The organism is Kitasatospora sp. NPDC042419, assembly GCF_056437345.1.
The window spans coordinates 339,120-451,181 of record NZ_JBWKAW010000002.1 but is presented as its reverse complement, the minus strand read 5'-3'; the positions used below and the strand labels follow the sequence as shown (position 1 = coordinate 451,181).

The 112,062-nt window shown below is 72.9% G+C and carries 108 protein-coding genes, 1 tRNA gene and 1 pseudogene (2 of these 110 running past the window's edge); 48 read left to right on the top strand and 62 right to left on the bottom strand.

All coding sequences use genetic code 11. From position 1 onward, the window contains the following. The 6 genes from kdpC to AC067J_RS05795 all read right to left on the bottom strand — a co-directional run. Positions 1-330: the 5' portion of a K(+)-transporting ATPase subunit C gene (kdpC, locus tag AC067J_RS05820; RefSeq protein ID WP_478296721.1), read on the bottom strand. The gene continues 297 nt to the left of window position 1, outside the view; 330 of the gene's 627 nt are visible here — the first part of the coding sequence; its start codon is at positions 328-330; the stop codon falls past the left edge of the window. Positions 331-348: 18 nt separating this feature from the next. After that, positions 349-2,466 carry a potassium-transporting ATPase subunit KdpB gene (kdpB, locus tag AC067J_RS05815; protein WP_478296720.1) on the bottom strand — a complete coding sequence of 706 codons (2,118 nt, stop codon included), beginning with the start codon at positions 2,464-2,466 and terminating at the stop codon, positions 349-351. Then, a complete protein-coding gene (gene kdpA / locus AC067J_RS05810; RefSeq protein ID WP_478296719.1) occupies positions 2,466-4,127 on the bottom strand; it encodes a potassium-transporting ATPase subunit KdpA in 1,662 nt (553 codons plus the stop codon). Before kdpA ends, kdpB begins: the two co-directional genes overlap by 1 nt. Before the next feature lies 1 nt (position 4,128). Further along, entirely contained in the window at positions 4,129-4,218 is a 90-nt protein-coding gene (kdpF, locus tag AC067J_RS05805; protein WP_238863773.1) for a K(+)-transporting ATPase subunit F, read from the bottom strand. A gap of 467 nt (positions 4,219-4,685) precedes the next feature. Then, a complete protein-coding gene (locus AC067J_RS05800; protein ID WP_478296941.1) occupies positions 4,686-6,680 on the bottom strand; it encodes an APC family permease in 1,995 nt (664 codons plus the stop codon). A gap of 324 nt (positions 6,681-7,004) precedes the next feature. Continuing rightward, a complete protein-coding gene (locus AC067J_RS05795) occupies positions 7,005-8,858 on the bottom strand; it encodes an APC family permease (protein ID WP_478296718.1) in 1,854 nt (617 codons plus the stop codon). A 363-nt stretch (positions 8,859-9,221) separates the two neighbouring features. On the opposite strand from AC067J_RS05795, the gene AC067J_RS05790 reads away from it, so the two are divergent. After that, positions 9,222-9,905, top strand: coding sequence for an HAD family hydrolase (locus AC067J_RS05790; protein ID WP_478296717.1), 684 nt, complete (start codon positions 9,222-9,224; stop codon positions 9,903-9,905). A 96-nt stretch (positions 9,906-10,001) separates the two neighbouring features. On the opposite strand, the gene AC067J_RS05785 is transcribed toward AC067J_RS05790, so the two are convergent. Continuing rightward, positions 10,002-10,208, bottom strand: coding sequence for a hypothetical protein (locus tag AC067J_RS05785; RefSeq protein ID WP_478296716.1), 207 nt, complete (start codon positions 10,206-10,208; stop codon positions 10,002-10,004). A 299-nt stretch (positions 10,209-10,507) separates the two neighbouring features. Next, a tRNA-Tyr gene (locus AC067J_RS05780) sits at positions 10,508-10,588 on the bottom strand. A 216-nt stretch (positions 10,589-10,804) separates the two neighbouring features. Between AC067J_RS05780 and AC067J_RS05775 the strand changes: the two genes are divergently transcribed. Further along, positions 10,805-11,293 carry a YajQ family cyclic di-GMP-binding protein gene (locus AC067J_RS05775; RefSeq protein ID WP_478296715.1) on the top strand — a complete coding sequence of 163 codons (489 nt, stop codon included), beginning with the start codon at positions 10,805-10,807 and terminating at the stop codon, positions 11,291-11,293. 195 nt (positions 11,294-11,488) lie between these two features. Here AC067J_RS05775 and AC067J_RS05770 read toward each other — a convergent pair whose 3' ends face one another. From AC067J_RS05770 to AC067J_RS05755, 4 genes are all read right to left on the bottom strand, one after another. Then, a complete protein-coding gene (locus tag AC067J_RS05770; protein WP_478296714.1) occupies positions 11,489-12,253 on the bottom strand; it encodes a hypothetical protein in 765 nt (254 codons plus the stop codon). 117 nt (positions 12,254-12,370) lie between these two features. After that, positions 12,371-13,036 (bottom strand): helix-turn-helix domain-containing protein, encoded by a 666-nt coding sequence (locus AC067J_RS05765; protein WP_478296713.1) that lies wholly within the window; start codon positions 13,034-13,036, stop codon positions 12,371-12,373. Positions 13,037-13,244: 208 nt separating this feature from the next. Continuing rightward, positions 13,245-13,799: a GNAT family N-acetyltransferase gene (locus tag AC067J_RS05760; RefSeq protein ID WP_478296712.1), complete on the bottom strand. Its 555-nt coding sequence runs from the start codon at positions 13,797-13,799 to the stop codon at positions 13,245-13,247. Between the two features lie 8 nt (positions 13,800-13,807). Beyond that, entirely contained in the window at positions 13,808-15,121 is a 1,314-nt protein-coding gene (locus AC067J_RS05755; protein WP_478296711.1) for a hypothetical protein, read from the bottom strand. Positions 15,122-15,419: 298 nt separating this feature from the next. Between AC067J_RS05755 and AC067J_RS05750 the strand changes: the two genes are divergently transcribed. The 4 genes from AC067J_RS05750 (at position 15,420) to AC067J_RS05735 (ending at position 19,903) form a co-directional block, all read left to right on the top strand. Continuing rightward, positions 15,420-16,718: a class-III pyridoxal-phosphate-dependent aminotransferase gene (locus AC067J_RS05750; RefSeq protein WP_478296710.1), complete on the top strand. Its 1,299-nt coding sequence runs from the start codon at positions 15,420-15,422 to the stop codon at positions 16,716-16,718. A gap of 50 nt (positions 16,719-16,768) precedes the next feature. Then, on the top strand, positions 16,769-18,007 hold the full coding sequence (locus AC067J_RS05745) for an SIR2 family protein (RefSeq protein ID WP_478296709.1): 1,239 nt from the start codon (positions 16,769-16,771) through the stop codon (positions 18,005-18,007). Beyond that, the gene (locus AC067J_RS05740; RefSeq protein ID WP_478296708.1) at positions 18,001-18,519 is read left to right on the top strand and encodes a GNAT family N-acetyltransferase; all 519 of its coding nucleotides are present in this window, start codon (positions 18,001-18,003) and stop codon (positions 18,517-18,519) included. The genes AC067J_RS05745 and AC067J_RS05740 overlap by 7 nt, the downstream gene beginning before the upstream one ends. Before the next feature lie 61 nt (positions 18,520-18,580). Further along, positions 18,581-19,903 carry a UDP-glucose dehydrogenase family protein gene (locus AC067J_RS05735; RefSeq protein ID WP_478296707.1) on the top strand — a complete coding sequence of 441 codons (1,323 nt, stop codon included), beginning with the start codon at positions 18,581-18,583 and terminating at the stop codon, positions 19,901-19,903. 353 nt (positions 19,904-20,256) lie between these two features. On the opposite strand, the gene AC067J_RS05730 is transcribed toward AC067J_RS05735, so the two are convergent. From AC067J_RS05730 to AC067J_RS05720, 3 genes are all read right to left on the bottom strand, one after another. After that, positions 20,257-20,988, bottom strand: a complete 732-nt coding sequence (locus AC067J_RS05730) for a hypothetical protein (RefSeq protein ID WP_478296706.1) — start codon at positions 20,986-20,988, stop codon at positions 20,257-20,259. A gap of 250 nt (positions 20,989-21,238) precedes the next feature. Then, positions 21,239-21,733: a hypothetical protein gene (locus tag AC067J_RS05725; RefSeq protein WP_478296705.1), complete on the bottom strand. Its 495-nt coding sequence runs from the start codon at positions 21,731-21,733 to the stop codon at positions 21,239-21,241. 41 nt (positions 21,734-21,774) lie between these two features. After that, positions 21,775-22,515 carry an ArsR/SmtB family transcription factor gene (locus AC067J_RS05720; protein ID WP_478296704.1) on the bottom strand — a complete coding sequence of 247 codons (741 nt, stop codon included), beginning with the start codon at positions 22,513-22,515 and terminating at the stop codon, positions 21,775-21,777. A gap of 229 nt (positions 22,516-22,744) precedes the next feature. On the opposite strand from AC067J_RS05720, the gene AC067J_RS05715 reads away from it, so the two are divergent. The 7 genes from AC067J_RS05715 to mug all read left to right on the top strand — a co-directional run bounded on the left by AC067J_RS05715 (position 22,745) and on the right by mug (position 31,339). Then, positions 22,745-24,196, top strand: coding sequence for an MFS transporter (locus AC067J_RS05715; RefSeq protein WP_478296703.1), 1,452 nt, complete (start codon positions 22,745-22,747; stop codon positions 24,194-24,196). Between the two features lie 298 nt (positions 24,197-24,494). Then, entirely contained in the window at positions 24,495-26,243 is a 1,749-nt protein-coding gene (gadC, locus tag AC067J_RS05710) for a glutamate/gamma-aminobutyrate antiporter GadC (RefSeq protein ID WP_478296702.1), read from the top strand. After that, positions 26,240-26,677: a hypothetical protein gene (locus AC067J_RS05705; protein ID WP_478296701.1), complete on the top strand. Its 438-nt coding sequence runs from the start codon at positions 26,240-26,242 to the stop codon at positions 26,675-26,677. Before gadC ends, AC067J_RS05705 begins: the two co-directional genes overlap by 4 nt. An 81-nt stretch (positions 26,678-26,758) precedes the next feature. Continuing rightward, entirely contained in the window at positions 26,759-28,111 is a 1,353-nt protein-coding gene (locus tag AC067J_RS05700; protein ID WP_478296700.1) for a M20/M25/M40 family metallo-hydrolase, read from the top strand. Positions 28,112-28,195: 84 nt separating this feature from the next. Next, positions 28,196-29,314, top strand: coding sequence for an aminopeptidase P family protein (locus AC067J_RS05695; protein ID WP_478296699.1), 1,119 nt, complete (start codon positions 28,196-28,198; stop codon positions 29,312-29,314). 220 nt (positions 29,315-29,534) lie between these two features. Then, entirely contained in the window at positions 29,535-30,674 is a 1,140-nt protein-coding gene (locus tag AC067J_RS05690) for a phosphatase PAP2 family protein (protein WP_478296698.1), read from the top strand. Then, positions 30,671-31,339, top strand: coding sequence for a G/U mismatch-specific DNA glycosylase (gene mug / locus AC067J_RS05685; protein ID WP_478296697.1), 669 nt, complete (start codon positions 30,671-30,673; stop codon positions 31,337-31,339). The genes AC067J_RS05690 and mug overlap by 4 nt, the downstream gene beginning before the upstream one ends. 58 nt (positions 31,340-31,397) lie before the next feature. Here mug and AC067J_RS05680 read toward each other — a convergent pair whose 3' ends face one another. Next, a complete protein-coding gene (locus AC067J_RS05680) occupies positions 31,398-32,063 on the bottom strand; it encodes a response regulator (RefSeq protein ID WP_478296696.1) in 666 nt (221 codons plus the stop codon). Beyond that, entirely contained in the window at positions 32,060-33,394 is a 1,335-nt protein-coding gene (locus AC067J_RS05675; RefSeq protein ID WP_478296695.1) for a sensor histidine kinase, read from the bottom strand. Before AC067J_RS05675 ends, AC067J_RS05680 begins: the two co-directional genes overlap by 4 nt. Positions 33,395-33,711: 317 nt before the next feature. Here AC067J_RS05675 and AC067J_RS05670 point away from each other — a divergent pair, with 317 nt between their 5' ends. Beyond that, positions 33,712-35,676 carry an FtsX-like permease family protein gene (locus AC067J_RS05670; protein WP_478296694.1) on the top strand — a complete coding sequence of 655 codons (1,965 nt, stop codon included), beginning with the start codon at positions 33,712-33,714 and terminating at the stop codon, positions 35,674-35,676. A gap of 120 nt (positions 35,677-35,796) precedes the next feature. Here the strand turns inward: AC067J_RS05670 and AC067J_RS05665 are convergent, their stop codons facing one another. Further along, positions 35,797-36,714 carry a LysR family transcriptional regulator gene (locus tag AC067J_RS05665; RefSeq protein WP_478296693.1) on the bottom strand — a complete coding sequence of 306 codons (918 nt, stop codon included), beginning with the start codon at positions 36,712-36,714 and terminating at the stop codon, positions 35,797-35,799. Positions 36,715-36,971: 257 nt separating this feature from the next. Here AC067J_RS05665 and AC067J_RS05660 point away from each other — a divergent pair, with 257 nt between their 5' ends. Beyond that, positions 36,972-38,003 (top strand): NADP-dependent oxidoreductase, encoded by a 1,032-nt coding sequence (locus AC067J_RS05660; RefSeq protein WP_478296692.1) that lies wholly within the window; start codon positions 36,972-36,974, stop codon positions 38,001-38,003. A gap of 74 nt (positions 38,004-38,077) precedes the next feature. Here the strand turns inward: AC067J_RS05660 and AC067J_RS05655 are convergent, their stop codons facing one another. Beyond that, positions 38,078-38,956 carry a sigma-70 family RNA polymerase sigma factor gene (locus AC067J_RS05655; RefSeq protein ID WP_478296691.1) on the bottom strand — a complete coding sequence of 293 codons (879 nt, stop codon included), beginning with the start codon at positions 38,954-38,956 and terminating at the stop codon, positions 38,078-38,080. A 74-nt stretch (positions 38,957-39,030) separates the two neighbouring features. On the opposite strand from AC067J_RS05655, the pseudogene AC067J_RS05650 reads away from it, so the two are divergent. Then, a pseudogene (locus tag AC067J_RS05650) lies at positions 39,031-39,615 on the top strand (FMN-dependent NADH-azoreductase); the annotation flags it as partial. 207 nt (positions 39,616-39,822) lie between these two features. Here AC067J_RS05650 and AC067J_RS05645 read toward each other — a convergent pair. The 6 genes from AC067J_RS05645 to ctaD all read right to left on the bottom strand — a co-directional run bounded on the left by AC067J_RS05645 (position 39,823) and on the right by ctaD (position 44,707). Beyond that, positions 39,823-40,014 carry a YccF domain-containing protein gene (locus AC067J_RS05645; protein ID WP_478296690.1) on the bottom strand — a complete coding sequence of 64 codons (192 nt, stop codon included), beginning with the start codon at positions 40,012-40,014 and terminating at the stop codon, positions 39,823-39,825. Positions 40,015-40,024: 10 nt separating this feature from the next. After that, positions 40,025-40,426, bottom strand: a complete 402-nt coding sequence (locus AC067J_RS05640) for a YccF domain-containing protein (RefSeq protein ID WP_478296689.1) — start codon at positions 40,424-40,426, stop codon at positions 40,025-40,027. Positions 40,427-41,109: 683 nt separating this feature from the next. Then, entirely contained in the window at positions 41,110-41,391 is a 282-nt protein-coding gene (locus AC067J_RS05635; protein WP_478296688.1) for a hypothetical protein, read from the bottom strand. Between the two features lie 142 nt (positions 41,392-41,533). Then, a complete protein-coding gene (locus AC067J_RS05630) occupies positions 41,534-42,487 on the bottom strand; it encodes a M48 family metalloprotease (RefSeq protein ID WP_478296687.1) in 954 nt (317 codons plus the stop codon). 16 nt (positions 42,488-42,503) lie between these two features. Beyond that, on the bottom strand, positions 42,504-42,977 hold the full coding sequence (locus AC067J_RS05625; protein ID WP_478296686.1) for a BlaI/MecI/CopY family transcriptional regulator: 474 nt from the start codon (positions 42,975-42,977) through the stop codon (positions 42,504-42,506). Between the two features lie 59 nt (positions 42,978-43,036). Next, positions 43,037-44,707 (bottom strand): aa3-type cytochrome oxidase subunit I, encoded by a 1,671-nt coding sequence (gene ctaD, locus AC067J_RS05620; RefSeq protein ID WP_478296940.1) that lies wholly within the window; start codon positions 44,705-44,707, stop codon positions 43,037-43,039. A gap of 257 nt (positions 44,708-44,964) precedes the next feature. Between ctaD and AC067J_RS05615 the strand changes: the two genes are divergently transcribed. Beyond that, on the top strand, positions 44,965-45,435 hold the full coding sequence (locus tag AC067J_RS05615; RefSeq protein ID WP_478296685.1) for a DUF7144 family membrane protein: 471 nt from the start codon (positions 44,965-44,967) through the stop codon (positions 45,433-45,435). Between the two features lie 119 nt (positions 45,436-45,554). Here the strand turns inward: AC067J_RS05615 and AC067J_RS05610 are convergent, their stop codons facing one another. Next, on the bottom strand, positions 45,555-46,559 hold the full coding sequence (locus AC067J_RS05610) for a DMT family transporter (RefSeq protein WP_478296684.1): 1,005 nt from the start codon (positions 46,557-46,559) through the stop codon (positions 45,555-45,557). Here AC067J_RS05610 and AC067J_RS05605 point away from each other — a divergent pair. Next, the gene (locus AC067J_RS05605; protein ID WP_478296683.1) at positions 46,558-48,030 is read left to right on the top strand and encodes an aminotransferase-like domain-containing protein; all 1,473 of its coding nucleotides are present in this window, start codon (positions 46,558-46,560) and stop codon (positions 48,028-48,030) included. The genes AC067J_RS05610 and AC067J_RS05605 overlap by 2 nt on opposite strands. A gap of 129 nt (positions 48,031-48,159) precedes the next feature. Here the strand turns inward: AC067J_RS05605 and htpX are convergent, their stop codons facing one another. The 11 genes from htpX to AC067J_RS05550 form a co-directional block, all read right to left on the bottom strand. Next, entirely contained in the window at positions 48,160-49,023 is an 864-nt protein-coding gene (gene htpX / locus AC067J_RS05600) for a zinc metalloprotease HtpX (protein WP_478296682.1), read from the bottom strand. A gap of 151 nt (positions 49,024-49,174) precedes the next feature. After that, positions 49,175-50,836 (bottom strand): NADH-quinone oxidoreductase subunit N, encoded by a 1,662-nt coding sequence (locus AC067J_RS05595; protein ID WP_478296681.1) that lies wholly within the window; start codon positions 50,834-50,836, stop codon positions 49,175-49,177. Positions 50,837-50,838: 2 nt separating this feature from the next. Then, positions 50,839-52,395, bottom strand: a complete 1,557-nt coding sequence (locus AC067J_RS05590; RefSeq protein ID WP_478296680.1) for a complex I subunit 4 family protein — start codon at positions 52,393-52,395, stop codon at positions 50,839-50,841. A gap of 57 nt (positions 52,396-52,452) precedes the next feature. Then, positions 52,453-54,498 (bottom strand): NADH-quinone oxidoreductase subunit 5 family protein, encoded by a 2,046-nt coding sequence (locus AC067J_RS05585; protein WP_478296679.1) that lies wholly within the window; start codon positions 54,496-54,498, stop codon positions 52,453-52,455. Continuing rightward, positions 54,495-54,872 (bottom strand): NADH-quinone oxidoreductase subunit NuoK, encoded by a 378-nt coding sequence (gene nuoK, locus AC067J_RS05580; RefSeq protein WP_478296678.1) that lies wholly within the window; start codon positions 54,870-54,872, stop codon positions 54,495-54,497. Before nuoK ends, AC067J_RS05585 begins: the two co-directional genes overlap by 4 nt. Continuing rightward, positions 54,872-55,651 (bottom strand): NADH-quinone oxidoreductase subunit J family protein, encoded by a 780-nt coding sequence (locus AC067J_RS05575; RefSeq protein ID WP_478296677.1) that lies wholly within the window; start codon positions 55,649-55,651, stop codon positions 54,872-54,874. Before AC067J_RS05575 ends, nuoK begins: the two co-directional genes overlap by 1 nt. Continuing rightward, positions 55,648-56,205 (bottom strand): NuoI/complex I 23 kDa subunit family protein, encoded by a 558-nt coding sequence (locus AC067J_RS05570; protein WP_478296676.1) that lies wholly within the window; start codon positions 56,203-56,205, stop codon positions 55,648-55,650. Before AC067J_RS05570 ends, AC067J_RS05575 begins: the two co-directional genes overlap by 4 nt. Further along, positions 56,202-57,161, bottom strand: a complete 960-nt coding sequence (nuoH, locus tag AC067J_RS05565; protein ID WP_478296675.1) for an NADH-quinone oxidoreductase subunit NuoH — start codon at positions 57,159-57,161, stop codon at positions 56,202-56,204. Before nuoH ends, AC067J_RS05570 begins: the two co-directional genes overlap by 4 nt. Further along, entirely contained in the window at positions 57,158-58,522 is a 1,365-nt protein-coding gene (locus tag AC067J_RS05560; protein ID WP_478296674.1) for an NADH-quinone oxidoreductase subunit C, read from the bottom strand. The genes nuoH and AC067J_RS05560 overlap by 4 nt, the downstream gene beginning before the upstream one ends. Next, positions 58,519-59,166 (bottom strand): NADH-quinone oxidoreductase subunit B, encoded by a 648-nt coding sequence (locus AC067J_RS05555; RefSeq protein WP_478296673.1) that lies wholly within the window; start codon positions 59,164-59,166, stop codon positions 58,519-58,521. Before AC067J_RS05555 ends, AC067J_RS05560 begins: the two co-directional genes overlap by 4 nt. Next, complete coding sequence (locus AC067J_RS05550) at positions 59,157-59,573, bottom strand: NADH-quinone oxidoreductase subunit A (protein ID WP_478296672.1); 417 nt, start codon at positions 59,571-59,573, stop codon at positions 59,157-59,159. Before AC067J_RS05550 ends, AC067J_RS05555 begins: the two co-directional genes overlap by 10 nt. 299 nt (positions 59,574-59,872) lie before the next feature. Between AC067J_RS05550 and AC067J_RS05545 the strand changes: the two genes are divergently transcribed. Beyond that, on the top strand, positions 59,873-61,096 hold the full coding sequence (locus AC067J_RS05545; RefSeq protein ID WP_478296671.1) for a sensor histidine kinase: 1,224 nt from the start codon (positions 59,873-59,875) through the stop codon (positions 61,094-61,096). Between the two features lie 146 nt (positions 61,097-61,242). Here the strand turns inward: AC067J_RS05545 and AC067J_RS05540 are convergent, their stop codons facing one another. Next, positions 61,243-62,316 carry a S1C family serine protease gene (locus AC067J_RS05540; protein ID WP_478296939.1) on the bottom strand — a complete coding sequence of 358 codons (1,074 nt, stop codon included), beginning with the start codon at positions 62,314-62,316 and terminating at the stop codon, positions 61,243-61,245. Positions 62,317-62,554: 238 nt separating this feature from the next. On the opposite strand from AC067J_RS05540, the gene galE reads away from it, so the two are divergent. Then, positions 62,555-63,538: a UDP-glucose 4-epimerase GalE gene (gene galE / locus AC067J_RS05535; protein WP_478296670.1), complete on the top strand. Its 984-nt coding sequence runs from the start codon at positions 62,555-62,557 to the stop codon at positions 63,536-63,538. Positions 63,539-63,614: 76 nt separating this feature from the next. On the opposite strand, the gene AC067J_RS05530 is transcribed toward galE, so the two are convergent. Further along, the gene (locus tag AC067J_RS05530) at positions 63,615-65,993 is read right to left on the bottom strand and encodes an outer membrane protein assembly factor BamB family protein (RefSeq protein ID WP_478296669.1); all 2,379 of its coding nucleotides are present in this window, start codon (positions 65,991-65,993) and stop codon (positions 63,615-63,617) included. 458 nt (positions 65,994-66,451) lie between these two features. On the opposite strand from AC067J_RS05530, the gene AC067J_RS05525 reads away from it, so the two are divergent. Continuing rightward, positions 66,452-67,099: a TetR family transcriptional regulator gene (locus tag AC067J_RS05525; RefSeq protein ID WP_327678051.1), complete on the top strand. Its 648-nt coding sequence runs from the start codon at positions 66,452-66,454 to the stop codon at positions 67,097-67,099. 356 nt (positions 67,100-67,455) lie between these two features. Here AC067J_RS05525 and AC067J_RS05520 read toward each other — a convergent pair whose 3' ends face one another. The 6 genes from AC067J_RS05520 to AC067J_RS05495 form a co-directional block, all read right to left on the bottom strand. Next, the gene (locus AC067J_RS05520; protein ID WP_478296668.1) at positions 67,456-68,400 is read right to left on the bottom strand and encodes a beta-ketoacyl-ACP synthase III; all 945 of its coding nucleotides are present in this window, start codon (positions 68,398-68,400) and stop codon (positions 67,456-67,458) included. 163 nt (positions 68,401-68,563) lie between these two features. Next, positions 68,564-69,781, bottom strand: a complete 1,218-nt coding sequence (locus AC067J_RS05515; protein ID WP_478296667.1) for a L,D-transpeptidase family protein — start codon at positions 69,779-69,781, stop codon at positions 68,564-68,566. A 137-nt stretch (positions 69,782-69,918) separates the two neighbouring features. Then, positions 69,919-71,082: an aminofutalosine synthase MqnE gene (gene mqnE / locus AC067J_RS05510; RefSeq protein ID WP_478296666.1), complete on the bottom strand. Its 1,164-nt coding sequence runs from the start codon at positions 71,080-71,082 to the stop codon at positions 69,919-69,921. A gap of 62 nt (positions 71,083-71,144) precedes the next feature. After that, positions 71,145-72,107, bottom strand: coding sequence for a threonine ammonia-lyase (locus tag AC067J_RS05505; RefSeq protein WP_478296665.1), 963 nt, complete (start codon positions 72,105-72,107; stop codon positions 71,145-71,147). Between the two features lie 5 nt (positions 72,108-72,112). After that, positions 72,113-72,574: an Lrp/AsnC family transcriptional regulator gene (locus AC067J_RS05500; RefSeq protein WP_327678059.1), complete on the bottom strand. Its 462-nt coding sequence runs from the start codon at positions 72,572-72,574 to the stop codon at positions 72,113-72,115. A 151-nt stretch (positions 72,575-72,725) separates the two neighbouring features. Continuing rightward, positions 72,726-73,391, bottom strand: coding sequence for a UbiX family flavin prenyltransferase (locus tag AC067J_RS05495; RefSeq protein ID WP_478296664.1), 666 nt, complete (start codon positions 73,389-73,391; stop codon positions 72,726-72,728). A 64-nt stretch (positions 73,392-73,455) separates the two neighbouring features. Here AC067J_RS05495 and AC067J_RS05490 point away from each other — a divergent pair, with 64 nt between their 5' ends. The 5 genes from AC067J_RS05490 to AC067J_RS05470 all read left to right on the top strand — a co-directional run bounded on the left by AC067J_RS05490 (position 73,456) and on the right by AC067J_RS05470 (position 77,516). Continuing rightward, a complete protein-coding gene (locus AC067J_RS05490; RefSeq protein WP_478296663.1) occupies positions 73,456-74,199 on the top strand; it encodes a cyclase family protein in 744 nt (247 codons plus the stop codon). A gap of 146 nt (positions 74,200-74,345) precedes the next feature. Further along, positions 74,346-75,062 carry an MOSC domain-containing protein gene (locus AC067J_RS05485; RefSeq protein WP_478296662.1) on the top strand — a complete coding sequence of 239 codons (717 nt, stop codon included), beginning with the start codon at positions 74,346-74,348 and terminating at the stop codon, positions 75,060-75,062. A 122-nt stretch (positions 75,063-75,184) separates the two neighbouring features. Continuing rightward, positions 75,185-75,586, top strand: a complete 402-nt coding sequence (locus AC067J_RS05480) for a GntR family transcriptional regulator (RefSeq protein ID WP_478296661.1) — start codon at positions 75,185-75,187, stop codon at positions 75,584-75,586. 41 nt (positions 75,587-75,627) lie between these two features. Next, positions 75,628-76,530: an ABC transporter ATP-binding protein gene (locus tag AC067J_RS05475; protein ID WP_478296660.1), complete on the top strand. Its 903-nt coding sequence runs from the start codon at positions 75,628-75,630 to the stop codon at positions 76,528-76,530. Further along, positions 76,527-77,516: an ABC transporter permease gene (locus tag AC067J_RS05470; protein WP_478296659.1), complete on the top strand. Its 990-nt coding sequence runs from the start codon at positions 76,527-76,529 to the stop codon at positions 77,514-77,516. Before AC067J_RS05475 ends, AC067J_RS05470 begins: the two co-directional genes overlap by 4 nt. A gap of 66 nt (positions 77,517-77,582) precedes the next feature. Here the strand turns inward: AC067J_RS05470 and AC067J_RS05465 are convergent, their stop codons facing one another. Beyond that, positions 77,583-77,957 carry a VOC family protein gene (locus AC067J_RS05465; RefSeq protein WP_478296658.1) on the bottom strand — a complete coding sequence of 125 codons (375 nt, stop codon included), beginning with the start codon at positions 77,955-77,957 and terminating at the stop codon, positions 77,583-77,585. A gap of 94 nt (positions 77,958-78,051) precedes the next feature. Here AC067J_RS05465 and AC067J_RS05460 point away from each other — a divergent pair, with 94 nt between their 5' ends. Beyond that, positions 78,052-78,570 carry a GNAT family N-acetyltransferase gene (locus AC067J_RS05460; protein ID WP_478296657.1) on the top strand — a complete coding sequence of 173 codons (519 nt, stop codon included), beginning with the start codon at positions 78,052-78,054 and terminating at the stop codon, positions 78,568-78,570. Positions 78,571-78,693: 123 nt separating this feature from the next. Continuing rightward, complete coding sequence (locus AC067J_RS05455) at positions 78,694-79,449, top strand: alpha/beta fold hydrolase (protein WP_478296656.1); 756 nt, start codon at positions 78,694-78,696, stop codon at positions 79,447-79,449. 33 nt (positions 79,450-79,482) lie between these two features. Here the strand turns inward: AC067J_RS05455 and AC067J_RS05450 are convergent, their stop codons facing one another. The 3 genes from AC067J_RS05450 to AC067J_RS05440 all read right to left on the bottom strand — a co-directional run bounded on the left by AC067J_RS05450 (position 79,483) and on the right by AC067J_RS05440 (position 81,735). Further along, the gene (locus AC067J_RS05450) at positions 79,483-80,106 is read right to left on the bottom strand and encodes a DJ-1/PfpI family protein (RefSeq protein WP_478296655.1); all 624 of its coding nucleotides are present in this window, start codon (positions 80,104-80,106) and stop codon (positions 79,483-79,485) included. 85 nt (positions 80,107-80,191) lie between these two features. Continuing rightward, entirely contained in the window at positions 80,192-80,668 is a 477-nt protein-coding gene (locus AC067J_RS05445) for an HIT family protein (protein WP_478296654.1), read from the bottom strand. Continuing rightward, positions 80,665-81,735 (bottom strand): HEAT repeat domain-containing protein, encoded by a 1,071-nt coding sequence (locus AC067J_RS05440; RefSeq protein ID WP_478296653.1) that lies wholly within the window; start codon positions 81,733-81,735, stop codon positions 80,665-80,667. Before AC067J_RS05440 ends, AC067J_RS05445 begins: the two co-directional genes overlap by 4 nt. A gap of 130 nt (positions 81,736-81,865) precedes the next feature. On the opposite strand from AC067J_RS05440, the gene AC067J_RS05435 reads away from it, so the two are divergent. The 5 genes from AC067J_RS05435 to AC067J_RS05415 all read left to right on the top strand — a co-directional run bounded on the left by AC067J_RS05435 (position 81,866) and on the right by AC067J_RS05415 (position 84,933). Then, positions 81,866-82,057, top strand: a complete 192-nt coding sequence (locus AC067J_RS05435; protein ID WP_478296652.1) for a hypothetical protein — start codon at positions 81,866-81,868, stop codon at positions 82,055-82,057. Continuing rightward, positions 82,041-82,568: a DUF6879 family protein gene (locus AC067J_RS05430; protein WP_478296651.1), complete on the top strand. Its 528-nt coding sequence runs from the start codon at positions 82,041-82,043 to the stop codon at positions 82,566-82,568. The genes AC067J_RS05435 and AC067J_RS05430 overlap by 17 nt, the downstream gene beginning before the upstream one ends. Then, on the top strand, positions 82,565-83,395 hold the full coding sequence (locus AC067J_RS05425; protein ID WP_478296650.1) for a helix-turn-helix domain-containing protein: 831 nt from the start codon (positions 82,565-82,567) through the stop codon (positions 83,393-83,395). Before AC067J_RS05430 ends, AC067J_RS05425 begins: the two co-directional genes overlap by 4 nt. A gap of 69 nt (positions 83,396-83,464) precedes the next feature. Further along, a complete protein-coding gene (locus tag AC067J_RS05420; RefSeq protein WP_478296649.1) occupies positions 83,465-83,917 on the top strand; it encodes an NUDIX domain-containing protein in 453 nt (150 codons plus the stop codon). Next, positions 83,842-84,933 (top strand): hypothetical protein, encoded by a 1,092-nt coding sequence (locus AC067J_RS05415; RefSeq protein ID WP_478296648.1) that lies wholly within the window; start codon positions 83,842-83,844, stop codon positions 84,931-84,933. Before AC067J_RS05420 ends, AC067J_RS05415 begins: the two co-directional genes overlap by 76 nt. 54 nt (positions 84,934-84,987) lie before the next feature. Here AC067J_RS05415 and AC067J_RS05410 read toward each other — a convergent pair whose 3' ends face one another. Both AC067J_RS05410 and AC067J_RS05405 read right to left on the bottom strand, forming a co-directional pair. Continuing rightward, positions 84,988-85,185, bottom strand: coding sequence for a DUF397 domain-containing protein (locus AC067J_RS05410; RefSeq protein WP_478296647.1), 198 nt, complete (start codon positions 85,183-85,185; stop codon positions 84,988-84,990). Then, on the bottom strand, positions 85,172-86,005 hold the full coding sequence (locus tag AC067J_RS05405; protein WP_478296646.1) for a helix-turn-helix domain-containing protein: 834 nt from the start codon (positions 86,003-86,005) through the stop codon (positions 85,172-85,174). The genes AC067J_RS05410 and AC067J_RS05405 overlap by 14 nt, the downstream gene beginning before the upstream one ends. 170 nt (positions 86,006-86,175) lie before the next feature. Here AC067J_RS05405 and AC067J_RS05400 point away from each other — a divergent pair, with 170 nt between their 5' ends. Together AC067J_RS05400 and AC067J_RS05395 are read left to right on the top strand one after the other, a co-directional pair. Beyond that, positions 86,176-86,790 (top strand): DUF998 domain-containing protein, encoded by a 615-nt coding sequence (locus AC067J_RS05400; RefSeq protein WP_478296645.1) that lies wholly within the window; start codon positions 86,176-86,178, stop codon positions 86,788-86,790. Between the two features lie 42 nt (positions 86,791-86,832). After that, a complete protein-coding gene (locus AC067J_RS05395; RefSeq protein ID WP_478296644.1) occupies positions 86,833-87,042 on the top strand; it encodes a DUF4287 domain-containing protein in 210 nt (69 codons plus the stop codon). Positions 87,043-87,074: 32 nt separating this feature from the next. Here AC067J_RS05395 and mqnP read toward each other — a convergent pair whose 3' ends face one another. Together mqnP and AC067J_RS05385 are read right to left on the bottom strand one after the other, a co-directional pair. Then, on the bottom strand, positions 87,075-87,980 hold the full coding sequence (gene mqnP, locus AC067J_RS05390) for a menaquinone biosynthesis prenyltransferase MqnP (RefSeq protein ID WP_478296643.1): 906 nt from the start codon (positions 87,978-87,980) through the stop codon (positions 87,075-87,077). Continuing rightward, positions 87,977-89,434, bottom strand: a complete 1,458-nt coding sequence (locus AC067J_RS05385) for a menaquinone biosynthesis decarboxylase (RefSeq protein ID WP_478296642.1) — start codon at positions 89,432-89,434, stop codon at positions 87,977-87,979. The genes mqnP and AC067J_RS05385 overlap by 4 nt, the downstream gene beginning before the upstream one ends. A 115-nt stretch (positions 89,435-89,549) precedes the next feature. Between AC067J_RS05385 and AC067J_RS05380 the strand changes: the two genes are divergently transcribed. From AC067J_RS05380 to AC067J_RS05365, 4 genes are all read left to right on the top strand, one after another. Next, positions 89,550-89,954 (top strand): PLD nuclease N-terminal domain-containing protein, encoded by a 405-nt coding sequence (locus AC067J_RS05380; protein WP_478296641.1) that lies wholly within the window; start codon positions 89,550-89,552, stop codon positions 89,952-89,954. Between the two features lie 440 nt (positions 89,955-90,394). Continuing rightward, positions 90,395-91,996 (top strand): acyl-CoA carboxylase subunit beta, encoded by a 1,602-nt coding sequence (locus tag AC067J_RS05375; protein ID WP_478296640.1) that lies wholly within the window; start codon positions 90,395-90,397, stop codon positions 91,994-91,996. Between the two features lie 86 nt (positions 91,997-92,082). Beyond that, entirely contained in the window at positions 92,083-92,295 is a 213-nt protein-coding gene (locus tag AC067J_RS05370) for an acyl-CoA carboxylase subunit epsilon (RefSeq protein ID WP_478296639.1), read from the top strand. A gap of 253 nt (positions 92,296-92,548) precedes the next feature. Continuing rightward, positions 92,549-93,259, top strand: coding sequence for a ScbR family autoregulator-binding transcription factor (locus AC067J_RS05365; protein ID WP_478296638.1), 711 nt, complete (start codon positions 92,549-92,551; stop codon positions 93,257-93,259). Positions 93,260-93,323: 64 nt separating this feature from the next. Here the strand turns inward: AC067J_RS05365 and AC067J_RS05360 are convergent, their stop codons facing one another. Then, positions 93,324-93,974: a ScbR family autoregulator-binding transcription factor gene (locus AC067J_RS05360; protein WP_478296637.1), complete on the bottom strand. Its 651-nt coding sequence runs from the start codon at positions 93,972-93,974 to the stop codon at positions 93,324-93,326. A gap of 350 nt (positions 93,975-94,324) precedes the next feature. Here AC067J_RS05360 and AC067J_RS05355 point away from each other — a divergent pair, with 350 nt between their 5' ends. Next, positions 94,325-95,506, top strand: a complete 1,182-nt coding sequence (locus AC067J_RS05355) for a ScbA/BarX family gamma-butyrolactone biosynthesis protein (RefSeq protein ID WP_478296636.1) — start codon at positions 94,325-94,327, stop codon at positions 95,504-95,506. A 53-nt stretch (positions 95,507-95,559) separates the two neighbouring features. Here the strand turns inward: AC067J_RS05355 and AC067J_RS05350 are convergent, their stop codons facing one another. The 7 genes from AC067J_RS05350 to hemL all read right to left on the bottom strand — a co-directional run bounded on the left by AC067J_RS05350 (position 95,560) and on the right by hemL (position 102,791). Continuing rightward, complete coding sequence (locus AC067J_RS05350) at positions 95,560-95,964, bottom strand: hypothetical protein (RefSeq protein WP_478296635.1); 405 nt, start codon at positions 95,962-95,964, stop codon at positions 95,560-95,562. Between the two features lie 124 nt (positions 95,965-96,088). Next, a complete protein-coding gene (ccsB, locus tag AC067J_RS05345) occupies positions 96,089-97,222 on the bottom strand; it encodes a c-type cytochrome biogenesis protein CcsB (protein WP_478296634.1) in 1,134 nt (377 codons plus the stop codon). Between the two features lie 3 nt (positions 97,223-97,225). Then, positions 97,226-99,064, bottom strand: coding sequence for a cytochrome c biogenesis ResB family protein (locus AC067J_RS05340; RefSeq protein WP_478296633.1), 1,839 nt, complete (start codon positions 99,062-99,064; stop codon positions 97,226-97,228). 3 nt (positions 99,065-99,067) lie between these two features. After that, a complete protein-coding gene (locus AC067J_RS05335) occupies positions 99,068-99,841 on the bottom strand; it encodes a cytochrome c biogenesis CcdA family protein (protein ID WP_478296632.1) in 774 nt (257 codons plus the stop codon). Further along, positions 99,838-100,446, bottom strand: a complete 609-nt coding sequence (locus AC067J_RS05330; RefSeq protein WP_478296631.1) for a TlpA family protein disulfide reductase — start codon at positions 100,444-100,446, stop codon at positions 99,838-99,840. Before AC067J_RS05330 ends, AC067J_RS05335 begins: the two co-directional genes overlap by 4 nt. 283 nt (positions 100,447-100,729) lie before the next feature. Continuing rightward, positions 100,730-101,377 (bottom strand): histidine phosphatase family protein, encoded by a 648-nt coding sequence (locus AC067J_RS05325; RefSeq protein ID WP_478296938.1) that lies wholly within the window; start codon positions 101,375-101,377, stop codon positions 100,730-100,732. A gap of 73 nt (positions 101,378-101,450) precedes the next feature. Then, complete coding sequence (gene hemL / locus AC067J_RS05320; protein WP_478296630.1) at positions 101,451-102,791, bottom strand: glutamate-1-semialdehyde 2,1-aminomutase; 1,341 nt, start codon at positions 102,789-102,791, stop codon at positions 101,451-101,453. 466 nt (positions 102,792-103,257) lie between these two features. Between hemL and AC067J_RS05315 the strand changes: the two genes are divergently transcribed. Beyond that, a complete protein-coding gene (locus AC067J_RS05315; protein WP_327678121.1) occupies positions 103,258-103,740 on the top strand; it encodes a hypothetical protein in 483 nt (160 codons plus the stop codon). 66 nt (positions 103,741-103,806) lie between these two features. On the opposite strand, the gene AC067J_RS05310 is transcribed toward AC067J_RS05315, so the two are convergent. Then, complete coding sequence (locus AC067J_RS05310; protein ID WP_478296937.1) at positions 103,807-105,126, bottom strand: tyrosine-type recombinase/integrase; 1,320 nt, start codon at positions 105,124-105,126, stop codon at positions 103,807-103,809. A gap of 502 nt (positions 105,127-105,628) precedes the next feature. On the opposite strand from AC067J_RS05310, the gene AC067J_RS05305 reads away from it, so the two are divergent. The 7 genes from AC067J_RS05305 to AC067J_RS05275 all read left to right on the top strand — a co-directional run. Next, on the top strand, positions 105,629-105,844 hold the full coding sequence (locus AC067J_RS05305; protein ID WP_478296629.1) for a helix-turn-helix transcriptional regulator: 216 nt from the start codon (positions 105,629-105,631) through the stop codon (positions 105,842-105,844). Between the two features lie 128 nt (positions 105,845-105,972). Further along, complete coding sequence (locus tag AC067J_RS05300; protein ID WP_478296628.1) at positions 105,973-107,142, top strand: DUF3631 domain-containing protein; 1,170 nt, start codon at positions 105,973-105,975, stop codon at positions 107,140-107,142. Positions 107,143-107,991: 849 nt separating this feature from the next. After that, complete coding sequence (gene mobC, locus AC067J_RS05295) at positions 107,992-108,546, top strand: plasmid mobilization relaxosome protein MobC (RefSeq protein ID WP_478296627.1); 555 nt, start codon at positions 107,992-107,994, stop codon at positions 108,544-108,546. Next, positions 108,543-110,261, top strand: a complete 1,719-nt coding sequence (locus AC067J_RS05290; RefSeq protein WP_478296626.1) for a relaxase/mobilization nuclease domain-containing protein — start codon at positions 108,543-108,545, stop codon at positions 110,259-110,261. The genes mobC and AC067J_RS05290 overlap by 4 nt, the downstream gene beginning before the upstream one ends. A 106-nt stretch (positions 110,262-110,367) precedes the next feature. Next, positions 110,368-111,093, top strand: coding sequence for a hypothetical protein (locus AC067J_RS05285; RefSeq protein ID WP_478296625.1), 726 nt, complete (start codon positions 110,368-110,370; stop codon positions 111,091-111,093). Positions 111,094-111,231: 138 nt separating this feature from the next. Further along, positions 111,232-111,546: a hypothetical protein gene (locus tag AC067J_RS05280; protein WP_478296624.1), complete on the top strand. Its 315-nt coding sequence runs from the start codon at positions 111,232-111,234 to the stop codon at positions 111,544-111,546. 112 nt (positions 111,547-111,658) lie between these two features. Continuing rightward, positions 111,659-112,062, top strand: the 5' end (the start) of a protein-coding gene (locus AC067J_RS05275) for an endonuclease domain-containing protein (protein ID WP_478296623.1). It continues 610 nt past the right edge of the window; only the first 404 of its 1,014 coding nucleotides appear in the window; its start codon is at positions 111,659-111,661; its stop codon lies off the right edge, out of view.

The following is a 112,062-nucleotide window of genomic DNA, read 5'->3' as shown; positions in this document are numbered from 1 at the left end:
CTCGCTGTTGGGGCCCAGGTTGGAGGCGCCGGAGGCCTTCGGGTCGTGGGCGCCGGGCCGCGGCTGGAACCACTTCGGGTCGGGGAGCGCGACCTCGTCGGCGTCGTCCGGGTTCTGCTTGGGCAGGTCGAAGCTCTGGCCGAGCAGGCCGGAGCCGACCTCCTTGCCGTCGAGCTTCACGATCGAGCCGTTGGCCTTGTCGGTGAAGGCGGCCTGGGCGATGCCGGTGACCAGCAGCGGGTAGGCGATGCCGAGGATCACCGTCATCACCAGCAGCATCCGCAGTGCGGTGAGGTGCGTGCGCACGGTGGTGGGCAGGGGCTTGGACATGGTGGTTCTCCTCTCTTGCTAGTTGAGGCCGGGGACGAACTGGACGACCAGGTCGATCAGTTTGATCCCGACGAAGGGGACGACGAGCCCGCCGAGGCCGTAGAGCCCGATGTTGCGGCGCAGCAGTGAACTGGCGTCGGAGGGGCGGTACTTCACGCCGCGCAGGGCGAGCGGGATGAGGCCGACGATGACCAGGGCGTTGAAGATGATCGCCGAGGTGATCGCGGACTGCGGGCTGTGCAGGCCCATGATGTTGAGCTTGTCGAGGCCTGGGTAGACCGAGGCGAACATGGCCGGGATGATCGCGAAGTACTTGGCGACGTCGTTGGCGATCGAGAAGGTGGTGAGCGCGCCGCGGGTGATCAGGAGCTGCTTGCCGATCTCGACGATCTCGATCAGCTTGGTCGGGTTGGAGTCCAGGTCGACCATGTTGCCGGCCTCCTTGGCCGCCATGGTCCCGGTGTTCATCGCGACGCCGACGTCGGCCTGGGCGAGGGCGGGGGCGTCGTTGGTGCCGTCCCCGGTCATCGCGACCAGCTTGCCGCCGGCCTGCTCCTTCTTGATCAGGGCCATCTTGTCCTCGGGGGTGGCCTCGGCGAGGAAGTCGTCCACGCCCGCCTCCTCCGCGATCGCCCGGGCGGTCAGCGGGTTGTCACCCGTGATCATGACCGTCCGGATGCCCATCCGGCGCAGCTCGTCGAAGCGCTCCCGCATGCCCTCCTTCACCACGTCCTTGAGGTGGATGACACCCAGGACGCGGGCCGGCCGGTCTCCCGCCTTGGTGGCCACCACGAGCGGCGTGCCGCCCGCGGCCGAGATGCCGTCGACCAGGGCGGAGACCTCGTCGGTGACGGTGCCGCCGTTGGCGGTGACCCAGTTGGCGACGGCCGAGGCCGCGCCCTTGCGGACCTGGTGGACGCCGTCGGCCTCGTCGAGGTCGACACCGGACATCCGGGTCTGGGCGGTGAAGGGCACCCAGGTGGCGTGCGTCAGCTCGCCCTGGGCGCGGGCCCGCAGGCCGTACGCGGTCTTGGCGAGGACGACGATCGAACGGCCCTCGGGGGTCTCGTCCGCGAGGGAGGACAGCTGGGCCGCGTCGGCCAACTCCTCGACCGTGACGCCCCCGGCGGGCCGGAACTCGGCGGCCTGGCGGTTGCCCAGGGTGATGGTGCCGGTCTTGTCGAGCAGCAGGGTGTTGACGTCGCCGGCGGCCTCGACCGCGCGCCCCGACATCGCCAGCACGTTGCGCTGGACCAGCCGGTCCATGCCGGCGATGCCGATCGCGGACAGCAGCGCACCGATGGTGGTCGGGATGAGCGCCACGATCAGGGCGACCAGCACGATCATCGACTGCGGGGCACCCGCGTAGGTGGCCATCGGCTGCAGGGTCACGACCGCGACCAGGAAGACGATGGTCAGCGAGGCCAGCAGGATGTTGAGCGCGATCTCGTTCGGCGTCTTCTGCCGGGCGGCGCCCTCGACCAGGGCGATCATCCGGTCGATGAAGGTCTTGCCCGGCTCGGACGAGATCTTCACCACGATCCGGTCGGAGAGCACCCGGGTGCCGCCGGTCACCGCGGAGCGGTCACCGCCCGACTCCCGGATCACCGGCGCGGACTCGCCCGTGATCGCCGACTCGTCGACGCTCGCGACACCCTCGACGACGTCGCCGTCGCCGGGGATGATCTGCCCGGCCTCGACCACCACGTGGTCGCCCAGCCGCAGCGCCGTGCCGGAGACCTCCTCCTCGGCCTGCGACGCCGGCCAGTTCGTGAGCCGGCGGGCCACCGTGTCGGTCTTGGTCCGGCGCAGGGTGTCCGCCTGCGCCTTGCCGCGGCCCTCGGCGACCGCCTCCGCCAGGTTGGCGAAGACCGTGGTCAGCCAGAGCCACAGGGTGATCGCCCACGCGAACACCGACGGGTCGGCCATCGCGCAGACCGTGGTGACCACGGAGCCGACCTCGACCACGAACATGACCGGGTTCTTGACCATCACCCGGGGGTCGAGCTTCTTCACCGCGTCCGGCAGGGAGGCGACGAGCAGCTTCGGGTCCAGCAGACCGGCGGCCGCTCTGTGCGGCGCCCCGGCGGGCGCCTCCGGCTGCGGGGCCGGCTTCTCGGTAAGGGTGGAGGACATCAGGAGAGACCTTCCGCGATCGGCCCGAGGGCCAGGGCCGGGAAGTAGGTGAGGCCGACGACGATCAGGACGACGCCCGACAGCAGGCCCACGAACAGCGGCTTGTGGGTGGGCAGGGTGCCCGGGGTGGCGGGGACCGGCTGCTGCTGCGCGAGCGCGCCGGCCAGGGCGAGGACGAACACCATCGGCAGGAACCGGCCGAACACCATCGCCAGACCGATCGCGGTGTCGTACCAGTCCGTGTTCACCGTGATGCCCGCGAACGCCGAACCGTTGTTGTTCGCGCCCGAGGTGAACGCGTACAGCACCTCGGAGAAGCCGTGGGCGCCCGTGTTGAGCATCCCGGCCCGCTGACCCGGCAGCGCCATCGCCACACCCGTGCCGACCAGCACGATCGTCGGCGTCGTCAGGATGTACAGCGAGGCGAACTTCATCTCCCGCCCGCCCAGCTTCTTGCCCAGGTACTCCGGGGTGCGCCCGACCATCAGTCCGGCCACGAAGACCGCGACGACCGCCAGCACCAGCATCCCGTACAGGCCCGAGCCCACACCGCCGGGCGCGATCTCGCCCAGCATCATGTTGAACATCGTCAACCCGCCGCCGAACGCCGAGTACGAGTCGTGGAAGGAGTTCACCGCACCCGTCGACGTCAACGTCGTCGACGCCGCGAACAGGCTGGACGCCGCGATCCCGAACCGCTGCTCCTTGCCCTCCATCGCCCCGCCGGCCGCCTGCATCGCCGAACCGGCGTGCTGCGACTCGGCGAAGGTGATCAGCGCCACCGAGGCGACCCAGAACAGGCCCATCACCGCGACGATCGCGTAGCCCTGCCGGTTGTCCCCGACCATCCGGCCGAAGGCCCGCGGCAGCGCGAACGGGATCAGCAGGATCAGGAAGATCTCCACCAGGTTCGACAGACCCGTCGGGTTCTCGAACGGGTGCGCCGAGTTGGCGTTGAAGAAACCGCCGCCGTTGGTGCCCAGCAGCTTGATGACCTCCTGCGAGGCCACCGCCCCGCCCGGAACCGACTGCGGGTCGCCCGCCAGCGTGGCCACCTCGTGGAAGCCGTGGAAGTTCTGCACCACACCGGTCGCCACCAGCACCAGCGCGAAGACCACCGCGACCGGCAGCAGCAGCCGCAGGCTGACCCGGGTCAGGTCCACCCAGAAGTTGCCGACCCGGTCCGTCCGGTTGCGGGTGAAGCCCCGGACCAGGGTGGCGACCACCGCGATGCCCACCGCCGCGGACACGAAGTTCTGCACCGCCAGCCCCGCCATCTGGGCCAGGTGCCCCATCGCGGCCTCGCCGCTGTAGGACTGCCAGTTGGTGTTGGCGACGAACGAGATCGCGGTGTTCCACGCCTGGTGGCCCGGCATCTGCTCGACGCCGAGGTTCAGCAGGAGGTGGCCCTGCAGGCGGATCAGGCCGTAGAGGAAGAGGACCGAGACGGCCGAGAAGGCCAGCACCGAACGCAGGTACGCCGACCAGCGCTGGTCGGCGTCGGCGTCCACGCCGATCACCTTGTACAGGCCGCGTTCGACTCTGAGGTGCTTGGAGGTGGTGAGGATACGGGCGATGTAGTCGCCCAGGGGCCGGTAGCACAGGGCCAGTGCGCCCACCAGGGCGAGGACCTGCAGCCAGCCCGCGAGAGTCGAGCTCATGTCAGAACTTCTCCGGGTAGATCAGCGCCACGACGAGGTAGCCGACGAGGGCGACGGCCACGATGAGACCTGCGACGTTCTCGGCGCTCACAGCTTCTCCACCCCCCGCGCGATCAGGGCGATGACGGCGAACACGGCGACCGTGACACCGACGTAGATGAGATCGGACATGGGCTCCACCACAGTGGTTCGGAGGTGGCCGCGGCCCGCGCCGGAGAGGCGGGGGCACGGCACCGGCGGCGGGCCGGCTACGCCAGCCAACCGCCCGCACGGGGCGTCAACGGCGTTCTTGACGCCCTCCATACGGCGCCCGTTCGATTGTTGACGGGCTCCATACGGGCCCCTCGCCCGAGCCGGCGCGGTGGGCCGTGCGGCCGGCCGGCCGGCTGTCCGTCCGGCTGTCCGTCCCCCCGCGCGCCCGTGCGCCCGGCCTGGTGTCCGGCCTGCCCCCGGCCTGCTGCCCGCGTACCGCCGGACCCGCCCGCGCCGACACCGCCCGGTCGTGGCGGGGCCCCGGACAGCCGCTGCTGTCCGGGGCCCCGGCGGCGCGCTCCCGCGTCAGGCGTGCTCGGGCGCCGGCAGGCTCTCGCGCTCCGACCGCACCGCCGGCTCCCCGCGCCGGACCGCGCCCGGCGCCCGCCGGGACGGCTGGTCGGCCCGCCCGGCCGAGGTCAGCTGCCACGGCACGCTGATCACCATCACCCCCGACGTGAACAGCAGCCGGCTCTTCAGCCAGAGCGCCGACTGGTTGTGCAGCAGGTGCTCCCACCAGTGCCCGACCACGTACTCGGGGATGAACACCGCCACCGCCTCGCGCGGGCTGGTCCGGCGGTAGTCCCGCACGTACTGGACGACCGGCTTGGTGATCTCCCGGTAGGGCGAGTCCAGCACCTTCAGCGGCACCGCCACGTCCAGCTCCCGCCACTGGCGCTCCAGCTCGCCGGTGGCGTCCGGCTCCACCGCGACGGTGAGCGCCTCCAGGGAGTCCGGCCGGAACGCCTGGGCGTAGCCGAGCGCCCGCAGGGTCGGCTTGTGCACCTTGGAGACCAGGACGATGCCGTGCACCTTGGACGGCCGCACCGACTCGGCCTCCGGGTCGTCCACCGCCAGTTCCTCGGCGACGCTGTCGTAGTGCCGGCGGATGCCGCGCATCATCACCCAGAGCACCGCCGCCGCGACCACGGCCAGCCAGGCGCCCTGGGTGAACTTGGTCAGCAGCACGATGGCCAGCACCAGGGCGGTGACGACCGCGCCCGCGAAGTTGATCACCCGGGAGCGCCGGGCCCCGCTCCGCACCGCCTGGTCGGCCTCGTCCGCCAGGATCCGGTTCCAGTGCCGCACCATGCCGATCTGCGACAGCGTGAAGGAGGTGAAGACACCCAGGATGTAGAGGTGGATCAGGCTGGTGACGTCCGCGTCGTACAGCCAGAGCAGCCCGCCGGCCACCACCGCGAGCGCGATGATGCCGTTGGAGAAGGCCAGCCGGTCACCACGGGTGTGCATCTGCCGGGGCAGGTAGCGGTGCTCGGCCAGGATCGACGCGAGCAGCGGGAACCCGTTGAACGCGGTGTTGGCCGCCAGGATCAGCACCAGCGCGGTGACCGCCTGGATGAAGTAGAAGAGGACGCTCTCGTCGCCGCCGAACACCGCGGCCGCCAGCTGCGCGATCACGGTCTGCTGGGGCGCGGTCGCGCAGTCGCCCGGGAAGCCGGTGAGGTGGCAGGCGTCGTCCGCGATGTGGACCTCGGAGACCAGCGCCAGCGTGGTGATGCCGATGAACATCACCACGGCCGTGGTGCCCATCACGGCCATCGTGGCGGCGGCGTTGCGCGACTTCGGCGCCCGGAACGCCGGCACGCCGTTGGAGATCGCCTCCACGCCGGTCAGCGCCGTGCAGCCGGAGGCGAACGCCCGCAGGCCCAGCATCAGCAGCCCCAGCCCGGCCAGGGTGTCCTTGCCGTCCTCCGGCACGATCCCGTAGGCGGCACTGGCCGCCACCGGGGCGTCGCCGAGCGCGACCCGGACCAGGCCGGTGACCACCATTAGCAGGATCCCGCCGATGAACAGGTACGTCGGTGCGGCGAAGGCCTTGCCCGACTCCCGGACACCGCGCAGGTTCCCCGCCATCAGCAGCACCACGAAGCCGACCGCCAGCTCGACCCGGTGGTCGGCCAGCGAGGGCAGCGCCGAGATGATGTTGTCCACGCCGGAGGCCACCGAGACGGCGACCGTCATCACGTAGTCGACCAGCAGCGAGGCGGCCACCACCAGGCCCGAGTTGGCGCCGAGGTTCCGGGAGACCACCTCGTACGAGCCGCCGCCGCTCGGGTAGGCGTGCACGACCTGGCGGTACGACATCACCACGACCGCCATCAGCGCGACCACTCCGGCCGCGACCCACGGGGTCAGGTAGAGGAAGGCGGCGCCACCGACGGTGAGCACCAGCAGGATCTCCTGGGTCGCGTAGGCGACCGAGGAGAGCGGGTCGGAAGCGAAGATCGGCAGCGCCAGCCGCTTGGGGAGCAGCGTCTCGCCCAGCTCCTCGCTGCGCATGGCTCGGCCGATCACTAGGCGCTTGAGCGCCTGGGGCAGGTTGAACACATGGGCGAGCGTAAGCGCGCCCGGCCGACGCGCAAGAGGCCGTGGCGAGGGCGTCCGCGGCCCCCGGCGCGCTCGACGGGCGGGGACGTTTCCGCAGGTCGGAGCCACTGTGGGCGGGGCGCGCCGAGTGGGGCGGGGGCGTTGCGGGGACGCCGGGAGGGGGTTCGGAGGCGTTCCGGGGGGCCGTTAAGACATCGTCAAGATATGACGATCAACTCGGACAAATAACCCTTAACCCCTCAATTCACCACCATGGGAAGGACTTGGGGAGGACCCTCACATCCTCATCCGGAGCCGGCAGACCACCGCGTCGGTGTGCCGGCGCAGCGCCCGGTCGATGACGGCGCCGCGGCGGTTCTGCAGCGCCCGCTGCCAGGGGTGGGCCGGTTCCACCTCGGGGATCAGGACGGTGAGCCGGTCGTAGACGTGCTCGGTGCCGAGCCGGTCGACGAAGGCGGCGATCGGCGGGCCGAGGCGGCGGCGGGAGTCCGGGATCTCCACCAGCGGCACGCCCGGCTGCCACAGCTCCCAGTCCCGGCGCAGCGCCTCGGCCTCGGCCGGGTCGTGGACCACGGTGACGGCGAGGACCTCGTCGCCGAGCGAGAGCGCCGCCGAGAGCCCGTCGCGGGTGAGGCGGGTGATCGCGGTGACGGGGACGACGACCAGGCTGCGCTGCGGCGTGAGGGGGCCGGGGACGCGTCCGAGTTCCAGTCGCTCGCCGATCCGCGCGTAGCTGCGGTGGACGGCCTCGAAGAGCAGCACGAGCAGGGGCAGGGCCAGGCAGATGCCCCAGGCGCCCTCGGTGAACTTGGTGCCGGTGACGACGAGGGCCGCCACCCCGGTGAGCAGTGCGCCGAAGCCGTTCAGCGCGGCCTTCGCCCGCCAGTGCGCCGGGCGGTGCAGGTGCCAGTGGCGGACCATGCCGACCTGGCAGACCGTGAAGCCGACGAACACGCCGATCGCGAAGAGCGGCACCAGGCTGTTGACGTCGCCGCCCGAGCCGACCAGCAGCACCGCGGAGACGGCGGCGAGGAACAGCACGCCGTGGCGGTGGACCTGGCGGTCGGCGCGCAGGGCGAAGACGTGCGGCAGGTGGTTGTCGCGGGCCAACAGGTGGAGCAGGACCGGCAGTCCGCCGAAGGAGGTGTTGGCGGCCAGGCCGAGCAGGACGACGGTGGCGAACTGGACCAGGTAGAAGCCGGCGCCGTGGCCGAGCGAGGCGTCGGCGAGCTGGGCGAGGACGGTGACGCCCTCCACCGGCTGGAGGTGGAAGCGGCCGATCAGCACGGCCAGTCCGATCAGCATCACGCCGAGCAGCGCGCCCAGCGCGACCTCGGTGTGCTGGGCGCGCTTCACGCCGGGCGTGCGGAAGGACGGGACGGCGTTCGCCACCGCCTCCACGCCGGTCAGCGCCGAGCAGCCGGCCGCGAAGGCCTTGAGCAGCAGCAGCGCGCCGACCGCGGTCGCGTTGCCGGCCAGCACGGAGGCGTGCCCCTCGGCCGCCGCGGTGCTCACCGGGGCGTCCCGGAACAGGCCGACCACGACGATCGTCAGGATCGAGAGCACGAAGACGGCCGTCGGCGCCATGAACCAGCGGGCCGACTCGGCGATCCCGCGCAGGTTCACCGCCGTCACCAGGGCCAGCACGCCCAGGCAGAGCCAGACCCGGTCGTCGTACAGGCCGGGCACCGCGGAGGTCAGCGCCGCCACACCCGCCGTCACCGAGACCGCCACGTTCAGGACGTAGTCGATCACCAGCGAGGCCGCGGCGGTCAGCGCCGTACGCCGCCCCAGGTGCGCCTTGGCCACCGCGTACGAGCCGCCGCCGTCCGGGAACGCCGCGATCACCTGCCGGTACGACGCCACCAGCACCGCCAGCAGCACCGCGATCGCCGCCGTGACGGGGAGCGTGAACCCCATCCCGTACGCCCCCGCCGCGGCCAGCACCAGCACGATCGACTCCGGCCCGTACGCCACCGACGCCATCGCGTCCAAGGACAGCGCCGCCAGACCGCCGAGCGCCGTCAGCCGGTGCCGGTCGGCGCCCGCGTCGACCGCCACCCCGGGGGCCGCGCCGGTATCCGGCGGTTCGGGCTCGGCGGAGACGGCCGGGGTGACGGGGTTGGACATCGGACGGGACCTCCGCAGTCGATCGGTTGGTCCGATCCTGCGGGCCGCACTCCGGCCGGTCGCCGCCCTCTACGCGTTCCTGACGCCCCGGCACGCGCCCTTGACGCACCCTTGACGCGCTCCTCCGCCCCCCGGGGGGGGCGGGGTCGACGGGGTGGGCGGACCGCTGTCCCGGCGGGCGCCGGTTGGGAAGACGATCAGCTCTTACGGAGGACTCCCGGCGCGCTTCCGCACGACCGGGACATCTCGGCGGGGAGGCTGAACGGCCCGACCCCACCCCTACTCGACCACTCTGCTGCCTGATCAAGGTAATTGCAAGCCATTCGCAATAAAGCCCACGCTCCCGTCGACTACCCTCCGCGCATGAACCGGCACCTCACGTCACCCCGCCCCGACCCTCGCCGCCCCCTCCTCCTGATCGACCTCGACCACACCCTGGTCGAACGCGACGGCGGCGCCGACGCCTGGACCCCCGCCTTCTGCGCCGCCCACGGCCTCCCCGCAGAGGCCGCCTCCGCCGTCTTCACCCTCTTCCGCGCCGACCGCTCCCCCGCCGGCTTCACCCGGATCGCCGCCCGCTACGGCCTCGCCCGCTCCGGCACGGACCTCTGGGAGGAGCACGTCGCCCACGAGGCCGCCCGCACCCACCCGATCCCCGGCGTCCACGAAGCCCTCGCCGCCCTCCGCGAAGCCGGCTGGACCATCGCCGTCGTCACCAACGGCTGCACCGACATCCAGCGCGCCAAACTCGCCCGCACCGGCCTGCTCCCCGCCGTCGACACCGTCTGCGTCTCCGAGGAGGCCGGCGCCCGCAAGCCCGACCCCGCGATCTTCCACCTCGCCGCCACCCGCCTCGGCCGCACCCTCACCCCCGCCGACTGGATGGTCGGCAACAACCCCGCCACCGACCTCCGGGGCGCCCACGCCGCCGGCATCCGCTCCATCTGGATCACCCCCGACCCGCCGCCGCCACTCCCCCCGACCCACCCCGCCCCCACCCACACCGCCCCCGACACCCCCACCGCCGCCACCCTTCTCACCCCCTGAGGCCGGACGACGAGGAGCGGCCCCCGATCCACGGAGGCGTGAAGGCCTGGAGGCCTGGAGGCGTGGAGGCGTGGATCAGGGGCCGGGCTCCGTCCGTCAGTAGGAGTCGGGGGTCCCGTGGGGCGGGTACTGCGGCGGCGGCGGTGCTTCCGCCCGACGGCCGGCCACGGCCGCGGCGAGCGCCAGCAGGGCTTCGACCTGCGCGACTTGTGCGCGCAGCTCATTGGTGGCCTGCATCCCGGTGGTCTTGGTCCGCGCCAGGATGTCGCTCGCGGCCTGGGCGTGTGTCTCGTAGCTGGCCATACCGAACTCCGACGTGTTGGGTCGTGGGAACCGAGCTACGTCGACGGTAAGCCCGGGGCTCGGCACCGGCACCTCGCGAGCGGGCCGACCCCGAGGCGACCCACCGGAACCGGCCGACGCCCCCCGGCTCCGCGCCCGGTCCGTACCCGGTCCGTACGCACCGGCCGGCACGAGGATCCGGGCGGGACGGAGTGAGGCGAGCCACCCATAGCGGACTGCCCCGGCAAGCCGGCGTTCGAATACGACGAAAACGGCCCCTGATCCACGTTTCCGCAGATCAGGGGCCGTTATCTATCCTGTGGCTGGTGCAGGGTTCGAACCTGCGTAGCTTGCGCGACAGATTTACAGTCTGCTCCCTTTGGCCGCTCGGGCAACCAGCCAGGATGTTCGCCGCCCGGGGGCTCGCCCCGTTCGACTGGGTAAACCTTACCTGATGCGAGGGGGTGGTTCGCCACCCGGTCGGTCGGCGGATGATCACCGGCTGCGGCGTGGCGGTCGGGGGCGCGGGCGGGGGTGGGCTGGATAGGCTGGGGCGGCGGACGCCCGGTGGGGCGGGCCGTGTCAGTGCAGGCAGAGCATCAAGGAGACCAACACCCATGGCCGACTCCAGTTTCGACATCGTCTCGAAGGTCGAGTGGCAGGAGGTCGACAACGCGATCAACCAGACCTCCCGTGAGATCGCCACCCGCTTCGACTTCAAGAACGTCGGCGCCGAGATCAGCCGCTCCGGCGAGACGATCGAGATGAAGGCCAACGGCGAGGAGCGCGTCAAGGCCATCCTGGACGTGCTGCAGAGCAAGTTCATCAAGCGCGGCCTCTCGCTGAAGGCGCTGGACACCAAGGAACCGCAGCTGTCCGGCAAGGAGTACAAGATCTTCGCGGACGTGAAGGAGGGCATCTCCCAGGACGATGCCAAGAAGATCGCGAAGATCATCCGGGACGAGGGCCCGAAGGGCGTGAAGGCCCAGGTCCAGGGCGACGAGCTCCGGGTGAGCTCGAAGAGCCGCGACGACCTGCAGACCGTGCAGGCCCTGCTCAAGGGCAAGGACCTGGACTTCGCGATCCAGTACGTCAACTACCGCTAGCAAACCCCGCTGACCTGCGGAAACGCTAGCTTTTCGGCCCGGGAGGGCACATCGAGGGCACTCGGTGGGACCGATCTCCACCAGCAGTCCTCGATGTGCCCTTGTCGCTGTGGTTGAGCCCTCTCCGGCCCTGCGCACGCCGACTTGGTCGTCAACACTCCGGGTCGGCGCCGGGCCTGCAGCCCCAGAGACCTGTCAGTACTTTGCGTCCGCCAGCTTCACAGCTGCCTGCCGGACGTCTTTAGCGGCCGAGCTCAGCTCGGACGGGAGCTCAACCAGTCCCGATAGGGCGATGGTGGCATTTGCAAGCAGCAGAGCATTGTCCTGAAGGTGGCGCAGGCCACGGCTGGCCTCAAGCAGCGAAGGGGCGTTGTCTTGGAGGTGCTGGAGCCCGCTGCTGGCCTGGTGAAGCATCCAGGCCGTGTCCTCTGAGACTGCCGGCCAACGGCCTCGCAGCACCTCCAGATCTGACCTGAGGACCTTCACCAGCGACGCCAACTCCGGCATCTCCTTCGCGACGCTTTCCAGGAGAGGGCCGATCCGCTCGACATATGCCTCCTGCGCCTCGCAGATCATCTCGACCAGCCGAGCCTCGGTCAGACCGCTCAGCCCTGCCAGAGCGTCTTGCCCATCCGCCTCGCGGGCACGCTTCCATCCCTCCAAGATCTCCACGGTGTACTGTTCGCCGCCCGCTCCGTCGACTCGCTTGTGGTGCACATTGCACAGCAGCAACAGGTTGGCGAAGCTGTTCCTCTGGTCCACGGTCCACGTCGCGTCGTACCGCTTCCCGGTCGGCTTGAAGGCGCGAATGTGTGCGATGTCGAGGTTCAGCACCGGCTCGCCGTCGATGACGCGTACGGTCGGCGCCCCACACTTGGGGGCGTAGCACCCTCCCCGGGCCAGGGTCATCAACGCGGCCACGGTGGTGTTGCTGTAGCTCCGGCGCGGTTGCTGGGCCATGGCGATCCTCCTCGTCGAGATGAATTCCACCTCGCACGGTAGAGGAAGCCTCCGACAACATGCCTTAAAAGCAGGCTAGTTGGGCCCTGAGGATTACGACTGATGAAGCACCCCACCTCACACGGCGGTCCTGTGATAGATGGTGCACACCGAAATCCCTACTGGGCAGACCGGGCGAGCTGCTACTCGGACGCAGTGGCGTGGGTCAGCGCTTCGCGCTGGGGGAACACATCGAGGGCGCAGTGCTGAAGACAGCCTCGATCGCAGCCCTCGTTGTGTCCTCCTCGTCCGGCCACAGGTGCGTAGGGTGCTCGCGGTGGCCTCCTGGCCGGCCGGCACCGCCTGGCCGTACAGCGCCACCGACCGCAGGAACGGCGCCGCGAGGACACCGGCTTCGGTGTACGCCCCGCGCCAGTACACCCGCCACAACCGCTCGGCGGCCTCGGCGAGATCGGCCGCCCCCGGCGCGGTGCCCTCGGCGGGATCGACCAGCACGCCTGCGGCGGTGTCGTGGACCGTTCGGGACAGCTCACGAAGCATCGCACGGTCGTCCCGGCCCATTCCGCACGGCGGGGCCTGTTGACCGAGGATCACCGACACGTCGGAGTGCAGCGCCTCCGCCAACCGCAGCAGCGTCGGCAGCGACACGTTCCCGCCCTGCTCCGCCTTCTGGATCGTGTGCAAGGACAGGCCGCTGCGAGCCGCGAGAGCCTCCCGGGTCACCTCCTTGCCCCGGAGCATCTTGATCCGCTCACCGGTGGTGAAGTCCTGCCTTTGACTCACTGGTCTCCCCCTCGACCGGAATGGCACAGTCCGATCGCCGCCCGTGCGGGCAGCTTGCTCAATGCAGAGTTACACGTTCAGCGCCCACGCAGGTCGCCGCGCGCGATTCCAGCGACAAAGGCATCGCACTCAGCGCGCTCCAGCTTGGCGCTCCATGGCGCTGACCGCCGGCAGACCAGGGCGGGGACTTAGCTGATGACAGCGACGGTCAGTGACGGGTCCGGAGCAGAAGCAGGTCGAGGAGCGGGCCGTCGGGGCCCGCGTTGTACGGCCCGGCATACCGGTAGCCGAGGCGGCGGTAGAGCCGCTGGGCGTCCCCGCCGCCGGGCATGGCGAGCAAGGACGCCCATTCGGTGCGCAATGCCGCCAGCAGGCTGTCGTGGATCCGCGTTCCGATTCCGTGGCCCTGCCAGCCGGGGCGGACAGCGAGTTCACAGATCCCGGCAAGGGAACGGGTAGTGCGGGCCTCGGGTTCGATGGCAGGCAGGAGCTGTTCACCGAACCAGTAGGCGGGGGTGCAGCGGAAGCCGTAGCCGAAGCCGACGGTCCGGTCGGCGAGGGAGGCGACGATCAGGGTGAAGTCGTCGTGCCGGGTGTGCCCGGTGATCTGGCGGCGCAGGGCCTCGGGGGTGAAGCCGGCCTGAGCGACATCGTCGTGGCCGGTGTGGGCGTCGGTCCAGATGTCGGCGAGGGTGTCGAGCAGAACCGCGATGTCATCGGCACCGTGACGGTGCAGTGACACCGGTGGCGTGGGCGAGGTCATGGGTACCTTCAGGCGGCTGGGACGGCGGTCCGGTAGGTATCGAGGTACTCGGCGACGCCGGGCACCGTCCGGTGGACCTCCAGCGACTCGGCGACGCTCTGCAGGGAGAGGACGAGCCGCTCGGAGTGCACGTCCTTGAGGTAGGCGAGGGTCCGGTGGCCGGCATCGACGGCCGCGTCGAGGTCGGGCCGTTCCCGGCGGGCCTGATGGAGCGCGATGTCGGCGGTGTAGAGGGCGGCGTTGCGGGCGTGGCCCCCGGCGAAGAGCATCACGGCCTGTTCCGCGCCCGCGCACGCGCGGTCGTACTGGCCGAGGTCCGCGCGGCACAGGGACTCAAGTCCGGCCAGTTCGGCCGGGACGAAAAACCCCAGCCAGTCCGGATCGGCCTCCCGCGGCCCCTTGGCGTACAGGTCGTACGCCCGCACCAGCGCCTGCTCGGTCAGCACGCGATCGCCCTGCAGCGCCCAACCGCGGGCCTCACGCATCGCCAGGAGGGCCAGCCAGCGCGGGGATCCGAGAGCGGCGGCCGCGCGCTGCGCCACCTGTGCGGTTCCGACGGCTTCGCGGGGGCGGCCGGTGGTGTGGGCAAGAAGGGACAGGCACGCGAACGCGTGCGCCTCCAGGCCGGGGTCGTCGGCCTGGCGAGCACTGGCCAGTGCCTCCGTGTAGAGGGAGCGGGCGTCCTTGGTGCGACCGGCGTCGAGCGCGAGCCAGCCGGCCGCGACGGACAGCATGCCGGTCGCGGTGTGGAGTTCGCGGCCGAGGTCCTCGCTGTAGCGGCCGTGTGCCAGCCAGGCGCGGGCGGTGTCCAGCGTAGTCGTGGCCTGCTCGGCGAGGTCGGCGGAGCCGTGGTCGCGGTCCTGGGCGTACAGCGCCTGTTCGGCTTCCCGGAGCGCCTGAACGTGGTCGTGACCCAGAGCCGGTCCCGTGTCCGGGAAGGGGCCTGCGCCCGCGCTGTGCGGGACGGCAGCGGTCAGCACCGCAGTCCCGACTCCGAGGAGCATGCTGCGTCGACGCATGTCCTCATCACCACCTCTCATCGGATCCACCGCCACGGGCGTGGTTGTTCCGCACCGGGACGGTGGGGGCGTGAAGCCCAGTTCGGTGGCGTCCCGGCCGGTCACCCGTTCCAGAAGCCGGCGGTACTTGGCCCGCGGCCAAGCGGTCGTGCCGTCCTCCCACGTCGCGATCGTGCGGGCGACCAGGTAGACCGGCTCGCCCGCCTTGATCGACTCACCCACGAGGAACTCTGCGGCCTCGCGACGCGACATGTCCCATTCGACCTCGCGGACCCGCCGGAACGTGCTGTTCGGCTTGCCCATACCCACCCCCGAGGGAACCCGTACCACCGTCACCCCTCCCGTTCAGACGGTAGCGAAGCGTGCACGTTCGGCGACAGTGCCAGGCGGGTGGAAATTGCCGTGGCAGACCGGTCTTTCATCGCAATTTCACCGCCCTCTGACATCGCATCGGCACCCCGAACCCGGGTTCCCTGAGTCCACGCCCGGCACCGACGCCTGGCCACCGCCGACCGGGCAACCACCCGGCCGAGTACGGGCACCCCATGGAAACAACGGGGCGTGGCTACGAGCTCCGCACCCTGGAAGGGGGACTCATCCCGTGAACCGATACCCGATCACCCGAGAACGGCTGCTGACGTCGTCCAGGCCCATGCAGGACTGGGACGTCGTCGGGGCGACCGGGGCCTGGCTGGACCGCGCCGACGGCACCCGCATCCTCGACGGCTCCAGCGGCCTGCTCTGCGCCAACATCGGCCAGAACAGCACCCAGGTCCTCGCCCGCGTCGAGGAGCAGTTCACCCGGTACACCTATGGCGGCGCCGCCGTGGTGCGCCCCAACATCCAGCTGGAGCTGACGGAGCGCCTGTGCGACGCCGTCGGCCGGCCGGACGACTCCGTCGCGCTGGTCACCTGCGGAACGCTCGGCGTCGAGGTCGCCATCGCCCTGGCGCGCACCATCACCAGGGTCCGCGACGGCAAGCGGCGCGGGGACATCCTCACCTGCGACCTGAGCTATCACGGGATGAGCGCGCTCACCCTCGCCCTGGGCGGCAACCACGCCCGCCGCCCCCGCCCGGAGGACGCGATGGGCCTGGGGCCCGCGTTCCCGGCGCCCTACCCGCCGACCCACTCGCACGACGGCGGCCAGGGGTGCACCGCCGACTGCGCCGAGGAGGTCGCCAAGGCCATCGACGCCCGGGGGCCGGAGAACGTCGCCGCCGTGCTGCTGGAACCGGTCAACGGCACCACCGGCGGGGCCTTCATGCCTCCCGCCGGCTACCTGCGCCGCGTCGGCGAGATCTGCCGCGAACGCGGCGTCCTGGTGATCCACGACGAAGTGCTGACCGGCCTGTGGCGGACCGGCACACCGCTGGCCGGCCAGCACTGGGACGGCTGCGAGCCGGACATCGTGATCCTCTCCAAGGGCCTGGGCGCCGGATACACGCCGGTCGCCGCGGTGCTGGTCTCGCCGGACCTCGCCCCGATGCTGCGCCACGACGGTGCCGACCCGCTGCCCGCGATGGGCACCATGGCCGCGCACCCGCTCATGGCAGCCGCCTGCCTCGGCGTGTTGGACGAGTTGGAGGCCCTCGACCACCAGGAGCTGCGGGCGCGCGGCACCCGGCTCGGCGAGGCCCTGCGGTCCCTGACCAGCCTGCCCGGGGTGCGGGAAGTGCGGGGCCTGGGCCACCTGTACGCCGTGGAACTCAAACCCGGCCTGCTGTGGCCCCTGCTCCAGGAGACCGAGCAGCGCGGCGTCTTCTTCTACCCGTTCACCGGCGCCGGATCCCCGCACCCGAGCCAGGGCTTGGTGGTGGCCCCGCCGCTGATCTCCACGGACACCGACCTCGCCTTCCTGACGGGCGCGCTGTGCGACGCCGTCACCGCCCTGACCTGAACCACCCGAACCCGGGCCCCGAAGGGGGCCCGCGAAGCCAAGGAGGCACCGTGCTTCTGCCCCACGTCGTGATCGACTCCCTAACCGACGAACAGTCCGCCATGTGGCGCGAGCACTTCGCGTCGCAGCCCGGCGACCGGAACCCGGCCATCGAGGAGGGCATCTGGCGGCGTACCCAGGACCCGCGCAACGCCGAGCAGTCCGGCTGGACCGAGGACGACAACGGCCGGCGCCGGGCCGTCCACTACCGCCTCCACTACGGGGTCGACCACAGCCGCCCCACCGACCGCCTTGTGATGGAGGAGCTGTACCTGTACGTCTCGTGGCTGGCCCCGGCCGCCGAGGTCGCCGCGCACCGCGGCGACCTGGAGAAGTGGCTGTTCGAGGGCCACTGGAAGCCCACCGGCGACGGCGCCACCTGGCGCCGCGGCGACCTGTACACCACGCTCACCGAGTACGACGTCCACCCGCAGGACGACCGGGCCGACCGCGACACCCCCGCCGGGTTCCGCTCGATCGACGTGGTGATCCAGTCGGTGGACTACCACCTGCCCCGGGCCTCGCGGAACGTCCCCTGGGACGTGCTCGCCGGCGGGATGCGCGTCAAGGAGGAACGCGGCGCCCCCGAGTACGCCGAGGACCTGTCCGGTCTGCTGGGCCACCTGCCGTTCGTGGTGGAGGCCGGGTGCGGCACCAGCATCGAGGCCGGCGTCCCTCCGCTGCACTTCCTCCACGAGGTCTACCGGGTCACGGCCCGCCAGGGCAACGACCTCACCCAGGGCTACGCCTTCACGATGTCCCCGGCCGAGGACGTCCTGGTGCGGGAGGTGCTGACCGACACTGAGCGCAAGGTCGACGACATGGTCAGCATGTTCCGGCGCCTGCTGCAGGCCGAGCCGACCGAGGCGCACCGGGTCCTGAAGGCCCTGCGCGACGCCGGGCACGCGATCGGGAAGGTGGCGACGCACAACTTCGACCGGCTCTTCGCCCGGGCCGGGCTGCCGGAGGCCTTCATGCGCCGGTACGACCAGCGGACGCCTGACATGCACTACCCGCCGCAGGCCAAGGCGCTGCTGGTGATCGGTCTGCACGCCGACCGGCGCGACGTCCAGAAGCGCGCCCGGGCGCTCGGGTTGAAGGTCTTCTTCCTGGACACCGAGGGCGTCACCGAACACGACGCCCACAAGGAGTACCTGATCGAGGGCGCGAGGGAGGGCGACGTCGTCGTGCGCTCCGAGGCGATCCCGGCCCTGCGCAGGCTGGCCGAGCTCCTGAACGTCGAGTGCTGACCGTCCGCCGGGCCGCCGCCGGCGACGCCGACGACCTCGCCCGCCTCGGGGCACATCTGGTCGGGAACACCGGCGCGTGGAGCAGCAGGCTCGCCGCCTTCTTCCGCGAAACGGTGGAGTCCGACCGGGTGGCCGCGTTCGTCGTCGACCGCCCCGGCGGTGGCCTGGCGGCCTGCGCCGCCGCCACCGTCACCCACTCGATCCCCGGGCCGCACCACCTCGGCGTCTACGCCCACATCCACACCGTCTACACCGACCCCGAGTACCGTTCGCGCGGCTACGCGCGGGCCGCCGTGCAGGCCCTGACGACCTGGCTCTCCGAGCGGGGCTGCGGCCTGATCACCCTCAACGCCAGCGACGACGGCACCCCCCTCTACCGCTCGCTCGGCTTCACCGCGAACCCGCGGGCCATGCGCCTCGTCCTCACCGCAACACCCCCGGCCAGCCGTGACGGCGTCGCCCCCGCGGTGAGCAGTGGGCCCATCGAATCCGCCCAACCACCCCTCCGATAGCCGGTAGCGTCAGGGGCACACCGAGTAACGGTGTGCCCCTGCGCCCAGACAAGGACCCTCCATGCGCGTCTCCGTGATCGGCTGCGGCCACCTCGGCATCCCGCACGCGGCGGCGATGGCCGACCTCGGTCACGAGGTCATCGGCGTGGACGTCGACCGCGACAAGGTCGAGCGGCTCAACAACGGCGAGTGCCCCATCTTCGAGCCCGGTCTGCCCGAACTCCTCGCCAAGCACATCGCCAACGGGCGTCTGCGCTTCACCACCGACATCGCCGAAGCGGCCGCCTTCGCCGAACTGCACTTCATCGGCGTCGGCACCCCGATCGACGCCGACGGCCGCTCCTACGACAACGGCCAGGTCTTCGGCGCCATCCGCCAGCTCGCCCCCCACCTCACCACGGCCTGCACGATCGTGGGCAAGTCGACGGTCACCGTCGGCACCACCGCCGAAGTCACCGCCCTCGCCCAGCGCCTCGCTCCCGCCGGTACCGACGTCGAGGTCGTCTGGAACCCCGAGTTCCTTCGCGAGGGCCACGCGGTGGAGGACACCCTGCGCCCGGACCGCCTCATCGCCGGGGTCACCAGTGCGGAGGGCGAGAAGGCGATCCGCGCGGTCTACGCCGGAATCCTGGACGCCGGCGTCCCGCTGTTCGTCTGCGACCCCGCGACGGCGGAGCTGGCCAAGGGCGCCGCGAACACCTTCCTCGGCCTCAAGATCAGCTACATCAACGGCGTCGCGGACATGTGCGAGAAGGCCGGCGGCGACATCTCCAAGATCGTGGAGATCCTGGGCATCGACCCGCGGATCGGCGCGGGCGGCATGCAGCCCGGCATCGGCTACGGCGGCGGCTGCCTGCCCAAGGACGTCAGGGCGTTCACCGCCTCCGCCCGAATGCTCGGCGCCACCGCCGCAGCCGACCTCCTGCTCGCCGCCGAGAAGATCAACGAATCCCGCACCGGCGTCGCCATGGACCTCATCGCCGACGCCCTCGGCGACCGGCCGCTCCGGGGAACCCGCGTCACCGTGCTGGGCGCCGCCTTCAAGCCCAACACCAGCGACGTCCGGGAGTCCCCCGCCTTGGCCCTTGCCCTGGTGCTGTACCGCGCCGGCGCCGTCGTCACCGTGCACGACCCCCAGGCCGTGGCCAACGCCATGGTCCGCAACCCCGAACTCGACTCCACCTCGGACCTCACCGCCGCGCTCACCGGCGCCGAACTGGTGGTTCTGGCGACCGAATGGCCCGAGTACCGGCAGGCCGACCCCGCCGCCCTGGTGGACCTGCCCGCCAAGCCGGTGCTGGTCGACTGCCGCACCACCCTCGACCCGGTGCCCTGGCGCACCGCAGGCTGGCGCGTCCACCAGCTCGGCCGACCCGGGAAGTAGGTAGTCCTTCGCCAGGACAGCCCCGCATCGCCCTCGACGACCGGAGCAGCAACGGCCGACCCACCACTGGCCGAGCTGCCGCCGCAGTGGCCGTGCCCTCGGTACCCAGCACTGAATACAGGTGCGAAACGAGGGCACATCCAGGGCACATGCGGGCGGAAAACGGCGCTGACCAGTGAAAATTCGTGACATGAATTTTCCCAGGTCAGCGCCATGATCGCCGCAAAGTCGCAGGTCAGCGCGGCGCTGGTGCAGTACGTGAACTACCGCTGACCCCTGCGGGATGTGCGGTGAGGCCCCGGTCCCGGGTTCGGGGCCGGGGCCTCACGCGTCAAGGGGAGAGGGGAGAGGGGTCAGCCCGCGGTGGGGTGGGGGCGGACGGCGGCGGCTCGGGCGCCTGCCACGGTGTCCGCGAGGGACTGGGCCCGCGCCTTGAGGGAGGCGAGCTGTTCCGAGGGGGTGGGCGCGTCGACGCCGGGGGGCGTCGGCGGGGCCGGAACGTCCACCGGCGGCGTCGGCAACTGGCCGAGCAGGCCCTGCAGGACGGCCTGCAGCGAGCTGACCAACTGCTGCACGACGCCGAGGTCGACGGTGGAGAGCAGGGACGAGAGCAGGCCCGTGACCGTGTCGACGAGGCCGCCGACCGTTCCGACCAGCGCCGCCGGGTCGGGAGTGGCGGGCAGGGCCGGGGCGGCGGGCAGGGCGGGGGCGTCCGCCGCCACTGCCCCGGGGGGCACCGTGACGGGCAGCGGCGCACCGGCCGGGCGGCCGGGGGCGGCCGGAACCGCCGGGATCGAGACGCCCCCCGGGAGTACCGACAAGCCTGACAGGCCCGACAGGCCCAGTCGGTTCGGCAGGCCCGGCAGGCCCGGTACGGCGGCGGAGGCGGGAAGGGCGAAGGCGGCCGCACCGGGCGCCGCGGGGGCGGCGGGCACGGTCAGGGGGAGGTCGACGGGGACCGCGAAGGTGCTGACGGTGGTGGGGCCGGCCGCGGCTCCGTTGCCGGGGGCGGTGGCGGAGGCCGTGGCGACCGGAGTCAGCGCAAGGGCTGCGGTCAGCGCGGCGGCCGTCCAGGTGGCACGCATGGGTGATGCTTTCCTCTCGGTACGAATCAGGCGAAAATGCCTGATTCACACCGTGGGGCAGGCCAGTTGGCCCAGCCACCGGTGTACGCCGAACGGTGCACGACACGCGGCGGCGGGCGGCGACACGCCGTCAGACCGGCGGCGGCGCCGCACCGGGGGACGACGGAACCACCGGACGGCGCGGCCACCGGACGGCGGGACTACGGAACTACGGGACGGCGGGGCCGGGTCGGGGTCGTGGCCGGGTCGGTCAGCGGGTCGCCGCCCAGGCGGCCGTGCTGCGGTGGGCGCCGAGACCGACGGCGTCGAACTCGTCGCGGTGGCCCACGCCCTCCACCCGGGCACCGAGCCGGCGCAGGGCACGGGAGATCGGACTGCCCTCGGGCGGGGTGGGTTCGAACTCGCCACCGGTGAGCGGGCCGAGGTCGAGCCGGCCGTCGGCCCAGACGGCGGCGCGCTGGGTGCCGGTGCCACCGAAGAAGTCGGCCTCGACGCAGGCGATGGGGCCGGCCTTGGACCAGGCGGCGAGCCTTCGTTCGAGGCCGTCGGGGACCCACGCGAAGCCGGCGGCACCGGTGGCCGCCGACCCGTCGTCGCCGAACCGGAGGGCGGCCAGGAAGGCGGGGGTTGCCGGTATCAGCGCCAGCCCCTGGGCGAGCGGTCGGGGGCTGGCCGCCGGAACCTCGGCAGCCGCCACTGCGACCAGCTCCGCCGGACCGATCAGCGCCTGAAGTTCGTATGACATTCAGTCATCCTGAACCATGGCACTGACAGTGCGCCCGGCGTTTACGATTCCGTGCCCGGTCGGGTACCGCTCCGAGAGCCGGTCGGCGACGGAGCCGCATCCGACGACGGGTCGGCATCCGACGAGGGAGGGGCATCCCGCGACGGGCCGGAATCCGACGACGGGCCGGCGGCCGGCGGCGAACCGGCGCCCTCCGGCCGGACGGCGTAGAGCAGGGTGAACGCGGTCACCTCCACGGCGCCCTCGTCCCCACTGTGCCCGTCGGCATGCAACTCGTCGAAGACGTCCTTGAGTTGACGGCGGAGCCGGACCAGCCGGTCGGGGCTGACCCGGAGCGTGAAGTGCGAGAACAGCCCGGGGAGCCCGCCCGAGACCTCCGGCGCGGTGGAGAAGTCGACGCGACCGCCGAGCACGTGGTCGCGGAAGTCCCCGCGGAAGCGGTCGATCGCGGCGAGCATCGCGCCGTACGCATCGCCCCGGGCCGGCGAGTCGACCGAGAAGATCCCCGGGGCGAGCCGGACCGATTCCTGGGCCGGGGCGTAGCGGCTCTCGACGATGCCGGAGACCAGCCGGGTGCCGGCGACCCGGACCAGTCCCGCCTTCTCCAACTGCTTGATGTGGCGGTAGAGCTTGGTCTGCGACTCGCCGAGGGCGGCGGCGATCTCCTTGGCGGTGAGGTCGGTGCCGGCGGCGCTCAGGGCGCCGAGGATGCCCAGGCGCAGCGGGTCGGCGAGCGCCTTGAGCGTGGCGACGTCCTCCACGAGGCGTTCCCTGGGCAGCACTCCGGGCACCTCGGCAGGCCCTGAGGCGCCCGGGACGGCGGGGATACCCGGGGCGGCGGGGGCGGCGCCGGCGGCATCGGCAGGTTCGTCAGCGTTCTCGACCACGGCTCCACCCTCGCAGATCGCCGCCGCCCCCGGCAATCAGCATTCACCCTTGCGCGATCGCTCACCTTCGCGTCATCATTCATGAAAAGGTGAATGATGACGCGAAGGTGAGCGTGGGGTGGGCGTGAGCACGGGGACAGCGGGCACGAGCAGGGACGCGAAGGCGGGGACAGGCACTCACACGGGGGCTGACGCGGGAACGGGGACGGGCACGGGCACGGGCACGGAGAGGAGAACGGGCAACGGGACGACGGCCGCCCCCGGAGAGCGGCCCCTCCGCCACCACGAACCCGTCCCGCTCCGCCGCAACTGGCGGTTCCAGGCGCTCTGGGCCGGCCAGGCCTCCGCCACGCTCGGCCTGCAGGTCGCCGACACGGCGTACCCGCTGCTGCTGCTCGCGCTCACCGGCTCGTCCACGCTGGCCGCGGCGTTCGGGGCCCTGCAGATCGGCGCCGCCGTCGTCTTCGGCATCCACGGCGGCTCGGTCGCCGACCGGTACGACCGCCGCCGGGTGCTGATCCTCGCCGACGGCTCCCGGCTGCTCGCCTCCGCGAGCGTCCCGCTGGCGATGGCGCTGGACCGGCTGACCGTCGCGCACGTACTGCTGGTGGCCGTCGCGATCGGCGCGACCATCGCGTACAGCGGTCCGGTCCGGCTGCTCGCGGTGCGCTCGGTCGTCCCGCCGGAGCAGCTGCGGCAGGCGCTGGCGCAGGACGAGGCGCGGATGACCGGTGCGGGGCTGGTCGGGCCGCCACTGGCGGGCTCGCTGTTCGGGCTCGGCCGGGGCGCGCCGTTCGTCGGCACGGCGCTCGCCTCGCTGCTCGCGCTGGCCTCGGCCGTACTGGTCCGCTTCCCGGGCCGGCCGGAGGCGGCGGACACGGACGGCCCCGCCCAGGGCACCTCTCCGCAGGACACCTCCCCGCAGGGCACCACTCCGCAGGGCACCACTCCCCAGTGCGCCCCCTCGAAGAACGGCGCCCTGGCCGGCTTCCGCTACCTGGCCGCCAACGCCTTCCTCCGCCCGACCCTGGCCGTCGTCCTGGTCATCAACGTGGCCTCCACCGCGATGCTCCTGCCGGTGATGGTGGTCCTGCGCGGACAGGGCACGTCGAGCGGCGGGATCGGACTGGCGCTGGCCGGGGAGGCGGTCGGGGCACTGGCCGGCGCCTTCCTGGTGAGCCGGATGCACCGGCTGGCCGGGCCCGGGGTGCTGCTCCTCGCGGTGGCCTGGGTGCTGGTCCCGGCGATCCTCGCACCGCTGCTTCCCGGCGGGCCGGCGGTCGTCTTCGCGGCCCTGTTCGTGGTGGGTCTGGGGATACCGACGCTGCGGGTGATGATCGACCTGCTGGTGTTCCGCCAGGTGGCGGACGCGCTGCGCGGACGGGTGATCGCCGCGACCATGACGCTGTTCACCGTCGGCATGCCGGCCGGGATGGTCGGCAGCGGCCTGCTGCTGGACCACGTCTCCCCCGCGGCGGCGCTCGGCTCGGTGGCCGGTCTGCTGGTCCTCGCCCTGGTGCCCGCGACGGCCGGGCGGACGCTGCGCCGGGCGGTCTGGCCGTCCGAGCAGCCCTGAGCCGCCCGCCGGGGGCCGGAGCCCGGCCCTCGGCCCAGCCCGAGCCGGCCCCCGACCTGGGGCCCGGGCCCGAGAACCGGGTCCGGGCCCCCGCCCCGAGCCGGCCCCGAAACCGGACGGCCGTTCGGCCAAACTCCTCCGCACACCCCTGACAGTCGATCACCCGTGCGGGTGCACGCCACATGCGGCACCCCCGGCAACCGGGTGAACTGACCGGGTACGGCCCGCCCGGGGCCACCCCGGACCAGTCCGCTGGACCGGCCCCCGGACCAGACCCGTCGGGCCCCGAGGAGGACTCATGAGTTCGATGGACGTGCCCTCGTCCGGTCGCGGCAGTCCCGGTACGGGCAGCCCGGGCGGTACGGGCAGCCCGGGCGGTTCGGGGCCGGGCGGGGCCGGAACCGGCCCGGCCGCCCGGCAACGCACCGGCGCGGTGGCGACCAGGCTCGCGAGCGCGCCCCGGATGTCCTGGCTGACCCTCGCGCTGATGACCACCAGCTCGGTGGCCAGTCTCCGCGCGGCGCCGACCATGGCGGTCTACGGCCTGGCCTGCGTCTTCCTCTACCTCCTCCCGGCGGTCGTCTTCCTGATGCCGACCGCGCTGGTCTCCGCCGAACTGGCGTCCGGCTGGGAGGGCGGCGTCTACCGCTGGGTGTCGGAGGGCCTGTCGAAGCCGCTCGGCTTCCTGGCCGTCTGGTGCCAGTTCGCGATGACGATCTTCTACTACCCGTCGCTGCTCGCGTACGTGGCCTCGACCATCGCCTACGTGATCAATCCGGCCCTGGCCAGCAACGGCCTGTACACCGCGATCGTGATCATGGTCCTGTACTGGACCGGCGTCTGGGTCTCCGCGCGCGGCACCAAGGCGGTGGCCGGCCTCTCCTCGATGGGCCTGGTGATCGGCACCCTGATCCCCGGCGTCCTGCTGGTGGTGCTCGGCCTCGTCTTCCTCGGCCAGGGCAACCCCTCCGCCGCGCCGATGAACGCCGCGCACATCTTCCCGCAGTGGACCGGCCTGGCCAGCCTGGTGCTGATCGTCAACAACTTCCTCAGCTACTCCGGCATGGAGATGAACGCGGTGCACGTCTCCTCGCTCCGCGACCCGGCCAAGGAGTTCCCGCGGGCGATGTTCACCGCCTCCGGCATGGTGCTGGCGATCTTCATCCTGCCGGCGCTGGCGATCAGCTGGGTGGTGCCGTCCTCCGAACTGAGCCTGACCGCCGGCGTGATGCAGGCCTTCGACTCCTTCTTCCAGTACTTCCACATCAGCTGGCTCACCCCGGTGATCGCGGTGGCGCTGGTCTCCGCCTCGCTCGGCGGCATGCTCGCCTGGCTGGCCGGGCCCTCCAAGGGCCTGCTGATGATCTCCCGGCAGGAGGGCTACCTGCCGCCGTTCCTGCAGCGGCTCAACAGGGAGGGGGTCCAGCAGAACCTGCTGGTCACCCAGGGTGTGGTCACCACGATCATCGCCCTGGCGTACGCGCTGATCCCGAACGTCTCCAGCGCCTACTGGATCTTCTCGGTGATCACCACGCAGGTGTACCTGATCGTCTACCTGCTGATGTTCACCGCCGCGATCCGGCTGCGCCGCACCCAGCCCGACCACCCGCGCGGCTACCGCGCGCCGGCGCTGGTGCCGATCGCGGTGACCGGGCTGCTGTCCTCGGCGGCCGCGATGGCGATCGGCTTCGTGCCCTCCTCGCAGTTCGGCAGCGGCTCGGTCTGGTCGTACGTCGCGATCGTCGGCGGCGGACTGGCCCTGCTCGGGCTGATCATCCCGTACCTGTTCCTGCGGCTGCGCAAGCCGGAGTGGCGCTCGCCCGAAGCCCAGGCGGAGCTGGCCGAGATGGAGGCCGCCGAGCGGGCCAACGCCGCCATGCACTCCGACGGCGGCCCCGGCGCACCGAACGCACCGGGCGCACCGAACGGACCGAAGGACCCCGGCAGCCCGGACGAACCCCGCCGTCCCGGTGGCTCCGACGGCCCCGGTGGACCAGGCGGCCCCGCCGGACCGAGCAGCGGCGACACCCCCGGAGGAACGTCATGACCCGCAGCCTGATGGCCTCCCGGCACCGCTGGATCTACGTCGGCGCGATCGTCCTCCTGGTCGCCATGCTGGTCACCGGCCTGCTGACCTACTCCCAGCTGAAGTCCACCAACGAGGCCAACCGGAAGGCCCAGCAGCTCTCCGAGGCGCTCTCCGCGGCCGGCTACCCGGTGCCGTCGCAGAGCCAGATCGTGCACACCCTGGGCGAGGACGGCGGCGCCGTCTGCGAGGACCCGGCCCACGCGCTGACGCAGGCGCAGTGGACGTACGGCATGTCCAACGGCGCGGGCGGCCCCGGCCAGCGCCCGGTGCTCTCCGACCGCGAGGTGGTCCTCGCCGAGACGATCGTGCTCTCGGTCTACTGCCCGGACAAGCTCGCCGCCATCAAGGACAAGATCGACGACCTCAAGCTCCACGACACCGTGCGCAACTGACGGCCTGCCCCGCCCGGCACCGCCGCCCCCGGGCCGCATCGGCGGCCGGCCGCCCCACCCGCCCCGGAAGGAGCCGTACCCATGACCGACGAACTCGCCCGCCGCATCGCCGCCCTGATGCCCCGCGCCAAGACCGACCTGGCCGAGCTGGTCGCCATCCCCTCCGTCGCCGACCCCCGCCAGTACCCGCCGGAGAAGTGCCGCCAGGCCGCCGAGTGGGTCGCCGCCGCCTTCACCGAGGCCGGTCTGCGCGACGTCCACCTGGAGGAGACCCCGGACGGCAGCCACGCCGTGGTCGGCCACCGCCCGCCCCCGCCCGGCGCGCCGACCGTCCTGCTCTACAGCCACTACGACGTCCAGCCCCCGCTCGACGACGACGCCTGGACGTCCCCGCCGTTCGAGCTGACCGAGCGCGACGGCCGCTGGTACGGGCGCGGCACGGCCGACTGCAAGGGCAACATCGTCATGCACCTCACCGCGCTGCGGGCCCTCGGCGACGACCTCCCGGTCGGCATCAAGCTGGTCGTGGAGGGCTCGGAGGAGCAGGGCACCGGCGGCCTGGAGGCCTACGTGCCGCCCCACGCGGGCGAGTTGCACGCCGACGCCCTGCTGGTCTGCGACACCGGCAACGCGGCGGTCGGCGTACCCACCGCCACCACCTCCCTGCGCGGCCTCACCAACGTGGTGGTCACCGTCTCCGCGCTCAAGGGCGACGTGCACTCCGGCATGTTCGGCGGCCCGGCGCCGGACGCGCTCGCCGCGCTGATCCGCGTCCTCGACACACTGCGCGACGCCGACGGCGGCACCCGGGTCGACGGCCTGGACTGCACCGGTAGCTGGAGCGGCGTCGGCTACGACGAGCAGCAGTTCCGCACCGACGCGGGCGTGCTGGACGGCGTCCGGCTGACCGGCTCCGGCAGCGTCGCCGACCGGCTCTGGGCCCGCCCGGCGGTCACGGTGCTCGGCATCGACTGCCCGCCCGTGGTCGGCTCCGCGGCCGCCGTCCCGGCGACCGCCCGGGCCCGGGTCAGCCTCCGCGTCCCGCCCGGCACCGACCCGCACGCCGCCCAGGACGCGCTCACCGCGCACCTGAAGGCCGCCGCGCCCTGGGGGGTGCGCCTCGAAGTGGCCCCGGAGAGCACCGGCTCGCCGTTCCGGGCCTCCACCGGCGGGCCCGCGTACGCGGCGCTCGACAAGGCCATGCAGGAGGTCTACGACCGGCCGATGTCCTTCCTCGGCCAGGGCGGGTCGATCCCGCTCTGCAACGTGTTCGCCCGGACCTTCCCGGAGTCGGAGATCATCCTGATGGGCGTCGAGGAGCCGCGCTGCCTGATCCACGCGCCCAACGAGAGCGTCGACCCCGGCGAGATCGAGCACATGGCCAACGTCGAGGCGCTGTTCCTCAGGCACTACGCCGACTCGTCCCGGCCGTGATGAAGTCGACGCGGACCCGGCCGGCACGGGCCTGACCGCCCCGGCACCGGCCCCAGAGCGTTCGCCCTCACCAGGAGACCTCACATGCCCCGACCGTTCACCACCGAGGACTACCGCGCCCGCCTCGACCGGGCGACCGCGTCCGCCACCGCCGCCGGACTGGCCGGCCTGGTCGTCGCCCCCGGTCCCGACCTCGTCTACCTGACCGGCTACCAGCCCACCGCGATCACCGAACGCCTGACCGCCCTCGTCCTCACCGCCGGACGCGAGCCGGCCCTGGTCGTCCCCGCCCTGGAACGCCCGGACGCCGAGAAGGCGGCCGGCGCGCCCGCCGTCCGGCTGCTCGACTGGACGGACGGCCAGGACCCGTACGCCACCGCCGTGCCGCTGCTCGACGGGGCCGGCCGGTACGGCATCTCCGACAACGCCTGGGCCATGCACCTGCTCGGCCTCCAGGCGGCCCTGCCCGGTACGGGCTGGACCTCGCTCACCGAGACCCTGCCGATGCTCCGCGCCGTCAAGGGCCCGGACGAGCTGGAGCGCCTCGCCGCGGCCGGCGGTGCCGCCGACGCCGCCTACCGGGGCATCCTGGAGGTCGACTTCGCCGGACGCCGGGAGACCGACGTCGCCGCCGACCTCAGCGCGCTGCTCATCCAGTACGGGCACAGCCAGGTCGACTTCACCGTGGTCGGCTCCGGGCCCAACGGCGCCAACCCGCACCACGAGGCCGGCGACCGGGTCATCGGGACCGGCGACACCGTCGTGCTGGACTTCGGCGGGCTCAAGGACGGCTACGGCTCCGACACCACGCGGACCGTGCACGCCGGCACCGACGTCCCGGACGAGGTGCGGAAGGTGCACGGCGTCGTCCGGGAGGCGCAGCAGACCGCCTTCGAGGCCGTCCGGCCCGGGGTGAGCTGCCAGGAGATCGACCGGATCGCCCGCCGGGTCATCACCGAGGCCGGCTACGGCGACCGGTTCATCCACCGCACCGGCCACGGCATCGGGATCACCACGCACGAGCCGCCGTACCTGGTCGAGGGCGAGGAGCAGCCGCTCGTGCCCGGCATGTGCTTCTCGATCGAGCCGGGCGTGTACCTCCCGGGCCGGTTCGGGGTGCGGATCGAGGACATCGTGACGGTCACGGAGCACGGCGGGCGGCGGTTCAACAACACCCCGCACGAGCTGGGCATCGTGTCCTGACCGCTCCGCTCCGGGCGCGGCCCCGCCCCCGGGCGGCCGCCCCGGAGCACCACCGGTTTCCGGAGCACCGCTTCCGGGAGCGCCGCTTCCGGGAGCGCCGGTTCCGGAGCACCGGTTCCGGAGCACCGTTCCGCCGCACGGGGCATTTCTGAGGTGTTCCTGGAAGGACGGCCGTTCGCACCGAGAGTTCTCCAAGAATGCCTTGCTAGCTTCGACCGGCATGACCAGAATGCTCCGCGCGGCGCCGCCGACCACTCCCGCGAGCGCCGGGCGGCTGCGTCCGGCGACCGGCTCCCGGACCGGCGCCCGCCCCGGCGTCCTGTCCCGGATCCGCCTGCTGGCGTGGCCGCTCTACCTGCTCGCCCTGCTCTGGTACGTCCGCGCCTACGGGCTGCCGTACTCCAACGACGTGGTGTTCCTCTGGCTGATCGGCGCGCTGCTGGCCGCCGCCGTGCACAGCGGCCACGGCCCGCGCGGCTTCCTCCTCGTGCTGCGCGACTGGATCCCGGTGATGGCCGTCGTCTGGACGTACTCGCTGCTGCGCGGCTACGGCGCGCACACCCCGTGGGGGCCGTACCTGTGGCCGCAGCAGCGGGCCGACGAACTGATGGGCCTGGGTGAGACCCTGACCGTCCGGCTCCAGCACGGGCTGTACACGCCGGGCTCGCCGCACTGGTACGACTACGCGGCGGTCGCCGTCTACATGTCGCACTTCTTCCTGGTCTTCGTCGTGCTCGCGGTGCTCTGGCGCCGCCGCCACGACCGGTTCCGGCACCTGCTCACCTGCTACCTCGCGCTGACCTTCGCCGGCTTCGCGACGTACATCCTCTACCCGGCCGTCCCGCCGTGGCTCGCTTCCCAGGAGGGCCACCTGCCGGCGCTGACCCGGGTGGTGTCGGACGTGCTGACGGAGAGCGGGCTGCCCCGGGCCGGGTCGATCTTCGAGAACGGCAGCCGGTTCGCCAACGACGTCGCCGCGATGCCCTCGCTGCACTCGGCGTACCCGGCGATGCTGCTGTTCTTCTTCTGGCCGACGGCCTCCCGCCCGCTGCGGGCGCTACTGGTCGCGTACCCGCTCGCGATGACGTTCACCCTGGTGTACGGCGCGGAGCACTTCATCGTGGACGTGTTCGTCGGCTGGGCGTACGCGGCGGCGGTGGTCTACGGCGTGCGGTGGCTGCGGACCCGGCGGCGGGCCAGGTCGCTGGCGGCGACCCGCGCGGCGGTCCTGGCCACGGTCGACGCGGAGCCCCGGACCGCGGACCGGACGACGGCCCGGACGGCGGCCCGGACGGCGGAGCGGGTGGCGGACGCCCCGGCGGACGGGGCACCCGCCGGCACCGGCAGACTGGACGAATGACCGAGAAGCCCACCGCTCCGGCGAAGCCCGCGCGGCCCCTGAAGCCGACCGCGGAACAGCTGCTCGCCGCCCGCGACACCACCATCGAGGACGTCGCCGCCCCCGGCCTGCGGGTGCTGTTCTGCGGCATCAACCCCGGCCTCTGGTCGGGCGCCACCGGCCGCCACTTCGCCCGCCCGGGGAACCGGTTCTGGCCCGCGCTGCACCGTTCCGGTTTCACCCCGAGCGAGTTCCGCCCGGAGGAGCAGCGCCGGCTGCTCGCCCTCGGTCTCGGCATCACCAACGTCGCCCCGCGCGCCACCGCCAAGGCGGACGAACTCACCGCCGAGGAACTGCGCGAGGGCGGCGCCGCGCTGACGGCCCGGGTGCTGCGGCTGGAGCCGAAGGTCCTGGCCGTGCTCGGCATCGGCGCGTACCGGACGGCCTTCGGGCGGCGGACGGCGGTGATCGGGCGGCAGGAGGAGTCGATCGGCGGGACCGAGGTCTGGGTGCTGCCCAACCCCAGCGGTCTCAACGCGCACTACACCCTGGACACGCTGGCGGCGGAGTTCGCGAAGCTGCGCGAGGCCGTCGCGCCGGATCCCGCCCCGACGGCGGCTCCGGTGTCGGCTCCGGCCCCGGCGCCGGCCCCGGCGCCGACGGCGCGCCCGGACCGGCCGGCCTGACCGGCGGCACGCCCCGCCCCGCCCCGCTCCGTCCCCGCCCCGCCCCGTCCCGGCCCCGTCACGCCCGGAGGAACTCCAGCACCGCCAGCACCCGGCGGTGCGTCTCCTCGGCGGGCGGCAGGTCCAGCTTCATCAGGATGTTGCCGATGTGCTTGCCCACCGCCGCCTCCGACACCACCAGCTCCCGGCAGATCGCCGCGTTCGACCGGCCCTCCGCCATCAGCGCCAGCACCTCCCGCTCGCGCGGGGTGAGCCGCTCCAGCGGGTCCCGGCGGCGGCGCAGCAACTGCCGGACCACCTCCGGGTCGACCACCGTCCCGCCCGCCGCCACCGTGCCGACCGCAGCCACGAACTCCTCGATCTGGCCGATCCGGTCCTTCAACAGGTAGCCGACGCCCGACCCGTCCCCCGAGTCCAGCAGCTCCGCCGCGTACGACCGCTGCACGTACTGGCTGAGGACGAGCACCGGCAGCCCCGGCCGCCGCTCGCGCAGGGCGACGGCCGCCCGCAGGCCCTCGTCGGTCTGGCCCGGGGGCATCCGGACGTCGGTGACGACGAGGTCCGGCTCGTGCGTGCCGACCGCCGCCCGCAACTCCTCGGCGTCGCCGACCGCGGCCACCACCTCGTGCCCGAACCTCGCGAGCAGGCCGACCAGCCCCTCCCGCAGCAGCACGCCGTCCTCGGCGACCACGATCCTGAGTGCCCCGGCCGTCTGCTCGCTCATCGTCCTGCTCCTCCATCAGCCGGGGCCGGTGCGCAGGGGATCTCCACCCGCACCAGGGTCGGTCCGCCGGGCGGACTGCTCACCGCCAGTGTGCCGTCCACGACCGCGACCCGGTCGGCCAGCCCGGTCAGCCCGCTGCCGCGCGCCGGATCGGCGCCGCCGCGGCCGTCGTCCGCCACCTCGATGGTCAACCACCCGTCGGCGTACCGCCCGTCGACGCTCGCCGTGCCCGCCCCGCTGTGCTTGGCGACGTTGGCGAGTGCCTCGGCGACGGCGAAGTAGCCGGCCGACTCGACCGGCGCCGGCAGCCTCCCCGGCAGCTCGAAGCGGGTGGTGACGGGGATCGGCGAGCGGTCGGCGGCGTCCGCGCAGGCATCCGGCAGGCCCCGGTCGGTGAGCACCTGGGGATGGATTCCGTTGATCAACTCCCGGAGTTCCGCCAGCACTTCACCCGCCTCCCGGTGCGCCTCGGCGAGCCGGGCGGCCAGCGGCCCGTCCGGCGGAGCGTCCAGCCGGGCCAGGCCGAGCGTCATCCGCAAGGCCACCAGCCGCTGTTGGGCACCGTCGTGCAGATCGCGCTCGATCCGGCGCCGCTCCGCCTCGAAGGCATCCACCAACCTGGCCCGGGAGCGCACCAGTTCACCGATCCGCCGGTCCTGCCCGCCCGGACCGAGCACCAGCCGCACCAGCGCCGCGCGGGCCGCCGCCACCACCGCCAGCGGGTAGCCGAGCAGCGGTGCCAGCAGCAGGCCCGCGATCCCGAACAGGCCTGCCACCAGCGGGGAGTGGACCTGCCACAGCTTGAGGACGTTGACCTGCTCGCCGTCCAGCAGGAGCAGCGGCAGCGCGGCCAGCAGGTACCCGGGCACGGCGATCGCGAAGCCGACCACGGCCAGGTCGACCGGCCAGAGCACGGACGCGGCGAGCAGCGTGAACCCGAGCTCCCGCCAGGTCGCCCGCTCGCGGTAGCGCAGCCGCAGCCAGGCCGCCAGGCCCGGGCGGTCGGGGACGAGGTGGGGATCCGGCACCGGGCCCTCCCCCACCAGCCGGACCAGCCGCCGTTCCCAGGCCCCGACCGGCACCCCGGCCAGCGCCAGCGCGGCGAGCAGCGGCAGACCGACCACCAGCACCGCCAGCACCCCGGCGGCCACCCCGGCCACCAGGAGCCCGCCGCAGAGCAGCAGCCCGGTCAGTCCGGTCGCGAGCAGGTACGCCGCCGCCCGCCAGGGCGCCGCCGACCGGAGGAACCCCGGCCGCGTCACCGGCACCCACACACCCACCGGCCGCCCACCACGGCCGCCCACCGCGCCGTCCGTCACGCCGTCCGTCACGCCGCCCTCCCTCCCGCCCCGCCCGCACCGGCCCAGGTCCCGCCCGGGTCCGGCTGCGCCAGCCGCCCACCCTAGGGCGTGCCGGCGCGGCCGTCGGTAGGGCCCGGCCTACCCTTCACCGCCCGGGCGCCGGACGCCGTCGCCGGATCCCGCCGGGCAAGCCCCGCCACTCCCCCGCCAAGCCCCGCCAAGCCCCGCCACTCCCCGCCCCCGGAGGATCCCCGGCGCCGACCCCCTACGGGTAGGGCCCGCCCTACCTCCCGGAGTGGCCCCTGGCCTGCTGACCCGCCCCACCCCGCAGCGGTTCGCTGGACGGCATGAGAATGCTGCGGATCGCGCTCAAGTCCCTGAAGGCACGCTGGACGTCCCTGCTCGGTGCCTTCCTCGCCCTGGCCCTCGGCGTGGCGATGACCGCCGTCATGCTGCTCGGCCTCGCCGCCGCGCTGGGCGCACCCGGCGGCCCCGACGGCGAGGAGCTGGTCTCGCTGGTGGCCGCCCTCGGCACCGCCGGCGGGGTGAGCGTGTTCGTCTCGGCGTTCGTCGTCGCGTCCACCTTCTCCTACGCCGTCGCCCAGCGCCGCCGCGAGCTCGGCCTGCTCCGGCTGGTCGGCGCCACCCCCGCACAGGTCCGGCGCACCGTGCTCGCCGAGACGCTGCTGCTCGGTGCGGCCGCCTCCGCCACCGGCTGCGTGCTCGGCCGGCTCGGCGCGCCGACGCTGCTCCGCCGGCTGGCCGACGTCGGCATGGCCCCGCCCGGTTTCGCCCTCGGCCCGACCGGCTGGCCGCTGCTCGCCGCGTTCTGGACCGGCCTGCTGGTCGCCCTGGCCGGGGTCGCCGTGGCCGCCCGCCGGGCCGGACGGGTCGGCCCGCTGGACGCCCTGCGCGCGGCCGACCTCGACACCGGCGTGCTGACCCTCGGCCGTCTGGTCACCGGTCTCGGACTAGTGCTGACCGCCGCCGTCCTGGCCGTCGCCGCACTCGCCACCGACCCCGTCGACCTGCTGCACCGCAAGACCTACACCACCCAGCCGATGTGGCTGATCTCGGCGTTCGGCCTGCTCTCCCCGCTGTTCGCCCCGCCCCTGGTCCGCGCGCTCGGCCGCCTCGTCCCGGCCCGGTCCGGCGGCTACGCCGGGCGGCTGGTCCGTGCCAACGCCGCCACCGCGCTCCGCCGGACGGGCGCGGTGGCCGCGCCGGTGCTGGTCTCGGTGGCGCTGGCCGGTTCGCTGGCGGGCGCGCTGGACACGGTGAGCGCCGCCCGCTCCGCCGAGGCCCGCGCCCGGACCGCCGCCGACCTGGTCGTCGTCCCCGCCGCCGGCAGCTCGCCCGACGCGCTGACCGCCGCCCTGCGCGCCGTCCCCGGTGTGGCCCTCTCCCCCACCGGGCCCACCCGCCTCTCCCTGGTCGAGCCGGACGGCGTGGTGGTCCGCTCCGAAGCGCGGGTCGCCGACCCGGCCGGGCTCGCCGCCCTCGCCCGGCTTCCCCTGCTGGCCGGCTCCCCGGCCGACCTCGACGACGACTCCCTCGTCCTGCCCGCCGAGTGGGGCCGCACCAAGATCGGGGAGGCGGTCCCGGTGGTCCGGGCCGACGGCAGCCGGACGACCCTGCGGGTGGCCGCCGTCCTGCGCGACGGCCTCGGCGACAACGGCCTGTACGTGACCGCCGCCAACGCGCCGGGCGCCCGGGTCGACCGGATCGAGGTGCGACTGGCCCCCGCCCTCGCCACCGCCCTCGCCACCGACCCCACCGCCGGTCCGGCCGCCGGTCCGGCCACCGACCCGGCCGCCGTCACCGAGCGGGTGCGCGCCGCCGCGCGGCCGTCCGGCGCGACGGTGTTCACCCGCGAGGGCTGGCTCGCCGCCACCGCGCCCGCCAACGCCCGGATGGCCTGGCTGCGGACGGTGCTGGTACTCGGCCTGGCCCTCGTCTACACGGGCATCGCGCTCGCCAACACGATCCTGATGGCCACCGCCGACCGCCGCCGCGAACTGGCCCTGCTCCGGCTGGCCGGCGCCACCCGGGCGCAGGTGGTCCGGCTGGTGACCGCCGAGTCGGTGCTGGTGACGGTGGTCGGCGCGGTGCTCGGCTGCGCGGTCACCGCCGTCCAACTCGGCACCATGCACGGAGCGTTGGCACTGGTCGGCATACCTGCGCCGTGGGCCCTGCCGTGGCGGCCGGTCGGCCTGGTGGCCCTCGGGGCAGTCCTCCTCGCGACGCTCTGCGCCGCTCCGGCCGCCGCCTGGGCACTCCGCTCCCGCCCGGTCACCGCCGCCGCCCGCTGAGCCCGTCCGCTTGCCCGTCCACTGTGCCCACCCACCGGGCCGCAGACCACCCGGGCCACCACCCCCGCCGGGCCGTCGCGCGCCGAACCGTCGCGCGAGCCGCCGGATCCCGCCGGTCCCTCACACCGCCGTCAGCCCGTCCGGCAGGGTGAGACCGCGCAGCTCCCGGATCAGCGCCCGCACCGCCGCCGTGCCCGCCAGCTCCGGCGTCGTCACGTACCCGACGTGCCGACTCGGCGGGTGCGGCCCGAGACCGGTGACGGCCAGTCCGGCCGGGGCTCCGAGCAGGGCGGTCCGGGGCATGATCGCCATCCCCAGCCCCTGGGACACCAGCGAGACGGCCACCGTGTCGTCCTCGACGTCGATGGTCGCGGGCGGGATCCAGTCCTGCCGGTCCCACCAGTCCCGGGTGTACGAGCCGCAGTTCTCGTCCCAGTCGACCAGCGGCAGTCCGCGCGGCGCCGGGTGGCCGGCCGGGTGCACCAGCGCGTACTCCTCCTCGAAGAGCCGGACGGAGAGCAGCCCGGGCACCGGCGGCGGCGCGCTCGCGTCCAGGGTGGCGAGCCCGAGGTCGGCGCGGCCGTCGGCGACCTCGCCGGCCGTGCCGCGCCCGATCTCGCGGACGATCCGGACCTGCGGGGTGAGCCCCGGGTGGCGGGCGGTGAGCCGGGCCAGTACGGGCGGCAGCAGGTGCGCGGCGACGCTGCGGAAGGCGGCGATCCGCAGCGTCCCGGTGACCGCCCCGGCCTGGTTCCCGGCGCCGGCGGCGCGCACCTCCGGACCCATCGCCTCCAGCAGCCGCAGGACCCGGCGGGCGTACGCGACGGCTCGCGCGCCTGCCTCGGTGGGGCGTGCGCCGTGGCGCCCCCGGTCGAAGAGCACCGCACCGAGCTTCCGCTCGCAGGTGCGGACGGCGTGCGAGACGGCGGACTGGCTCGTCCCCAGGCGTGCGGCTGCTGCCGTGAACCCCTTCTCCTCCTCGACCGCGACCAGGACGCGCAGTTCCTGCGGAGCGAGGTCCGGGGCCGGATCACCCATGCCGCTCATCCATACCACTCACTCGATTCCGTCCACCCGTTCCGTCCACCCGTTCCACCAACCCGTTTCGCCCGCCCGTTTCGCCCGCCCGTTTCGCCCGCCCGTGCGCCGCCCCCTGCCGCCGAACCTACCTCCCCACCACCCCATCCATCGATTCCGCTCATGGAACAGGCCCACCCATCACCGCCACCCCCTGCCCACCCCCGCCCCGGCTCCCTACGGTGATCATCACCGCCCCACCGACCCCGGAGCCCGCCATGTCCCGCCCCACCGCCCGCGTCGTCCACCTCGTCTCCCGCCCCACCGGCGCCCCCACCGCCGAGAACTTCACCTTCCTCGACGAGACCGTCCGCCCCCTCGCCGACGGCGAGGCACTGGTCGAGAACGTCTACCAGTCGGTCGACCCGTACATGCGCGAGGAGATGGACGAGACCGGCGGCTGGGAGCTGCACGCCCCGCTGGAGGGCCGGGCCCTCGGCCGGGTGGTCGAGTCCAGGGCACCGGCCCTCCCCGTCGGCGCCCTGGTCCACCACCGCCGCGCCTGGCGCACCCTCTCGGTGGTCACCGCCGCCGAGACGACGGTCCTGCCGGACTTCGCGGGCGTCCCGCTGAGCGCGCACCTCGGCATCCTCGGCGGCACCGGCCTGTCCGCCTGGGTCGGCCTGACCCGGGTCGCCCGCCTCCAGCCGGGCGAGACGGTCTTCGTCTCGGCGGCCGCCGGCGGGGTCGGCACGGCGGCCGGCCGGATCGCCCGCCTGCTCGGCGCCGGCCGGATCGTCGGCAGCGCCGGTTCGCCCGCCAAGGTGAAGCGCCTCACCGAGGACCTCGGCTTCGACGCCGCCTTCGACTACCACGACGCCCCGATCGCCGACCGCCTCCGCGAGGCCGCCCCCGACGGCCTGCACGTCTACTTCGACAACGTCGGCGGCGACCACCTCGAAGCCGCCATCGGCGCCCTGCGCGACCACGGCCGGATCGCCTGGTGCGGCGCGGTGGCGCAGTACGACCACCTGCAGGACCCGCCGCCCGCCCCGCGCAACCTCTTCGACGTGGTCGGCAAGAGCCTGCGGCTGGAGGGCTTCCTGGTCCGCGACCACCTCGACGCCCGCCCCGAGCTGTACGACTTCCTCGTGCCGCACCTGCGCTCCGGCGCGATCGTCCCCGACGAGACAGTCGTCGAGGGCTTCGACCACGTCGTCGACGCCTTCCTCGGCATGCTCCGCGGCGCCAACACCGGAAAGATGATCGTCCGGCTCACCGACACGCCCGCCCGGACGACCAGCCACTGACGAACCACCGCCCAGCCGCCGCCGAACCGACGCCCAGCCGCCCAGCCGCCCAGCCGCCGAACCGACGACGACCGCTAGGGCAGCAGCGCGAGCTCCATCCCCGCGAGCCGCGTCCGGTCCGCGACCACCTCGAAGCCCGCGACCCGCCCGTCCGCCACCGTCATCAGCAGCACCAGCCGGAGCCGCCCGCCCGGCGCGATCGCCACCCCGACCGCCCCGTCCACCAGCACCGGCACGCCGAAGCGCGCCCGCCGCCCGATCACCCTGGTCTCCCGGGCCACGGCGAGCGCCCCGCGCGCCACCGCCGGCCGGCCGGCGGGCAGGGCGGCCGGGTCGGCCCGGCGCACCACGTCCGGCGCCAGGACCGCGAGCAGCGCGTCCAGGTCGCCGCCGCGGGCGGCGGCCAGGAACGCCTCCACCACGGCGCGGTGCCCGGCCGGCGGCACCGGCTCCGCCCCCGCCGTCCCCCGGACCCGCTGCCGGGCGCGGCTGGCCAGCTTCTTCGCCGCCACCGTGGTCCGCCCCACGATCGGCCCGATCTGCTCGAACGGCACCGCGAACCCGTCGTGCAGGACGAACGCGACGCGCTCGGCCGGGCCCAGCCGGTCCAGCACCACCAGCATCGCCCGGCCGACGTCCTCGACCAGCTCCGCCTCCTGCTCGGGCCCCTCCGTCAGCCCCTCCGCCAGCCCTTCCGCCGGCTCCTCCCCGACGAGGTCCTCGGGTCGACCCGCCCGCACCCGCAACACGTCCAGGCAGATCCGCGACACGACGGTGGTCAGCCACCCCGGGAGGTTCGCCACCGCCGCCGCGTCCGCCCGCTCCAGCCGCAGCCAGGCCTCCTGCACGGCCTCCTCGGCCTCCCCCGTCGATCCGAGCATCCGCTGCGCGACCGCCCGCAGCCGCCCCCGCTCGGCCTCGAACCGCACCGCCAGTTCCTCGCGCCCGTCCATCGGTCACCTTTCCTCGCCCGGCCCCGTCACAGGGTTGACGATCCCCGCTCCACCGAGGTGACAAGGAGCCTCTGATGACCACCTCCCCCGTCACCCCCGTCGCCGCTGCCACCCTGCTCCACCTGGACTCCAGCGCGAGCCTGCCCGGCGAGTCCGTCAGCCGCCGGCTGACGGCCCGGTTCGTCCGGACCTGGCAGGCCCGCCACGGCGCCGCCGGCTACCGCCACCGCGACCTCGGCGCCGACCCGGTCCCCCCGATCGGCCCCGCCTACGCCACCCTCGGCATCCGGGTCGAGCGCCACGGAACCGTCCCGCTCGCCGACGTCGGCACCCTCGCCGCGTCCCCCGGCGAACGCCACGAGTGGTCCCTCACCCTCCCCCTGATCACCGAGCTCCGGGCGGCCGGCACCCTGCTGCTGGGGGTCCCGATGTACAACTTCACCGTGCCCGCCGCGCTCAAGGCCTGGATCGACCGGATCACCTTCCCCGGCGCCTTCACCGACCCCGCCACCGGCCGCAGCCTGCTCGCCGCCACCCGCGTCGTCGTGGTCACCGCCCGCGGCGGCGCCTACGGCCCCGGCACCCCGCGCGAGGCCTTCGACTTCCAGACCCCTTACCTTCGCGCGTACTTCGGCAACCTCGGCGTGCCCGCCGAGCACCTGAGCTTCGTCCACGCCGAGCTCACCCGCGCCGACGACGTCCCCGCCCTCAACCCCTACCGCCCGCTCGCGGCCGGTTCCCTCACCGCCGCCCGCAGCACCCTGGCCGCCCTCGCCGCCGCCCGACCCCCGCCGGCCGCCCCCGCACGCGCACGCGACCGGGCCGGCGAAGGCAACGCCCTCGCCGGCCCGGTTCACGCACGTCGGCTACCGGCCGCCCCACGGCTCGTCGGTCGGGACGATCTCGCGGCCCAGCGGCATCAGCGAGACCGGGATCAACTTCAGGTTGGCCCACCCGAACGGAATTCCGATGATCGAGATGAACAGCGCGATGTCGGGACAGCAACGCCCCGGTAAGTCGGATGCCGGGCTCCTGGCACCAGCTTCACGCCTTGCCATGAGCCCGGACTCAACGACCGCCGAACTTCTCGTCGGTGGAGACGATCTCGCGGCCCAGCGGCATGAGGGAGATCGGGATCATCTTCAGGTTCGCCCAGCCGAACGGGATGCCGATGATCGACAAGAACAGCGGGATGCTGGTTGCGATGTGGGCCAGCGCCAGCCACCAGCCGGCGAAGATCAACCAGATCACGTTCCCGATGAAGGACGGCGCACCGGCGTCCGGCCTCTCCACCGTCGTCCGTCCAAACGGCCACAGCACGTACCCGGCGATCCGGAAGGCCGCGATGCCAAACGGAATGGTCACAATAAGGACACAGCAGATAATTCCGGCGATCACATACCCGATGGCCATCCAGATGCCGCAGAAGAGCAGCCAGAGCACGTTGAGCACAAAACCGAGCACCTTCATGGTCTCAGCCTCGCACGGACTGCCTTCGGCGTCTCGCGACCGGACCCGACCGCCTGACGGGAACCAGGACATCCGCGGCGGCAGCGTCAAGCTGCTCAGCGCCGAGGACGGCGGCGCACTGCTGCACGTCATCACCGGTGAGACGGACGGCCACCAAGGCCCCCGTGTCATCCATACCCCGATCACCATGAGCCACGCCTCGGTCAGCCCCGGCCCAGATCACCCTGCCCCGGCGCGCCGACGAGAAGCAGGACTCCTGCAACAAGACCTTCGAAGTCGTCGCCCGCGAGGAGTACGGCTCGACGAGCACCACCTCGAAGTACTTCAACGAGTGGGCGGCGCAGGGAGTCTGGGCCGAACTGGACAAGGCGCTCGCGAAGGTGGAACGAGTGCCGCTGCCCGTGCTCGACCTGCTCCCGCCTATGCGGATCGAAGGCCGAGTCGATCCCCGCGTGATGCTGAGCGCCGAGGAACGGTCCCGAAGGGAATGGTGATGATCGGCACGCAGCAGATGATTCCCGCGATCACATAGCCGATCACCTTCATGGTTGGCACCCTCTCACGGCCGACGGTCAGCCCCTATGACCAGCCATTCCCGCTGTCGCCCGTGTCTACGCCGGCACGGAAAGCGCTCCGCTCCGCCCGGGCCGGCCCGGGCGGAGCGGAGCGCTGAGCGGCGGTGGTCAGTCCTCGGCGTGGCCGATGCCGGTGTCGGTGAAGGTGCCGGCGACGCCGTCCTCGCCGATGATCAGGAAGCCCTCGAAGAAGCTGGCACCGTCAGGGCCGAACTTGACGCTGGTGAGGTGCAGGGCACTGCCGTCCGGGCCGGACACGAACGAGCCCTTGTCGAAGTGGGCGACGGGCACGACCTCGCTGGCCGCCTCGGCGGAGGCGACGGTGGCGCCGCAGACGGCGAGCGGGAGGACGACGGCGGCGGCGGCGAGAATGCGGTGCATGGTGCGCATGGAAATGCCCTTTCGAGGCGTGGTTCTCGACCCGGTGGGAACACCGGCTGTCACCATTTCCACATGTACGCATACGAAGTGCTACCGCTGGAAGCCATCCGTGCCAGCTGGACCATCACTCTCCGTACCGGATGCGGCTCCGCTACAGCGGGGTGACCGCCTTCAGGACGAGCAGGAGGGCCACCGCCGCGTTGAGCGCGGAGAGGGCCGAGGCGGCGGTGCCGAGGGCCGCGACCAGGGCGGCGAGGCCGGCGGGCGTACGGGCGGGCGGCCAGTTGCGGGAGCTGGGGACGGGGCCGAGGAGGGCGGCGACCCGGCGGGGAACGGGCCCCGGGCCGGGGGCGGCGAAGGCGGGGAAGGCCGCGTAGGCGGGCGCCCGGTGCGAGGCGAGGGCGGCGCGGGCGACGGCTCGGGCGGTGACGCGGCGGTCGCCGACGGCCTGGGCGGACTCCTCGTCGGCCCAGCGCTCCGCGCTGAAGGCGACGGCGCGCTGGAGCGGACGCAGGAACGGGTTGACGCAGCCGGCCAGCTGGGTGGCCAGCAGGTGGCGGTGGTGCCGGTGGGCGAGGTGGGCGCGTTCGTGGGCGAGCAGGGCGGCGCGCTCGTCGTCGGCGAGGCCGGCGAGCATGCCGGTGGAGACCACCACGCGCCCGGGCGAACGGGCGGAGCCGGGCAGCGCGTACGCGTACGGGGCGGGGTCGGGGAGCAGCGCGACGTCGGAGGTGCCGGGCAGGGCGCGGCCGAGGGCGCGCCGGGCGCGGGTGCGGATCCGCAGGTGGCGGGTGATCGTCCGGGTCAGGGCGAGGAGGACGGCCGCGAGGACGAGGAGTGCCGCCGTGCCGACCGTCTCGTGGTACGGCAGGGCGGCCCGGACCTCCGGGTCGGACCAGCTGTCGGGCAGCGGGTTGCCGGGGATCTGCGCGGTGCCGACCACGCCGATCAGGCCGAGGCAGAGCGTGCTGCACAGCGCCATCACGATGCTGATCCCGGTCAGCAGGCGGGCGGCGCCGCGCGGGTGGAGGTGCTGCTCGGTGAGACGGGCGATCGGCAGCGCCGTCAGCGGCAGGATGAGCGGGAGGAAGACGAAGACGCCCACGGTGCGGTTCTCGGGCTCAGCTCTCGCGGTCGGACGCCGACGGGGCCTGCGCCGACGGGGTCCGCACCGACGGGGCCGGCGCCGACGCGTCGGGCGCGGCGGCGCTGTCGAGCAGTGTGCGCAGCAGCTCCTCGTCGTGCGGGAGCAGCGCGGTGACGAAGCTGGCGAGCACGGCGTCCCGGTCAGGCTCGCCGTCGAGGACGCGGCGCATCCGCAGGGCGGCGAGGCCGGCCGCGTCGGAGGCGGCCTGCCACAGGTAGGAGCGGCCGGAGCGGGTCCGGGAGACGGCGTTCTTGGCGTGCAGCCGGGAGAGGATGGTCATCACGGTGGTGTACGCGAGGTCGCCGTCGAGGCGTTCCTGCACCCATCCGGCCGTGGCCGGGCCGGGCGCCTGCTGGAGCACGGCCAGCACCTGCGCCTCCAGCTCGCCCTGGCCGCGCCGCCGGGCCCGCGGGTCCCCGGCCACCGGGGTGTTGGTGTCCTCTGCCATGCCGGCCATCCTAACGAGCAGGTAAAGGGCTCCGTGCTCGGTCCCGGTGTCGGGCCTGGTCAGGGCTGCCGCGGGCCCAGTGGTTCGCGGGCGTTCCACCGCCGGTCGAGTTCGGCGATGTCGGGGTGGTGCAGGTCGAAGGCGGGCGACTCCGAGCGGATCCGCGGCAGGGTGGCGAAGTTGTGCCGGGGCGGCGGGCAGGAGGTGGCCCACTCCAGGGAGCGGCCGTACCCCCAGGGGTCGTCCGCGGTCACCCGCTGCCCGTACCGGGCGGTGCGCCAGACGTTGTAGAGGAACGGCAGGGTGGAGATCCCGAGCAGGAAGGACCCGATGCTGGAGACGGTGTTGAGCGTGGTGAAGCCGTCGGAGGCGAGGTAGTCGGCGTAGCGGCGGGGCATGCCCTCGGCGCCGAGCCAGTGCTGGACGAGGAAGGTGGCGTGGAAGCCGGTGAAGAGGGTCCAGAAGTGGATCCGTCCGAGCCGTTCGTCGAGCATCCGTCCGGTGAACTTGGGCCACCAGAAGTGGAAGCCGGCGAACATCGCGAAGACCACCGTCCCGAAGACCACGTAGTGGAAGTGGGCGACGACGAAGTACGAGTCGGAGACGTGGAAGTCGATCGGCGGGGCGGCCAGCAGCACACCGGTCAGCCCGCCGAACAGGAAGGTGACCAGGAATCCGACCGTCCAGAGCATCGGTGCCTCGAAGCTCAGCGAGCCCCGCCACATGGTGCCGATCCAGTTGAAGAACTTCACGCCGGTGGGCACGGCGATCAGCATCGTCATGATCGAGAAGAACGGCAGCAGCACCTGCCCGGTGACGAACATGTGGTGCGCCCAGACCGTGATCGACAGGCCGGTGATGGCGACGGTGGCCGCGATCAGGCCGGTGTAGCCGAAGACCGGTTTGCGGCTGAAGACCGGGATGATCTCGGTGATGATGCCGAAGAACGGCAGCGCGATGATGTAGACCTCCGGATGCCCGAAGAACCAGAACAGGTGCTGCCAGAGCATCGCCCCGCCGTCGGCCGCGTCGAAGGCGTGCGAGCCGAACCGCCGGTCCGACTCCAGGCAGAGCAGCGCGGCCGCCAGCACCGGGAAGGCGAAGAGCACCAGCACGGCGGTGAGCAGGGTGTTCCAGACGAAGATCGGCATCCGGAACATCGTCATGCCGGGCGCCCGGAAGCAGACGATCGTGGTGACGAAGTTGACCGAGCCGAGGATGGTGCCGAAGCCGGAGAAGGCCAGGCCCATGATCCACAGGTCGGCGCCGAGGCCGGGGCTGCGTTCGGCGCTGTTCAGCGGCGCGTAGGCGAACCAGCCGAAGTCGGCCGCGCCGTCCGGGGTGAGGAAGCCGAAGAGGGCGATCAGCGAGCCGAAGAGGTAGAGCCAGTAGGCGAGCGCGTTCAGCCGGGGGAAGGCGACGTCGGGGGCGCCGATCTGCAGCGGCATGATCCAGTTGGCGAAGCCGGCGAACAGCGGGGTCGCGAACATCAGCAGCATGAGCGTGCCGTGCATGGTGAAGAGCTGGTTGAACTGCTCGTTGGAGAGCAGTTGGAGCCCGGGTCTGGCCAGCTCGATCCGCATCAGCATCGCCATCAGGCCGCCGAGCAGGAAGAACACGAACGACGTGGCGATGTAGAGGGTGCCGATCCGCTTGTGGTCGGTGGTGGTCAGCCAGCTCACCAGGGCCCGGCCGCGCCGGCGGCGGGAGGCCGCGCGCCAGTGGTCCAGGCGCGGGGTCCGGGTCGGGCGTGGGGCCTGCTCCACGTCGTCCTTCGGCAGCAGGGTCACTCGGCGTGCCTTCCGTCTCCGGGCAGTGGTCCGACAACCAGTACCGGCCCGCCGTCCGGGGCCGCCGGGGGCGCGCGGCGCGAGTCACCCGAACAGGCGCGTCCGGTTGCCCGGCACCGGCCGGGGGTGGACGGTCGAAGTCCGCACGCCTCTCCGAACACCTGTCCGGCCCCGGCGTCCGGTCCTGGAGGAACCCCATGAGCACCGCGTCGACCCCTCCCGATCAGCCCCCTCCCTGGCGCTCCGGCACCGGCGCGCCACCGCCACCGGCCTCGTCCAACCGGTTCAGTGACTGGGCACCCGGCCTGGTGATCTTCGCCGGTGTCCTGATGCTCCTGAACGGCACCATGGAGGTGCTGCGCGGGATCATGGCGGTCAGCGAGGACGAGGTCTTCCTGAGCTCCGCCCGGTACGTGTTCCGGTTCGACCTCACCGGCTGGGGCTGGATCCACATCGTCGTCGGCGCGCTGGTCGCGGTGGTCGGCGCCTTCGTCCTCAAGGGCGCCGCCTGGGCCCGCTACGCCGGTGTCTTCCTCACCGCGCTGAGCGCCCTCGACAGCTTCCTGGCGATGCCGTACTACCCGTTCTGGTCGATCATCGTGATCGCGCTGGACGTCTTCATCATCTGGGCGCTCTGCGTCTACCGGCCGGAGGACGCCGCCTACTGAGCCCGGGGGCGGCCGCCCGGGCCCGGGCCGAGGGCGTCTTTGCAAAGTCCCGGCGCGACTTTGCAAAGACCCCCGAGCACCGGCCCGGGCGGCCCGGTCTCACGTCCGGGCCCGCTGTCTCACGTCCGGGCCCGCTGGGTGACCGCGATGCAGAGCAGCACCACCACGGCCGTCACCGGCGCCGCCGCCGGGAGTTCCTCGCCGAGCAGCAGCACCGACCAGACCAGCGTCAGCAGCGGCTGCGCCAGCTGGAGCTGACTGGCCCGCGGCACGCCGATCTCCGCCATCCCCCGGTACCAGAGCACGAACCCGCCGAACTGCGAGACCGCGGCCGTGTACGCCAGCCCGGTCACCGCCTTCGCGCCGAGCTCGACCGGCTCCGCGGGCAGCGCCAGCGCCGTGATCAGTCCGGTGACCGGCAGCGCCGCGACCACCGCCCAGCCGATCACCTGCCAGCCGGGCAGCTCGCGGGAGATCCGCCCGCCCTCCGCGTACCCGGCGGCGCAGACCAGCAGCGCCGCGAACAGGTAGAGGTCCGCGACGCTCGGCCGCCCGTGGCTCTGCACCAGCGTGAAGCCGAGCACCGCCGCGGCGCCGGCCAGCGCCGCGTACCAGAAGGTCCGGGACGGGCGGCCGGTCGCGCCGGTGCCCGCCCCGCCCGACCGCCCCGGTCGCCCTGCCCGGCCCGTCCGCAGCGCCGCGACCGTCGCGGTGGCCAGCGGCAGCACGCCGATGACCACCGCCGAGTGCGCGGTCGAGGAGGTCTGCAGCGCCAGGGTGGTGAGCAGCGGGAAGCCGAGCACGCAGCCCGCCGAGACCACCAGCAGGCCGGGCCAGTGCCGCCGGTCGGGCAGCGGGACGCGCGCGGCGGCGAGGCAGAGCGCGGCGAGCAGGCCGGCCAACAGGCCGCGCAGCCCGGTCGACGTCCACGGGCCGAAGCCGGTCAGCGCCCAGGAGGTGGCGGGAAAGCTGAACGAGAAGGAGAGGACTCCGAGCGCCGCCAGCACGGTGCCCGTGGCACCCCCGGTGGGGGCGGCGGCGAGGGCGCGCGGGGCGCCGGAGGGGTTCGTCGCGGGCTTCGCTGCTATCGCCGACGGACGGGTAGCGCTATCTTGTGCCTTCATGAACGAGCGTAGCAGTGTGGCCGAACTCGCCGACAGTCTGCGCCGGGAGGTGGAGCGCTACCCGGACGGGCGGAAGCTGCCGTCGAGCCGGGTGCTGATGGAGCGGCACCAGGTGAGCCCCGGGACGGTCTCCCGGGCGATCGCCGTGCTGGCGGCGGAGGGCCTCGTGGTCTCCCGGCCCGGCGCCGGCGTGTTCCGGACGGCCGCGGCGGCCGCGACCGCCGCGCCCCACGGAGCTGCCCCGCCGCACGCCGCCCCGCGCGCCCGCCCCGGCGACCTGTCCTGGCAGGAGGTCGCGCTGAGCGCCGAGGCCGGCCCGCGCGACCTCGGCGCCGGGCCGATGTTCGGCATCCTGAACGTGCCGCCGCCCGACGTGCTCGACCTCAACGGCGGCTACCCGAACGCGTCGTTCCAGCCCGAACGGCTGCTCGCCGCCGCACTGGCCCGGGCCGGACGCCGACCGGGCGCCTGGGACCGTCCACCGGTGGACGGGCTCACCGAACTGCGCTCCTGGTTCGCCCGGGACATCGGCGGCACCGGCGGGCCGCTCGGGGCGGGCGACGTCCTGATCACGGCCGGCGGCCAGAGCGCCCTCACCATCGCCCTGCGCTCCCTGGCCGCCCCGGGCGCCCCCGTGCTGGTCGAGTCCCCGACCTATCCGGGCGCCCTCGCGGTGGCCCGCGCCGCCGGACTGCGGCCGGTCCCCGTCCCGGTGGACGGGGACGGCGTGCGCACCGACCTGCTCGCCGCCGCCTTCGACGCCACCCGGGCCCGGGTCTTCTTCTGCCAGCCGCTGTTCCAGAACCCGACCGGCGCGGTGCTCTCCCCCGAGCGCCGCGCCGAGGTGCTGCGGATCGCCCGGACGGCCGGCGCCTTCGTCATCGAGGACGACTTCGCCCGCCGCCTGGCCCACGCCGACGCGCCCGCGCTGCCGCGCCCGCTGGCCGCCGACGACCCGGACGGCGTCGTGGTCCACCTCAGCTCGCTCACCAAGGCCACCTCGCCGAACCTGCGGATCGGCGCGCTCGCCGCACGCGGCCCGGCCCTGCAGCGGCTGCGCGCCACCCAGGTGGTGGACAGCTTCTTCGTGCCCCGGCCGCTCCAGGAGGCGGCCCTGGAGCTGGTCGCCGATCCGGGCTGGGCCCGCCACCTGCGCACGCTCGGCGCCGAACTGCGGGACCGCCGGCGGGCCGCGGTGGCGGCGCTGCGCCACGAGCTGCCGGGGCTGCTGGGCGCGCACCGGCCCGGCGGGTACCACCTCTGGCTGCGGCTCCCCGACGGCACCGACGAGACGGTGCTCACCGCGGCCGCCCTGCGGGCCGGCGTGCTGGTCACCCCGGGCCGCCCGTACCACCCCGCCGAGCCCCCGGCGCCGCACCTACGGCTCAGCTACGCGGCCGCGGACAGCCCGGCCATGGTGACGGAGGGCGTGCGGCGGCTCCGGCGGGCGTACGAGGAGACGGCCGGCTGAGGGCGCCCCGCCGACCCCGCCGGCCGCCCGCCGGGGTCGGCGGAAGGCGCCGGCCCCGCCCGGCACCGGGCGGCCCCCGGCGGTCCCGGGCGCCACCGGACAGCACTGGACAGCACCGGGCGGCCCCGGTCAGTCCCGGCGGCCGGCCATCCGCTCCAGGCGGGCGATCCGCTCGGCCATCGGCGGGTGGGTGGAGAACAGCTTCGCCCCGGCCTCGCCCGGGCGGAACGGGCTGGCGATCATCATGTGGCTGGCGGTCTGGATCTGCGGCTCGGGGGGCAGCGGCAGCTGCCGGGTGCCGACCTCCAGCTTCCGCAGCGCGCCGGCCAGGGCGAGCGGGTCGCCGGTGATCCGGGCACCGTCGGCGTCGGCCTGGTACTCCCGGGAGCGGCTGACGGCCAGCTGGATCAGCGAGGCGGCCAGCGGGCCGAGGATCATGATCGCGAGCACCCCGAACAGACCCGGGCCGTCGTCGTCGTCGCTGCGGCCGAACGGGATCAGCCAGGCGAAGTTGACCAGGAACATCACCACCGAGGCGAGCGCCCCGGCCACCGAGGAGATCAGGATGTCCCGGTTGTAGACGTGGCTCAGCTCGTGCCCGAGCACGCCGCGCAGCTCCCGCTCGTCGAGCAGCTGCAGGATGCCGTCGGTGCAGCAGACCGCCGCGTTGCGCGGGTTGCGGCCGGTGGCGAAGGCGTTCGGCGCCGGGGTCGGCGAGATGTAGAGCCGGGGCATCGGCTGGCGGGCCGAGGTGGAGAGCTCCCGGACGATCCGGTACAGCTGCGGCGCCTCGATCTCGCTCACCGGGCGGGCCCGCATGGCCCGCAGCGCGAGTCTGTCGCTGTTCCAGTACGCGTAGGCGTTGGTGCCGACGGCGACCAGCAGGGCGATCACGAGGCCCGTGCGGCCGAAGAAGCTGCCGATCACGAGGATCAGCGCCGAGAGGCCGCCGAGCAGTGCGGCGGTCCTCAGTCCGTTGTGCCGGCGGTGCACGGCTGGCCCTCCAATGGCGCGTGGGGAAGCCCTTCCTGCCTCGTCCCTCTTGCCCGGTCAACGGGTGGGGCACGGGGCCTTGTTCCCTTGTGACCAGCGCGACACCCGACCGGAGGACCAGCTCAGACGCGCCGGGGCCGCCCCACCCGCCTCAGAACAGCGTGCCGCCGACCACCTGGAGCACCAGTTGCGGGGCCACCGACAGCACCACGGCCGCCGAGGCGGTGAGCCCCAGGGTGGCCGTCAGCGTGACCGGCAGGCGCCGCTCGGGAGCGGCGGCCCGCGCCTCGCCGGCGGCCTCCGCCGGGGCGAACAGCCGCGCCGTCCAGAGCAGGTAGTAGTACAGGGCGACGACCACGTTGACGGCCATCACCGCGGCCAGCCAGCCCAGCCCGGCGTCGACCGCGGCGCGGAACACCACCACCTTGCCGAAGAGGCCGATCACGCCCGGCGGCAGCCCGGCCAGGCAGAGCAGGAAGAAGGCCAGCGCCAGCGCCGTCCAGCGGCGGCGTGCGAACAGGCCGCGGAAGTCGTCGACGCTGGTCCCGGCCCGGCGGCCGACCGCCGCCACCACGCCGAAGGCGCCCAGGTTGACCACGCCGTAGATCAGCGCGTACGCGGCGGTGGCGCCCAGCGGGTCGGTCGCGGTGGGCGCGTACCCGGCGGCGGCCAGCGGCACCAGCAGGTAGCCGGCCTGGCCGACCGAGGACCAGGCGAGCAGCCGCACCGCGCTGAACCGGGTGTCGAACCGCTGCCGCAGCGCGCCGACGTTGCCGACCGTCATCGTGACGGCCGCCAGCACCGCCAGCACCAGGCCCCAGGTGTGCGCGTACGGGCGGAAGGCGATCGTGGTGACCAGTGCCAGCCCGGCGAGGCCGGCCGCCTTGCCGACCACCGAGAGGTAGCCGGCGACCGGGAGCGGGGCGCCGGTGTAGGTGTCGGGCACCCAGAAGTGGAACGGCACGGCCGCGACCTTGAAGGCGAAGCCGGCCAGGGTCAGCACCGCGCCGGCCTCCGCCAGCGGCCTGAGCTGCGCGGGCGCGTGCTCCAGGCCGGTGGCGACGGCGCCCAGGTGCAGGCTGCCGCTCGCCGCGTAGACGAAGCCGACGCCGAGCAGCATCACGGCGGTCGCGGTGACGGAGGAGAGGAAGAACTTGAGCGCCGCCTCGGCCCCCCGGCCGTCCCGGCGGAGCGCGACCAGCGCGAAGGCCGGCAGCGAGGCCACCTCCAGGGCGATCACCAGGGTGGCGAGGTCGCGGGAGGCGGGCAGCAGGGCGGCGCCGGCGGCGCTGGAGAGCAGCAGGAACCAGTACTCGCCGCCGGGCAGCTTCTCGTCCTCCACGGTGTGCGCGGAGAGCAGGGCGGCGATCAGCGCGCCGCCGAGCGCGAGCAGCTGGAAGACCAGGGCGAAGTGGTCGGCGACGTACGAGCAGCCCGCGTTGTCGGTGGCGCCTGTTACGTTCTGCGCACAGAAGGTCGCCCGGGGTGATCCCCCGACGAGTGGGAGGAGTGCGATGAGTGCCAGGGCGAGTCCGCCGGCGGTGAGCCGGCCGAGCAGCCGCTTGTGGCGCTCGGGCAGGAAGAGGTCGGTGACCAGCACGGCGAGGGCGGCCAGCGCGGCGATCAGCGGGGGCGCGATCGCCACCCAGTCCACGGACTGGATCAGGCTGCCCGGGTTGGCTACGGCGAGGGAGGTCACAGTGGGCTGCCCCGTGGAGTGAGGTCCGAGTGCGGTGCCGGTCGCGGCGCCGAGCTGTCTGCCCGTGCCGAGCTGCGTGCTGAGGAGCTGGGCGCTCAGCTGGGTGCCGAGCATGGTCAGCCACCCCCGAGGAGGAGCTTGACGGCGGGTTCGGAGAGGCCGAGCAGGAGCGCGGGCCAGAGACCGGCCAGCAGGGTGAGGGCGACCAGCGGCGTCCAGCTGACGGCCTCGTACGGGCGCAGGTCCGCGAGCTCGGCCACCGGGGCGGGCTGTTTCGGGTCCCCCATGCAGACCCGCCTGACCACGATCAGCAGGTACGCGGCGGTGAGGAGGGTGCCGAGGCCGGCCAGGACCATGTAGGTGACGAAGGCGGGGCGCGAGAGGCCCTCGGCCGGGTCGAACGCGCCGAACATCGCGAGCAGCTCGCCCCAGAAGCCCGCCAGCCCGGGCAGGCCGAGGCTGGCGACGGCCGCGAAGGCGAGCAGGGCGCCGATCCGCGGCGCCCGTCCGTACAGGGCGGCGCCGGTGGTGCCGGCCAGGGTGTCGAGGTCCGCGGTGCCGTAGCGGTCCTTGATCGCACCGACCAGGAAGAACAGCAGACCGGTGATCAGGCCGTGGGCGATGTTGGCGAACAGCGCGCCGTTGACGCCCACCGGGGTGAGGGAGGCGATGCCCAGCAGCACGAAGCCCATGTGGCCGACGGAGGAGTAGGCGATCAGGCGCTTGAGGTCGCCCTTGGCGCCCGGCCGCGCCAGCGCGAGACAGGCCAGCGAGCCGTAGACGATGCCGACGGCGGCGAACGCGCCCAGGTAGGGGGCGAGCGTCGCGGCGCCGTCGGGGACGACCGGGAGGAGGACGCGGACCAGGCCGTACGTACCCATCTTCAGCAGCACGCCGGCGAGCAGCACGGAGCCGACGGTCGGGGCCGAGGTGTGCGCGTCCGGGAGCCAGCTGTGCAGCGGCCAGGCCGGGGCCTTGACCGCGAGCCCGACCATGATCGCCAGCGCGGCGATCACCTGGGTGGAGTGACTCAGGCCCGAGCCGTGGGCGGCGGCCAGCGCCTGCATGTCGAAGGTGCCGGCCTTGCCGCCGACCAGCAGGAAGCCCAGCAGCATCACGGCCGAGCCGAGCAGCGTGTACAGGATGAACCGGTTGGCGGCCGGCACCTTGGCCCCGCTGCCCCAGCGGGCGATCAGGAAGTACATCGGGATCAGCACGATCTCGAAGGCCAGGAAGAAGAGCAGGAGGTCCAGCACCGCGAAGGTGGCCAGCATGCCCACTTCGAGGAGGAGGAACAGCCCCGCGAAGGACCGGGCCGACGGCACGCCCTCGCCGGACGGCAGCCGCCGCTCCGAGTACAGCGCGCAGAGGAAGGTGAGCAGCGAGGTCAGGACGATCAGCGGGAGCGAGACGCCGTCCACGCCGAGGTGGAACCGCACGCCGATGGCCGGGATCCAGGCCACGTCGGTGGTGGCCTGCATCCGGGCGGGTTCGTCGTGGTCGAAGCCCGCCGCCAGGACGACGGTGAGCAGCAGGACGGCGCCGGTCAGCACGGTGGTGAAGCGCAGCGCGCGCCGGTCGGCGACGGCCGCGTCGGCGCCGAACACCGGCGCCAGGGTGAGCGCGGCGCCGAGCAGCGGCAGGGCCAGGAGGGCGATGAGGACCGCGTTCATCGGGGGCTCCTACGGGCTGCGGTCGACGGGGTGGAACGGATCGGCTGGTTCATCCGGCTACACCGCCACCAGGACGGCCAGCAGGACGACTCCGGCGAGCAGCGCGCTGAGGTAGGTCTGCGCGTTGCCGGTCTGCGCGAGCCGGACGGCCCGGCCGAGCAGGTTGGCGCCGACCCCGCTGCCGCGCACGTACGTCTCCACGACCTCGCGGTCGAGGAAGCGGACCAGCTGCGCCGCGGCCGCGACCGGGCGGACGAACAGCGTGCTGTAGAGCCGGTCGACGCCGAAGCCGTGCCGGGCCGGGCCGAACAGCGGGCCGAGCAGGGCGCGTCCGGGGTCGGCGACGATCACCTCGGCGGCCGGGGCCCCGGCCTGATCGGGCACCCGGCCCGCCTCCGCGGGGGCGGGCTGCCCGGCGACGAGCCGGGCGGTGGCGGAGCGCCAGGCGCCGTACGCCAGCAGGATGCCGACCACGGCGAGGCCGGTGGCGGTGACGGCGGTGACGGCCGAGGGCCGCAGCGAGCCGCCGTCCAGCAGTGCGGGCAGCCAGTCGGAGCGCAGTCCGGTGATGCCGAAGGCGACGGTCGGGACGGCCAGCACCCAGAGCGGCCAGCGCATCGCGGGCGGCTCGGCGGTGGCCGGGTCGGCCTCGTCCACCTCGGGCGAGTACGGCGCGCCGGTCTCGTGGTCGAGGGGTGCCGCGGCGGGTGCGGCCCCGCCCGGGGCGCCGGCGGCGGCCGGGCTGTGGAACGCGACCAGGAACAGCCGGGTCGCGTACGCGGCCGTGAGCAGCGCGGTGACCCCGGCCGAGATCAGCACGATCCACCCGGCCGCCTGGGGCACGGCCGAGGCCGGTCCGACGCCGTTGGTCAGCGCCTCGCCGTTGGCGGCGTGCTCGGCGGCGGTCAGCACCGCCTCCTTGCTGAAGAAGCCGGAGAACGGGGGCAGGCCGACCAGGGCCACCAGGGCGATGCCCATCGTCCAGTAGGCGTCCGGGACGCGCTTGCGCAGGCCGGGCATCCGGGACATGACGGAGATCGAGTTGGTGTGCGCGGCGTGGATCACCACACCGGCGGCGAGGAAGAGCAGTGCCTTGAACGCGCCGTGGCTGACCAGGTGGAAGACGGACGCCTCGCGGTCGCCGCTGGCCAGCGCGCCGGCCATGTAGCCGAGCTGGCCGACGGTCGAGTAGGCGAGCACCCGCTTGAGGTCGTCCTGGGCGAGCGCGCAGAGTGCCGAGCCGATCATCGTCACGGCGGCCATCACCGCGAGCACGACCAGGGCCGCGCCGGAGAGCAGGAAGACCGGCAGCAGCCGGGCGACCAGGTAGATGCCGGCCGCGACCATGGTGGCGGCGTGGATCAGCGCGGAGACCGGGGTCGGGCCGGCCATCGCGTCCGGGAGCCAGGTGTGCAGCGGGAACTGCGCGCTCTTCCCGGCCACGCCGGCGAGCAGCAGCAGGGCGACCAGCGTCGGGTGGCCGAGCTGCCCGTCGGTGGCGGCCCGCAGCACGTCCTGGATCCGGAAGCTCCCGGCGTCGGCGCCGAGCAGGAAGATGCCGAACAGGAACGGCACGTCGCCGAGCTTGGTGACCAGGAAGGCCTTGAGCGACGCCGAGCGGGCGTCCTCGGTCTCCCAGTGGTGGCCGATCAGGAAGTACGAGCAGATGCCCATGACCTCCCAGCCGACCAGCAGCACGATCAGGTCGCCGGAGTAGACGACCAGGAACATCGCCGCCGTGAAGAGCGAGACCAGCGCCGCGTAGGAGGGGTAGCGCGGGTCGTCCTTGAGGTAGGCGGTCGAGTAGACCTGCACACAGGTGGCGACCAGGCCGACCAGCACGGAGATCAGCGAGCTGTAGCCGTCCAGGTAGAACGCGAGCGCGATGTCCGGGCCGCCGGTCGGGGTGAGCCGGGTGGCGGCGTCCAGCACCTGGCCGCTGCCGAGCTGGATCGCGACGACCAGGGCGAGTACGGCCGAGACGGCGACCGGCACGATCGCCAGCGGCCGGGCCAGGCCCGGGGCGCGCTTGCCGACGGCCAGGGTGGCGGCCGCGCCGAGCGCGGGCAGGGCGGGGACGAGGGCGGGCAGGGCGAGGTTCATGCGGCGGCCTGGCCCTTCAGCGCCTCGGCTCCGACCGGCGCCTCCCCGGCGTCGGTGGTGGACTCGGCCGGGTCGCCGAGTGCGGTGACCTTGTCGATGTCCGCGGTGCCCCGGGCCCGGAACAGCAGCAGGACGATGGCGAGCCCGAGTCCGATCTCGGCGGCGGCGATGGTGATGGTGAACAGGGTCAGCGCCTGGCCGGCGTGCAGCGAGTCGCGCAGCCAGACGTCGAAGGCGACGAGGTTGAGGTTGACGGCGTTGAGCATCAGCTCGACGGACATCAGCACCAGGATGACGTTGCGCCGGGCGAGCACGCCGTACACGCCGACGCTGAACAGCAGCATCGCGAGGACGGCGGGGTAGGCGAGGTGCATCAGCCCTCCTGCTCGGGGGTGGTCGGAGCGGGGGCGGCACCGTCGGTGTCCCCGGCAGCGGCACCGTCGGTGTCCCCGGCAGCGGCCTCGGCAGTGCCCTCGGCGGCGACGGCGGCCGGGACGGCCGGAGCGGCCTTCGGCGCGGTCGCGGCGACCGTCCCGTTGGACCCGACCGGCTTGCCGGCCCGGATGCGTCCGGCCCGCGGCACCGGCACCCGCCGGCCGCTGCCGCGCGACAGCACGATCGCGCCGACCAGCGCGGCCAGCAGCAGCACCGAGAGCGCCTCGAACGGCAGCACCCACGTCCGGAACAGGCTCGCGCCGGTCACCGCCGCCGAGCCGCCGCCCGCGCCGAGGTCGATCCAGGACGTCCGGAAGGCGTCCACGACCAGCGTCACCAGGGTGCCGGCCGAGGCCAGCGCCACCACCAGGGCGACCCACCGGTTGCCCGAGTCGGCGTCCGGTGAGCGCCCGATCGGCGCCTTGGTGAGCATCAGCCCGAACAGCACCAGCACGACCACCGAGCCCAGGTAGATCAGCACCTGGACCCAGGCGATGAACTCGGCGGTGAGCAGCAGGAACTCCACCGCCAGCCCGCCGAGCGCGGCCACCAGCCAGAGCGCGGCGTGCACCAGCTGCTTGGTGGTGACGGCGACCACGGCCGAGCCGAGCACCGCGATGCCGACCAGCAGGAAGACGACCTCCACCCCGGTCGGGGAGAGGAAGGAGCGGGCGGCCGGGTCCAGCGATCCGGTCGCGGCGAGCAGGGCGGCGCTCACTGTGCCTCACCCCCCTGGTCGAGAGCCGCGGCAGCGGCGGCGGCCAGCTTGTCCGCGGCCTTCCGCGCGGTGGCGATCTCCTTGGGCTCCTCGGCCGCCGGGTCCAGCGCGGGCGGCACCGGTACGGTCCACATCCACTCGCGGAGCCGGTCCCGCTCGTGGGTGAGCTCCAGGATGTCCGTCTCCGCGTACTCGAACTCGGGCGACCAGAACAGCGCGTCGAACGGGCACACCTCGATGCAGATCCCGCAGTACATGCAGAGCGAGAAGTCGATGGCGAACCGGTCCAGCACGTTGCGGGTGCGGGCGCGGGCGTTCGGGTCGGCGGCCGGCAGCGTCTCCTTGTGGGAGTCGATGTAGATGCACCAGTCCGGGCACTCGCGGGCGCAGAGCATGCAGACCGTGCAGTTCTCCTCCAGCAGCGCGATCACGCCGCGCGACCGCGGCGGGAGGGCGGGCTGCACCTCGGGGTACTGCGCGGTGACGCTCTTCTTCGTCATCGTCCGCAGGGTGACGGCCAGGCCCTTGGCCAGGCCGGCGCCGGGGAAGCTCATGAGATCGCCACCTTGATGATGCCGGTGAGGGCGAGCTGGACGAGGGCGAGCGGGATCAGCACCGTCCACGCGAAGCGCATCAGCTGGTCCTCGCGGAGCCGGGGGTAGGTGACCCGCAGCCAGATCACCACGAAGGCCAGCGCGAAGGTCTTCAGGATGGTCCACAGCCAGCCGAGCTGGTCCGGCAGCGGGCCGTGCCAGCCGCCCAGGAAGAGCACCGCGGTGAGCCCGGAGACGACCAGGATGCCCACGTACTCGGAGAGCAGGAACAGCGCGAAGCGCAGACCGGTGTACTCGGTGTACGCGCCGAAGATGATCTCCGAGTCGGCGATCGGCATGTCGAACGGCGGGCGCTGCAGCTCGGCCAGGCCGGCCGTGAAGAAGACGAACGCGCCGATGATCTGCCACGGGATCCAGTACCACTCCCAGGCGTCCAGGATCCCCGGCAGCGAGAGCGTCCCGGCCGCCATCGCGACCGAGGCCGCGGCGAGCACCATCGGCAGCTCGTAGGACATCAGCTGCGCGGCCGTCCGCAGACCGCCGAGCAGCGAGAACTTGTTGGCCGAGGCCCAGCCGGCCATCAGCTTGCCGATCACGCCGACGCCCATGACGGCCAGGACGAAGAACAGTCCGGCGTCCACCGCCTGGCCGACGAAGCCGTCCGGGCCGACCGGGATCGCGAGCAGCACGAAGAGGTACGGCAGCAGCGAGACGGCGGGCGCCATCTGGAAGATCCGCCGGTCCGCACCGGCCGGGACGATGTCCTCCTTCTGCGCGAACTTGACCCCGTCCGCGACCAGCTGCGCCCAGCCGTGGAAGCCGCCGGCGTACATCGGGCCGAGGCGGCCCTGCATGTGCGCCATCACCTTGTGCTCGGTCTGGCCGATGAGCAGGGGGAAGGTGAGGAAGACGACCAGCGTGGCGACGCAGCGCAGCACCGTGTCGAGCAGGTTCACGCGCTGTCTCCGTCCTGGCCGGCCGGCTCGGCCGGCGTCGCGCCCTCGTCGCCGTCGTCGCTCTTCCCGCTCGGCCCGCCCGGAGCACCCGCCCCGGGCTTCCCCTCGGCGGGCTCGGCGGCCGCAGGCTCGGCGGCCCCGGCTGCGGGCTCGGCGGAGTCGACAGGCTCGGCGGCCGCGGGCTTCGCAGCCCCGGCGGCGGCCTCGGTGGCCGCAGGCTTGGCGGCGGCCTCGGCGGCCTTCGCGGGCTCTGCGGGCTCGGCTACGGCCCCGGCGGGCTCGTCGTGGGCCGGCACCGGGTTGTGCCAGGGCGCGTCGGCGGACCGGGTCCGCGCGGGCGCCGGGCGTCCGGGCTTCTCCGTACCCGCGGCCCCGGGAGCGGGCTTGGCGGCAGCCCCCGCGGCGGCGTCGGCCCCCGCGTCGGCCGCCTGGCTCACCGAGCCGTCCGAAACCGACCGGACCCGGCGCGGCCGGTCCGCCCGCACCGGCGGCGCGGCCGCCTCGGCGGCGGGACCGGCGGGACCGGCGGGACCGGCGCCCTCGGCCGGCCCGGTCGGCTCCGCCGCCTGGCTGACCGAACCGTCGCCGACCGTCCTGGTCCGCCGCGGCCGGTCCGCCCGTACGGCGGCCCCGCCCTCGGCGCCCGCTGCGGCACCCGCTCCGGCGGCTGCGCCGGCACCGGCCGCCGCGCCCCGGGCAGCGGCCCCAGCGGCCCCGGCAGCCCCGGCGGCACGCGGGGTCCGGGCCGCGCCCGCCGCCCGAGCGGCCCGCGCGGGCCGTTCGGCGACCGGCGGCAGGGTGCCCTTGAGCGGCCCCCACTCGTTCGGGTCCGGCACACCGGCCGGCTGCATCTTGCGCCGCGCCGGCCCGTCGCCGTGGTCGGACTCGCCCGGCTCCTTGGCCCCGGGCCAGGCCTTGGCGACCCGGGCCGCGAGCACGAACTCCTTGCGCAGCGGGTACCCCTCGAAGCCGTCCGGCAGCAGCAGGGTGGCCGGGTACGGGTGGCCGGGGAAGTCGATGCCGAACATCTCGTGCGTCTCGCGCTCGTGCCAGGCGGCGCCGGCGTAGACGGACACGGCGGTCGGCAGCGCGGCCTTGTCGCGCGGCACCCGGGTGCGCAGCGCCAGGTGGCGGACGCCGGGGGCGTCGACGGCGGCGAGGTGGGCCACCACCGAGAAGCCCTCGGCCAGCTCGTCGACGGCGCTCAGCCAGTCGAAGAAGCCGAGGCCCAGCGTGTCGCGGGCGGCGGTGAGCGCCTCGATCCAGTGCTCGGCCGGGACGTCGACGGTGATCAGCCCGTACGCCTCGGCGCCGGTCGCCCACTCCCCGACCGACGCCGCGTAGTGCTCGGCCGTGGTCATGAGGCCCCTCCCTCGGCGGTGCCGGGACCGGCCACCAGCGGGCGGCGGAGTGCGGCGGCGGGTGCGGCGTAGCGGCCGGGCAGCGACTCCGCGGCGATCTTCTCCTGCAGCTTGAGGATGCCCTGGAGCAGCGCCTCGGGGCGGGGCGGGCAGCCGGGCACGTAGACGTCGACCGGGATGATCTGGTCGACGCCCTTGGTGACGGAGTAGGAGTCCCAGTAGGGGCCGCCGGAGTTGGAGCAGGCGCCGAAGGAGATGACGTACTTCGGCTCGGGCATCTGCTCGTAGAGGCGCTTGACGGCGGGGGCCATCTTGTCGGTCACGGTCCCCGAGACGATCATCAGATCGGCCTGTCGGGGGCCGGGCGCGAAGGGGATGACGCCCATCCTGATGAAGTCGTGCTTGGCCATCGACGCGGCGATGAACTCGATCGCGCAGCAGGCCAGGCCGAAGTTGAAGCACCAGAGGCTGTAGCGCCGTCCCCAGTTGAGGACGACCTTGACCGGGTCCGGCGCGAGCCTGGCCAGCGGGCCGATGCCGCTCCGCTCGACGGCGGCGCCGGGGCGCGACGGGTCGGGCACGCCCAGCGGAACCGGACCGCCGGAGGCGCCGTGCCCGTGCGGGTGGGTGTGCGTCACGTCCATTCCAGAACGCCCTTCTTCCAGGCGTAGAGCAGTCCGACCGCGAGGAAGCCGATGAAGACGAACATCTCGATCAGCGTCCCGGCGCCGTACCCGGCGGAGGCGAACACGGTCGCCCACGGGAACAGGTAGATCGCGTCGACCGCGAAGATCACGTACAGGAAGGCGTAGACGTAGTAGCGGATCTGGGTGTGCGCCCAGTCCTCCCCCACCGGGTCCACGCCGCACTCGTAGGCGAGGAGTTTCTCGGGCGAGTACACCACCGGCCGCAGCAGGCGGTTCGCGGTGAAGGCCACCACGACGAAGAGCACGCCGACGACGGCGAGCAGGCCCATCGCGGCGTACGCGTCGAAGTAGCCGCTGCCGGCCGCCGGGTCGGCCGCGGCGACGGCCACCTGCTGCCCCTCCATGCCCTCGCCTCCACATCGGCCGTGGGAACCGCCCTCCGGGGCAGTTCATACGACGTCTCTTTACACGCTCATAACCATCGCCAAAGCGTGAGTCTAAGTGCACTGCACAGGTACCCCGCACCCTGCCCGATCCGCAAGACGGCCGGTGGACACCCGGTGGACGCCCGGCGTCGCGGCGCCTGCCGCGCCGGGGTGGGGATAACCCCCGTCCGGGAAGACGTATCACCCCCATGGCACCGCGCGCCCCCGACCGGCGAAGCTTGGACCACAAGCTCGACCGACAGGGACGGTAGACCGAGATGAAGCCATTGCACCGCCGGACCGCGGACGCCACGAAGGAGCAGGACGTGCCTGCGGACCGCGCCCCGCTGTACGGCGCGCGGATGTGGCGGCAGGTCGGGCAGTTGCTGCTGAACCTGCCGATCGGCATCGCGGGGTTCGTCTTCACGATCGTGACGCTCTCCGTCGGCCTGGGGCTGTCGATCACCGTGATCGGTCTGCCGCTGCTCGCGGCCGGTCTGGCCGGCTGCCGGGCCATGGGCGGGTTCGCCCGCCGCCGGGCCCGTTCGCTGTACGGCTCCGGGGTGCACGAGCCGGAGCCGGTCCAGCACCGCCGCCCGGGCGTCACCGGCTTCGCGATCGCCCGGCTGACCGACGCGCTCGCCTGGCGCTCGGCCCTCTACTACGTGCTGATGCTGCCCTGGGGCATCCTCAGCTTCACCGTAACCCTGGTCTGCGTCCTGGTCGGCTGGCCGGCGCTGCCGTGGGTGGTCCGCTTCGAGTCGGCGGTGGACCGGATGCTGGTGGAGACCCTGCTCTATCCGGGGGCGCTGTCCGAGCGGGTCCGCGAGCTGGAGGACGACCGCGGCACCGTGGTCGACACCGCCGCCGCCGACCTGCGCCGGATCGAGCGCGACCTGCACGACGGCGCCCAGGCCCGCCTGGTGGCGCTGGCGATGGACCTCGGCATGGCGAAGGAGCGGCTGCAGGAGACCGAGACGCCGGAGGACGTGGCCGCCGCCGCCAGGATGGTCGGCAACGCGCACGGCGAGGTGAAGATCGCCCTCCAGGAGCTGCGCGACCTGGCCCGCGGCATCCACCCGGCGGTGCTCACCGACCGCGGCCTGGACGCCGCGCTCTCCTCGGTGGCGGCCCGCTGCACGGTGCCCGAGGGGGTCAAGGTGCACGTCGACCTGAAGGGCCGGGAGGCCGCGGCCGAGCGGCCGGACTCGGCGGTCGAGGGCATCGCGTACTTCACCGTCAGCGAGCTGCTGACCAACATCTCCAAGCACTCCGGCGCCCGCTCCGCGACGGTGGACGTCTGGCGGGCCGGCGACCAGCTGATGGTGCTGGTCCAGGACAACGGCAAGGGCGGCGCCGCCCCCTACCCGGGCAGCGGCCTGGCCGGCCTGGCCGAGCGGATCCAGGCGGTGGACGGCGTCTTCCTGGTCGAGAGCCCGCACGGCGGCCCGACCACGGTGACGATCGAGCTGCCCTGGCGGACCCGGGCCGCCCGCCGCTGAGCCGGCCCCTCCGGCCGGCACGCACCGGGGCCCCGTCGCGGACAGGCGACGGGGCCCCGGTGGCGTTGGTGCCCGGGCGGCGGCCGGTCCGCGGACCCTTGCGCGGCGTGCGGGCCGGCGGCCGCCCGGGGGCTCGGGAGGGTGCCCTACGGGGTCTCCAGGGTGCCGAGGGTGACCTCGGCGGTCCCGCTCCGGCCGTCGCGGGCGTAGGTGACGGTGACCTTGCCGCCCGGGGCGAGTGAGGCCAGTGCGGTGGTGAGCGAGTTCAGCGAGGTGACCTGGGTGTCGCCGATCTTCGTGATCACGTCCCCCGGCTGGAGTCCCGCGGAGGCGGCCGGCCCGCCGGGCGCGACGGCCACCACGACGGCGCCCGCCGGGCGGAAGTCCTGGTCGAAGTAGGTCCGGGCGGTGATGCCCAGCGCGGCCCGGCCGGAGTTGGTGACCTTGCCGTCCTTGATCAGCTGGTCGGCGATGCCGGTCACGGTGGAGGCCGGGATGGCGAAGCCGATGCCGGGCGCGGCGGCCCCGTTGGTCTCCGGTTCGGTGGCGGCGAGGGTGTTGATGCCGATCACCCGGCCGTCCAGGTTGACCAGCGCGCCGCCGCTGTTGCCGGGGTTGATCGCGGCCGAGGTCTGCACCATGTTGCCGATGGTGGCGCCGGGTGAGCCGCCGGTGGTGGGTTCGGAGACGGTCCGGCCGGTGGCCGAGACGATGCCCTGGGTGACGCTGCTGGAGAGCCCGAGCGGGCTGCCCATGGCGAGGGTGATCTGGCCCAGCTCGACCTTGGTGGAGTCCTCGAAGGCGGCCGGCCTGAGGCCGGCCGGCGGGCTGCTCAGCCTGATCACCGCGAGGTCGGAGTCCGGGTAGCCGGCGACCAGGGTGGCGTCCAGCGGCTTGCTGCTGTTGGCCAGCGTGACGGTGAAGGCGGTGGCCGAGCCGACCACGTGGGCGTTGGTGACGATGTCGCCCTTGTCGTCGTAGACGATCCCGGAGCCGAGGCCGGTGGCGGTGGTGATCTGCACCACCGAGGGCAGCACGTCCCTGATCACGCGCTGGTAGGCGTCCTGGAGCTGGTTGGGGCCGCCCGGCTGGCCGGCCGTGGAGGACGCCGGGCCGGCGGCGGCCGAGGAGGTCCCGGGGGAGGCCGGGGACGAGGACGGCGAGGAGGACGACGAGGAGGACGAACCGCTGCTGCACCCGGCCAGCGCCAGGGCGGCCAGGACGGCGACGGCGCCCGGCGCGGTCGGGCGGCCGCCGAACGCCTTCGGCCCGGTCGGCCGGGGTCCGGCCGGGAACGGACGGGTGGGTTCCTTCTTGCGGTTCACGGGACGGCCTCCGGCTTCCTCGGCACGGACACGGCGCAGAGATCTTTGTCAGCATTTCACCGAAATGTCCGAATCCCCTGCTCCGACTCGCCCGCGGCACCGGGCCGAAATCCGCACGCCCTAGGATTCGCCCATGACTTGGTTGATCACCGGCGGCGCCGGATACATCGGCGGGCACGTCGTGCAGCAGCTCCTCGACGCGGGCGAGCGCGTGGCCGTCCTGGACGACCTCAGCACCGGTGACCGGGCCCGGCTGCCGCAGGAGGTGGCCCTCGTCGAGGGCTCGACGCTGGACCGGGCGGCACTGGACGCGGCCATCCGCGAGCACGGGGTGACGGGCGTCCTGCACTTCGCCGCCAAGAAGCAGGTCGGCGAGTCCGTCGAGCAGCCGTTCCTCTACTACCGCGAGAACATGATCGGTCTGCAGACCGTGCTGGAGGCCGCGGCCGAGGGCGGCGTCAAGCGCTTCCTCTTCTCGTCCTCCGCCGCCGTCTACGGCATGCCCGACGTCGACCTGGTCACCGAGTCCACCCCCTGCGCGCCGATGAGCCCGTACGGCGAGACGAAGCTGGCCGGCGAGTGGCTGGTCGCCGCCGCCGGCAAGGCCCACGGCATGTCCACCGTGGCGCTGCGCTACTTCAACGTGGCCGGCGCCGCCTCGCCGGAGCTCTCCGACGCGGGCGTCTTCAACCTGATCCCGATGGTCTTCGAGCGGCTCACCGCCGGCCGGGCCCCGCGGGTCTTCGGCGACGACTACCCGACCGCCGACGGCACCTGCGTGCGCGACTTCATCCACGTCTCGGACATCGCCTCCGCCCACGTGGCCGCCGCGAAGCGGCTGGCCGCCGACCCGGCCGGGGAAACCTCGCTGGTCCTCAACATCGGCCGCGGCGAGGGCGTCAGCGTCCGCGAGATGCTGGACGTCGTCGGCAAGGTCACCGGCTACGACACCACCCCGGAGATCACCCCGCGCCGTGCGGGCGACCCGGCCCGGGTGGTGGCCTCGGCCGACCTGATCCGGCGCGAGCTCGGCTGGACCGCCCGGCACGGCGTCGAGGAGATGGTGGCCTCCGCCTGGGAGGGCTGGTGCAGCCGCCACCCGGAGGCCCGGAAGTAACCGGACGGGCCCGCGGCGGGCGGGGGCCGGAGCCTCCGTCCGCCGCGGGCCCCCGGGCGCACCCGCCCGCCCCGCGTCAGTGCGAGGGCACCGCCGTCCCGTAGAACGCGTCCAGCGCGTAGACGCAGCGGTCCTTGGAGCCGACGAACACCTTGCCGCCGACCGCCACCGGGGAGCCGGTCAGCTCGCCCTTGGTCCCCAGCTCCCAGCGCAGCCGGCCGCTGGCGAGGTCCAGGGTGTGCAGCGAGTGGTCCCGGCTGCCGAGGTGGACCAGCCCGTCGGCGACCGCCGGGGAGCCGACGATCTCGCCCCGGGCCGTGTACCGCCAGCGCTCCCGCCCGGTGGCCGCCTCGAAGGCGTACAGCACCTCGCCGTTGCCGACCAGCGCCATGCCGTCCCCGACCACCACCGGCTCGGCGCCCTGCCGGCTACCGGTGGCCGCCCGCCAGCGGTCCCGGCCGGTGGCCGCGTCCAGCGCGTACACCGTGCCCAGGTAGTCGGCGACGTAGACCGCGTCAGCGTCCAGCGCGGGCGGCGTGAACAGCACCGCCGAGGCCTCGAACCGCCACCGCTCGGCGCCGGTCGCCGCGTCCAGCGCGTAGACCCGGGTGCCGGCCGTCACGTACAGCACCCCGGCGCGCTCGGCCGGGCGGGACGGCACGTCCTCGCCGACCGGGACCGACCAGCGCAGGCCCGCGCCGCGCGGGTCGACGCAGCGCAGCCGGCCTCCGCCGTAGTAGTAGGCGGCGCCCGCCACCAGGGCCGGTCCGGACTGCGGATTCTCGTAGTCCTGCTGGGCGTCGTCGGCACGCCACAGCTCGGCGCCGTCGACCGCCGAGCGCAACTGCACGCCGCCGCCCCGGATGCCGCAGCAGAGCACGCCGTCGGCGGCGTCCAGCGAGTACACCCAGCCGTCCAGCGAGTGCCGCCAGCGCTCGGCGCCGTCCCCGACGTCCACCGTGAACAGGTGGGGGCCGTCGGCGGCGTGCACCCGGCCGGCGTCCACGGCGAGCGCCCAGGCGACGTCACGGGTCTTGTAGCGGCGCTGCCCGGAGGCGATGTCCAGGGCGTGCACCTCGAAGCTGGAGACGAACAGGGTGCCGCCGGCGACCACCGGGGTGCCCCAGACGTCGTTGGACATCCGGAACCGCCAGGGGCGCCAGCGGGCCGCCCGGGCCGGGGGCGGGGTGATCCGGCGGACCCAGTCGGTCTCGGCCGGCGCCGCGCCCGAGCCGGCCTGCTCGGCGCGCGGCCCGGGCCCTATCCGGACCGAGGCGCCGGACAGCCGCACCTCGACGGCGCTCTCCTCGGCGACCGGCGCGCGGTGGCGCCGCGGCGCGGCCAGCTTCTCGGTGGCGGGCTCCGGGTCGGGGCCGAGCGGCGTGGTGTGCACCGGCCCGGCCGGGAGCGGGGCGTGCCGCCCCCCGGGCCCGGTCCGCGGGTCGTCCTGACCGGGGCGCTGCGGCGGCACCTGCTGGTGCGGGTGCGGCACCGGCTGCGCGTGCGGCTGCGGCACGACGGGCGGCTGCACGGGGGCCGCCGGGGCGGCGACCGGCACGGCCTGCCGCCCGCGCCGCTTGTGCTCGATCAGGGCCAGCGCGTTGGGCGGCAGCCAGTCCCCGGCCTCGCCCGAGGCGTCGTCCCGGGAGAACAGGTGCGGGGCCAGTTCGGCCTGGATCTGCTCCGGGGTCGGCCGGTGCTCGGGGGCGGGCCGCATGCAGGCCCGGACCAGGTCGACCAGCTCGACCGGCAGGCCGGAGAGGTCGGGCTGCTCGCGCAGCAGCTGGAACACCGTCTCGACCGGGTTGGCACCCCGGTACGGCGGGTGCCCGGTGGCGCAGAAGACCAGCAGCGAGCCGAGCGAGAAGACGTCGCTGGCGCCGGTGACGCCCCGGCTGTCCCGGGCCTGCTCGGGCGACATGTACGCCGGGGTGCCGACCGCCACGTTGGTCATGGTGAGCCGGGTGCTGGAGACGCCGGCGGCGATGCCGAAGTCGATCACCCGGGGGCCGTCCTCGACGACCAGCACGTTGGAGGGCTTGAGGTCGCGGTGGACCAGCCCGGCCGCGTGGATCGACTGCAGCGCCTCGGCGATGCCCGCGACCAGCCAGCGCACCGCCCCCGCCGGCAGCGGCCCGCACTCGGTGACCAGGTCCTCCAGGGAGGGCGCCGGCACGTACGCGGTGGCCAGCCAGGGCACCCGGGCGTCGGCGTCCGCGTCGACCACGGCCGCGGTGTAGAAACCGCCGACCGTCTTGGCGGCCGCGATCTCCCGGGCGAAGCGGACCCGGAACAGCTCGTCCTCGGCCAGTTCCCCCCGGACCGTCTTGATCGCCACCCGTCGGCCGGACGCGGAGCGCGCCAGGTAGACCAGGCCCATTCCGCCCGCGCCGAGCCGCCCCAGCACCTCGAAGGGCCCGATCCGCCTCGGATCGTGCGCCGTCAGCTGGTCCACCCGCTGCCACCTCCCCGTTTTCCGCACCGCCCGCGTGGTGCCGGACACCCGCCGCGTGGTGCCGGACCCGATTCTCCAATGCCGCCGGGTGCATCTCCAACCTCCCCCGCCCACGGGCGTCCAGCGCCCGACGGTGCGTCCACTGCCCGGCCGGTGCCGCGGGAACGGCCGAATTCTGACGTCGGCTCCGGCGGCGGCTTGCGCCCGACACGCCCGGGGGCCCCGGGCGGGGCAGGTGACACCCGAACTGTAATCGTCACTCTCCGTTACTCGACCACCCCTCAGCGGAGGGGTCGTCACCCTGTGGCGTCAAAAGCACACGGGGGGGCGCCGAACCGGGCCCCGGGAGCGCGATGAATATCCGTCCGAAGTGCTTCACGGCCCTATACCAACCCCCATGCGGAGTAATAGTCACATCACCGAATCGCGCCAAGATCGTGCCACGGTAAGCTGACGGCATGACAGGACAAGTTCGCACCGTCGACGGTCGCGTCGCCGGGCGACGCGGACAGGAGACGCGGCAGAAGCTGCTCGACTGCCTCCGCGAGATGCTCAGCACGTCGCCCTATCGGGACGTCAAGGTCATCGACGTCGCCCGTATGGCGGGTACCTCCCCCGCGACCTTCTACCAGTACTTCCCGGATGTCGAGGGCGCTGTCCTCGAAATCGCCGAGGAAATGGCCAAGGACGCCGACAGCCTCAAAGAGCTGGTGGCCGGAAAGTCCTGGGCAGGGAAGTCCGGCACGGCCACTTCGGAAGAACTGGTCGACGGATTCCTCGCCTTCTGGCGCAAGAACGACGCCATTCTCCGAGTGGTCACGCTCGGTGCCGCCGAAGGGGACAAGCGGTTCTTCAAGATCCGCATGACCGTCCTCAACGCGGTCGCCAAGCCACTCACGGAAGCCGTCAAGGAACTCCAGGCGAAGGGCCAGGCCGACAAGTCACTGGATCCGGCCGCAGTCGCCGGGTCACTGGTCTCACTGCTCGCCTCCGCGGCCGAGCACCAGAAGGCCTTCACGTCCTGGGGCGTCAAGGTCAAGGACCTCAAACCCAACCTCGCTCCCCTGGTGTACCTGGGTGTCACCGGCAAGAAGGCGCCCAAGTAGACCGATCCGCTCCGACCCACCTTTCCGCTTCGCGCGGCCCCGGCCTCCTGTCCGGGGTACGACGGACGGCGGCCGTGTCCTCGGGGGAGGTCCGCCGGCGGTCCGCACCGCGCCACGACATGCCGGTGGGCGGGCACCCCTGCAGGGGTGCCCGCCCACCGGCGTTCGTGTTCCCGGGGCCGCCCGGGAGCCCCGGAGGCCCTCAGGGGGCCTCAGGGGGCCTCGGCAGCCGCTCCGGGCCGACTCGGCCGCCTCGGGCCGCCCGACCCGTCCGGACCGCAGCGAGCCGCTTCGGGGCTGCTTCCGCGATGCTTCCGGACCGTTCCGGGCCGCTCGCCGACCGTTTCGGGACCGGCTCAGGGGCAGCGGACCACCTGGCCCGCGTACGCGAGGCCGCCGCCGAAGCCGAACAGCAGCACCGGGTCGCCCGGCGACAGCTCGCCGCGCTCCACCAGCTTGGAGAAGGCCAGCGGAATGGACGCGGCCGAGGTGTTGCCCGAGTCCACCACGTCCCGGGCCACCACCGCGTCGGTGACGCCCAGCCGGGACGCGATCGCGTCGATGATCCGCAGGTTGGCCTGGTGCGGCACGAAGCCCTTCAGCTCGGACGGCTCGACGCCGGCCTTCTCGCAGGCCTCGCGGGCCAGCGGAGCGATCTGCGTGGTTGCCCAGCGGAACACCGACTGCCCCTGCTGGCTGATCACCGGGTCCCAGCCGGTGATCACCACGGCGTCGCCCCGCTCCGGCTCCGAGCCCCAGACCACCGGGCCGATCCCCGGCTCGGCGCCCTCCTCCTGGGCCTCGACCAGCGCCGCACCGGCGCCGTCGCCGAAGATGACGCAGGTGGACCGGTCGGTCCAGTCGATGGTGTCCGACATCCGCTCCGCGCCGATCACCAGCGCCAGCCGCGCCGCACCGGCCCGGATCGCGTGGTCGGCGGTGGCCAGCGCGTACGAGAAGCCCGAGCAGACCGTGTTGATGTCGTACGCGGCGGGTGCGCGCACGCCGAGGCGGGCGGCGACGGCCGCGGCCGTGTTGGGGCTGCGCTCCACCGCCGTACAGGTGGCCACCACGACCAGGTCGACGTCGGCCGCCGACCGCCCACTGTTGGCCAGCGCCTTCTGCGCCGCCTCGGTGGCCAGGTCGACCAGGGTCTCGCCCTCGGCGATGTGGCGCGTCCGGATGCCCACCCGACTGCGGATCCACTCGTCGTCGGTGGCGACCAGCTTCGCCAGGTCGTCGTTGGTGAGGACCTTGGGGGGCTGGTAGTGGCCGAGTGCCACGATGCGCGAACCGGTCATACTGCCCACTCAACCCGGTTACCCACTGGTCAGTCGGGCGTGACCGGCTACAGGATCCGTGCCGGGATGCTGTAGGAGACCGACAAGGACCGTTGCGGCGCCTGGGGCGTCGACCCGGCCGCCCGGACCGCCGACGGGCCCGGCCGGGCGCCGGAGGGCCCGGTCAGGCGGCCAGCGAGGCGGCGTCGCCCATCACGATCACCGGGTGGGCGGCCGGGTCCAGGGTCCGGATCAGCTGCGCCATCTTGTCCTCCGGGACGGACACGCAGCCGTGCGTCGGACCGCCGTGGTCGACGTGGATCCAGATGCCGCCGCCCTTGGTCGAGCCGTCGGGGCGGCGCGGGTCGAGCGGGGAGTTGCCGGGCACCCGGTTGTAGTTGATCGCGACCACGTAGTCGAAGGAGCCGGCGAGCTGCTCCCCGGCGAAGCCCCGGCCGGAGACCACGAAGTTGGCGTCCTTGTCGTACGGCAGCCTGCTGCCCGGGTCGGCCTTGCGGCCGCCGGCGTCGGTGAGCGAGTAGACGCCGATCGGGCTGCGCAGGTCGCCCTCGTTGTGGTCGGTGGTCCAGCCCTTGAACGCGTTGTGGCCCTGCCAGGTCTCGCCGGCCAGCCAGCGGCCCTCGGCGGTGCGGGTCCAGAGCGTCACGGCCGCCTTGTTGGTGTCCTTGCCCGCGCCGGAGGCGAGCACGACCTGGGTGGTCTCGGCGGGTATCCGGGCGGCGAACGCGGCGCCGAGGCCCGGTATCGCGGCCACCGAGCCGTCGGCGCGCGCCTCGCTGCGGTCGGCGGCCGGCTCCCCGGTGTGCCGGGCGTCGGCGGCGGGGGCGGCGGTCGGGGAGGCCTGGTCGGTCACCGGCTGCGCGGCGGCGGTCTGGCCGGCGGTGGTCTGGCCCGCGGCGGGCTGGTCCGGGGTGGCGACGCCGTCGGGACCGGGGCCGTCGGCGCTGGTCACACCCGTCCTGGCGGCGTCCTGGCCGACCGTGTACCAGCCGGCGGCGGCCGCCAGCAGCAGGGCGGTGCCGGCGGTGACGGCCCGGCCGGTGCGCTTCTTCTTCGGCTTGCGCCGGTGGCCGCGGGCGGCGGCCCGGGAGCCGGCGGGGGCGGCCTGCGCCGGCACCGGCACCGGTCCCACCGTCGGCTCGGGACCGGCCGCCGGCTCCGCCGGGTGGGCCTGGAACGGCTGGTCGTACACGTCGTGCTCGGCGAGGCTCCGGTACGCGTACGCCGCGTGGCCGGGGTCGTCCGGGCCCTCGTACCGGCCCGGGTGGGGCTCCTCGTACTGCTGCGGGTACGGCTGCTGGTAGCCGCCGTACGACTGCTGCGGCACCTCGTACACCGGGTCGTACGACGGGTACGCGGTGGAGCGATCGGAACCGGACATGTGGCCGATCCTGCCAAACCCACGGCCCGTTGGGAAACCCGGGTCCTGTGCGGAGCCGGTGAAGAAGCCGCCGCCCGGGCCGGCGGGCGGCCCGGGCAGCGGGAGGGGACGAGCGGAAACCGCTGGTCGCCGAGGGGTCAGAGGCGCATCGCCTGCGGGGTGTCGCGGCGGCCGAGGTCCGGGCCGTCGTACTCGCGGATCACCTCGTAGCGGGTGTTGCGCTCCACCGGCCGGAAGCCGGCGTCGCGGATCAGGCCCAGCAGGTCGTCGCGGCCGAGCTTGTTCGGGGTGCCGAAGTTGTCCGCGTCGTGGGTGATCTTGTACTCGACCACCGAGCCGTCCATGTCGTCCGCGCCGTGGCTGAGCGCCAGCTGCGCGGTGGTGACGCCGTGCATCACCCAGAAGACCTTGACGTGCGGCACGTTGTCGAAGAGCAGCCGGGAGACCGCGAAGGTCTTCAGCGCCTCGGCGCCGGTGGCCATCTCGGTACGGGCCATCAGCTTGTTGCGCACGACGCCGTCCTTGGAGTCGTGGAAGTCGTGCTGGTAGCGCAGCGGGATGAAGACCTGGAAGCCGCCGGTCTCGTCCTGGAGCTCGCGCAGCCGCAGCACGTGGTCGACCCGGTGGCGGGGCTCCTCGATGTGGCCGTACAGCATGGTGGACGGCGTCTTGAGGCCCTTGCTGTGGGCGAGCCGGTGGATCCGCGACCAGTCCTCCCAGTGGGTGTCGTGGTCGACGATGTGCTGGCGGACCTCCCAGTCGAAGATCTCCGCGCCGCCGCCGGTGAGCGACTCCAGGCCGGCGTCGATCAGCTCGTCCAGGATCTCGTCGGCGGGCAGGCCGCTGATCCGCTCGAACCAGTGGATCTCGGTGGCGGTGAAGGCCTTCAGCGAGACGTTCGGCAGCGCCGCCTTCAGCTCCCGCAGCGAGCGCGGGTAGTAGCGCCACGGCAGGGTCGGGTGCAGGCCGTTGACGATGTGCAGCTCGGTGAGGGAGTCGACCTCCATCGCCTTGGCGAGGCGGACGGCCTCCTCGATGCGCATCGTGTACGCGTCCTTCTCGCCCGGCTTGCGCTGGAACGAGCAGTAGGCGCAGGACGCGCTGCACACGTTGGTCATGTTGAGGTGGCGGTTGACGTTGAAGTGGACGACGTCGCCGTTCTTCTGCGTCCGCACGTGGTGGGCCAGGCCCCCCAGCCAGGCCAGGTCGTCGCTCTCGTAGAGCGCGATCCCGTCCTCGCGGGTCAGCCGCTCACCCGCGTAGACCTTCGCCTCCAGCTCGCGCTTGAGCCCTGCGTCCATGCGGTGCCCCGCCTCCTCCGACTTCGAATCCTTGCCGGAACGAGCGTACGCCCCTGCCCGGCTCAGCCCGCGAGCAGCTCCGCGAGCAACGCCGGGTCGATGTTCCCGCCGCTCACCACGGCGGCCGTGTGCCGTCCGCCGGTCTCGGCCGCGCGGTGGAAGTACGCCGCCGGGGCGACCGCGCCGGACGGCTCGGCGACCAGCCGGCCGCGCCGGGCCAGCAGTGCCACCGTCGCGCGGATCTCGTCCTCGGTGACGGTGACGATGTCGTCCACGTAGGCGGTGAGGTGCCGGAACGGCAGCTCGCCGACCGAGGGGGTGCGCAGCCCGTCGGCGATGGTCCGGTAGGTGTCGGCGACCGGCCAGGCCACCCGCTCGCCGGTCCGCAGGCTGGCCTGGGCGTCGGCGGCCAGCTCGGGCTCGACGCCTACCACCCGCACGCCCGGACGGGTGAGCTTGAGGGCTGCGGCCGTACCGGAGATCAGCCCGCCGCCGCTGACCGGGACGAGGACGGTGTCCAGCTCCGCCGGGGCGTCCTCGGCGATCTCCAGGCCCACGGTGCCCTGGCCGGCGATGATGAACGGGTCGTCGTACGGCGGCACCCAGACGTAGCCGTGCCGCTCGGCCAGCTCGGCGGGCACGGTGTCCCGCTCCTCCGGCGGCACCAGCACCACCTCGGCGCCGAACGACCGGGTGCCCTCGACCTTGACCGCCGGCGAGGTGTCCGGCATCACGATCACGGCCTTGATGCCGAGCAGGTCCGCCGCGTACGCCACGGCCTGCGCGTGGTTGCCGCTGGACTGGGCGACCACGCCGCGGGCGCGCTCGTCGGCGCTCAGCGCGGCGAGCCGGTTGTACGCGCCGCGGGTCTTGAAGGCCCCGGTCGGCTGGAGGTTCTCCGGCTTGAGCCAGAGCCGTCGCTCGCCGTCGGCCGCCCAGGGGGCGGGGACCAGCGGGGTGCGCACCGCGACCCCCGCGATCCGCTCCCGGGCCGCGTGCAGCTCCTCCAGACCGACCAGCGCCATCGCCGTCACTCCCCTTCGGCGAGCGGCAGCTCGCTCACCCGGCTCTCCCATTTGGTGGAGAGTACGACGGTCGTACGGGTACGGGCCACACCCTTCGTCCCGGAGATCCGCTTGACGGCCGATTCCAGGCCCTCGACGTCCGGCACCCGCACCTTGAGCATGTACGAGTCGTCGCCGGCGATGAACCAGCAGTCCTCGACCTCGCCCAGGTCCTTCAGCCGGAACGCGACGTCCTCGTGGTCGGCCGCGTCGGTGAGCTGGAGCCCGATCAGCGCCGTGACGCCGAAACCGAGCGAGGCCGGGTTGACCGTCGCGCGGTAGCCGGTGATCACCCCGGCCTGCTCCAGCCGGTTGATGCGGTCCGTGACGCTCGGGCCGGAGAGGCCGACCAGTCGGCCCAGCTCGGCGTAGGACGCACGGCCGTTCTCCCGGAGCGCCTGGATGAGCTGTCTGTCCACCGTGTCCATATACCGTCCGCGTCCTTCCGAACCTCACCAGACCCACAGATCATTATCCGGATTCAAAGGTGCCATGCTCGGACCAACCCGGATATCGCAGAGAACATACTCTCCCGACTCCCGGCGCCTCACTCCCCCTCAGGTCGACCGGTCGGTGTCGTCAGGCCGATCGGCCGTCCTCCCGGGCGGCCGCGCCCAACTCGCCCTCCCACCGCCGGTACAGCGCGTGCGGCACGCCGACCGCGTCCAGCACCCGCCCGGCCACGAAATCGACCAGCTCACGGACGGTGGAACCGCCGGCGTAGAAACCGGGCGAGGCGGGGAGCACGACCGCCCCCTGTGCGTCCAGCTCCACCAGGTGCTTCAACGTCACCCCGTTGAGTGGCGCCTCGCGGACGCAGACCACGAGCGGGCGGCGCTCCTTGAGGGTGACGCTGGCCACCCGTTGGAGCAGGTCCTTGCTCAGGCCGAGCGCGATGCCGGCCACCGCGCCGGTGGTCGCGGGGACGACCAGCATCCCCTTGGCCGGGTACGAGCCGCTGGACGGGCCCGCCGCGAAGTCCCCGGCCGACCAGTACCGGACGCCGTCGAGGCCCTCCTCCGGGACGGCCAGCCAGGCGGCGAGGTCGGTGCGCCAGTGCGCGTCGCGGAAGGAGATGCCGGTCTCGTCGAGGATGGTGAGCCGCGCGGCGCGGCTCACCACGAGGTCCACGGCCTCGCCCGCGGCGAGCAGCGCGCGGATCACGGAGGCGGCGTAGGGCGTGCCGGACGCGCCGGACACCCCCACGACCCAGGGCTGACGTACGGGCTGCTTCGGCTTTTCCATAGTGGTTACTTTTTAACCCACGCGCCCCGCCCGGCCCCGGCCCCGCCCTGGGAGGATGGGCGCCATGGCAGCGACCCTCGTCGACCTCACCCATCAGGTGACCACCGCGATGCCGGTCTACCCCGGCGATCCGGCCGTCGTCCTGGAGCCCGCGCTCACCACCGCCACCGCCGGGGTGAACGTGCTGGCCCTGCACCTCGGCTCGCAGTCCGGGACCCACGTGGACGCGCCGTACCACGTGGACGTCACCTGGCCCACCCTGGACGGCCTGCCGCTGGAGCGGTTCACCGGCCCGGTGGTCGTCGCCGACCTGCGCGGCCTGGAGCCCCGCGCGGCCGTCACCGCCGAGCAGCTCGCGCCCGCGCTGGAGCACGCCGGCGAGGGCACCGTCCTGCTGCTGGCCACCGGCTGGGCCCGGCACTGGGGCACCGACGCCTATCTCGCCCACCCGAGCCTGACCGCCGACGCGGCCGAGGCGATCGTCGCCGCCGGGGTGCGGACGGTCGGCGTGGACGCGCTCAGCGTCGACCCCACGCCCGACCCGGGGCCCGGCGACCCCACGGTGGCCGCGCTGCTCGCCGACCTCACCGACGAACACGACCAGCCGGCCGCCGACGAGCCCACGCTGGCCGCGCACCGGGTCCTGCTCGGCGCGCCCGGCGGCGGCGTCATCGCCGAGAACCTGACCGACCTGCGGCCGCTGCTGGAGGCGCAGCGGGCCGGGCGGCCGGTCGAGATCTCGCTCTTCCCGATCAGGCTGGTGGCGGCCGACGGGGCGCCGGTCCGTGCGGTGGCCCGGCTGGGGTGACCCCGGAGCGGCCCCGCGGTGACCCGGGCACGGCTTCGGAACGGCCCGAGCGGCTCCGGGCCGGCCGGTCGGATCCGCCGAACCGCTTGGCCGGCCCGGCACTTGGTCTAGACCATCCCCGGCGTACGCCGGTACGCTGTCCGGCCATGGCAGAGATCATCGGAGTGATCGAGCAGCTCTGGCGCTACCCCGTGAAGTCCACCGGCGGCGAGCGGCTCGACTCCGTCGAGGTGGACGACCGCGGACTCGCGGGCGACCGCCTCTACGCCGTGCGCGACGGCAACGGCAAGTTCGGCTCCGGCAAGAACACCCGCCGGTTCCGGCGGATGGACGGCCTGCTCCGACTCTCCTCCCGGCTCGGCCACCGGATCGACGGCCCCGAACTGTTCGACCCGCTGGGCCGCCCGGTCGCCGACCCGACCGCCTTCCTGCGCGCCTACCTGCAGCGCGACGACGTCGAACTCGCCCGCGAGGACGCCGTCTCGCACTTCGACCAGCTCCCGGTCAGCGTGCTCACCACCGCCACCCTGGACTGGGTGGCCGAGGCCGCGCCGTCCGCCGTCGTGGACGTCCGCCGGTTCCGCCCCAACATCCTGCTGCGCACGCCGCCCGGCACCCCGCCGTTCGTCGAGGACGAGTGGTTCGGCCGCGAGGGCCGGACCGGCTCGCGCTCCGGCGCCCGGCTCGCCTTCGTCCGGTCCAGCGAGCGCTGCGTGATGACCACCGCCGCCCAGCCCGGGCTGCCGCACGCCCCCGAGATCCTCAAGGCCATCGCCCAGGCCCACGACACCCGCCTGGACGCGCTCGCCGAGGTCGCGACCCCCGGCCGGCTCGCCGTGGGCGACGCACTGTCCCTGTACTGACGGACACCGCCGCCGGACGCGACGTCAGTTCCCTTCCGGCTTCCGCGATCCACCCCCCACGCTCGGCACTTGACTGACCCACGCCTATCCTGTCTTACTGTCGTAGGACAGGAGAACAACTGGTGATCGAGTTCGTGCTCGACGGCCGCTCGCGGGTGGCCACGTACATGCAACTGGTGCTGCAGGTGAAGCAGGCGCTGCGAGTCGGACTGGCGCAACCGGGGGACCGGCTGCCCAAGGTGCGCGACGTGGCCCAGTCCCTGGCGATCAACCCCAACACCGTGCTCAAGGCCTACCGGGAGCTGGAGTTGGAGGGACTCGCCGAGGGCCGGCCCGGGGTGGGGACGTTCCTGGTCCGCACCCTGGCCGGACCGTCGCTGTCCCACCAGGCAGAACTGCGCGACGAGTTGGTGACCTGGCTGCGCAAGGCCCAGGCCGCCGGACTCGCCCGCGAGGACATCACCGCGCTGATCGACACCACCACGCGGGCCACGTTCGACAAGCCGTCGCCGAAGGACGGCTGACCCGGCCGGAGCCCCGCCAGACCGCATCCTTGGGGGAACACATGACGGAAGTCGCTTTGCAGACGGACGGGTTGGGCAAGCGCTACGGCCAGACCTGGGCGCTCCAGGGCTGCTCCCTGCAGCTCCCCGCGGGGCGGATCGCCGCCCTGGTCGGCCCCAACGGCGCCGGCAAGTCCACCCTGCTCCACCTCGCCGTCGGCCTGCTGCGGCCCGACGCCGGACGGGTCCGCGTCTTCGGGCAGGACCCGCGGGACAACGTCGACGCCCTCGCCGACCTCGGGTTCGTCGCCCAGGACACCCCGCTCTACCCGGACTTCACCGCCACCGAGCTGATCACCATGGGCAGCCGGCTCAACCGCCGCTGGGACTCCGCGATCGCCCACGACCGGCTCGGCCGGATCGGCATCCCCGCCGACAAGCCGGTCGGCAAGCTCTCCGGCGGCCAGCGCGCCCAGGTCGCGCTGGCCCTGGCCCTGGCCAAGAAGCCCCGGCTGCTGCTGCTCGACGAACCGGTCGCCGCCCTCGACCCGCTGGCCCGGCACGAGTTCATGCAGGCCCTGATGGGCGCGGTCGGCGAGTACGGCACCACCGTGCTGCTCTCCTCCCACCTGCTCGCCGACCTCGAACGGGTCTGCGACCACCTGATCGTCCTGCAGACCGCCCGCGTCCAGCTCTCCGGCTCCGTGGACGACCTGCTCGCCTCGCACTGCCGGCTGGTCGGCCCGCGGGTCGCCGACGGCGCCGCCGTGCCCGGGGTGGCGGAGGTGGTCCGCGCCAGCCACACCGAGCGGCAGTCCACCCTGCTGGTCCGCACCGACGGCCCGGTCGAGGCCGACCGGTGGGCCGTGCACGACGTCACCCTGGAGGACCTCGTCCTCGCCTACCTCGGCGCCGCCGACACCCGGGCCACCGGCGCCGCCCCGCACCCGGAGGTGGCCGCATGATCTGGCTGACCTGGCGTCAACACCGCAGGCAGGCCCTCTGGACGGCGATCGCGCTGGCCGTCCTGGCCGCCGCCCTGATCCCCACCGGCCTGTCGATGCGCTCCACCTTCGAGGACTCCGGGCTCGGCCCGTGCCTGCGCAAGCTGGGCGGCGCCCAACTCGTGTCCGGCGGCGGCTGCGAGGCGCTCAGCCAGCGCTTCGAGAACCAGTACGGCGCGATGCCCTTCCTCGCCATCCTCTTCGTGCTCCTGCCGGTCCTGGTGGGCCTCTTCTTCGGCTCCCCGCTGGTCGCCCGCGAGGTGGAGAACGGCACCCACCGGCTGGTCTGGACCCAGGGCATCAGCCGCCGTCGCTGGATCCTCACCAAGTTCGGCCTGGTCGGCGCCGTCGCCCTCGTCCTGTCGGTGGTCTACGCGCTGGGCGTCGCCTGGTGGCTGGCGCCGCTGACCGCCAACGGCCTGGGCCGGTTCGACTACCTGCTCTTCGACGTCCAGGGCGTGGCCCCGATCGGCTACACGCTGTTCGCGGTGGCGCTCGGCATCCTGGTCGGCACCCTGAACCGCAAGGTGCTGCCCGCGATGGGCATCTCGCTCGCCGCCTTCGTCGCCGTCCGGGTCCTGGTCGAGACGCTCGCCCGCCCGTACTTCCTGCCGACGAAGACGCTCAGCTACGCGATCGACAGCAAGCTGATGGCCAGCCGCTTCACCGGCTCCTGGGTCTACCAGGAAGGCGTCCGCAACGGCCTCGGGGAACTCGTCCTCCCGGACGGCCGGGTCGGCTGCGACACCGACGGCTCCGGCGACTCCGCCGGGTGCGTGGCCCACTTCGCCCAGCAGGGCTTCGGACCCGCGCCCTACACCAACTGGCAGGAGTACCAGCCGGCCGACCGCTTCTGGACCTTCCAGGTCATCGAGACGGGCCTGTTCCTCGCCCTCACCGCCCTGCTCCTCGTCCTGGCCGTCCGCCGCATCCGCCGCATCGCCTGAGCGGCCGGGTCCGGGCGCTCTCCGGCCGGTGCGGCGGAGAGCGCCCGGGCGCGGGCGTCAGAGGTTTCAGGGGCGCACCGGGAGCAGGCACACGGGGTGGCCGGCGGGGTCGGCGTAGACGCGCCAGCCGCCGGCGTCCTGGAGGAGCGTGCCGCCGAGCGCGAGGACGACCGCTTCGGCGGCGGCCGCGTCGTCGACGTCGACGTCCAGGTGGGCCTGCTGGGGGTGGGCCTGGTCCGGCCAGCGGGGCGGGCGGTGGTCGGCGACCCGCTGGAAGCAGAGCACCGGGCCGCCGGGGACGTGCAGGGTGGACCACCCCTCGCCCAACGACCAGCGCGGGTCCGGCCGGTCCACCTCGCCGCCGAGCAGCCCCGCGTAGAAGCGGGCCAGTACGGCCGGGTCGGGACAGTCGAGGACGATGCACTGCAGACGGCCGATCACGGTCTCTCCTTCGCGGGTCTCCACTGCGCCCATTGTCCCCATGGGGTCATCGTTCCTGCTGGACAGCGGCCGGAACAGGTCGGACCATGATCGGATGATCACAGGAGACGGACCAGTCCAGGCCCCGGCCGTACGGCTGGAGCGGCTCACCCCCGGACACGCGGACGCCCTGCTCGCGTTCGAGCGCGAGAACCGGAAGTTCTTCGCCCGCTCGGTGCCCGACCGCGGGGACGCCTACTTCACCCCGGCCGGGTTCGCCGGACGGCACGCCGCACTGCTCGCCGAACAGGACTCCGGCGCCTGCCACTTCCACGTCGTCCTGGACGCCGCCGGCACGCTGGTCGGCCGGGTCAACCTGGTCGACGCGGCCGACGGCAGCGCCGAGCTCGGCTACCGGGTGGGCGAACGCGCGAGCGGCCGGGGCGTGGCGCGGGCGGCGGTCGAGGAGGTGTGCCGGCTCGCCGCCACCGCGTACGGACTCACCGAGCTCACCGCCGTGACCACCCTCGACAACGCGCCCTCGCGGGCGCTGCTCGCCCGCGCCGGGTTCGCGGTGGTGGGCGAGCAGGACGTCGACGGCCGGCCGGGCACGGCGTACCGGCGCGCGCTCTGATCCGGCGCCCGACCGGTGCGCCGGGCCGGGCCACCCGACCGGTACGCCCGACCGGCCCGCCGGGCCGAACCCGCATACCCGCCAGTAGTTCGGCGGCGCGGATTCGCGGGCAGAACACCGGATATGACGATCCCTCACCGCCTGATCGGCACCGGCGCCCACAAGGTCCTGGTACTGCACGACTGGTTCGGCACCAGCGCCGGCTGGGGCGCGTTCCTGGACTACCTGGACGGCTCCTCCTTCACCTACGCCTTCCTCGACTACCGGGGCTACGGCGAGCGCAGGAACGTGACGGGTGCGTACACGCTCGCCGAGATCGCGGACGACGCGCTCGCGCTGGCCGACCAGCTCGGCTGGGAGAGCTTCTCGCTCGTCGGGCACTCCATGGGCGGCAAGGCCGTGCAGCAGGTACTGGCCCAGGCGCCCGGCCGGGTGCGGAAGCTGGTCGGCCTGGCGCCCGTCCCGGCCGGCCCGTACCCGATGGACGCGGCCGCCGAGAAGCTGTTCTACGGCGCGGCGGACGACCGCGAGAAGCGGTACGCCATCGTGGACCTGGTGACCGGACAGCGGGCCGGCCGGGTCTGGCTCGACCTGATGGTGAACCGCTCGCTGTCGCTGTCCACCCGCGAGGCGTTCGGCGGCTACGTGCGCGACTGGGCCACCGCCGACCTGGTGGACCGGATCGACGGAAATCCCGTGCCGGTCAAGGTGATCGTCGGAACGCACGACCTCGCACTGACCGCCGAGGTGATGCGCGGCACCTTCCTGGCGCACTACCCCAACGCCGAGTTGGAGGAACTCCCCAACAGCGGGCACTACCCGATGCACGAGACGCCGGTCGCCCTGGCGGTCTCCCTGGAGTCGTTCCTCCGCGCGTGACGCGGCGCCCCCGCCCGCCCGCCCCGCCCCGCCCTAGCCGATCGCGCGGATCCGCTCCAGCACGGCGGGCGAGGCCTTCGCCACCGAACCGGCGTCGAAGGGCGGCTGGGGGTCGTACTCGGCGTAGAGCTGGATCGCCTGGGCGGTGGTCTCGTCGGTGAGCAGCGCCGCGAGCAGGAGCGCCATGTCGATGCCGGAGGAGACGCCGGCCGCCGTGACGATCCGCTCCCGGCGGACCACCCGCTCCGGCGTGTACGTCGCGCCGTACGCGGCCAGTTCACCGGCGGCCGCCCAGTGGGTGGTCGCCGCCAGCCCCTTGAGCAGGCCGGCCGCCCCGAGCAGCAGGGCGCCGGTGCAGACGGAGGCGGTGAAGCGGGTGGTGGTGTGCACCCGGCGGATCCAGTCGAGGAACCCGGCCTCGTCCAGCAGCGGGCGGGTGCCGTTCCCGCCCGGTACGAGGAGGACGTCGCACGACTCGACCTCCCGGTACCCGACGGGGACGTCGAGTCTCAGCCCGCCCAGGGTGTCGGTCACCCGGCCGGTCCCGCTCGTCGAGACGAACCGCACGGTGGCGCCCGGGAGGTACCCGAGCACCTGGTAGGGGCCGATCGCGTCGAGCGGCTCGAAGTCGTCGAAGAGCGGGATCACGATGTCCATGTCCCGCAGATTAGAGCGGAGTTGGCCCTACGTCCGCCTCCCGGTCAGCGGATTCACGAGAACGAGTGGTCTGCACCACCGGCTTTCACCTGAGCGCATCCAGCTCCGCCCCGATGGCCGCCCGGATCGCGTCCTGTGCCGGGCCGAGCGCGTACCGGGCGTCGCGCCAGCGGTCCGCCGGGTAGAGCCAGACGGGCATCCGGACGAGGTCCTCGGGCTCCCAGTCGAACCTCGGCCACACGTGCGCGTGCAGGATCGGGTCGGTGTTGCCCAGGATCTCCAGGTTGACGCGGCGGAACGCCGGATCGGCCGCCCGGCACGCCCGCTCCACGGCCTCGCCGAGCCGGTCGAGGTCCTCCAGGTAGGCGATCCGGCGCGCCTTCGGCAGATCGGTGAGCCGCTCGACACCCGGCTCGTCCGCGAGCAGGATCGCGTAGCCCGGCAGGAACTGCACGTCCCCGATCACCGCGAACCCGGCGTCCAGGCGCCGGATGACGGTCGGGTTCTCGCCCCGCAGCGCGCTGCCGATGCGGTCGGACTTCCAGTCGGTGTCGTCGATCATGGGGTGATGCTAGGCCGGGTGTCCCGCACCGCCGACGGCGGATGCCCGGCCGCGACCAGTCCGGCGGCCCGGCCCGGGTCGCCGTCCGCCCGCCGCAGCAGCGCCCCGGCGTCGTACGCGGCCGGGGCGCTGCTGCGGCGGGCGCCCAGGAGCAGTTCGAGGCCGGGATCGACGCGGGTCGCGGACAGGGCGGCCGCCAGATCGGGCCGGAGCCCGTCCAGCACGCGGAGCAGCTCCCAGGCGTCGGCGTGCAGTCGCTCACGCCGCACCGGGTCGCAGGCGGCCAGGGCCTCGGCCACCCCGGGGTCGTCCGGGTCGTAGTCCTCCAGTACCGGCAGCAGTTCGGGGGCGGCCAGGACCTGCGCCGCGTGGAAGGTGAGGACGTGCGCACCCTCCGGGTCCGCCAGCAGCTCCAGCAGCAGCGGTACGGCGCGCGGGTCGCGCCTCCGGGCCAGGCCGCGGATGCCCTCCTCACGGGCGTCCGGGTGCGCGTCCCCGGTCCGCTCCCAGAGCGCGGCCCGGATCGCGGGGCCGTCGGCCTCGGACTGGAAGCCGAGCGCGAACGTGGCCCAGTTGCGCACCTCCGGGTCCGGATCGCGGGTCAGGGCGACGAGTGCGCGGACGTCCGGCCCGTCCGGGTCGCCGGTGGCGGCACCCGGCAGGGCGACGGCCGCCCGCTCCCGGACCCCGGCGTCCGCGTGTCCGGCCAGCGCGACCAGGACGCGCACGGCGCGCCGGTCGTCCGTCCGCCCCAGCGCGGCCGCCAGCGCCCGGAGGACCGGGACGTCGGCCTCCCCCTCCGCGAGCCCGACCAGCGCGGTCGCCGCCTCCGCCCGGACCTCCTCGTCCCGGTCGCTCGCGGCCCCCAGCAGGTCGCAGCCGACCACCCGCTCGACCGCATCGGCCGACCCGAGCAGTCCGAGCCCGCCCGCCAGCGCCCCGGCACCGTCCCCGCCCGCCTGCCGCAACAGGTCCTCGTACCCGCCCCGGTCACCCGACCCCTCGGCAGCCCTCGCCGCCGCCACCACCCGCCCGACCAGCGCGGGCGCCGCCCCCGTGTCATCCATCCCCGCAGTCTCCCGCACACCCCCACCCCCGCCCACCGGTTTCCAGTAGCGGAAACCCCACCCACTTGCACCCCGCGGATCACGGCCGGGAGGATCGGAACAGGCATCAGATCCCGCGCTAGGGGGCGCCGTGCTTGTCCAGAAGCTCACCAGCTCGTGCGACGACGGGGACTGCCCGACGCTGTACGCGACCGACCGGGGAACCCTGCTGGTCCAGGGCGCGACCCCGCCGGATCACGGCCTTGCTCTGCCGTCACACGAGACAGTCGTGGAGATCCCCGTCGAACTGATCCGAAAGGCCGTCCGTGACAACCTCCTCTAGGCCCCTGGGAGAGTGGTTCGGGGCATTCGAGCGGGAAGCCTTCCGGCTGGAAACCCTGGACGACTACAGCCGCTCCGGCGGAGTCGACGCCTACGAGGCGTTTCTCGCCGGGGAGCCCCAGCCGGAGTCCTACCGGTCGGCGGACTGGGTGACCACCGTGCGGAACGCCACCCGGGCCGGAAAACGCATGTACCGGGTTCACGTCCTCTCCCGTCCGCTGACCCCGTACCTGCGGTTCGAACTCGGCTGGGGATACCGGCGCAACGCGCTGGCCGGCGAGGAGTTCTTCATCCTCGACACCACGGAGCAGCCGAACCCCATCCCCGGGGCACCCGATTTCTGGCTGTTCGACGAGCACACCGTCGGTTCCATGAAGTACGACGGCGCCGGGGGCTATCTCGGGTCCGAGTTCGTCGACGCCGACCGGGTCGCCGAATTCGTCACCTACCGCGATACGGCGATGGCACACGCCGAGCCGTTCCCCGATTGGTGGGCACTGCACGGCGAGTGAAGAGAACAGATCTGGGTTCGGCGCTGCGGGCACTGCGCAAGGCCTCCGGAAAGGAGGCCAAGACGGTTGCCCGCAGCGCACTCATGTCCCAGAGCAAGCTCAGCAAGATCGAGAACGGCCGCACGTCGGTCGGTGTCTCCGACGTCGACCGCATCCTGACGGCCATCGGCGTTTCCGATGAGGTCAAGGCCGAGTACCTGAACGCAGCCCGCACGGCTGCGACGGAGGCCGTGGCATGGCGACAGTTCCGCCGCCTCGGCTATCACAGGAAACAGCAGCAGATTCGGGCTCTGGAAACCTCCATGGCCACGCTCAAGTTGTTTCAGCCGTCACTGATTCCAGGCCTCCTGCAGACCCCGGAGTACGCACGCTCGATCCTCGCCCGAAAGAATCTCGGGGAGGAGATGCTGACCCGCACGATCGGCGCACGCCTCGAAAGGCAGCAGGTGATCTACGATGCGGCCAAGGGGTTCCACTTCGTCGTGACTGAATCCGTACTGCGCTGGCGCATGCTCCCGGCGCCGATGATGGCCGCCCAACTGGACCGACTGATATCCGTTTCGCGCCTGCCGAACGTGGATATCAGGATCGTCCCTCTCGCCACACGACAGCAGGATGTTCCCACTCACTCGTTCGTGGTCAGGGACGACAGATTCGTCACGGTCGAGGCCATCCACGCCGAGCTGGTCATAACGGAGCCGAAGGACGTAGCACTCTATGTGCAAAAGTTCGACGGTTTCATGTCCGTAGCACTTTCCGGTGATTCCATGCGAAGCATGCTTGAGAGCATCCGGAATGAGTACTTGCGGGAACAGGAAATCGGCTAGCTCCGTACGGCCTCAAGCGCTTGGCTTGGCACCACACGGCAGCGGCCCGAGCCTTCGAAAGGGCAATCCATGAAGAAGCTCGCCGCCAGGCTCTGGCGGGTCATCAGGGGGCCGCTGCAGTGGCGCGTGCTGTGGCTGTGGCACTCGAAGTTCATGGTCGGCGTGACGGGCGTCGTCCGCGACCAGGACGGCCGGGTGCTGCTGCTGAAGCACCGGATGTGGCCGGAGGGCCGGCAGTGGGGCCTGCCGACCGGCTACGCGAACGCGAAGGAGACCTTCGCGGACACCGTGGTCCGCGAGGTCAAGGAGGAGACCGGACTCACGGTCGAGGTGCGCGAACTGGCGCACCTGAAGAGCGGTTACAAGCTCCGCGTCGAAGTCGCCTACGAGGCCGAGTACGTCGGCGGCCGGATCGAGGTGGCCTCGTTCGAGATTCTGGAGGCTCGATGGTTCTCACCGGACGATCTCCCCGAGGGGATGCAGGACTCGCACCGGGAGCTGATCGCCCGCCCGCGACCCTGACTCTCGGGCGCTCGCTCACTCCGACCTGCCTCGGTCCGAACGAGCACCTGGCGGGCAGCGCGGCCGAGCGCGCCGAACTGTCGCAGCTGCTGGCGGCGAGGCGGGCAACGGCGGCGCTCGACCGGGCTCACCCGCACCTGGCGTTCTCACTGCTGCACTGGGTACTGGACAGCTGGTCGGACGAGGCGGCCCGGGAGGTCTTCCGACTGGGCGCCGTACTGCTCGCCGACCGGTACCGAACCCTGGGACTGGGGCAGTTGCTCCCGATCGACCGGGTGTGGGTCGGGATGCGATCGGCCCGGCCGGGCGCTTTCGGGGGCTTCCACCACCCGGACCAGGGCTACCGGCACGTTCAACTGGCGGCCGTGGTCACGCGGTACGGGCACCTGGACGATCCCCGGCTCGCCTCGCCGGAGCTGGTTGCGCTGGACCTGCTGCGCTCCTACGCGCACGACTGCCTGCACTTCGGCTCGTTCCGCGAGTACCGGCTCAAGGGCGGGCACGTGGTCCGCAGCCGGTACGGGATCAACCGGCGTGACCTTGAGGGCGGAACGTACTCCGCGCGAGACCAGGAGGGCACCGGTTCGACGCGGAATCTCGGCGTCGTCATGGAGGGCGCCACCGACCGGGAGGCGCGGACGATCGCCCGGGCGGTGGCAGATCGCCTCGGCCTGGCGGGCCGCGTCACGGCGGCCGACCGGCTCGCCTTCCGGGACACCACCGGGCGGCTGGAGCCGGCGGACGTGAACCGTACCGGCCCTGGCCCTGCCACCGGGTTCCACCTGGCCATGGCCGGCTACGAACGCGGCGTCGGTGCGCGCTACCACCGGCTCCTCATCGAGACCGGCGGCGACGAGGCGGACGCCCTGCACGACCTGATCGTCGCCGCGATGATCAGCGGTGACCTGGGCGGGCTGACGCAGTGGCTCGACCACCGCCACGGCCCGCACACCTTCCGCCGCCTGTTCCGCTCACCGGCCTACACCGGGCCCGACCACAGCCCGTGGCACCCCTGACCGGCTCGAAGGCCGCCCCCGGTGTCCGGGGGCGGCCTTCGAGCCGTCGATGCGTCAGGCGGCGGCGAACTCACCCTCGGCGGCGGCGGTCACGAAGGACTGCCAGGCCGCCGGGGTGAAGCGCAGACGCGGGCCGTCCGGGTCCTTCGAGTCACGGACCGACCCGGGACGGGCGTCGTCCACCTCAATGCAGTTGTTGTTGTCGCTGCCGCCGCTGTGACTACTCTTGCGCCACTGCTCAGTCCGGTGCATGTCCGTAGTCCTCCGCCGCCGATGCGATCAGGGCCAGGGACGCCTCCGGCGACAACGCGGCAGCCCTGACCAGATCGTAGGACAGCATGAGGCGGTCGACCAGCACGGGGTCGTCGACCAGACAGCCCGTGAAGGGCCCCTCCACGTAGGCCGTGGGCGGCGCGTCCTCGAACGTCATCAGGCAGACCGAGCCCTCCATCAGGGCGTGCGCTCCGGCCGAGTCGGGGACGATCTGGATCAGCACCTTACGGTCCCTGATCAGCGTGGCGAGATGCCTCAGCTGTCGCCCCATCACGGCAGCGCCGCCGACCGGCCGGCGGATCACGGCCTGGTCCAGGACCGCCCAGTACATCGGGGCGTTCGTCCGGTCGAGCAGCTCGGCTCGGCCCATGCGCGTCGTGACGTCGGCCTCGATCTCGGCGGCCTTCCGCAGCGGGTGCGCCGATTCGAAGAGCGCGCGGGCGTAGTCGGGCGTCTGCAGCAGGCCGGGCACCAGCAGCGGGGAGAACTCACTGATGGTCAGCGCCAACGACTGCAGCTCCGCCGCGTGCTCGAAGTACTCGGCGAGCCGCGACGCCTTCCGGTACATCTCGTAGACGCGCAGGAAGTGGCCGCCGGTCTTGAGCACGTCGTCCAGACGTGCCGACATGTCCTCCTGCGGGTTCCGGATCGCGGCCTCCAACTGGCCGACGTACGCACCGGAGCAGAACAGCACCCGCCCCAGTGCGTCCTGGGAGAGTCCCGCCTCCTCGCGCAGCCGCTTGAGTTCCTTGCCCCAGAAGGCCCGGGGCGAGTGGGAGGGGTCGAGTTCCATAGCCATATGCCAAATCCCTTCAAGGAACCGGTGTTCGGGCTGTCCGACGGCCACACTAACTACCAGCAGCGAGGGTCGAGATACGAACAGTGATAGTGGGTTTGTCACATCAACATGTGGCCCACGTCACACCATCTGACCCGATGAGTTTCCGGCCCGCCCCCGGTCCTACTGGCATGACGAACACGATGGCGGCCACGGCCACCCCCTCCGCGACCCGCGCCCTGCTGACCGCCGGCGCCGTCGCCGGTCCGCTCTTCCTCGCCGTCGGGGTCGCCGGCGGACTGACCCGCGAGGGGTTCGACTTCACCCGGAACGCGCTCAGCCAGCTCAGCCTGGGCGAGCTCGGCTGGATCCAGCAGACCGCCTTCCTCCTCACCGGCCTGCTGCTCATCGCCGGCGCCGTCGGACTGGCCCGCGCCCTGCCCGGCAGCACCTGGGCTCCGCGCCTGGTCGGCCTGTTCGGCGCGACCTTCCTCCTCGACGGCCTCTTCGCGGCCGACCCCGGCGCCGGGTTCCCGGTGGGCGCGCCCGAGGGCCGGGTGACGGAGCTGAGCGCGCACGGCACGGTGCACCTGGTCGGCGGGGCGGTCGGCTTCCTCGCCCTGTGCGCCGCGTTCCTCGTCCTCGCCCGCCACTTCGGCCGCGGCTGGGCGCTCGCCTCCCGGGTGGTGGCCGCCGCCGTCCTGGTCGGCTTCGCCGCCTCGGGGGCCACCGTGCTGGCCTTCACCCTGGGCGCCGCCCTCGGGCTCGGCTGGCTGACCGCTGTCGCGGTCAAGCTGAATGCGTGAAGATCACAACACCCAAGACCCTTCGGACCTCAGGAGAATCCCGTGGCACTTCCCGGCAACGGCCCCGCCAGCTACTTCCCGGCCATCGAGAAGAAGCACGGCCACCCGATCGCCCACTGGCAGGAGCTGATCCGCTCCTCCCCGCTCAGCAAGCACATGGAGCTGGTGGCGTGGCTCAAGACCGAGTACGGCCTCGGCCACGGCCACGCCAACGCCCTCGTCAAGCACACGCTCGACGAGCTCAAGGGCTGACGAGTCCCGGCCCCCGGAGGGCGCGGCCCGGCTCAGACGCCGAGGCCGCGCACCACCAGGTCGACCAGCGCGAAGAAGAACAGCGAGATCCCGACGAACCCGTTGGTCTGGAAGAACGCCCGGTTCAGCCGCGACAGGTCGTGCGGCTTCACGATGGTGTGCTCGTAGAGGAAGGCACCGGCCACCACCAGCAGCCCCACCCAGAACGCGGGCCCGGCGTCCGTCAGCACCGCGTACCAGCCGAGCAGCAGCGTGGTGAGCACGTGGCAGCCGCGCGCTCCCCGGATGGCCGCCGGGACGCCGAACCGGGCCGGCACCGACCGCACCCCGCCCGCCCGGTCGGACTCGACGTCCTGGCAGGCGTAGATCAGGTCGAAGCCGCCGATCCAGATGCCGACCGCCGCGCCGAGCACCACCGCGTCCCAGGACCACGAGCCGGTGACGGCCAGCCAGGCGCCCACCGGGCCCATCGCCTGGGCGAGGCCCAGGATGGCCTGCGGGAAGTCGGTGAACCGCTTGCCGTACGGGTAGACCACCATCGGCACGACGGCGACCGGCGCGAGTGCCAGGCAGAGCGGGTTCAGCAGGGCCGCGGCGCCCAGGAAGACGACCAGCGCGACCGCGGATCCCACGTACGCGGTCTTCAGCGAGACGGCGCCCGTGACCAGCTCGCGCCCGGCGGTGCGCGGGTTCCGGGCGTCGATCTCCCGGTCGATGATCCGGTTGGCCGCCATGGCGAAGGTCCGGAGTCCGACCATGCAGACGGTGACGACGAACAGCTCGCCCCAGTGCACCCGCTCGTCGGCCAGGAACATCGCCGTCAGCGCCGCGATGTAGGCGAAGGGCAGGGCGAAGACCGAGTGCTCGATCATCACCAGCCGCAGGAAGCTCTTGACCCTCCCGGGCGGGACCTCGGGAAGGGCTGCCGCCGTGCTCACAGCCCGTACTCCTTCCAGCGGCGGTCGACCAGGGCGGCGGTCTCCGGGTCGGAGGAGACCATCTCGGGCCAGCCGCCGTCCCGGGTGTAGCCCTCCTCGGGCAGCTTGCGGGTCGCGTCGATGCCCGCCTTGCCGCCCCAGAACTGCTGGTAGGAGGCGTGGTCGAGGTGGTCCACCGGGCCCTCGACGACGGTGAGGTCCCGGCTGTAGTCGACGTTGCCGAAGGCCCGCCAGGCGACTTCCTGGTAGTCGTGCACGTCGCAGTCGGAGTCCACCACGATGATCAGCTTGGTCAGCGACATCATGTGGGCGCCCCAGATGGCGTGCATCGTCTTCTGGGCGTGCTTCGGGTACTTCTTGTCGATCGAGACGATCACGCAGTTGTGGAAGCCGCCGGCCTCGGGCAGGTCGTAGTCGACGATGTCCGGGATGATGATCTTCAGCAGCGGCAGGAAGAACCGCTCGGTGAACTTGCCCAGCGGGCCGTCCTCCGTCGGCGGACGGCCGACCACGATGGACTGCAGGACCGGCCGGCGGCGCATCGTCACGCAGTCGATCTTCAGCGCCGGGAACGGCTCCTGCGGCGTGTAGAAGCCGGTGTGGTCGCCGAACGGGCCCTCGGGCAGCATCTCGCCGGGCTCCAGCCAGCCCTCCAGGACCACCTCGGCGTCGGCCGGGACCTGCAGCGGGACGGTCTTGCAGTCGACCATCTTCACCCGCTCCCCGGCGACGAAGCCGGCGAACAGGTACTCGTCGATGTCGCCCGGCAGCGGTGCGGTGGCCGCGTAGGTGACGGCCGGCGGGCAGCCGAAGGCGATCGCGACCGGCAGCTTCTCGCCGCGCTTGGCCGCCACCGCGGCGTGGTTGCGGCTGTCCTTGTGGATCTGCCAGTGCATGCCGATGGTCCGCCGGTCGTGCCGCTGGAGGCGGTAGAGGCCGAGGTTGCGGATGCCGGTGTCCGGGTCCTTCGTGTGGGTGAGGCCCAGGTTGAAGAAGGAGCCGCCGTCCTGCGGCCAGGTGAAGAGGGCGGGCAGCTCGTCCAGGTTGACGTCCTCGCCGGTGAGCACGACCTCGTGCACCGGCGCGTCGCCGGACTTCACGTGCCGCGGCGGCACGTGGGCCATCGAGGCGAGCTTGCCGAAGGCGTCCCGGAACCCGGTGAAGCCCTGCGGCAGCTCCGGCTTCAGCAGGCCGGCGATCTTCTCGGAGATCTCCTCCGGGCCCTTGAGACCGAGCGCCTTGGCCAGCCGGCGCTCCGTGCCGAAGACGTTCATCGCCAGCGGCATCGTGGAGCCCTTGACGTTCTCGAAGAGCAGGGCGGGGCCCTTGGCCTTCTGCACCCGGTCGACGATCTCGCCGACCTCCAGATAGGGGTCGACCTCCGCCTTGATGCGCTTGAGGTCGCCTTCGCGGTCGAGGGCCCGCAGGAACGAGCGGAGATCGTCGTATGCCATGCCAGTCAGTATCCGCCACCCGATAGCCTGACCCGTGTCAAGGGCCCCCTTGTAGCGCCCCGCCGCTCCAGGAGCCGCCCGCCAGCCACCGCCGTCGCCGGGGGAGATCGCCGCCGTGCTGAGGATCCTGACCTTCGTGCTCCCGCTCGCCCTGTGGGTGTGGGCCTTCATCGACTGCCTGACGACGCCCGAGGACGAGGTGAAGCACCTGCCCAAGGTCGTCTGGGTGATCATCGTCCTGCTGTTCCCGCTGGTGGGTTCGATCGCCTGGCTGGTGGCCGGCAAGCAGCGCAGCACCGCCACCGCCGGCCGCCGGGCGGACGGTTCCGGCCACCCCGGGTACGACCGCCCGCGCGGGGGCCGGCCGCTCGCACCGGACGACGACCCCGAGTTCCTCGCCTCGTTGAAGAAGGACGACAAGCAGCACGAGGACATGCTCAAGCAGTGGGAGGCGGATTTGCGCCGCCGCGAGGAGGAGCTGCGCGGCAGGCAGGACCCCGAGGACGGCCGGAAGGGCTGACCCCGCGTCGCCCGGACAGCCCACCCGGTACCCACCGGGTGGGCTGCGGAGTTTTTGGTGCATCCCTACGACTGCCCGGCCGCCACCAGCCATCCGGCACAGCCTTCACGGCCGTACCGAGCGACCCTGGAGCAGGCCTTTAGTCAGACCGGCTAACGTTTCCTACGACAGCCCTGACCTGCGTGTTTCCTCATGCCCAGATCATCCGACGGCCACCTGGGCGACAGCTCCGGGTAATCGAACAGCTACCGGCCGCAGGGGCCGAAACCCTTCGTCTTCTGTGCAGCCCTGACATCTAAACGGACGCGACCTTGTACGGAATCGACGCCGAAACCAGCGTGCGGCCCCTCGTACAGTCATAAGTGAAGAAGTGATTCGCAGCCGGGGGCATCGCAGACGTTGGCTGTCGGACAGTTCCCTCACCTTTGGAGTGGTTCGAGATGACGGTTGTGCATGAGGCGCCGGTCGGAGACGACATCCCGGAGAACCCGGCGGACGCGCGAGGGCGGGTCGCCGAGCTGCACGAGCTTCGCGAGCAGGTCCGCCGCGGCCCCAGCGAGAAGGCCACCGAGGCGCAGCACGCCAAGGGCAAGCTGACCGCCCGCGAGCGCATCGAGCTGCTGCTCGACGAGGGCTCGTTCCGCGAGGTCGAGCCGCTGCGCCGGCACCGCGCCACCGGCTTCGGCCTGGAGGCCAAGAAGCCGCACACCGACGGCGTGATCGTCGGCTGGGGCACCGTGCACGGCCGGACGGTCTTCACCTACGCGCACGACTTCCGGATCTTCGGCGGCGCCCTCGGCGAGGCCCACGCCCAGAAGATCCACAAGATCATGGACATGGCCATCGCGGCCGGTGCCCCGCTGGTCTCGCTCAACGACGGCGCCGGCGCCCGCATCCAGGAGGGCGTCACCGCGCTGGCCGGCTACGGCGGCATCTTCCAGCGCAACACCAGGGCCTCCGGCGTCATCCCGCAGATCTCCGTGATGCTCGGCCCGTGCGCCGGCGGCGCGGCCTACTCCCCGGCCCTGACCGACTTCATCTTCATGGTCCGCGAGACCTCGCAGATGTTCATCACCGGCCCGGACGTGGTGCAGGCCGTCACCGGCGAGAAGATCACCCAGAACGGGCTCGGCGGCGCCGACGTCCACTCCGGGGTCTCCGGCGTCGCGCACTTCGCGTACGACGACGAGCAGTCCTGCATCGAGGAGGTCCGCTACCTCCTGTCGCTGCTGCCCCAGAACAACCGCGAGATGCCGCCGTCGGTCGTCAACGACGACCCGGTGGAGCGCCGCAACGACTCGCTGCTCGACCTGGTGCCGGCCGACGGCAACCGGCCGTACGACATGCGCAAGGTGATCGAGGAGATCGTCGACCACGGCGAGTACCTGGAGGTCCACGAGCGCTGGGCCACCAACGTGCTCTGCGTGCTGGCCCGGATCGACGGCCACGTCACCGGCATCATCGCCAACCAGCCGCAGTCGCTGGCCGGCGTGCTCGACATCAACGCCAGCGAGAAGTCCGCGCGCTTCGTCCAGATGTGCGACGCCTTCAACATCCCGCTCGTCACCATGCTCGACGTCCCCGGCTTCCTGCCCGGCGTCGACCAGGAGCACGACGGCATCATCCGGCACGGCGCCAAGCTGCTCTACGCCTACTGCAACGCCACCGTGCCGCGCATCCAGCTGATCCTGCGCAAGGCGTACGGCGGCGCGTACATCGTGATGGACTCGCGCTCGATCGGCGCCGACCTGTCCTTCGCGTGGCCGACCAACGAGATCGCCGTGATGGGCGCGGAGGGCGCGGCCAACGTGATCTTCCGCCGCGACATCAACGGCGCCGACGACCCGGACGCCATGCGCGCGCAGAAGATCAAGGAATACAAGAGCGAACTGATGCACCCGTACTACGCGGCCGAGCGCGGCCTCGTGGACGACGTCATCGACCCGGCCGAGACCCGCCAGGTCCTGGCCTCCTCGCTGGCCATGCTGCGCACCAAGCACGCGGACCTGCCGAGCCGCAAGCACGGCAACCCCCCGATGTAGCAGCGCGGTTCGGCCGCGGGCGACCCCGCGGCCCCAGTGCCGACGACCACTCACCACACACACTGACGCCGGGAGAAGACCGGACCATGACCGCTTCCGCCGAACCACTCGTCCGCATCGTCCGCGGCTCGCTCTCCGACGAGGAGCTCGCCGCCCTGACCGCCGTGCTGATGGCGCGCGCCGCGGCCGCCCAGCAGTCGGCGGCCGCCGCCTCGCCGGTCGAGCCGATCGCCAACTGGCAGCGCCTGGAGCGCCGCCCGGCGTACTACTCGCCGGTCAGCTGGCAGTGGGCCGCCTGACGCCCGCACGTCGGTCGGACCGGACCGCACGACCGACGGCCGGTCACCCTCGGGGTGGCCGGCCGTCGGCGTTCCCGGCTCGCTTTCGGGCACGTGAACCGGCGTGCGGACCGGCGCGTGACGCCTATCGCGCGCCGGGGCCGAGTCCCGGGCGCTCGATAGGATCGCTACCGGCCGGTACGCGGCCCGCCGCCCCGTCGGCCCCATAGGATCCAGCCGCTGCCGACGACCAGAACTATCCGAGGAGGCTGCGATGGCCAGGCAGGCCCGGGCGCTGGCGACCCGCCAGGCGGTGCTGCACGCCGCGGCCGAGGTGTTCGACGAACGCGGCTACGCGGCCGCCACGATGGCGGAGATCCTGGAACGGGCCCGCGTCACCAAGGGCGCGCTCTACTTCCACTTCCACTCCAAGGAAGAGCTGGCGCTGGCCGTGATCGAGGGCCAGGGCGCCTGGCTCGCCACCTGGCAGCCGGCGTCCGACAGCCCCGTGCAGACCCTGATCGACCTCGGCTACGCCTTCGCCCACGCCCTGCTGGACGACCCGGTGCTGCGCGGCGCGATCCGGCTGACCATCGAGCACGGCAGCTTCACCCAGCCGCAGATCGCCGCCTACCAGGGCTGGACGGACGCCGCCCGCGAGCTGCTGGAGCACGCCAGGGACGCCGGGGAGCTCCGCCCGGGGGTGGAGCCGGCGGCCGCCGCCGGGGTGATCACCGGCGCGGTGACCGGGATCCAGCTCAGCTCGCAGGTGCTCACCGACCGCCGGGACCTGCTCCGGCGGATGGCCGACCTCTGGACGCTGCTGCTGCCCGGCCTGGTCCCGCCACACACCCTGGCGCGGCTCGTGCTCGCCGACCGGCTGCCGCCCGCCGACGCCTCAGCCGCCGACACCGCGGCCGCCGACACCGCCGCCACCGGCCCCGGGCCTGCGGACACGCCTGACGCCGGGCCGCCGACCGCCTGACCGGCCCGGCGGCCAGGCCCGGCGGCCAGACCCGGAGGCCAGGTCCGGCGGCCAGGCCCGGACGTCAGGTCCGGTACTGCGCCTGGCGCTCCGCCGGGACGAGGGCCGGCAGGGCGGCCGCCCAGAGCCCCCGGACCGCCTCCTCCGCGAGCCGGGCGGTGGACTCGGCGGCGAACAGCACCAGCCCGGCCGCCAGGGTGGTGAGCAGCTCGGCGGCCTGCCCGCGGTCCAGCCCGGGGCGCAGCTCGCCCGCCTCCCCGGCCCGGTCGAGCAGCGTCCGGAAGACGGCGGTGAGGCTGCGCCAGGCGTCCGCCGAGGGTTCCGGGGGCGAACCCGCCGGTGCCACCACCAGTCCGCCGGGGCACGAGGCCGGCCGGCCCCCGAGGCCGAGCAGCACGCCGGCCCGGACCACCACGTCCTCGCGCAGCAGCCGGCCCAGCTCGTGGGTGAGGCCGATCAGTTCCTGGACGGCCGGTCCGGCGCCGCGCAGGGCGCGCAGCACGGCGGCGCCGATCGCGTCGGCGGCCTCGGCCCTGACACCGTCGGCGAGTGCCTGCTTGGAGACGAAGTGGAAGTAGAGCGCGCCCTTGCTGACGCCCGCCCGGCGGCTGATGTCGACCAGGCTGGCCGACTCGAAGCCCGCGTCCGCGAAGGTGTCCGCCGCGGCGAGCAGCACGGCCTGCCTGGTTCGCCCCGCCCGTTCCTGCTTAGCCACTCGGCCCCTCCGGCCCCGGCCGCGGCGAGCTCCGGCTCGCCCGGTTGCTGTCCCGGCGCCGTCGTCGTTGGTGGTACGGCGCCACGCATGCGGGCCGGCCCGCCCGAAACCGCATGGTTGGTATCTAATCTAGCCCCTGATCGGTCCCCGCCGTCCAGGGGGGACCGACCCCCGTCCAAGGTCCGGACTCTTCCGGCCGGACGTTCCCGCAGACCAGCGCCCCGGTACCGTGAACACGTCAGCCGCCCGGCTGTGGCGACCCCTCACGCCGAGCAGAAACCGGGTGGCCTGTATGTTTTTCCCAGGCCGCCGCACGGCCGGTCGACCGACACCCGGGAGTGGGGCCCGTCATGCCAGCGATCGTAGAACCGGACGGCGACGCTCCGTATCCCCACCCCGCCCCCGGCCACCCCGGTCACGCCCGCTACGACTTCCACGAGCGCACCGTCTCCCGGCACCTGGTCCACCGGTCCTCCGTCGCCGAGGTCCTGATCACCGGCTGGCAGGCCACCGGCCCGTACGACTTCCTGCTCGGCGCCCAGTGGCCCCGGCTGCACGGCTTCTACCGGCTGCCCGGCGACCGCCACCACGACCCCGTCCTGATGGCCGAGACGCTCCGCCAGGCCGCCCTGCTGATCGGCCACGTCGGCTTCGGCGTCCCGCACGACCACCACTACGCGCTCGACGAACTCAGCTACGCGCTCGGCCCGGACGGCCTCGACGGCCTCGCGGTCACCGCCGCCCCCTCCTCGCTGATGCTCCGGGTCGGCTGCCAGGACGTCCGGATGCGGCACGGCCGACTGGCCGCCCTGCGGGTGCACGCCGAGATCGAACGGGACGGGCGTCCGGTCGGCCGCGGCTCCGGCGAACTGCGGGTGCTCTCCCCCGCCTCGTACGCCCGGCTGCGCGGCCCCGGCCGCCCGGCCCCCGTGCCCAGGCCCCCGGAGTCCTCCACCGCGCCCGAACTGGTCGGCCGCCAGCAGGCCGCCGACGTCGTGCTCGGCCCCTCCCTGCTGCCCGGCAGCTGGCTGCTGCGCGCGGACGCCGACCACCCGGTGCTGTTCGACCGGATGGACCCGACCCCCGACCACGTGCCCGGAATGCTCGTCCTGGAGGCCGCCCGCCAGGCCGCCCAGCGGCTGTGCCACCCCGCGCGGGTGGTACCGGTCGAGCTGGTCGCGTCGTTCCACGACCACATCGCGCTGGACCGCCCCTGCCTGGTCCGCGCCGTCCGCGAGTCCGTCCCGGAGACCGGGCGCCGGACCGCGGGCCGAGCCGCGAACGGCCCCGCCGACACCCCCGCCGACGCACCCGTGGACACCCCCGCGGACGAGGCCCCGGCGGGCGAACGGCGGGTCCCGGTCCGGGTCCTGCTCGTGCAGGACGGCCGGACGGTGGCCGAGTGCCGGCTGCTCACCGGCCGGGCCGACGGCGGACCGGCCGCCGTCGGAGCGGCCCCGGCCCGCCGGGACGCCGTCGACGGCCGTCCGGCGGGCACCGGCCGCGGCCGGGGCCTGCCACTCGCCAGCTGACCCGGCGCCCATACCGGCGCCGGACCGCCGGCTCCCCCCGAACCCCCCGCGGGTCAGGCCGCGACCAGCGCCGACGGACGGCCCGCGTGCATCACGCTGAGGTTCGCCGCCAACCGGACCGGGTCCTGGGCCAGCCAGAGCCGCAGAGCGGCGCCCAGCATGGCGCTGGCCGAGCCGATCCGCACCTCCGTCACCTGGGCGATCCGGGCCGCGCCCGGCACCAGCAGGTCGGCCAGCGGTGTCGGCAGCCAGACGGTCAGCGCGCACGGCGCGGGCGCCGCCAGGGCGCCGAGCAGCCGGTAGGCGTCGGCCGGCGAGCTGAATGTGGGGATGACGTCCAGCAGGCCGTCGGCCACCACCTCGGACACGTCGCTTCGGTGCCCCTGGGCGAGCCGGCGGAGCAGCGTGCGCTCGGCGGCGGTGATTCGGACGGTCAGCATGACCTCGTCGCACTCCATTGCGCGATTTCCTCCTCGGTTCCTCCCCGTGCCGGACCGGGCGGCCGGCACGAACTACCCCTGTCGCACCTCGGCCCGGCTTCCTTGGACGGAGCGCCGGGCCGGTGGGTGGTGCAGCCCCCGGTCAGAGCCCCGCGTAGGAGTGCTTGCCGGTGACGAAGATGTTCACGCCGTAGTAGTTGAACAGCCAGCAGGCGAAGGCGGCGAGCGCCAGGTACGCGGCCTTGCGTCCCTTCCAGCCGGCGGTGGCGCGTGCGTGCAGGTAGCACGCGTAGGCGACCCAGGTGATGAACGACCAGGTCTCCTTCGGGTCCCACTCCCAGTACTTGCCCCACGCGGCCTCGGCCCAGATGGCGCCCGCGATGATGGTGAAGGTCCAGAGCGGGAAGACCAGGGCGTTGATCCGGTAGGACAGCTTGTCCAGGGTCGACGCGGCGGGCAGCCGGCGCCAGATCGACGGCGAGGTGCCGAGCGGGCCCTTGGTCAGGCCGGCCGCCATCCGCTTGTCGAAGGAGTCCTTGCCCACGTACAGCAGGGTCGCGATGAACCCCGCGTAGAAGGCGCCGCCGCAGATGATCGCGGTCGAGACGTGGATCGCCAGCCAGTACGAGTGGAGCGCCGGGACGAGCTGCTCGGACTCGGTGTACAGCACCTCGGTGGCGATGCCGAGCGTCAGCACGACGGCCAGGGTGACCGGCAGGCCGAGCCAGCGGACCGGCTTCTTCGCGACCAGCAGGCCGACGAAGGCCGCCGTCATGGCGAGCGCGAAGGCGCAGGAGAACTCGTACATGTTGCCCCACGGCCAGCGGGACACCGAGAGGCCGCGGGTGAGGACGCCACCCACGTGCAGCAGGAGACCGAGGACGGTGAGCGAGACCGCGATCCGGCCGGCCAGGTCGGCCTTCTCGCTGGTGCCGGCCGCGCCCGGGCCGTCGACCTCGTCGTCGCCGCGCCCGCTGGTCACCACCGTCGCGCCCTCGCCGGCCAGCGCGGTGCGGGTGAGTGTGGTGGTGCCGCCGCGCGCGGAGGCGACGGTGACGGTGACCTTCTTGGTGCCCTTGGCCTTGGCGTCGGCGTCGGCGACGGTCTCCGCCAGGCCGGCCTGCTCGATGGAGCGGACGGCGACGGCCCCCTTCGAGCCGAAGGTCCATTCGAACATGTAGGCGAACATGGCGATCAGGTAGACGGCCATGGCCGAATAGATCAGCTTGTTGGACAGGTCGGCCAGCTGTGGGTCGACCGACGAGGCGAGGTGCACCGTCTACTCCTTGGAGTTCTGGTCGGCAGGGACTGCGGGGTCGGAAGGTGCGGGTGGTGCGGAGGCCTCGTCGGCCTCGTCGGTGTCGTCGGCCTCACCGGTGTCGTGGGTGTCACCGGTGTCGTGGGTGTCACCGGTGTCGTGGGTGTCACCGGCCTCGTCGGCCTCATCGGCCTCATCGGTCTCGTCGTCGAGCGCCGGCGCGTCGTCCTGGAGGTCGACCGCCAGCTCGGCCAGCTCCTCGGCGATCCTCGCCGACTCGCTGCGGCCCAGCCCGGCCAGCTCGACCAGCGTGCCGCCGCCCGGCAGGGCCACCGCCCGCACCCAGATCCGGCGCCGCTGCACGAACAGCGAGCCGATCAGGCCGAGGATCGCCAGCACGCCGCCGGCCAGGGCGATCCCGTTGCCCGGGCGGTGCGAGACGTTGAAGCTGGCCCACTGCTTGTAGCCCTCGAAGGTGACGCTCCCGTAGCCGTCCGGGAGGGTCCAGCCCTGGCTCGGCTTCAGGCGGACCTTGGCGGGCTCGCCGTCCTGCTGGAGCTGGGTCAGCTTCTTCGTGTTGAGCTGGTAGATGTTCTGCGGCAGGCCGGAGTCGGTGCCGAGGTCGCCCACGTAGGCGTTGAGCACCAGCGCCGGGTCCGCGTCACCGGGGAACAGCGAGCGCGGGCCGGTGTTCCGGTCGAAGGCCACCGGGGCGGTCGGCAGGAAGAAGCCGGAGAAGCCCATCTGGGTCTTCGCGCCGTCCTTCTCGCCGTAGTCGGAGACCTTGATGACGCCGGTGGACGTCAGGTTGCCGTCCTGCGGCAGGAACGGGGTCGCGCCGGTGTAGACGACGTCACCCGCGGCGTTCCGCACGGTGATCACCGGGGCGTAGCCGTGCCCGATCAGGTAGAACTTGCTGCCGCCGATCTCCAGCGGGTGGTTGACCTCGATCGTGCCCTGCTTGAGCTTCCCGGCGTCGCTGCCCGCGTAGTACTCGACGTGCGCGGTGAACTCCCGGGCGCTGCCGATCTGGTCGCCCTTGCTCTGGAACTTCGACGTGAAGTCGTTCATCTTCACGTAGAACGGGTCGAGGTCGTCGCTGCCGTAGAACCGGGTGCCGGTGAAGTCGTCCAGCTGCGTGATGGTGTTGGAGTAGCCCTCGCCCTCGACCAGCAGCTTGCCGCCGGTGCCGCTGGCCAGGCTCGCCCAGGCGAAGCCACCGAGCAGCGCGAACAGCGACAGGTGGAAGACCAGGTTGCCGACCTCGCGCAGGTAGCCCTTCTCGGCCGACACCGCGCCGCCGCCGAGGTGCGCGCGGAACCGCCGGGCGCGCAGCAGCCGGTGCGCGGCGGCGTTGACCGCCGCGCTGTCCGCGTCCGTCCGCCAGGCCGCGTACACCGGCATCCGGGTCAGGTTGCGCGGCGCCGCCGGAGGCTGGGCCCGCAGCACGCCGACGAACTGCCAGGTGCGCGGGACGATGCAGCCGGCCAGCGAGACGAACAGCAGGATGTAGATCGCCGAGAACCAGACCGAGCTGTAGACGTCGAACAGCTGGAGCTTCTCGTAGACCGGCGCGACCGTGGCGTGCTGCGCCTTCCAGGTCTCGACCTTGAACTGGTTCTGGCCGTTCTGCGGGATCAGCGACCCCGGGATGGCCGCCAGCGACAGCAGGAAGAGCAGGATCAGCGCGACCCGCATCGAGGTCAGCTGCCGCCACATCCAGCGCAGCCAGCCGAGCACGCCGATGCCGGTGGGGCCGTCCGACTCGACCGGGGCGGTGGTCATCCGCTCGGCGGCGTCCTCGGCCGCGGCCTCCGTCGCGGCCGGGGGCAGCTCGCTGTCGGTCGTGGTCTTGCTCACGGGTCAGATTCCGATCGAGAAGTCGGCGGTCCGGACTTGGAGCTCGTTCACCAGCGAGTCCCAGGCCCCGGTGACGAGCAGCAGACCGACCACGACGAGCATGCCGCCGCCGATCCGCATGACGAGCGGGTAGTGCCGCTTGACCCAGCCGAAGGCGCCCAGCGCCCGGCGGAAGGCCAGCGCGGCCACGACGAACGGTACGCCCAGGCCGAGGCAGTAGGCGGTCATCAGCAGGGCCGCACGACCGGCGTCGGCCTCGTTGAAGGCCAGCGTCTGGATCGCCGACATGGTCGGGCCGAGGCACGGGGTCCAGCCGACGCCGAAGACCACCCCGAGCATCGGCGCTCCGAGCAGGCCGACGGCCGGACGGCGGTGCGAGCGCAGCTCGCGCATGCTCAGCCCGGGCACCAGGCCCATGAAGGCCAGGCCCATCACGATCGTCACCGAGCCGAGCACGATCGAGATGATCCGCTTGTGCTCCTGGAGGGTCTCGCCGAAGAAGCCGAACAGCGCGCCGCCGGAGACGAAGACCGCGGTGAAGCCGAGGATGAAGAGCAGCGCGCCCGCCAGCATCCGGCCGCGGCGGGCCCCGCGCGCGTCCGCGAGGTCCGAGGCGGAGAAGCCGGTGACGTACGACAGGTAGCCGGGGACCAGCGGCAGCACGCACGGCGAGAAGAACGACACCAGGCCGGCCGCCACCGCGATCGGCGCGGCGACCAGCAGCGCCCCGCTCTGGATGGTCCCGATGTTGTCCGCCAGCTGCACCGCCGTGCTCACTGCTTCTGCTCCGCCAGGATCGGCTGCAGCATGGTCTCCAGGGCGTCGTCGGTCTGGCCGCCGACGGCGCGGGCGGCGAGCTTGCCGTCCCGGTCGACCACCAGGGTGGTCGGGATGGAGTTGGGGTTGAGGCTGCCCTTGGGGAACTTCAGCAGCTGCGCGCCGGCCGGGTCGTACAGGCTGGGGAAGGTGACGCCCTTCTCCTGCTCGAAGCGGATGGCGTTCTTGACCTCGGTGTCCCGGGTGTTGATCCCGAGGAACTGCACGCCCTGGTCCTTGTACTTGTCCCAGATCCGCTGGAGGTCGTCGGCCTCCGAGCGGCACGGGCCGCACCAGGAGCCCCAGACGTTCAGCACGACGACCTTGCCCCGGTAGTCCGAGAGCTTGGCCGGGGTGCCCTCCAGGGTGTCGCCACCGATGTCCGGCGCGTCCTGGCGGTGGCCGACGGCGGCCGTGGAGATGTTGGTGCCCTTGGCCGTGACGAAGCCGATCTGGCCGTCACCGCTGGCCGACGAGCCTGAGGAGGAGCAGCCGCTGAGGGCCAGCGCGGCAGCGGCGGCGGAGGCTGCGGCCGCTGCGGCGAGACGGGGACGGGGGCGCGACATGCCAGACATGTGAAAAGTTTCGCATGGAGGCCCGGGCAGGTTCGGGGGGGTCCGACATTGTCTGCCGAACCCCCTCTGACCTGCGGTCGGGCCGCGCCACGCGGCGCGGCCCGGGTGTGACGCAGCTCTTACTTAAACCGTTTTTACGCCGGATCGGGAACCATTGGGGGCGCTCCCGGCGTCCGGGGTTCCCTCGGTGTACCCGGATTCGGCACCCCGTTCGGACGCCCCGTTCGGAGGTCCCAGCCGGAGGCCCGTTCGGAGGTCCCGTTCGGAGGCCCGGTCAGGCGCCGAAGCTCTTGCCCACCGGCTTGCTCTTGCCGCCCTTGCCGACCAGGTGCGCGGGCAGCAGGTCACGGGCCGGCTCGCGGTAGCCGACCGACACGATCCGGTCGCCCTCGTAGGTGAAGCTGGTCAGCGAGGCCAGCGAGCACTGCCGGTTGCGCGGGTCGTGCCAGAGCCGGCGGCGCTCCACGAAGGAGCGGACGATCCAGATCGGCAGCTGGTGGCTGACGCAGACCGCCTCGTGCCCGCGCGCGGCGTCCCGGGCGGCGGCCAGCGCGCCCATCATCCGCACCGCCTGCTCCAGGTACGGCTCGCCCCAGGAGGGCTTGAACGGGTTGGTGAGGTACTTCCAGTACCCCGGGTTGCGCAGCGAACCGTCGCCCACCCCGAAGGTCTTGCCCTCGAAGACGTTCTCCGCCTCGATCAGCCGCCCGTCCTCCGCGACGTCCAGGCCGTGCGACTTGGCGATCGGCTCGGCGGTCTCCTGGGCCCGCTCCAGCGGGGACGCCACCACGTGGGTGATGTCCCGGCCGGCCAGGTCCTCGGCCACCCGGTCGGCCATCTGCCGGCCCAGCTCGGACAGCCGGTAGCCCGGGAGGCGGCCGTACAGGACGCCCTCCGGGTTGTGCACCTCGCCGTGCCGCATCAGGTGGACGACGGTGATCTCTTCGGCACTCACTTCTCAGTACTCCTGGCAGCTTCGTAGGGTCGTCCGGAGCCTAGGCCGTGGCCGGGGCGGTGGCCTCGGCGGCCGCCCGGGCGGCGGCGGGCAGGGCGGCGGCGATCCGCTCGATCGCCCGCTCGTCGTGGGAGGCCGAGACGAACCAGGACTCGAAGGCGGACGGCGGCAGGTAGACGCCCTCGGCGAGCATCGCGTGGAAGAACGCGGTGAAGCGGAACGACTCCTGGGTCTTCGCCTCGTCGTAGTTCGTGACGGCGGCCTCGGTGAAGAACACCGAGAACATGTTCCCGGCGGTCTGCAGGCGGTGGGTGACGCCCTCCTTGGTCAGCGCGTCCGACACCAGGCCGGACACCTCGGCGGCGACCCGGTCGACGGTGGCGTACACCTCGTCGGTGCAGCCGCGCAGCTGGGCCAGGCCGGCCGCGGTGGCGATCGGGTTCCCGGAGAGCGTGCCGGCCTGGTAGACCGGGCCGGCCGGGGCCAGGTGGGCCATCACGTCGGCGCGGCCGCCGAAGGCCGCCGCCGGGAAGCCGCCGCCCATGACCTTGCCGAAGGTCAGCAGGTCGGGCGCCCAGCCCTCACGGGCCGCCTCCAGGCCGTACCAGCCGGCCTTGGAGACGCGGAAGCCGGTCATCACCTCGTCGGAGACGAACAGCGCGCCGTTCTCCCGGCAGAGCCGGGCCAGGCCGGCGTTGAAGCCGGGCAGCGGCGGGACGACGCCCATGTTGCCGGGCGAGGCCTCGGTGATCACGCAGGCGATCTCGCCGGGGTGGGCCCGGAAGGCCTGCTCGACGGCGGCGAGGTCGTTGTACGGCAGCACGATGGTGTCGCCGGCCTGGGCGCCGGTGACGCCCGGGGTGTCCGGCAGACCGAAGGTGGCCACGCCGGAACCGGCGGCGGCCAGCAGCGCGTCCACGTGACCGTGGTAGCAACCGGCGAACTTCACGACCTTGGCCCGGCCGGTGAAGCCGCGGGCCAGCCGGATCGCCGACATGGTGGCCTCGGTGCCCGAGGAGACCAGGCGGACCTGCTCGACCGGGGCGACCCGCGCGACGATCTCCTCGGCCAGCTCGACCTCGCCCTGCCCGGGCGTGCCGAAGGAGGTGCCGCGCGTCACGGCCTGCTGGACGGCGTCGATCACGGCGGGGTGTGCGTGGCCGAGGATCATCGGGCCCCACGAGCAGACCAGGTCGACGTACTCGCGGCCGTCGGCGTCGGTCAGGTAGGGGCCGGTGCCGGACACCATGAAGCGCGGCGTACCGCCGACGGCGCGGAACGCGCGCACCGGGGAGTTGACGCCGCCGGGGGTGACGACCGAGGCGCGGTCGAAGAGCGACTGGGACTGAGGTGCTTCGTAGGGGTAGCTCACGGGAGACATGGTCTCAAATCGTGTCCTTCACCTCTGCATGTCGGACCTCATCATCTGGAACGATGATCCGGGTGCCAGAGTCTGTACGGTTATCCGTACAACGGGTCCCCTGGCTGCTTCGGCTCCCCGGACCAGTCAGACTATGTACCCAGAGTGGATCCGGAGTGCTCCGCACTCGGGATGTACGGACACTCCGGGTCGATGCAGGGGTGTGGAGAGGACTGCCGCGTACCTCGACTGGGTACGGCGGCGCATGACGGGTAAGGAGCACGTCCGGAGGGACGCCGGACGTGCGGGGGTCTGTCGATTCCGGCGAATTCCGGTGAGGATGGTCCGAGTGTCCGAGGCGCAGGACGGCTACGACGAGGCCGCGGGTGGCCCCCGCCGCCCCGCCGAGGCCGCACGCGGGGGTACGGGAGCGGGAACGGGGCGTGGCGGTCGTGGTGGCGAGAGGCGGGGTGAGGGACGCGTGGGGGTGACCTACAAGTACTTCGGGGCACCCGACCGCGCAACCGCCGCCAGAGTCCCGACGGCGCTCGGCCCCGGCGGGCTCGGTCTGGACGCGGGCGAGCTCGGCTCGCTCGGCCGGCTCGGCGACCTGATGGAGACCAGTGGCTCGCCCAACGGCCACCTCTCCACCAAGATCAAGCCGGAGACCATGAGCGCCATGGTCCTCACCGGCATCCAGGGCGTGCCGCTGCACCAGGTCCCGCCGCTGGAGCTGGTCGTGCTGCACCCCGACTACGCGGTCGTGCAGCTCCCGCAGAACGTCGTCGAACCGCTCCGGAAGGCGGACGAGACCGAACTCGGCGCCGCCGCCTTCATCTGGTCCACCGTCCCCGACCGCCGCGGACCGCGCGACGCCTTCGTGATCTACAGCATGCTGCACGAGTGGCAGGACTTCGCGAACCGGCTGCACGACGCCGGCCACCAGCTGTACTGCCTGGTCTGGCCCTGACCTGCGGGTCCGCCCGCTTCTGAGCGCTCGTCAACGCGCTCCGGGGCGGGCGCCCGAAAGGTGCCGTCAGGCCGCCAGGGCACATCCAGGGCACACGGGCCCGGAAGTGCCCTGGCGGCGCTCCTGCTCGGCCGCGCCGAGCAGGAAGTCGTCGGTGGCCGAGCGGGCACGCCCCTCGCTGCTCGGCATGAGGTGGGTGTAGGTCCGGAGCGTGAAGCCGGGGTCCGAGTGGCCGAGGTAGACCGCGAGGGCCTTGATGCTGGTGCCGCCTTCGAGCTGGGCCGAGGCGTACGTGTGGCGGAGGGCGTGCATGCCGTCGTCGGGTGCCGCCTCGAAGTACTGCGAGCCGCTCGTGCGGGGCGGGATGACACCGGCGTGCACCAGGGCGCGCTTCCAGAGGCCCTGGTTGAAGACGCTCCGGTTGTGGGGCTTCCCCTTCGCGTCCACGAAGAGCAGCTTGAGGGTCTTCGGCTTGCCGTCGGGCTTGTGCCACGGCAGCGTCGCGGACATCGGCTTGCACACCGCGAGGTGGGCCCGAAGAGCCTTGGCCGTGGCCGGCGACAGCGGCACGGAGCGGATCTTGTCGCCCTTCGGCAGCGCGAACACCATCTTCGAGCCGACGAAGCGGATCTGTTGGTTCACGTGCAACCAGCCGCCCTCGAAGTCGATGTCATCTTCCGTCAACGCGAAGATCTCGCCCTGACGGAGGCCACAGCCGACACCCACCGCGCCGCCGGCGCGGAAGCTTTCGGGGAGTCCCCCCAGGACCGCCAGCACCCGCTCGCGGGTCCACGGCACGATGGGCTTCGGCGGGACCTTCGGCCACGACACGGAGGACGCCTTGCACGGGTTGCGCCTCAGGATGCCCGAGTCGACGGCGGCATCGAAGATGCTGCTGAGCACGTCGCCGATGCCACCGATCGTGGAAGCCGCCAGCGGGACCTCCAGAAGCTCCCTGATCCACGCACGGACCGGCTCGGGGTCGTTGAACACCCTCATCTCGTGGTGACCGAGGCGTCCGACGACGTGATTCCGGACCACGCCCTCGTAGCGGACCTCCGTCGTCGGGCCCGCGGTGTTGTTCCTGAACCACTTCTCGGCGTACGCGCCGAGGGTGATCCTGGTCGCCGCAGGGTCGATGTACGTGCCGTCGTCCAGAGCCGCCTTGAGCTCGGCGACACGGCTGTCCGCCTTGGTCTTGAGCTCGAAGTCCTCCTTCTTCTGCGCGCCCTGGGGGTCTCGGTATCGAACCTGCCAGCGCTTGCCCTTGCCGTGGTCGGCGGTGGGGTACTTGCCCTTGTGCTCGCGGCAGGGCGTGTCGGTCGGGCGGGGGTAGGTCTTGTGCCAGGTGTGGCGCGCGGCTGGTGACGCCGGTGAACCGCGAATGCGGAACGCTCGCGGAAGCGCCCGTCGGGGCGGGTGTTGGATGTTTATCGACCGCAGCCGGTTTGTCAAATGGGAGATTCCCGGAGAGGCGCTTGAGGGCCAATTCGTGCTCGATAGTGCCGGATAGTCCCGAGCCCGCCGGCGCCCATGCGCGCTCACCGCCGCTCAAGGCCGAGCACAGCATCCACTCGCCGACACAACATGCCTGGACCTGGCAAGTTGCCCGATCAAGGCCATCTCCGACAGGGCGATCAAGATCTTTTGATGGATTTTCTCGAGTTCCTTGCCGGGGAGATATGGCGGGCCTTACGTTCGTTATCGCCACCCAGCGAGGTCGCGACGCTTCGCTTCGCGCCGGGCGGGCCCGCCGACCGGCCTGGAGCCTTTTAGGTTCCGAGCCGGGTTGCGTGGAGACTTCCCTCCCACGCGCAGAGCGACCCCCTTTCCCAGGGGGGCCTTCGGCGCGCCCTCACTCCCCTATCCCCTGCCTACCGGAGACCTCTTGCCCACGACCTCCCGTGCCACCATCCCCGATCGCCGCCCGCTGGCCACCGCGGAGGAGCTCGCCGCGTACCTCGGAGTCCCGCTCGGGACCGTGTACGCATGGCGGCACCGCGGCCAGGGCCCCGTGGCGATCAAGGTCGGCCGGCACCTGCGCTACCGCTGGACGGCGGTGGAAGCCTGGCTGGACGGCCAGAGCGCCGACCAGGCCGCCTGACCCAACCGCCGTTCACCGCATCCGTTCCCGTTACGCCCCCCGGCGCGCGGTGCCCCACCGCGCGCCCGATCTGGAGCCTCACCATCACCTCTCCGGCCCACCCTCTCGCCACCGACGCCGCCGTGGAGATGCCGACCACGAACGGCGCCACGACGGACATCCTCCGGACCACCGGCGCGGCGCCGACCACGTCCGAGTCGCCGGGCGCCGCCCTGCTGGCCGAGTTGCATGACCACATCCGCCGGTACGCGGTCCTGCCCTCCGAGGAGGCGCTCGACGCGGTCGCACTGTGGGTCGCCGCGACGCACCTGCAGGCGGTGTGGCACCACGCGCCGCGCCTGGCGATCGTGGCCCCGGCCCGGCGGTGCGGGAAGTCCCGCCTGCTCGACATCCTGGTCGAGACCGTCCACGACCCATTGATCACGGTCAACACCAGCGCGGCGGCGATCTACCGCTCGCTCAGCGACCGGCCCAGGACCCTGCTTGTCGACGAGGTCGACACCATCTTCGGCAACCCCCGCACGGCCGAGATGAACGAGGGCCTGCGCGGCCTGCTGAACGCCGGCCACCAGCGCAACCGGCCCGTCACCCGGTCGGTCGGCAACGACCACCAGGCCCGCGAGTTCGACACCTTCGCCATGGCGGCCCTCGCGGGGATCGGCGACCTGCCCGACACGATCATGGACCGGTCCGTCGTGGTCCGCATGCGCCGTCGTGCCGACGGCGAGGTCGTCGCTCCGCTGCGGGACCGCCGCGACGGCGTCCTGCTGCGGGCGACCCGCGCCAAGCTCGCCCTGTGGGCCTCCCGCGTGCGGGAGAAGGCCGAGGCCCTGCATCCGGACATGCCGGTCGAGGACCGCGCCGCCGACACCTGGGAACCCCTGGTGGCCGTTGCCGACCTCTCCGGTGGCTCGTGGCCGGACCGTGCCCGCCGGGCGTGCGTCCGGATGGTCGCGGCCGAGGAGGAGATCGAGGAGGACAGCTGCGGCGGCGCGCGGATCCTCGCCGACATCCGCCGGATCTACTTCACCCACGGCGACACGGACACCCTGCCCACCACGGCGATCCTCGCGGCGCTCAACGACGACCCCGAGGCGCCGTGGGCCGAGCACGGGCGCGGCGGCCTCACCGCCCGCGGGCTGGCCGGGCTGCTCAAGGACTACCGGATCTCCTCGGCCAACATCCGCCTGCCCGACGGCACCCAGCGCAAGGGCTACACCTTCAACAAGTTCGCCGACTCCTGGCGCCGCTACTGCCCCAGGATCCACCCGCTCCCCGAGCGCGCCCCGGCCGGCTGACCCCGGCCCGGGTGCGGTAGATGCCGTCGCCGACGTCCCATCCGCTCTCCCACACGCCCACCACCGGGACGGCAACCTTCCGGGCCCCGTCCGCACGTCCTGCCGACCGCAAGGCGAGCGACCGGACCAGGACGGTAGCGGGACGGAGCGCCACCGCACACGGTCCAGGCACGGCAACGGACTTCGGCACGCGAGACGGATGAGACGGACCGCGGCACCCAACCCGGCCGGACCGGTCCGGAGTCCGCAGCGTGCGGTCCGGTCCGGTGTCCGGCGCCGGTCCGGATGCACGGTCCGGAGGCTGCCGGACCTTTCCTGCGCTGGTCAGGCCCATCGGACCGTCCGGACCGTCCGGTCGGCACGCATGGACCGGTCCAGCGGTCCGCTGGACCGGTCGGGTCCGTCCGGACCGCTGGACCGAAATCTGCCGGCCCTCCGCTCACGGACCGCGTCGGCGGACCGGACCGTTCGGACCGAGATCCACTCACCGACCAAGTGGTCCGTCCCGGTGGACCGGACCGGACCGCCCGGTCCGCTCGGTCCGGTCCGGTCTGGTCCGGTCTGGTCCGACGGTCCGTTCAGGGACCGGACCGTCGGACCGACCGCCTCACGGTCCGGCCGTACTTCGCCTGTATGACCGATCCGTCCGAAGACCCAGGAGACACTCTGACCGATCGCCAGCACGACCCCGAGCACGCCGACCACCTCGATGCCGGTCTGGAAGCACTCCTCGGCTCGCCTACGTTCGCCCATGACCTGCGGCGGGCGTTCGGCCCGGATGCCCCTGACGGAGCCAGTAGTACCCCGAGTCCGACTCGCGGCCGGACACGGGGAGGCTCCGCCCCGGGGGTGGCGGAGCGGTCCCGGCGCGAGGGCGCGCCGGGACAGGGGTTCGAGGCCGAGGGCGGCCCCGAACCGGACGAACTCCACACCGTGCAGAACGCAATCCTCACCGACCGCCGCCGACATGACAGCGCCGGCGAGGTCGGCGGAGCCGAGCCGCGCAACCGCCGGTTCGAGGGCGTCAAGCGCGAGGAGCGCATCGGACCGCTGCGGTTCAAGCCCGACGAGCACGCCAGGCTGCAAGCGGCTTCCCTCGCCCATGGCTACAACGGCGTGTCCGGTTTCGCCGCAGACGTCGTCATGGCGTTCATCGACGGCCGGTTCTTCATCGACCTCCCCCTCGCCGAGGAGCGCCGGGCCACCCACCACTTCCGCTCGGTCTTCCTGCGCAGGCACGACCGGCTGGGCAACAACCTCAACCAGATCGCCCGCGCCGACAACGGCGGCTACGACCGGCCGGACCACAGCCCCCGGACCATCGACCAGCTGCTCCGCCTACAGACCGAGATCGCCCGTGCCTTCCGCCCACCCGCCACCCAGGAGACCCCGCCCCACCCGTGATCGCCGCCATCAAGGACCCCGGCTCCAACACCCACGGCCTGCTCGCCTACCTCTACGGCCCCGGGCGCCACGACGAGCACCGCGACCCGCACATCGTCGCCGGCTTCGCGATGCTCGCCATGCCCGACCCCGGCCGCGAGGAGCGGGCGACCCTCACCCAGCTCGCCCGCTACCTCGACGAGCCCGTCCACCTGCGCAACAGCGAAGTCGGCCTCAAGCTCACCAACCACGTCTGGCACTGCCCCGTCCGCGCCGCCCCCGAGGACCGCTACCTCTCCGACAGCGAGTGGGCCGACATCGCCCACCGCATCGTGCAGACCGCCGGCATCGCCCCCGACGGCGACAACCTCGCCTGCCGCTGGATCGCCGTACGCCACGCCGACGACCACATCCACATCGTCGCCACCACCGTCCGCGAGGACGGCCGCCGCCCCAAGCTCCACGGCAGCGGGCGACGCGCCGCCGACGCCTGCCGCCAGATCGAGAAGGACTACGGCCTGCGCCGCCTCCAGCCTGGCGACGGCACCGCCGCCAAACGCCCCACCCAGGCCGAGATGCACAAGGCCAAGCGCCTCGGCTGGAAGCAGACCAGCCGCGACTGGCTCGAAGACCGCATCCGCGACGCCATCCCCCACGCCGCCGACATCGAGGAGTTCCTCGCCTACCTCCAGGCCGACGGCGTCGAGGTCAACATCCGCCGCCTTCCCTCCGGCGACCTGCGGGGCTACTCCGTCGCTCGGCCCGGCGACCTCAAGGCCGACGGCACACCCAACTACCTCTCCGGCAGCAAGATCGCCCCCGACCTCTCCCTGCCCAAGCTCCAAGGACTCCTCACAACCAACACCCCGGAGGAACACCCCACCGCCCGCCGCTACCGCCGCAGCACCAGCTGGCAGCGCACCACCGACGCCCTCGACGCCCTCCACCTCGCCGAAGCCGACGGAGGCACCGGGGCCAGCGCCCTCGCGCAGGCCCAGATCACCGCCCTGGGCGACATCATCAACGCCACCACCCAGGCCGCACCCCACGAGCTGCGCGCCGAACTACGAGCCGCCACCCGCGTGTACGCCCGCGCCCAGCGCTCCCAAGTGCGCGCCGACCACCAGGCCGCCGCCGACCTGCGACGGGCCGCCCGCGACATCCTCCACACCAGCGACGGACCCGACGGCAGCGCCCTCGCCGCACTGATCGCCGCCCTCGTCTGGGCGGCAATCCTCGCCGACCGCTGGCACCAGGCGCGAGGTCACCACCAGCAGGCCCAGGCCGCCCACCTCGCCGTCCAACACCTCCAGGCCGCCTACGACCAGGCCGCCGCCGAACACCTCACCGCTCTTTCCCACCGCCAGCCAGCCCAGGAGACGATCAACGACCTCGCCCACGACCTGCGCGCCGCCGTCCCCGACCACGCCGCACGCATCCTCACCGACCCCACCTGGCCGGCCCTCGCCACCGCCCTCGCCGACGCCGAAGCCGGCGGCCACCAGCCCCGCCAACTCCTCACCGAAGCAGCTGCCCGCCGCGAACTCGGCACAGCCCGCCAGCCCGCCAAGGTCCTCCTCGGCCGCATCCAGCACACCAGCCGCAACCCCCCACCCAACCGCGCCGCCGACGCCGCCCGCCTCCGCACCACCAGGCTCAGCACGACCGCGTCCAGCGCGGCCCGACCGGTGCCACCTCACCGGCCCGGCCCCAGCCCGCAGCGCCGAAGGCGCTGAATCCCCGGAGCCGATCGCCCGGCCCGCCGCGCCGAACGGAAGCCGGCCGCCCCACCACACAAATCCCCCTGCCACGGCAACCCCCATCCACTCCCCAAGGAGCCCCATGACCGACGACACCTGCCGCATCGACGTCTTCAAGCTGCTCAACGACGCCGACTTCATAACCCGCCCCGACACCAATACCTGGTCCCACCATGACGGACGCCCCTTCACCGACGCCGAACAGGCCACCGCTGACGACGCCACCGACGAGGAGCTCACGACCCTCTTCACCTGTTACAAGATCGGGTTCGACAGCGGCCTCGACCTCGACCCGGCCCACCTGATGCGCGTCCTCAAGTACCGGTACTCGATCAAGCTCCCCGGCGACGCCACCGACGAGGGCATCACCGCCGCCATGACCGACCAGGACCGCGCCGACCACCAGCGCCTCAGCCGCCGCATCGAGGCCAGCATCCGGCCGGAGGCCGTCACGCTGCTGCTCGACGCCAACATCCCTGCATACCTCGACACCAAGGCCTGGACCCGCCACGACGGACACCCCTTCACCAAGCAGGAGCAGGCCCTCGCACGCAGCTGCACCCCGGACGAGATCAACGCTGTCCTCGCACAGATGAAGCGTGAGCTCGAACTCGAACGCGAGCAGGAAGCCGACGCTCCCCGCGCCCTCGACGCCCTGCTCACCAAGTACTACGGCCACCTCCCCGACGGCAGCCTGATCCGCGACCCCGGCGCGGCCATGACCAAGCAGGACCGCGCCGAGTACAAGAGCCTCATGTACGTCATCGCTCCCGAGCCCGGAGATATCGTCGCCCGCGGCAAGGACTGATCACCTGCGTCACCCTGGCCCGGCAACCACCGGGCCAGGGTGACGGTTTGATGTCTTCCTCGACGGCCGGGAAACATCCCAGCCCGCCCGTCGTCGTGTGGTGCTTGAACGCGCCACACCACGGAAGGACACCGCACCATGACCGACCCCGCCGACGCCGGCCACAACATCGTCCTCGCCGTCCCCCACCCCGAACCCCTCAACCCCCGCGGCATCACCATCACCTGCGCCATGTGCGCAGCCACCCGCGACTGGCTGCTGATCCACGTCCAACCCAACCTGGTCTTCATGCGATGCCGCTGCACCCACGAATGGCGCGAGCACGACCTCGACACCGCCGACGTCACCACCACTCGCGGTGCCAGCGACGACGAACGCGAGTGGGAATCGTTCGAGCAGATGTACCGCGGCCTCGGCTTCGACGGGCTCTTCCGGCACACCTACCTCAGCTAACGAGCGGTAATGCAGCGAATGCAACAGCAGCAGCCGTGTGGCTGAGCACTTCAGTTGGCGGATGAGCAGGCCAGTTAGCGGAGTTGAGTGGTTTAGTGCTCTGATCCTCAACATGCCACAGCTGTGTGAATCCGGTGACGGGAAGCCCGCGACGCGGATGGGCGGCACCAGGTGTCAGGCCTGCTACCGCTACTACAAGAAGCACGGAACGTTCGAGCGGACCGGTCCAAAGCCTCCGATCGGCATGGACGTCGTGCTCCAGAACGTGGAGCGCACCGAGTCGGGGTGCCTGGTCTGGGAGGGATCAACGGGCAAGGACGGTCGCCCGATGTACTACGACGGTGTCCGTTACGCGGCTGGCGAGAACCCGCTCGTATACGTGCAACGTTGGGTGTTCGAATACCACTCCATTGAGCCGCTAGCGTCCGGACAGACCGTGACGCGCAACTGTGAGAACAAGCTGCTGTGCGTCAATCACGAGCACGCTACCTTGTGGCGGGACCTGGGAAGCGGCGC

Coding starts and splice junctions, on each gene's coding strand:
- AC067J_RS05485 (WP_478296662.1), top strand. CDS start 74,346: ATGGCAGAGATCATCGGAGTGATCGAGCAGCTCTGGCGCTACCCCGTG.
- AC067J_RS05655 (WP_478296691.1), bottom strand. CDS start 38,956: ATGGACGGGCGCGAGGAACTGGCGGTGCGGTTCGAGGCCGAGCGGGGG.
- AC067J_RS05405 (WP_478296646.1), bottom strand. CDS start 86,005: ATGGCTATGGAACTCGACCCCTCCCACTCGCCCCGGGCCTTCTGGGGC.
- kdpB (WP_478296720.1), bottom strand. CDS start 2,466: ATGTCCTCCACCCTTACCGAGAAGCCGGCCCCGCAGCCGGAGGCGCCC.
- AC067J_RS05705 (WP_478296701.1), top strand. CDS start 26,240: ATGACCCGCAGCCTGATGGCCTCCCGGCACCGCTGGATCTACGTCGGC.
- AC067J_RS05795 (WP_478296718.1), bottom strand. CDS start 8,858: ATGTCCAACCCCGTCACCCCGGCCGTCTCCGCCGAGCCCGAACCGCCG.
- AC067J_RS05520 (WP_478296668.1), bottom strand. CDS start 68,400: ATGACCGGTTCGCGCATCGTGGCACTCGGCCACTACCAGCCCCCCAAG.
- AC067J_RS05645 (WP_478296690.1), bottom strand. CDS start 40,014: ATGGCAAGGCGTGAAGCTGGTGCCAGGAGCCCGGCATCCGACTTACCG.
- AC067J_RS05415 (WP_478296648.1), top strand. CDS start 83,842: ATGGTTCTCACCGGACGATCTCCCCGAGGGGATGCAGGACTCGCACCG.
- AC067J_RS05595 (WP_478296681.1), bottom strand. CDS start 50,836: ATGCTCGGCACCCAGCTGAGCGCCCAGCTCCTCAGCACGCAGCTCGGC.
- AC067J_RS05280 (WP_478296624.1), top strand. CDS start 111,232: ATGACCGACCCCGCCGACGCCGGCCACAACATCGTCCTCGCCGTCCCC.
- AC067J_RS05525 (WP_327678051.1), top strand. CDS start 66,452: ATGACAGGACAAGTTCGCACCGTCGACGGTCGCGTCGCCGGGCGACGC.
- AC067J_RS05755 (WP_478296711.1), bottom strand. CDS start 15,121: ATGGGCAAGCCGAACAGCACGTTCCGGCGGGTCCGCGAGGTCGAATGG.
- AC067J_RS05300 (WP_478296628.1), top strand. CDS start 105,973: ATGCCGACCACGAACGGCGCCACGACGGACATCCTCCGGACCACCGGC.
- AC067J_RS05355 (WP_478296636.1), top strand. CDS start 94,325: ATGCCAGCGATCGTAGAACCGGACGGCGACGCTCCGTATCCCCACCCC.
- AC067J_RS05330 (WP_478296631.1), bottom strand. CDS start 100,446: ATGTCGCGCCCCCGTCCCCGTCTCGCCGCAGCGGCCGCAGCCTCCGCC.
- AC067J_RS05605 (WP_478296683.1), top strand. CDS start 46,558: ATGAACGAGCGTAGCAGTGTGGCCGAACTCGCCGACAGTCTGCGCCGG.
- AC067J_RS05550 (WP_478296672.1), bottom strand. CDS start 59,573: ATGGAGGGGCAGCAGGTGGCCGTCGCCGCGGCCGACCCGGCGGCCGGC.
- galE (WP_478296670.1), top strand. CDS start 62,555: ATGACTTGGTTGATCACCGGCGGCGCCGGATACATCGGCGGGCACGTC.
- mqnE (WP_478296666.1), bottom strand. CDS start 71,082: ATGGACGCAGGGCTCAAGCGCGAGCTGGAGGCGAAGGTCTACGCGGGT.
- AC067J_RS05725 (WP_478296705.1), bottom strand. CDS start 21,733: ATGTCATACGAACTTCAGGCGCTGATCGGTCCGGCGGAGCTGGTCGCA.
- AC067J_RS05610 (WP_478296684.1), bottom strand. CDS start 46,559: ATGAAGGCACAAGATAGCGCTACCCGTCCGTCGGCGATAGCAGCGAAG.
- AC067J_RS05800 (WP_478296941.1), bottom strand. CDS start 6,680: ATGCGCAGCGAGGAGCTGGGCGAGACGCTGCTCCCCAAGCGGCTGGCG.
- AC067J_RS05455 (WP_478296656.1), top strand. CDS start 78,694: ATGACGATCCCTCACCGCCTGATCGGCACCGGCGCCCACAAGGTCCTG.
- AC067J_RS05670 (WP_478296694.1), top strand. CDS start 33,712: ATGAGAATGCTGCGGATCGCGCTCAAGTCCCTGAAGGCACGCTGGACG.
- AC067J_RS05375 (WP_478296640.1), top strand. CDS start 90,395: ATGACGGTTGTGCATGAGGCGCCGGTCGGAGACGACATCCCGGAGAAC.
- gadC (WP_478296702.1), top strand. CDS start 24,495: ATGAGTTCGATGGACGTGCCCTCGTCCGGTCGCGGCAGTCCCGGTACG.
- AC067J_RS05560 (WP_478296674.1), bottom strand. CDS start 58,522: ATGACCACGGCCGAGCACTACGCGGCGTCGGTCGGGGAGTGGGCGACC.
- AC067J_RS05790 (WP_478296717.1), top strand. CDS start 9,222: ATGAACCGGCACCTCACGTCACCCCGCCCCGACCCTCGCCGCCCCCTC.
- AC067J_RS05680 (WP_478296696.1), bottom strand. CDS start 32,063: ATGAGCGAGCAGACGGCCGGGGCACTCAGGATCGTGGTCGCCGAGGAC.
- AC067J_RS05585 (WP_478296679.1), bottom strand. CDS start 54,498: ATGAACCTCGCCCTGCCCGCCCTCGTCCCCGCCCTGCCCGCGCTCGGC.
- AC067J_RS05445 (WP_478296654.1), bottom strand. CDS start 80,668: ATGATCGACGACACCGACTGGAAGTCCGACCGCATCGGCAGCGCGCTG.
- AC067J_RS05285 (WP_478296625.1), top strand. CDS start 110,368: ATGACCGACGACACCTGCCGCATCGACGTCTTCAAGCTGCTCAACGAC.
- AC067J_RS05350 (WP_478296635.1), bottom strand. CDS start 95,964: ATGGAGTGCGACGAGGTCATGCTGACCGTCCGAATCACCGCCGCCGAG.
- AC067J_RS05385 (WP_478296642.1), bottom strand. CDS start 89,434: ATGGCATACGACGATCTCCGCTCGTTCCTGCGGGCCCTCGACCGCGAA.
- AC067J_RS05690 (WP_478296698.1), top strand. CDS start 29,535: ATGACCAGAATGCTCCGCGCGGCGCCGCCGACCACTCCCGCGAGCGCC.
- AC067J_RS05505 (WP_478296665.1), bottom strand. CDS start 72,107: ATGGCGCTGGTCGGTCTGGAGGAGCTGCACGCGGCCCGGGAGCGGATC.
- AC067J_RS05420 (WP_478296649.1), top strand. CDS start 83,465: ATGAAGAAGCTCGCCGCCAGGCTCTGGCGGGTCATCAGGGGGCCGCTG.
- AC067J_RS05515 (WP_478296667.1), bottom strand. CDS start 69,781: ATGTCCGGTTCCGATCGCTCCACCGCGTACCCGTCGTACGACCCGGTG.
- AC067J_RS05760 (WP_478296712.1), bottom strand. CDS start 13,799: ATGACCTCGCCCACGCCACCGGTGTCACTGCACCGTCACGGTGCCGAT.
- AC067J_RS05440 (WP_478296653.1), bottom strand. CDS start 81,735: ATGGATGACACGGGGGCGGCGCCCGCGCTGGTCGGGCGGGTGGTGGCG.
- AC067J_RS05665 (WP_478296693.1), bottom strand. CDS start 36,714: ATGGGTGATCCGGCCCCGGACCTCGCTCCGCAGGAACTGCGCGTCCTG.
- AC067J_RS05470 (WP_478296659.1), top strand. CDS start 76,527: ATGATCTGGCTGACCTGGCGTCAACACCGCAGGCAGGCCCTCTGGACG.
- AC067J_RS05460 (WP_478296657.1), top strand. CDS start 78,052: ATGATCACAGGAGACGGACCAGTCCAGGCCCCGGCCGTACGGCTGGAG.
- AC067J_RS05695 (WP_478296699.1), top strand. CDS start 28,196: ATGCCCCGACCGTTCACCACCGAGGACTACCGCGCCCGCCTCGACCGG.
- AC067J_RS05475 (WP_478296660.1), top strand. CDS start 75,628: ATGACGGAAGTCGCTTTGCAGACGGACGGGTTGGGCAAGCGCTACGGC.
- AC067J_RS05640 (WP_478296689.1), bottom strand. CDS start 40,426: ATGAAGGTGCTCGGTTTTGTGCTCAACGTGCTCTGGCTGCTCTTCTGC.
- AC067J_RS05785 (WP_478296716.1), bottom strand. CDS start 10,208: ATGGCCAGCTACGAGACACACGCCCAGGCCGCGAGCGACATCCTGGCG.
- AC067J_RS05400 (WP_478296645.1), top strand. CDS start 86,176: ATGACGAACACGATGGCGGCCACGGCCACCCCCTCCGCGACCCGCGCC.
- AC067J_RS05495 (WP_478296664.1), bottom strand. CDS start 73,391: ATGGAAAAGCCGAAGCAGCCCGTACGTCAGCCCTGGGTCGTGGGGGTG.
- AC067J_RS05700 (WP_478296700.1), top strand. CDS start 26,759: ATGACCGACGAACTCGCCCGCCGCATCGCCGCCCTGATGCCCCGCGCC.
- AC067J_RS05660 (WP_478296692.1), top strand. CDS start 36,972: ATGTCCCGCCCCACCGCCCGCGTCGTCCACCTCGTCTCCCGCCCCACC.
- AC067J_RS05615 (WP_478296685.1), top strand. CDS start 44,965: ATGAGCACCGCGTCGACCCCTCCCGATCAGCCCCCTCCCTGGCGCTCC.
- AC067J_RS05555 (WP_478296673.1), bottom strand. CDS start 59,166: ATGGACGTGACGCACACCCACCCGCACGGGCACGGCGCCTCCGGCGGT.
- mug (WP_478296697.1), top strand. CDS start 30,671: ATGACCGAGAAGCCCACCGCTCCGGCGAAGCCCGCGCGGCCCCTGAAG.
- AC067J_RS05590 (WP_478296680.1), bottom strand. CDS start 52,395: ATGAACGCGGTCCTCATCGCCCTCCTGGCCCTGCCGCTGCTCGGCGCC.
- AC067J_RS05490 (WP_478296663.1), top strand. CDS start 73,456: ATGGCAGCGACCCTCGTCGACCTCACCCATCAGGTGACCACCGCGATG.
- AC067J_RS05450 (WP_478296655.1), bottom strand. CDS start 80,106: ATGGACATCGTGATCCCGCTCTTCGACGACTTCGAGCCGCTCGACGCG.
- nuoK (WP_478296678.1), bottom strand. CDS start 54,872: ATGCACCTCGCCTACCCCGCCGTCCTCGCGATGCTGCTGTTCAGCGTC.
- AC067J_RS05625 (WP_478296686.1), bottom strand. CDS start 42,977: ATGGCAGAGGACACCAACACCCCGGTGGCCGGGGACCCGCGGGCCCGG.
- AC067J_RS05570 (WP_478296676.1), bottom strand. CDS start 56,205: ATGAGCTTCCCCGGCGCCGGCCTGGCCAAGGGCCTGGCCGTCACCCTG.
- AC067J_RS05410 (WP_478296647.1), bottom strand. CDS start 85,185: ATGCACCGGACTGAGCAGTGGCGCAAGAGTAGTCACAGCGGCGGCAGC.
- AC067J_RS05365 (WP_478296638.1), top strand. CDS start 92,549: ATGGCCAGGCAGGCCCGGGCGCTGGCGACCCGCCAGGCGGTGCTGCAC.
- AC067J_RS05635 (WP_478296688.1), bottom strand. CDS start 41,391: ATGCGCACCATGCACCGCATTCTCGCCGCCGCCGCCGTCGTCCTCCCG.
- AC067J_RS05370 (WP_478296639.1), top strand. CDS start 92,083: ATGACCGCTTCCGCCGAACCACTCGTCCGCATCGTCCGCGGCTCGCTC.
- AC067J_RS05775 (WP_478296715.1), top strand. CDS start 10,805: ATGGCCGACTCCAGTTTCGACATCGTCTCGAAGGTCGAGTGGCAGGAG.
- kdpA (WP_478296719.1), bottom strand. CDS start 4,127: ATGAGCTCGACTCTCGCGGGCTGGCTGCAGGTCCTCGCCCTGGTGGGC.
- hemL (WP_478296630.1), bottom strand. CDS start 102,791: ATGTCTCCCGTGAGCTACCCCTACGAAGCACCTCAGTCCCAGTCGCTC.
- AC067J_RS05545 (WP_478296671.1), top strand. CDS start 59,873: ATGAAGCCATTGCACCGCCGGACCGCGGACGCCACGAAGGAGCAGGAC.
- AC067J_RS05770 (WP_478296714.1), bottom strand. CDS start 12,253: ATGGCCCAGCAACCGCGCCGGAGCTACAGCAACACCACCGTGGCCGCG.
- AC067J_RS05730 (WP_478296706.1), bottom strand. CDS start 20,988: ATGCGTGCCACCTGGACGGCCGCCGCGCTGACCGCAGCCCTTGCGCTG.
- AC067J_RS05735 (WP_478296707.1), top strand. CDS start 18,581: ATGCGCGTCTCCGTGATCGGCTGCGGCCACCTCGGCATCCCGCACGCG.
- AC067J_RS05500 (WP_327678059.1), bottom strand. CDS start 72,574: ATGGACACGGTGGACAGACAGCTCATCCAGGCGCTCCGGGAGAACGGC.
- AC067J_RS05325 (WP_478296938.1), bottom strand. CDS start 101,377: ATGCGGCACGGCGAGGTGCACAACCCGGAGGGCGTCCTGTACGGCCGC.